Source organism: Ruminococcus sp. YE71 (assembly GCF_900119155.1).
Classification (GTDB): domain Bacteria; phylum Bacillota; class Clostridia; order Oscillospirales; family Ruminococcaceae; genus YE71.
In genome coordinates this window covers 57,672-152,545 of record NZ_FPIR01000009.1, presented here as the reverse complement: position 1 = coordinate 152,545, position 94,874 = coordinate 57,672, and the positions used below count along the sequence as shown (strand labels likewise).

Sequence of the window (94,874 nt, the reverse complement as noted above, 5' to 3'; positions counted from 1 at the left end):
CTTGCCCACATACTCTCGCATCTTGCGTTGTCGTGGCATCTTCCTCCTGCGCTGTTCATGCTCTGAATTATCTCAAACCTCTGTATTGCTGTCCGATATTCTGTACTTGTGTATTGGCTGCCTCTGTCGGAATGTATTATGCAGCCCTTGATTTCAGGGTAAGCTTTCTTTGCATTTTCAAGGGTATGAACGCAGAGCGAAGCTCTCATATTATCCTCGATCGCAAGTCCCAGCGGCATAAGATCATAGCAGTCAAGCTCACGGTTCTTCCTTTCAAGCTCTTTTATTCGCTTGTTTGCAGCCTGGAGCTGCTGAGCAAGGTTAAGAGATTCTTCGGGCAAGCGAGTGCCCGAGCCTGTATCGATCTCGCCTGCCTTTGCTTTACGCACCCATGTAGCCAATGTGCTCTTGGGGATACCCAGTTCAGCAACAGCTGCAGTGCTTCCTATCTCTTTAGCTAATTTCACAGCCTGCTTTTTGAATTCGTTGTCATATTTTCTTTCTGAACCCATTTTTGACACACTCCTTTGGTTTTATTATACTCTGGTTGTTAGAGTTGTGTCAAGTTTTATTATACAGCATTATCCACGGCTCAGAACGATATTTATACGGTGCGGTCATTGTCAGCAAATGCTCAAGTGTGACATTATAGATGGTCTTTTCGCCCCGCTTAACAGTGTAATTGGGGAAGAAATCCATCACTTTCTGATCTGTACCTGTTATGAAACCATTATCGATAGCTATCCCTGTAAGTAAAGCCATTACTCCCTTTGTAACGGAATTGACATTCACAGCACTGTCGATTGTGAAGTTACGCCAATTGTCACTGTACACGGCATCACCGTCCTTGAAAGCACAAATCTGGCAGATGTTGCTCTCGTTGCCCTTACTTTCCTCTACATACTTATGAAGCTCGTCCTTTGTCATAATATACCTCCGTAAACAAGTTCTGTATATATTCGATCGAAGTTTCATACAGTATCTAAATTGTATCAAATCAAATTTTTAATGTCAACACCTATTTCAAAAAAATCGACGGAATCCTGCAAATGTCTGCATGAAAAGAAAAAGCCCTCATAAAATGCTTACGGAGCATTTCCGAGGGCTTGTTGTTATTTGTTTCAATAAGGTTTATGCCTGTTGTGGAATGCTCCACAATTCTGATTATGACTTGTGCGGAACGGAAATCAGGTGTGCCAGTAGGCTATGCCCTAACGGACTTGCAAATTTGTTCAACAGCGTAAACCACTTATCAACTGTTTTTAAGACGATTTTTATCCTCGTACATTTCTTTATCTGCTCTTTTGAATACATCAAGCAGGCAAATGTCTTCATTAGGCAGATAATCCGCACTGCCAACAGCAATTACTACACAGCCGTGCCGCTTATTGTATTCAATTTGCTCTCTTATTTGATTCTTGAGCTGTACTCTGTTTTCGTAGTCGCTGTCTTTCAGAATGCAGGCAAATTCATCTCCGCCTATCCTGAAAACGGGTGAATGTTTGAATGTTTTGCATATCAGCGACGAGCCTGAGCGTATGTATTTATCACCTTCGTCATGTCCGAGATTGTCGTTTATCTTTTTCAGATCATTAAGGTCAAACACAAATACAGAAAAATCCTCACATATTTTTTCTTTAATAAGAGCATTCATTTTCTTTTCGGTATTGCTATATGCAGATTTGTTCTTTACACCTGTAAGCGAGTCTTTGAATAGTGCTTCTTTCATTTCGATCTCTCGGCGCTTTTGAGTGTCTATATCCGTAACGCCTATAAACACAGTTCCTTCGTTTTCGTCTGTGCCTATTATTGTTTTAAGGCGGTAAAATTTTAGCACATCGCCCTTTTCGTATCTGTAATCGAAACCAAAAAGCTCACCATCATCTATTTTTTTTATGAATGACTCTTTGTTGAACATATCATGAAAAAGCATACGGTCTTCTTCGTATATTATTCTGCTGCAGGCTTTTTGGCAGTCAGTGAAAAAGTCTGTGCCCCTGTTCTTAATCGAAAAATCCTTGTCTGCACTTTCACGCTGATATTCTATATAACTGCCGTTGTTTGTATCAATGCAGTATATATACTGATAATCATTAGCCATGCCGAGGATTCACCCACATCAGTTCAGGCATACGGCGATCAGCTTGCAGCTTCAATCGGGGATAAGCGTCCCGGATGTTGCCAAGCGAGCAGGACATACCCGCCCTGATGTAACGATGTCAATTTATGCGCATACACTCAAAAACAATGACGTACATTGCTGCGAGGCAGTTACCAAAGCAATTCCCAAAATGCCAAAGCGAAAGACAGGATAAGATAAAGAAAAGCCCACGTTGCCGCAGGTTTTTATAACTTCGGGTATCTTAAAAGTTGACCGATTGTTGACCAAACGGGCTGATAGTCGGTCAGCGATGCTCGGAAATCGTGTGTTTTCAAGGGGATAGAGAAATATTTGGTTTTAGTCATGTATCCAGACAGACTCATAAATCTTGCCAGAGTCTATCCAAAAGCTCCGATCGCTGATCCTTGCGTATCGTAGCTTAATTGTTTCCTGCTCAATTGTCGGAGCAGTTCACTCTCACGCCGAGTGGCTTCCGAGCTTCCAGCCTGCGGCTTTCTTTCTCTCGCCGATGAACCGCCCGTAAATGCCTTCCTCGTTCGTAAGATCGCTGTGCCTGCCGTGCTGAACTATCTTTCCGTGATCTATTACAAAGATCTGATCTGCGTTCTCCACCGTTCTCAGCCTGTGGGCTATCATAATTACGGTCTTTTCCTTTGTAAGGCTCTCGACTGCTTTCATCAGCAGCGTCTCGTTTTCGGGGTCTACATTCGCAGTTGCTTCGTCAAGGATTATGATAGGAGCGTCCTTCATTATCGCCCTTGCTATGGAGATCCGCTGACGCTCGCCGCCTGAAAGACTTGCTCCGCCTTCTCCGATCACCGTATTGTAACCGTCGGGGAGCGCCATGATAAAATCATGGCAGCAGGCAGCCTTTGCTGCTTTGATGACGTCTTCTCTGCTTGCGTCGGGCTTGCCGAAACGGATATTGTTTTCTATCGTATCGCTGAACAGGTAAACGTTCTGAAACACAAAGGCGAAATTTTTCATTAGGCTGTCATAGCTGTACTCTCTGACGTCTGTGCCGCCGAGCAGGATACGTCCCCTGTCAACATCCCAGAAGCGTGCAAGGAGCTGTGTGATAGTGGTCTTTCCGCCGCCCGATGGTCCGACGAACGCTGCCGTTGTTCTTTCGGGTATCTCAAAGGAGATTTCGTCGATGATCTTTCTTTTGTCGTATGAAAAATCTACGTTTTCAACTGTGATCGTCATGCTTTCGGGCACAAGCTCTTTTCCGTCAATGTTCATTGTCGGTGAAGAAAGGGCTTCGTTCACCTTATCGACGCAGTTTTCGATGGTCCTTGTCAATCCGTTGAATGCGTCGACCTGATCGAGCGATTCAAAGATCATGAAGGAGCATATTATCATCATTACCGCATAAACAAGGCTCATGGAGCCGTTCAGATAAAATGCAATGCTCATTATCATCATGACGGTCCCTGAGAGCTTCGTGAGAATGTTCAGGAAAAACATCACGACCTCATAAACCGATTCCATAAGTGTGCTGTACCCTGTGAATCTGTCTATTGAGCTGTCAACATCGGTAATGCTTTTGCCGAAGAGATCAAAATTCCTAACCTCGGCGATACCTCTGACGTACTCCAGTATACGTGCGACCATGTTATCCTGTGATGCCGCAAATGCGTCTGAATCGGCACTTTCCGCACGTATCATGAATTCCGTTCCGGCAAGATAGACCGCCATAGTAATGAGCGCCACAAGGGCTATCCTCGCTTCAAAGAAAAACATGGACAGAACAATGACAAGGGTGGTAATGATGCCCTTTGAAATGACGATCACGCATCTTGCAGCTATGCCCGAAAAGCTCTCCATAGTGTTGGTGGCGATCGAAGTTATTTTGCCGAGCCCCTCGTCGTTAAGATGGCCCATCGGCACATAGCGCAGATGCTCCGCTATCTCGATACGCTTGAATGACGAGGTGTTGAAGCCTGCCCTCGTCTGGAGCATGGTCGTTTTCATGGAAACGACTGTTTGCAGCACGATCGACGCAAAAATGATGCCTGCCGAAATATATGCCTGTTTTTTCGACAGTCCCCCCTCAAGTATCGCTTTTATCACAATATAGACGGCGGGTATGCGCATTGCGGCAAAGAACGCATGAAATACGCCTAAAAAGACAGACAGATGAAACTGTTTCCGTTCCCTTTTGCCGCAGAGCTCGAAGAATTTTTTGAATGTGCGAAGCATTTATGCCTCCTCCTTTCTCACCGCAATGTGGCTTTCCCACATACTCCTGTAAAGCGGACTGTCTGCCAGAAGCTCCTGCTGCGTGCCTGCGGCTTCTACCTTGCCGCCGTTTATAAGGAATATCTTGTCCGCGTCGGCAATGGTCGATAGCCTGTGAGCTATGACTATCAGCGTTTTGCCTTTGGTCAGGCGGGAAAGAGCGTTCTGTATCACCGCTTCGCTTTCGGGATCGGTGTAGCTTGTGGCTTCGTCAAGAATAACGACGGGCGCGTCCTTCAGCATTGCCCTTGCGATAGATATGCGCTGTCTTTCGCCGCCCGAAAGGTGTCCGCCCGATCCGCCGCATATCGTCTGATATCCTTTTTCAAGAGACATGATAAAATCATGGCAGCCGCATTTTTTCGCAGCCTGTATCACTTCCTCGTCGGTCGCTCCTTCTCTGCCCATGCGTATGTTGTCCATAACGGTCTGATCGAACAGGTAGTTTTCCTGCGAGACATAAGCAATATGCCTGTTATATTCTTTAAGAGACATATCCCTGATATTCACGCCGCCTATCCTTATTTCACCTGAATCAACGTCCCATAGGGAAGCGATCAGCCTTGCGACAGTCGATTTTCCGGAACCTGAGGGACCTACAAGCGCGTTCACAGTGCCGTCCTTTATTTCCATATCGATGCCGTGAAGAACTTCCTTGTCCTTATAGGTGAAATGAACGTTTTTGAGCGATATATCATGGCTTGCGGGAACAGCTCTGCTTTTTTCGGGACGCTCCATATCCTTTTCATCAAGGATATCCGCCATATCGCTGACTATCTCGCCGACTTTGGAAATGTCGTCCGTGTAACCGAAAGCGGTAATGAGAGGAGTGACCGTTCTGAAGGAAAGAATGATAAGCACTATCAGATCGGCGGGTGCAAGGCTTCCGTTCAGGCAGTACATCACGCCCGAAGGAAGAAGTCCGAGCATGGTTGCGGGAAAGCACGCCATTCCGAAATTCTGCCAGAAATTCTCCTTTTGCATCCAGTTGATAAAGCAGTCTGCACCCTCCCTTGCCGCCTTGACGAACTTGCCGTAGGACGTCCTGCTCTGTCCGAATGCCTTAATTACCTCGATACCGCCGATATACTCCACCGCAGCGGCGTTCAGAGCTTTTGTTTTCTTTATCGTGTCGGGGTAATACTTCGGAGTTGAAGCCATCATGACCGAGAAAGAGATAAATCCTGCGGGAATACAGATAAGCTGCCACAGCCCTACACGGTAGTCAATAGTCATCATATATATGAACATCGTTATCGCGCCTATGATATTCGCAGTGAATTCGGGCAGTACGTGAGCGAGCGTCGGCTCGACCTGATCGGCTCTGTCGCAGATGATGTTTTTGTATTCTCCCGACGAATGTGCCTGCACCGCACCGAGAGGCATAGTTCCCAGCTTTTTCAGCAGCTTTTTTCTCGCATTGCCGATAAGTCCGAAGGTCGCACTGTGAGATGAATATGTTGATAGACCGTGAAACGTATATCGCAGCACCCAGAGTATACCTATCTGCACGCCTCGCTGCACATAAAAGCTCATTTTGTGCCCTCCCGATATCAACTGACGGATAAGCTCCGCAAGGCAGATGTACGAAAGAAGCATACACGCAATGCCGAGCAATGCCATAATCACGCTGATAAGGTATGTGCCGCGCTTTCCCTCCGTGAATCGCCACAGCCAGCTGAAGGTGTTGCGGTTGAGTACAGCCTGTGCTGAGGCTTCGTTACCGTTTTCTTTTTCCATTTCAAAAACTCCTCCTTTAAAATGTTAGCTAATGCTAACCTACGTGCATTATATATGCCCCAAATAATACGGGGCATCATTTCATATCCCGAGCCATTGCTTCCACGCGGGCTGATAGAATTGTTCCAGCGTTGCGGCATAGTGCATGGCCTGCTCTTTGTTCAGACCGTGGGTAACGGGCTGAAAAAATGATTCGATGTAGGAAGTGGTCAGAAGATGAAACTCCGTTCTGTCCACATCATTGACAGGGCAGCCGTTTGATCTCTGCAATTCAAGATAGCGGAGCGTGACTTCCTCTTCAAGCTTTGCGGTCTCATGCAAAAAATCCTCATATCTTGAGCCCTGAGACTTCATTATAAGCAGCTTGAATTCGTCGAGATGATCGTATATGAGCGCCATCATACGGCTTGATTCATTGTTGTTTTTCAAGCTGTCTGTGTGAGTATCACTAAAATAGGTCTGCTCCATTTCGTGATACAGCGAATGAAAATCACGTATAGCAGGCTCGACAAGCGAATCGAACATCTCGTCCTTGCTTGCGAAATGGTTGTACAGCCCGCCGACCTGTATCCCTGTTTCTGCCGCTATCCGCCTGAGCGACGCATCAGCAAAGCCGTACTCCATGAATTCCTTTTTTGCGGCTTCTATTATTCTTTTGTGGCTTTCGGTTTTGTCTCTTGGCAAGGCTAACACCTCCTCCGTTTGTAAGACCGGAATGAACGCTGTTCACTTTCGACGATTATAAGTATACACTGTTCATTAACGTTAGGCAAGGGGCTTTTGTAAATTTTTTTCCTCCATAAAAAACAAGATCCCGATACGACCGTTTCTGATCGTATCGGGACTGAGCTTCCGCAAAAATCAACCCGACTTTCTCGCAACACAATGCAGGCGGCAGAAACCTCGCCGTTCAAAGTTCTCCATGTGAAGTCCCGCATTTCTGCAAAGGATCCTTACTTCGTCCCTGCCGTAAACGTGAACGTCGCCCTTGCCCAAAAGATTTAACAACGGCATTTCGATATGATTGCAGAACCACCTGACCGCCGCAGAGTTCATCGTCATATCCCGCAGTATCAGCCGCCCGTCGGGACGCAGCACACAGTAAACGCTGTTGAAGAAATCCTGCACGTTCGGGTAGTGATGGAAGCTCTGACAGCATATCACGGCATCGAAGGAATTATCCGCGAAGGGCAGATTTTCGCAGTCACCGACCACAAGTTCCACGTTTGGCATTTTTTTCGCCTTTGCGACCTCTATCATTTTCGGCGTGAGGTCTATACCCGTGTAGTGCTTCTCGGGGTATTTCTCGTGCAGCAAAGTCAGCATGGGAGCTGTGCCGCAGCCGCAGTCGAGCAGGTCGGTGAACGGCTCTTTTTCCAGTTCTGCGAGAACGTCGGGGTAGTCCTTTCTGCACATTTTGTACACTCCCGCGCGGCCGGATTCATAGACCTTTGCGGCTTTGGTAAACTCCTTTACGGACAGGTCTTTGTAATGTTTTTCGTTCATATTACTGTTTTTTCCTCTCTTATGCAACAAATTAGCTATTGCTAACTTAATTATATCACCTATCCCAGCATTTGTCAATAACTATTTTGAACGATCACGAAAGTTTCCAGTTCCCCTCTGTCTGCTGTTCGTTCCACAGTGCCGCGTATCTTCCGCCGAGTTTCAGCAGACCTTCGTGCGTGCCCTGCTCGGTGATCTTTCCGCCGTCAAGCACGATGATGTTGTCAAGTCCCATGACCGACTGAAGTCGGTGGGCGATCACAAGCACCGTTTTATTCTTCACAAGCTCATCGATCGCCCGCTGTATAAGTACTTCGTTTTCGGGGTCGAGACTCGCTGTGGCTTCGTCGAGGAAAACGATCGGCGCGTCGGAGAGTATCGCACGGGCAATTGATATGCGCTGCTTTTCGCCACCCGAGAGTGTGGAGCCGCCCTCGCCTATCATCGTGTCATAGCCGTCGGGCAGCGACATAATGAAGTCATGGCAGGCGGCGGCTTTCGCAGCACGCACTATCTCCTCGTGTGCAGCGTCGGGCTTGCCGATGCGGATATTTTCCTCAATGGTGTCGCGGAAAAGATAAACGTCCTGAAAAACCATGCTGATCTTTGAGAGCAGGTGCTCCTGCGTCATAGCGGTTATCGGCACTCCGCCAATGCTTATCACGCCGCTCTGAATGTCCCAGAAACGCGTAAGCAGCCTTGCGACCGTAGTTTTGCCCGAACCCGACGAACCGACCAGAGCGACCGAGCTTTTCTCGGGAATATCGAAGCTCAGTCCCCTGATCACCTCGTCTGTGCCGTTGTAGCTGAAATGAACGTCTTTGAACGAGATATTGCTGTGTTCGGCAGTCTTTGCGGGCTGGGTGACGTCAAGCTCCTTTTCCTCCTTGAGGGCAGTCAGCTTGTCAACGCAATGATTCATTCGCGCCATGCTGACGACGAAAACGAACAGCTGCATTATCGGCTCGTAGACCTGCAAAGCCGCGAGCAGGCACATTATGTAGAAAAACGGCGTTATCTCTCCCGCGGACAGCAGATATGCTCCAAAGCCCATGACTATCGCGATCCCCGAAAAAAGGATTGCCCTGCCGTACATGGCGACCGCGCCGCCCGCTTTTTCCTGCCGCTTGGAATCGTCGCGGAGCTTCGCAAAGCTGTCTTTGAGCTTGCTGAAGGATTCGCCCGTGCGGTCGTATGCCTGAAGCGTGGTTATGCCGCCCGTGTATTCGAGGACGTTCGCAGCTGTCTGCTGCTGAATGGCTATCAGCTCGGCGCTCGTGTGGGCAATGCACCTGTAGCTCATGACAGCGAAGGGAATCGCAAGCGGAATGACGATGAACATCGCAAGGGTCATTTTCACGCTGAAAATGCTCATGACGACAAGTGCTATCAGCAGCCGTATCCCGATGACCGTTCCGTTTGCAACGATGCTGGATGAAAGGTTTTCGATCTCCTCGTAATTGCGCATGAGCAGCGTAGAAAGCTCGCCCGCGTCGTGGTCGGCAAAGAAGCCCATCGGCAGCGTTTTCAGCTTGTCTCCGATACGCAGTTTTTCGTTCTGCTGCGCCGAAACGTGGCCCACGCATATATCTAGATACGACTTGCGCCGCACCAGCGCATAAATTATCGTCTGCACGAGAAGTATCCCCGTGAGCACCAAGAACGGCTTCTGCTCATACGCCTGTGTGCAGTCAAGTATCAGCGCGAGCAGCAGATACACCGCACACATCAGCACGCTTGACGGCAGGGAAGCCACAAAGCTGTCAAGGAAAAGCCACGCTATGAACCGCGAATACTTCCTGCCGTCCCCGTAGGTTATTGTCTCCCACCATTTCGAGAGATGTTCTTTTCTGCTCATTTCCCTGTCTCCTTTCGCATCGACCAGCTGTCGCGGCGTTCGTTTGCGGCTACCATGTCGCGGTAGGTCATGCAGCTCTGCATAAGCTCGTCGTGCCTGCCGACCGCTTCCAGTCTGCCGCCGTTCATCACAAGAATGTTGTCCGCATTCTGTATCGTTTTCAGCCTGTGTGCGATCATAATGACCGTTTTGCCCTTTGAGAGCCGCGAGAAAGCTTGTTGGATCTTAGCTTCGTTTTCCGCGTCGGCGTAGGCGGTTGCTTCGTCGAGAATGATTATCGGCGCGTCCTTTAGCATAGCCCTCGCAATTGCGATACGCTGCTTTTCGCCGCCCGAAAGCCACGTGCTGTCCGTGACCACGGTGTCGTAGCCGTCGGGCAGGGAAGAGATCATTTCGTGGATATTCGCGGCTTTTGCGGCGGCTATGACCTCATCATGAGCGGCGTTTTCGTTTCCCATGCGGATATTGTTTTCTATCGTGTCGTTAAAGATGAACGAGTCTTGAAAAACGTATGCGATGTTGTTCACAAGCTCCGAATGTGTCACCTCGCGGATATCCACGCCGCCTATCCTGATGGCACCTTCGTCGATCTCATAGAAGTGCAGAAGCAGCTGGGCGATGGTCGATTTGCCCCCGCCCGACGGTCCCACAAGCGCGTTGCAGCTGCCAGAGAGTAAGCTAAAGCTAACCTTGTCGCAAGCATTAATGCCGCTGCCCGGATAGGCGAACGACACCCCGTCAAATTCTATATCAAATTTTGTGGGCTTCTTTCCCTCGCCCACAAGCGCGATCTCAGGCTCGTCAAGCAGCTCGTCGATGCGTTTGAGCCCGACATTTATCTTTGTGCTGTCGATCGAAACGTTCATCATGTTTTCCAGCGGCTCTTTCAGTCCGGCGCACACCACGAGGAAAAACAGTATCTTCGGGAGCACTTCGGCATAGCTTGCCGAATGATTCAGCATTATCACCGCAGCGGGCAGCAGGAAAAGCACCTGTGCGCCGAAGAACGCGTAATAAAGCCCCATGCCGTTCGCATTGTAATAAGCCGTGTCGTGGACGGACTTCGTGAAGCTGTTCATGTCCGTCTCGAAGCGTTTAAAAGCGTTTTTCGTGCCGCCGAAGATCTTGATGACTGACATTCCGTTTATGTATTCGATGATCGTGCCTTCCATTTTCGCCTTGCAGTCAGCCATGTTTTTCTGGTGCTTCGCGCCGTCGGGCTTTTTGAGCGCCATCGCGAGTATCACGAACGAGACCATTATCGGCAGAAGCGACACCAGCGTCAGCCGCCAGTCAACGATAAACAGCACGATGATCGTGAACAGGGGAGTGGCGACCGCCGCAGCCACCTCGCACATACTGTGGGCGATGAACACCTCGATCTGCTCCACGTCCTCGATAAGCAGCTTTTTTATGCCGCCCAGCGTGTTCGAGGTGTAGTATCCCGACGAGATGCGCCCCATCTTGTCCATGAGCTTCATTCGCAGCTCGTAGAGGATATCGAACGCCGCCCCGTGCGACAGCATTGCCGAAGCGTAGGCGCAGACGCCGTATAACACAGCACTAATGGCAGTTATCATAACGAGCGAACCCACGTCCGCAAAGGCAAAGCCTTCGCCGCTCGAATAGCGCCGTATCAGCGTTTTCAGTATGCTGTATATTGTGAAATACGGCACGATCCTGAACACGCTCGACAGCACGGAAAGTGTGCAGGCGGTGGTCAGTCCAGCCTTTTTCGTGCCTGCAAGCTCCATGAGCCGCGCCGTACCCTCTTTTTTCTTTTGCTCTTTACTCATATTGACCCTCCTCAAAAATGCAGCCGAAAAGCAGCCCGAACAGCTTGTCCTGCGTGCGATCATACGCGCTTTCGTGGAGAATGGCTTTGTTCTCGGCGGTCAGCGCGAGTATTTTCAGCAGGTTCGACACCACGCCATAGTCAACGTCCCCGCGCACGCCCTCGAAGTAACCGAACAGCCTTTTGAGCGTTTCGGTCTCCTCGTCGATATCGAGCTTGTTCTTGTCGGGGCTTGCGGCGGCGAGCTTTTCCTCGTCCTCGGGCGTGAGGTACTGATAAACGCTGTCCTTGTTGTTGATTATCATTGTCAGCACTTGTTTGCTCTCGGCGATTGTCAGCATTTCGCGTTCTCCCAGCATATCCGAGACAGCCTGCCAGAAACGGCTGCGGTTGAACTCTATGAGACGGATCACAAAATCCTCCTTCGACATAAAGAAGTTGTAAAACGTGCTCTTGCCGATCCCCGCAGCGGCAGCGATCTTCTCCACCGACATATGCGTCATGCCGTACTCTTTCAGCAGCTCCAGCCCCGACAGGAACATTTTCTCACGAAGCTGCTCCTTTTCGGCGATAGAAAATAATTTTGGTGACATATTTCCTCCTTTACATACCACATTTGAAATTAAAGCGACCGAAAATATAAAAATAGTCGCAAGAGTATTATAGCACACCCCACAAAGTTTGTCAAGTGCATTTTGATCATTAAATTTCTGAATATTCATAGCATTTTGCAAGAAATGCGGTTGACAAACAGTTCGGCTTGTGGTATTATATATCTGCGGTTAGCTTGAACTAACCGAATGAAAGCAGGTGCAGCCATGTCAGCCGAAGACGCTTGCAAGATAGAGCATGATCTTAGTAAGGAGAACTTTTAAAAGATCAAATCATATTTTGAACAGCACAAATGGATAATTAAGGCAACACCGCGCAACCACCGTCTTCGCCTTTGCAAGTCATTTGCTTGTATCTGACGCACAATGGTTGTGCGGTATTGCCTTAAAAGCGGCGTGGAATAACAGAGCAGAAACGAGGTATAAAAATGAGTGAAAAAATCAAATTGGTCAGCGCACCCGACGCGCGGGGGAATATGCTGTATGATCTGACAAAGTTCATTGTCACAAAAATGAAAATGAAGCAGAGCCTTGTGGGTACAAAGGAAGAAGTCCTTGCAAAGGCGGCGAAAATGAATCAAAAGCGCAGCTTTCAGATAATACCTGGTGATAATAAGGCGCATTATACCGATCATCTTATCGGAGGAAAGTATCACTGTGTCGAGACTGACATACGAACGAAACGGCAAAAAGGTGCGATACTCTTTGTGTTCGGCGGCGGAATGATACTCGGCTCCGACAAAGGGGATATCGGGCTTTGCCGCAAGATCGCTCAGACAACAAAGCGTGATGTGTGGTTCCCCTATTATCCGCTTTGCCACGAGCACGATATTCTTGAAAACGTGCAGATGATATCTGAGTGCTACACAAAAATGCTGCGCTTTTATAAGCCGGAAAATATCGTGTTTTTAGGTTTTTCATCGGGCGGTGCGCTGCTGCTCGACCTTATCACATACATTAATGAGCGAAATGACAGCGGCGAAAATATCCCCATGCCGGGTCTGCTGATACCTGTTTCGCCGGGCAGTGTACCTGTGAACGATAAGGAACGCGAACGCATACGAAGGCTGGAGAAAAAGGACATTATGATACCAGCCTCTTACATGGAGCTTGCGCGGGAGATAATGTGTCACGGACGCGATATTCCGGAAAAATATCTCGCCACCGCTTACGGAGATTTCCGAAACGCACCCGTGACTCATTTCTACTACGGCAGCCATGAGACGCTCTATGCCTTTGCACCAAGCTATGCGGAAAGCTACAAAAAGGCGGGCGCGGACTGCATTTTTCATGTCGGAAAGGGTATGCACCACTGCTATGCTCTGCAATACTTCATACCCGGCTGCAAGCCTGCGTTTGATGAGATAATGGAGCTAATAAACGGTAAATAATTTCGGCAAAGCATGATCATCGTGCTGTATTGACCTATTGGAGAAAAAAGATGAGAAAAACGATAAAACAGTCACTGACAGTCAGCACTTTAATGGGCGCTTTGGTCCTTATCATCCCATATCTTGCGCCGCCGAAACTTGTGCTGCGCTTTCTGCCGAAGGATATTTACGAGGCAGGCAAGGATCACCCCGCGCCGTCAAAGAAAAAGCAGCTGCTCGGACATCTGCTGACGGCAGCTTTCTGCGGATATTTTGCGTGGGCGATGAAGGACACCGCCGACAGGATAAAGCGTGAGCGCCTTGGCTTCACCGAAGCATTCAGGCGGCTGGCGGTGTTCATGTACATAATAAAAGCGTTCGACATTATTGCCCTCGATCAGTTTCTCTGTATGACGAGCGGATATTACAAGCGCTTCTATCCCGAAACAAAGGACTGCGCCGGCTGGCACGACCGCGGATGGAACAACAAAAATCAGGGCGCGAGGCTGCTTCTGTATTCTGTGGTCTGTGCGGCGCAGGCTTATTTGCTTACGAAGAAAAAAGGAGAAAAAGCGGAATGAAATATACATTCAAAACGTGGTTCATAGGGAACTTCTTTTATACGTCGGTAAAGCCGTATTTAGAGCAGAAAAACATTTCCGATCCGGCTATAAGGAATATAAAAGCCGAATTTAAGCAAATAACGCTCAGGGCAAAGGATATGTCTCAAAGCAATTTAGTATCTTCGTACCTCATGGGGATATTTTTCATCGCCATGAACAGGCACACAGGGCTTTCAGCCGAGGAAAACTACAAGGTCATCGAAAGCGCCGTAAGCTCCTCAAAGCTGTTTAAGAAAGGCCTGGGAACGGCGGAGGATTACCTTGACGAAAAGAAAATGCCTCAGCGCCGAAAATGGGCTGAGGAAAGCCATAGGCTCAGAAATGAGAACAACTGGGTGGTGGACGTTCTGCCCAAATGCGCCGACTTCGATTACGGCATGGATTACAGCGAGTGCGGTATCTGTAAGATATGCAGGGACGAGGGCTGCCCTGAGATCGCAAAGTATCTGTGCAGGCTCGACTATGTGATGGCTGATATGCTCGGCGTAAAGCTGGTGCGCACAACGACCGTCGCGGAGGGTGGAGAGGTCTGTGATTTCAGGTACAGTCTGAAGAAATAACAAGCAAAGATCGGGCTTGCAGTATGCGGAGTTTTCATAAGATGTAATAAGCTCAAACTCGTCGGGATCTACTCCTGCCCACATGATACGAGCCTTTTGTGAACTCATCGTTATCCATCGGCAGAAGTGTACCGTCCAAATCGAACAGTATCGTAGTGATCTTCGTTTTGTAACCTCGCTGTGTCATATTTTCTCAATCATTGATGATTTTGTCGATCCACGCATATATATCGTCCTCTGTCTGCCCTGCCATTTTCTCCTGTTCGGGCGACTTGCTGTCATGGAAATGCAGCTTATCATATTCGGGATTATTTTCCTCGATGAAGCCGTGTAACGCACCGTCATAGGTGATAAGCTCCGTCGGTATACCGTTATCATCAAGTGCCGACTTATATTCCGGCGAACCCTTGCCGATAGGTTCATCTCCCGCAAGAATAAAAAGTGCGGGAGGAATTGTTTTCTTCTGTTCATCGGTCAGTTCACTGTACTGCTCTGAAATGTCGCTGATAAATGGGTAGCAGAGAATCTGCCCACTGACGTTAATACCTTCCTTGTGCAGCTGTAATGCTGCCGCCATGGCGTGATAACCGCCTGCCGAATAGCCGAGAATAAAAATGTTATCGCTGTCTATACCGTACTCGTCAGCGTTGTTACTCATGTATTTTACAGTATCTTTGACCTCATCGACCGCATACTGCTTTGTGATACCGTCCTTCATCAGCTTGTAATTGACCGTCAATACTATGATACTATAATATCACACAACCATGCCAAGTCAATCATATAGGCGAAAATGATACTATTTGGCGAAATAGTATCACCGTGGGAGGAAACACAGAAATAATGTCAGACTATGTAACAACAGCTTACGGCGAAGCCCTCATTAAGCTGATGAAAAAGAAGAATATCGAGAAGATCACCGTTGACGAGTTATGCGAAACAGGCGGCATCGGCAGAGCAACATATTTCCGCAATTTCAAATCAAAGGATGAGATACTCACCGAATATATGATCATGAGGTGGCGTGAATACGAGAAAAATCACAAACTGAAAGAGCATAGTCTCAGCGATATTTACCGTGTGCAGCGATATTTTGAGTTTTGCTATTCAATGCGCAAGGTCAATGAGCTGGTCTTTACGCAGGGGCATCACGGGGCAATTTTGAATGCTTATGAAACTATCGTCACAGACAGTGATACCGAAAACGCCATAGATAATTATGAAAGCAATTACATGGCATACGGTTTGTTCGGGATATTGATGAAGTGGGCTAAGTGTGGTTACTGTGGTTACAAAGAAACACCGCAGGAGCGTGCTCAGATCGTGGTTGACAGGATATTTACAGATGACAAGCATGAATAAACAGCTAAAACATATAAGGAGAGATCACCACGAGAGACTTCGTTTTTGAGAACAAGACCAAGGTTTATATCGGCAAGGATCAGCTTCAGCATCTGCATGAGGAGATCGGCAGGTTCGGAAAAAGGTGCTGCCTGTTTACGGCGGCTTTTTCAGGCGACCGTCTGCCGCGCGATGGAGCACGAGCTGTCGGCGTTCTTCTTCGACACGCTCGGCTTGCAGAGCAGGCTGTCCGATCTTGGCATTGACGACAGGGATTTCGCGGTCATGGCAAAGAAAGCCTGCGGTCAGTACGGAATGCGCCCCGGCTTTACCGACCTCACGCCGAAGGACGTTGAGGCGATTTACAGAATGTGTCTTTGATCCCAAAGTGAGGTGTGCTATGACAGTATTTGAAGAACTCCGCGAGTCATCAAGAAGGTCGGAGAGTGGAGATCAAGGGTGATGCGGACATAAATGTCGCAATAAAGTCTGTGTCTGCGGCTTCGCTGATTTCTGACTCGGGGGCTCGTTTTCCATAAGCTCCATTTGTCCGAAATATGCTCTATGCCGTGTTCAGGTTCGTTTCGGGAGCAAACTTAAACTTTGTGCAAAAATACCATTTGAAAAATCCCGAAAAGTCTGGTATAATAAAATCATAACGAGCAGCATCCCGCGTAAGTCCGGTTATTGCTGCTCGTTTTTATTTTTTTTCAGGAGGTAGATCACAATGAAAAGAGTCAAAGAAGCGTGTATCTGTCAGACCATGCATTTTCAGCTGAACGAAAATCTCACTCATGATTACGCGGTCAGGATCGTGCAGGAGGAGGTCGCTAAGTATAAGGCTCAGCTTGATAAAAGCAGAACCAAATACAAGATCATCGATGAGACCGAACAGCCTGACGGCTCGGTCATCATCAAGCTGAAAAAGCAGTATAACAGCGCCCCCGTGGGCTCTTATCTCGACTGACACAACCGAACAGAAACCAAAACAGCGTGTAGCCAAAAGCATAAATCCAGCTTGCGGCTCACGCTGTATTTTTTAAGGAGGAATTTTTATGGAAGAAACCGCAAATCAATTTCTGGGTCGCGAGCCCGTCGGCAGGCTCATGAAGAAATACGCCGTGCCGTGCATTATTTCGCTGTTGGTGGGTGCGCTCTACAACATCGTTGACCAGATTTTTATTGCAAATGCGGCATATCTCGGCTCTTACGGCAACGCCGCCAACACGGTCGTATTCCCGCTGACGGTCATAGCACTTGCCATCGCCGTGATGATCGGTGACGGCTGCTGCGCGTTTGCAAGCCTCAGTCTCGGAAAGCATGAGGAGGACGCCGCGAGAAAAAGCGTCGGCAATTCGGTCATCATGAGCATTGTCGGCGGACTGGTACTGTGCGCTGTGTATCTGATCTTCAGCGACGGTATAATTGCTATGTTCGGCGGTACGGTCAATCCCGAGACATTCAGGCATTCGCAGGAGTACTTTTTCTATATCTCGCTGGGGATACCGTTCTATATGTTCGGACAGGCGATGAATCCCGTTATCCGTGCAGACGGCAGTCCGAGATTCGCTATGATCTCCACGCTCGCAGGTGCGGTCATCAACATGATACTCGACCCCGTTTTCATTTTCGGCTTCAGGTGGGGCATGATGGGTGCGGCAGCCGCCACGGTCATCGGGCAGGTCGTGACAGCGCTGCTTGCGGCGTGGTATCTGCTGAACATGAAGCAGATCAAGCCGTCGAAGCGTGATCTCAGGCTGAGCGGCACTATCGCAAAGAAAACGCTCACTCTCGGTCTGACGAGTTTTTTGTCGCAGATAGCGCTCGTCGCGGCTATGGCGGCGATCAACAACATGATACGCAAATACGGTGCTATGGACGAGGTGTTCGGGCAGGAGAAGTACGCGCAGATACCGATGGCAGTGGTCGGCATCGTGATGAAGTTCTTCCAGATCGTCATTTCTATTGTAGTCGGAATGGCGGCGGGCTGTATCCCGATCGTCGGCTTCAACATGGGCGCAGGGCTGAAAAGCCGCGTGCGTGAGCTGTTCACAAAGCTTCTGATAGCAGAAGCAAGTGTCGGTGCTGCGGCGCTCCTGATCGTAGAGCTGTTCCCGAAACAGCTGATCGGTATCTTCGGCGCCGCAAATGAGAGCAGCTATTATACCGATTTCGCAGTCAAATCTTTCCGCATCTATCTCTGCATGATGATCTTTGCCTGTGTGAACAAGTCCTGCTTCATTTTCCTGCAAGCTATGTGCAAAGCGCTCGAATCTACTGCACTTTCGGTCATTCGTGAGATAGTGTTCGGAGTGGGGCTTGCGCTGTTGCTCCCCGTATTCTTCGGGCTTGACGGAGTGTTGTATTCAATGCCTTTGGCGGATATTCTGACATTTGCTGTGGCACTGTTCCTGATAGTGAGAACCTACAAGGAGATAGGTGTAAAAACCGTAGAGAGACCCGAAAATATCAGCATACGGGCAGAAACAAGATAAAAAGCTTATTCACCATTAATGCAAACACTCTGCTTCCTGATCTCATCAGGTGCATACGTTTTTCCGTCTGTTGAAACTGAGCGTGTATAAGTAATAATATTGCCTTGTAAAGGCGGTATTTCGTTATGTTATTGATCCAATCCGATTTAAGTCGAAAAAATAGAGTAGAGTAACTTAGACCAATCAAAGATTCTATTTACGGAACACACCATTATCCTGGTACTTATCTGGTCAAAAGACCACCACCTGCTCAATTATCCTGCGGCTACACAAAAAGTGCGTGATTTTGTGCCTGCGTCAATAGCCTTTGAGCAGTCGAGGACGCTTCCTCCGCCCACCGCGAGAATGACATCAATTCCCTTTTCCTTGCATATCCTTACGCCGTCAAGAACGCTGGGATCGTACTTGGCACCGCGCAACCAACGGCTTCGCCTTTGCACGTCATCTGCTTGCATAAATTCCGTTATATTACCCAAATTCAGCTTGATGGGCGCCAGCCCACCTGCGCCTCATTTAGGTGATCTGAGGAAATTTCTGACTTCGCATCTGACGCACAATGGTTGTGCGGTATTGCCTTTATATCTGTCATTTCTCCGAAAAATCGGTATCCAGTGCTACTTGCAGTTCAAAATCGGGAAACGCTTTTTGAACATCGGAAATTATCTGTTTATACGTCTCACTTCGGTCGGGGGCGTCGAAGCTCACTACCACATCGAATCGTATGGTTTTCGTTTCCTTTGTAAGATAGAATCCGTGCATCTGCAAAACGTGTTCGCGGGCGAAAACTATCTCACGGACTTTCTGCTCGACTGCTTTGGCTTCATCGTCTTTCGTGTTTATTGAGTAAACCCCCACCGCCGTGAGAATGACGCGGTGCTTGTCATGAACGGCTATCTGTATCTCACGGATGAGCCTGTCTATCCTGTCCGCCGAATATGTGTCGGGGACTTCGATATGGATAGAGCCGTTCCATGCGTCGGGACCGTAGTTGTTCAGTACGAGATCATATGCGCCCTGAACGCCCTCGAACTCGGTCACGGTCTGCTTTATGCTTCTGGCAAGCTCGGGGGCGCTGCGTTCTCCGAGTATCTGTGAAATGGTGTCCTTCAGCATTTCAAACCCTGATCTGATTATGACCAGCGATATCACCGCGCCGAGCCACGCTTCAAGTGAAAGCCCTGACAGCATGAACACGATAGCCGCGACAAGAGTTGAAGCGGATATGACCGAATCAAGCGTCGCGTCCTCGCCCGAATTGATGAGCGAATCGGAGTTGACCTTCTCGCCCACGCTTTTGACATATCTGCCGAGAACTATCTTGACTACCACCGCCACGCCGACGATTATGAGCGAAGCTGTGGAATACTCGGGCGTGGTCGGCGTGATGATCTTCTTGACCGACTCCACGAACGAAGTAACGCCCGCATACAGCACGATGACCGAGATCACCATAGCGCTGAGGTACTCGATACGTCCGTAGCCGAAGGGGTGCTTTTTGTCGGGCTCGCGCCCTGCGAGCTTGGTGCCGATTATCGTTATCAGCGAGCTGCCTGCGTCGGAGATATTGTTGACCGCGTCGAGAACTATCGCTATCGAATGGGTCATGAATCCCACAACAGCCTTGAACGCCGCGAGGAACACGTTAGCGACGATGCCCGTAACGCTTGTTCTGACGATAATCTTACTTCGGTTTTCAGTATCGTGGGACATATCCTCACAACCTTTCTGTTATGTTCAGCTTCGCCTGTTTTTGCACCAGAAGTGCCACTTGGGTGCGGGAGGCATTGGCTCGTGCTTTAAGAGCGCTTTTATCACGCGGCGGTGAGTAAATCCGCAGCAGAGGACTGCAAGAACTATCAGAACAACAAGAACTTTCATAGAAATTCCTCCCTTTTTTTATGCGTTGATGAGCTGTTCAACCAGCTCTCTTTTTTCATAAAGTATACATCCGCCGTCGTGGTCTTCGAGCAGATAGCCCTCTTCGCGGAGCTTTTTAAACAGCGGCGAGTTCATCGCTTCTTTCAGCGAACCGTTTTTTACATTTACGTCCGAGAAGGGCGAGAAGGGACAGGGCTCCGCGCCCCCGTGAGAATTGATATGGAAAAATCCTCTGCCTGCCGCTACACAGCCGCCCGAGCTTTTTTCGTCCCCGGGGAAGGATATGTAGACCATTTCGGGGTTAGTTTCCCTCAGCCGTTTTATCTCGCTCTGCATGAATTCGCGTTCGGTCTCGGTCGGGGCGAGGTCGCGGCTTTCCTCCGTCACGGGGACGTATTCAACGAATATGACCGCCTTGCAGCCGCGTTCCGAAAGGCTGTCCAAAAACTCCCGTGAAGTGACTTCCCTGAAATTCCTCGTCGTGACTGTTACGGAAGCGCCGAAGATCAGCCCGCGCTTTTTTATCTCGTCCATGTTGGCGATCAGCTTGTCGTAGATGCCCTTGCCGCGCCTTTCGTCGGTGTGTTCGCGGTCTCCCTCGATGCTCATGATCGGAATGAGATTGCGGCATTTGCCGAACAGCTCCAGATACCTTTCATCGAGGAATGTGCCGTTGGTGAAGATCGGGAAGAGGATATTCTGCCTTTCCCCTGCCGCTTCGATGACTCCTCGCCGCAGCATGGGCTCGCCGCCCGCAAGCAGTATAAAGCTGATACCGAGCTGTTCGGCTTCGTCAAAGACCGCCTGCCATTCGTCATCGGTAAGCTGCTTGACGGGCGCACTGTCAACGGTTGCGTGATTGCACCGTGAGTAGCACCCCGCGCAGTGCAGATTGCAGCTGCTCGTGATACTTGCGATAAGGAACGGCGGGATATGCTCGCCGTTATCCTCAGCCTTGCGGCGCTTTTTCGACGCGGCACGGCTCGCGGCTGCGAATCTCAGCATGAACGTACTTTCTTTCGGGTTTTTAAGCGTAGCTTTTATCGCTTCGGAAACGACGCGCTCCACGCCCTCGGTGAGATATTTTTGAAGATCAAAATTATCATTCATAAGATCACCCCAGTATTTTTTCAACAGCTTTTCTTACCTCAGCCATGTCCTCGGTGGGTTCAAACCTTGCAAGCACGTTGCCGTCACTGCCGATCAGGAACTTGGTGAAATTCCATTTGATATACGCCTTGTCACCGAACTTCTTGTTGTTCATGTCCGCGAACTTTTCCAGCGCGGCATTCTTGATGCCCTTGCCGAAGCCTGCAAACGGCTTTTCGGTTGCAAGGAACTCAAACAGCGGATCGGCATTGTCGCCGTTCACATCTATTTTTGCAAACTGCGGGAACTCGGTGCCGAATTTCAGCTTGCAGAAGGAGTGGATCTCGTCAGTGTCGCCGGGAGCCTGATTTGCGAACTGATTGCAGGGGAAATCAAGGATCTCAAAGCCCTTGTTACGCAGGTCACGGTACATCGCTTCAAGCGGCTCGTAATGCGGAGTAAATCCGCAGCCGGTCGCGGTGTTGACGATAAGCAGCACCTTGCCTTTGTACTCGCTCAGGCTTACCTCTTCGCCCTTTCTGCCCTTCACGGTGAAGTCATAAACGTTTTTCATAAGATCATTCTCCTTTCGTATCGGTTGAACGGTTTTCAAGTAATTCATTCAGCAGATCGCGTAGCTGCAAGGCTTTTTCGGGTGCGATACTGACGCAGCTCCCGACCTGCAACGGAATATCCTTCGCTTTTAATTGAAGCTCCCTGCCCTTGTCGGTCAGCGTTATGATGAACGAACGCTCGTCCGAAGCGCTCTGCTGTTTTTCGATATACCCCTGATCGCGGAGTTTTTTGAGTAACGGCGAAAGTGTGCCGCTGTCGAGCATGAGCCGCTTGCATATCTCGCCGACGGTAAGCCCGTCCTTCTCCCACAGCACGAGGAACAATATGTACTGCGTATATGTCAGCCCCAGCGGTTTCAGATACGGTGTGTAGAGCGACGTTATGACCCTTGCCGCGGCATATATCGGGAAACAAAGCTGATTGTCGAGCTTCATTGCTTTGCGGTAGTCGTAGTCCATGTTTATTCCTCCTTGAATTTATCTTGTGTACAACTATATTGTATCAAATATAAACCTGTTTGTCAAGAGGTAATTGAAAATTTCACGAAATTATCACAGATACAAGATTTAGGAGAACGGCGGACATATCCAATTATTTTGACGGCGATGCCGATATTCAGCACAACACAGGTATCGCAGAGCATTGGGACGTTATTGAGACGATCGCTGCCGAGGACACACGGCAGAATACAAACGGCAAGTTCTGATAACAAATTCAAAGTGTGCTGAATTTCTCGGTACCCCTTTACCGAGAGCCCGAAATATGGTACCCTATTGACAAAAAGCCAAGCCCTTAGAGCATTTTCTGAGGGCTTGGCTTGGTCTATATGACACCTTCAACGAATATGCCAACTGAGTGTGTTATAATAAAACATGGGACTGCCACGCAGCAGTCCCACGATCTCCGAGCCGAAGCTCGATTGTCCTTTCACATCTTATGCTTTCACATTCGTGATCTCGGCAGTGCCGTTCATGTAGTCAAACTTGAATTCCGTATCAAACAGCTTCGTCAGATCATCGGTCGTAAGATCCATCATACATGAGTTAGAAGTCATATTCATATTCCCCCGAAGCTCGATACGAACACCGTTGCGCTCGGCATAGCACTCGCTGTCGCTAAAGCGGAAAACTACCGTTTTCTCTCCTCTTTCAAGAGAATAGCTGTTGTTGTCGGAGGCGGACGGCTTGAAGCCAGTACACTCCGCAAATGCGGCGATAAACGGGAAATCGAGCTTTTCGCCATTCTTATTTGTAAATCCGTCGCGAACGTAGTACAGCGTTTCTGTCTTCCCGACAGAAATGTCCTCATCCGTGTATCTTGCGCGTATCATGCTGTATTCTGAACTCTTCAGCTTTGCTTTCATCTGGGAAGGACCGTACTTTTCCAGCAGATATGTGTGTGTGTCGTCAATTATGTCTCCGTCGCGCATCTCATCAACATAACTCTGCTCGGCAAGAAATATCTCCAGCTCCTCATCATGATCGACAGGTTCGGTACCGTCCTGATATTCAAACTCTTCCCATAACCATTCCGTATCATCGTTTTTACCGCTCAGACAGTCTATCGCGATAACAGGACGCTCGAATTTTACCTTGTATTTCCCGTCGTAATCAGACACGGCAGGGATACGGTATGAGCCGCTCTCGACCAGTTCGCAGGCAGTCGCTACCACTGTACGGATATCCTCAAAACTGTCGGCGATGACCCTTGTACCTCTGCTGAAATCCTCGTGAGATATCCCCCTCTCGTCGAACAAAGCGTTCACTTCGGGGTGGTCGCCGACCCACTTCACAAGATAATCGCACTCGTACTGATAGTATCTGTCAGCTCCGAAATAATCATAGTCCAGATGCAAACACTTTACTGTAAATTCCGTGCCGTCCGCGCATTTCATGCCGTACTCGACGTTTTCGGAGTTATTATCGGGTGACTGCGTTATCTCCACAGTATTTCCAAGTTCTTCCGACAGCACCTTGGCAAGCTCTTCGTCTGACAGCTTTTTGCCGTCAGAACAGCCTGTAAGTAAAACAGCCGTCACAGACATCAGTGTGAGTGCCATCACCTTTACCCACATACGATGATTTTTAAACAGTATCATACTTTAATTCCTTTCAAATCTTTTGAACGTTCTGCCGTCTTTTTCGACCATCTCGTTCCACTTCTCGGCTTGGCGCACCCATACGCCGATTATTTCTGCTGAGATAAATCAGAACTTGCAGGGGCAGTGAGTGCGGGTTTTAACTGGGGTATTAATATTTTGGCAGATAGATGTGTTCGGAAAGATAGTCTCTCGCCGTTTTTTCTGCACTCAGGAACGTCTTTTTGGCATGGTCGCACTAATAAAAAGAAGAATCGCAAACTTTCCGACCTTCACAAGTTTAGAATGAATCCCCCAAGAGCACCCGCAGTCAGCACAAACCCCGATTTATCTTATTTCTGCCGTCAATAACTGTTATTCCGTATAACAACCCGAGAGTATGAAGTTATATGCCAATTATACCACATCGCGCCAAAATAGTCAATTAAAAAATACCGTGCACATCGCTCACGAAGAGCTTGCTGATAAAGCAAACAAAAGGATATGCCTTCCGTTGACTGCAAAAGGCATATCCCTGTTTTGTTTATATCGGTATAGCAGAGCCCCACAAACCGCATAAATACTCACTTTTTTTGTTATTGCTCCTTTGCATTCAGCAGCTTATGCAACACCAAAGCCGAAATATCAGACATTGGTTTCTTGCGGTGTTATGCAGCTGTTTTCTTTGGAGCGCTATAGATTTTCGGTACACTTTCGGTTCAGCGGACACGCTCAGCCCTGTCAATGATAAGAGCCCATTGTGACAGCAGGGGCGTATTCAGAATATCATATATCGTAAGTGTTACCCCGAATTTTTTTCGTATCTGACCGAGAATGCGTATGGCAGTAATAGAATCGCCGCCCATTTCAAAGAAATTCATATCCGATGTAATATCGGAACCATTGAAAATGTCACGGCATATCGAAAGCAATACCGCTTCCGTTTCGGTATCATGGCTTTCCGCGTCAGACTTTTCAGGGGTCTCAATACCCTGTTTATGCACCGCTATACCCTTCAGTGCTTCCGTATCGACCTTTCCGTTTTTGGTCAGCGGCATCGCGTCAAGCCGATGATAATTGACAGGTATCATGTACGCAGGAAGTTTCTGCTTCAATGCGTCTTTCAGCTGTGAAAGCTCGATTTCGTGTTCCGAAGTATAAAAAGCAGTCAGGATACGTTTGTCCGAAACGATGACCGCACTTGATTCAATGCCCGAAATGCTGTTCAGCGCTTCCTGTATACCTTCAAGTTCGATACGCTTGCCGTTTATCTTGACTTGCAGATCGGTGCGCCCGAGTATCTTGACAGAACCGTCGCTGAGATACATACCGAGGTCTCCTGTGTCATAAACACGGACGCCGTCAAAGGTACGGAATCTCTTTCGGTTTTCTTCGGGCAGACCGATATATCCGTCAGTTACACCTATTCCGCCCACGAACATTGTGCCCGCTGTGAAGGGCGGACAAAGCTCGCCGCGTTCGTCGAGAATATAGTAGTTTGTGTGTGCGATAGGTTTGCCGTACGGTATGAAAGTACCGCGGATATCTTCATCGGTAACAACGTGACGTATATTCCATATCGTTGTTTCGGAAGGTCCGCCGACACTGCAAAGAACAGCATTTTTGAAGGCCACACGTATCTTCTTCGCAAGCGTTGCCGAGACCCAGTCTCCGCCCGTAAGGATATTTCTGACAGACGCAAGTTTCTGCCCGGTATCTTCGATATCCGCCTCTGTCAATATCTGCAAAAATGCGGGTACCGAATTCCAGAAAGTGACCTTGTACTTGAAGATAAGTTCAGCCCAATGATACGGGTCTTTTTCGCGTTCGGCATCGGGGAAAACTACAGCCGCACCCGCCGCAAACGCGCCGTACATATCAAAAACGGACATATCATGGCAGTAATTTGTTATCGCAAGGAAGCGGTCATCGGGGGTCAGACCACAATGACTGCGCGTTTCAGTCAGACAGTTCACAAGTCCCGACTGTTTCAGCGGGATGCTTTTCGGCAGACCCGTTGTTCCCGATGTATTGATGATGTATGCAATATCATTCGGGGAAGTGTCCGTAAATCTCACATCTTCCTCATCCGACGGTTCGACCTTATCGACAAGTATAACGGTCACGCCGTTAAGACCGCTTAACTTTTCGGAAAGCGCCGTCTCGGTCAGTATCACTTTCGTCCCTGCATTTTCGGTGCAGGCCTTCAGCTGTTCGGCAGGCATCTCGATGTCGAGAGGGAAGTACGCAGTTCCGCACATTGTGCAGGCAAGTGCAGATACTATCTGTAGATGGCTCTTTCTAAGGAAGACCGCTGCTCCTGTTGTGGAGATACCGCCCGCTGCGGACCGCAGCTGATTTGCGGCAGACGCAGCCGTGCGGTATATCAGTTTATAGCTGTATTCCTTTCCCTTGCTGATAACAGCAGTTCTTTCGGGTGACGTGCGGTAGGGTGCAATGAGAAGTTCTGCAAGAGAGGGAAGTCCGTCATCCGCAGCAAGGTCGGCTGAGGTGCAGCATTTCACGGTCTCCTGTTCTTTCTGCGTCAGTCCGATACCCGATCCCTTTTCAAACAGTTCGGGAGCGTCACAGATCTTTTCCAGAGTCTCCTTGAACGTATCACCGATGGCGTCGGTAAGTTCGGGCTCGAACAGGTCTGCCGCGCAGTCCATTGTCAGCATGATGCCGTCGGTGTTTTTCATCGCAATGGCATCTATCCACACCTGACTTGTATGCGTTTTGGTATACGTTTTTTTCAGCGAATGTTCTTCACGCGCAGGTATATCTATCAGACTTGTGAAAACGATAGGGGCGGCAACATTTGCACCGTCCTTCTTTTGCAGTTCGCGGATAAGGTCAGTGCCGAAAAATGAATCGTGCTGCATTATCTCGGCTATTTCCTTCTGGTTTTCCGACGCACACTCGATAAAACTCCTGTTTTGCGTATCGTCAAGATCGAACAGGAAGAAGTTTGAGCATTCTCCGATAAGTTCACCCATATCGGGATGTATGTGCGGACGAACAGCGACAGGCATATTGATAACGCATTGTTTATCACGGCAGTATTTTAATATCGACTTGCCGAAAACGGTGAATATCACGGAAAACGGAGTAAGTTCATTCCTGCCCGCAAACTCCGCAACGCCGTTCCATGTTTCTCGGCTTATGTATCTGATGACCTGACGTGTGCGTACCTGTCTGATATTGCCGGGGTCGGTCTTGAGAGGGAGCGCAGGTCTCGAAAACTTGTCCGAAGCCTTTTGCAACCAGTATTCTCTGTCCGCCCTGAATTTGTCCGTATCTCTTATCTCTTCAAGATATCTTACATAATCCGAGAAAAGTATTTCGGGCGGTCTTGCACTCAGCTCAGTATCCGTGTAGAATTTGTCCAGCTCGCCTATTATCTTTTCATGACTCCATCCGTCGATTATCATACCGTCATGGCTGAAATGGATGATGGTCTTGTCGGGAGCGCATTTTGTAGCCGCAAAGCTGACCAGCGGCAGATGATGAACATCAAAGACCGTATCAAATATCCGCTCACGCTTTTCAAGCAGATATTCCTGCTGTGCATCAGGCTGCATATCGGAAATATCTTCAAGCTCAAAATCAAGCTCCCCGAATTCAGCCTCGACCTGCTGTGTGCCGTCCTCGTTAAAATGTGTACGCAGAGTATCGTGCTTAGCGATGAGCTTGCGGATAGCCTGTTCCATACGGCGATGATCGTAGTTTTCGCAAATGATCTCCGAATAACCTCTTGTGGGGCTGCCGCCGAGTTCGGTATCATTCTGCCGCCCGATATAGTAAGCTGTCTGAAGATCTGTCATTTTGAAAACATCGAACCGCTTTTCGGGATGCACCTCAAAGGCTGCGGCGTTGTCATCGGTTATTACATTTTTGCGCAAAAGCTCGATCTGTTCGGCAAGACCGCAGACCGAACCCGATTCAAACATTTTTTCAAAAGGGATATCGACATGAAATTCTGCGTCCAGACGGCTTTTCAGTTCACCGATGAGAATGGACGTTCCGCCAAGCTCGATAAAGGAGATATCGCTTTCAAAATCGCCCTTTATTCCGAGTATTTCCGCAAATATATCGTGTATTTTCTGTGTCATGGCTGTCCTCCTGTTCAAAGACCGTTTATGATCTCGATAAAAAACTTTTTCTCAGACATGATGGCATAATGCCCGCCCGTGACGCTTTTTTTATCCGAGCTCTGAAAATAACGCTCCCAACCCAGAACATCTTTTTCTGCCGCAAACCTGTCCTGCGGACTGTAAAATACCACCGCGCAGGTCTTGATGACTTCATGACCGTGCGCCGCGTCATGATAGGCTTTCAGCATCCTGTGATCCTGTGAGATCTGTTCCATAGCGCCGTTCAGCAGAAAAAGCAGCTGCATCTGTTCAAAATCCTCATCCTCATTCCCGTCGGGAAACACAGACGCAAATGATACGGGGGTCTCTTTTTTATACGCGGATGCATAGGCGCTGACGGCTTTTTCGGCAGCTTCATCACTTCCGAGACTTCCCGAATTGAAGAACTGTGCGACCATCCCGCGAAATTCTTCGGTCTCTGTCAGTTCCTTTTCGGGAATGCGCAGAGAATCAGGTGCGCCGCTTCCAAATGTGAGAAAAGCGCCCGGGAGCGGCTTGTTTTCTGCCTGTAATTTTTTGCAGATCTCATAGGCTATCACAGCCCCGAAGCAGTATCCGAGTATCATGAAGCTGTCATTTGCGGGGTTTTCTTTATCCATATCCGAGATAAGGATGCGGCAGAGTTCATCCATATTTTCGACAGGCTTTTCGGAACGCTTACTGCCCCTTCCGGGAAGGTCGAGAATACACAGCTTAATGTCCTTTCTCAGCGATGCAGACCACGACATGAAGGGATTTGCGCCTGCTGCGGAAATGCAAAACAGTATCATACAGCTTCCTCCTGTCCTCTGTTTGCCGCGATGACCGCTTCGATATGTGACAGCAATTCAAAAAAAGTCGGATATTCATAAATATCGGTATAGTTTAAGCGCACTGAAAACTCACGGTCGATAGCCGAAAGAAGCCGTATCGCTTTCAGTGAATCGCCGCCGCAGATGAAATAATTATCGTCATCCGAAGCGCAGGCGGTCTGAAGGTTATCGCACCACAGTTTTTCTAATGCCTTTTTTATTCTTTCTGTTCGGTATTGTGTCGGGAGGTTGCTTGTATTCATAACGTTTTCCTTTCCTCTTTTTTTGTGACCATGTCAAGCATTTCATTGATAAGCCGCGGCAGAGTTTCGGCGCTGAAATAGAAATGTGCGCCGCTGTATTCTATATGGTCTGCCCCGCAGTCAGTATATTTTTTCCACATATTTGCGTGTTCGGGCAGGATCATTTTGTCATCACTGCCGTGAACTTCAAGTATCGGACAATCGACCTTTTTCATCAAGTCATCCGAATACTTCTGAAACAAAACGAAATCTTTCAGCAAAACAGGTACAAAGCATCGGATATATGTCTCATTCTTTGCAAACGCATCTGCGATAAATCCAAACTTTCTGAACGTTTCAGCCGCTTCATAAATATCCATATTTTCATCAACAGATATCGAAAGCGGTACACAGGGCGGATTGCTTGCGGACATAACAAGAAGTGCAGGCGACACGCCGTAAATTTCCCGTACCGCCAGTGCGGTCTCATAGGCGATCACCGCGCCCTCGCAGTGTCCGAACAGAATGCACGGCTTTTCGGTAAAAACAGCCTTGTTCTCTTTTGCGATATCCTCTGCGAGGATACGCAGAGATCCCGGCATAGACTCTCTGTGCCGCTTTTCACGCATCGGATATGCACAGGGGAAAAACTCCGCATTGTTCGGGATAAAACGGCACCAATCCAAATAAGCGGAAGCGCCCGCCCCTGCGTGCGGAAAACAGATGATCCTGAATTCCGCAGTCTCACTGCTCCGAACTGTCGGGAACCAGACTCCGTATGTGCTGTTCATATCTTCAGCCCTGTGAAGCAAGCAGCTCAGCAAGCTGTTCTATAGTGTTGTGCTCGTAAACATCGTTCAGTGTGAGCGACGAAGAATATTTGCCGTTGATATTTTCGACCATCATAGTCGCAAGCATGGAATTGCCGCCTATCTCGAAAAAGGATTCATCGGTCCCGATCTCTTCTTCACTTTCGAGTATCTCTTTCCATATCGCTTTGAGTTCGGCTATCATTATTTCATTATTCATAGTTATCCTCCTGGTCATATATTGTTGTACCGAGCGTATTTTAAGCCCATATCTTCTTTTTTTCAAAAGGATATGTTACGGACGGCAGTTTTTGATACTGTGTTTTTTTCGCTAAAGCGCACCAATCAATGTTTCCGCCGCTGAGATATATGCGGCAGATCTCATCTTCATTTTCGGGGCATACCGCCTGCGCAGCTTTATTTATTTTGCATTTTACGATATCTACAGGGCAGGTCAGCTTTAAAAGCAGATCGTCCGTATTTTCAAAACGGATAAAACAGCGATATGCAAAGTCATCACGTCCGAAATTCAAGGTGTGGATAAGATCGTCACGATCATCTGTCCGACCTATTTCCTCGGCGATCTCAGCAAGATATGCCGATAACGCCGTTTCGGATGCAGCGCTGCATTTCAGATAATGCACCTTATCGGGTTTGAGATTCGGTGCAGGGATATTTTCCGCACTTTCAAGTATCATATGAACATTGAGCTCGTTCAGACCATAACTGCCGATGTCCGCTATCCTGTGCCTGTCAAGCGCTATCGGGCTTTTTACGGGTGCTAAATGCGCACCGACGAGGTCGAGCTTCGGATCCGCTTCCGTGAACCCCGAAATGGGGAAAACGGTTTTTGCTTCAAATGAAAGCAGCAGCTTGATAAGCCCCGTGATGCCTGCGGCATTTCCGCTGTGACCCAGATTTGATTTGACCGCCGAAAGCAGAACAGCTTCTTTGACGGTTCTCTCGGAAAGCGCACGGGACATACAGCAGACCTCAGCCATATCGCCCTGAACAGTCGCCGCGCCGTGTGCTTCAAATTCTGTCAGGTCGTCGGCTGTTATCCCTGCCATTTTCCACGCTTCTTTAAGCGCGAGATATTGAGCGTCGGCGTTAGGCGCATATATCGTTGCACACCTTCCCGCGTTGCTGTGCATCCCGTAGCCTCTTATTATCCCGTAGATGTGGTCGTGATTTCTGACCGCATCCTCATACCGTTCAAGCAAAACGAACCCAACGCCCTCGCTGCTGAAAAAACCTGCGGCATTCTTGTCGAACGGCAAACATTGTCCGTCAGCGCCGATACTCAGCACGTTTGAAAGCATATCCTTGCTTTCCTGACTGTCAACGGGCATACAGATCTGCACTCCGCCTGCAAGCATAAGGTCTGCCTGCCCCATCAGCAGATGGTTGCAGGCTGCTGCCGCCGCACTTAACGTTGAAGAACAGGTCGAATCAAGATGATAGACAGGTCCGTTGAGTTTCAGATATTGTGCGAGATAACCGCAGGTCATTCCCGGCATATTGTTGAAGAATGAAAGAAAACTTGTCTTCTTCAGAAGTCTTTTGTAGGAACAGGTCGTCTGTGCTGTGACCGCTCCGCATTTGCGACGGGATATCGACTGTATGCTGTAGCCTGCATCCATTATCGCTTCTGCGGCGCCCTGCATCGTCAGCCGCAGTTCGGGCGGCATCTCCATCACTTCGGGCTTGACTATCCCGAAAAAACTGTTGTCGAAGTATTCGATGCCGTCGATAGTGCGGATGTTTTTCAGAAGTTCGTGATAATCCGCTATCCCGACCAATTCTCCGCGTGCTTCGTGTGTCCCCGCTTTTGCATACTCGCCGTTTCGCAGCATAGCGGTAAAAGCCGCTTTGTTTTCGGCGGACGGAAAACGAAAACTCATGCCTATTACTGCGATTCTGTTATCATTCATATCCATTTACATCATCACCCCGCCGCTTACTTCAAGCACATGACCCGTGATATATGAAGAATCATCCGATGCGAGAAAAGAAACCGCGCCGGCGATCTCATCGGGTCTGCCGACCCTTCCCAGCGTGACAAAACGCAGCTGTTCTTTTATCTGATGTTCGTTGACCTCGATGATGCCTGTATCGCATCCGCCTGGAGCGATAGAATTGACACGGATATTGCTGATAGCAAGTTCCTTTGCGGCGGTTTTGGTGAGCGCGATAACAGCACCCTTCGATGCGGCGTAGCCTATCGACCAAGGTGCGCCGTAAAGCCCGCCGACCGAAGAAATATTGATGATGCTGCCGCTGCGCTGTTTTTTCATGACGGGGGCGGCACTTCTCATCATGTAAAAAGTACCGTAGGCATTTGTCCTCATAACACGGTCAAAATCTTCGTCGGACATTTTCAGCATAGGTGTAAGATTCGTGATGCCTGCATTGTTCACCAAAACATCTATCCTGCCGAACTCATCAACCACCGCTTGAACAAGTTCATCACATTGTGAAGGGTCTGAGATATCCGCCTTTACGGTCATCGCCCGAACTCCGAACGCGCGGCATTCCTCTGCGATGCTTTCGGCTTCCGACAGTCGGCTGTCCCTGTGGTAGTTGATGACAACATCGAAACCGTCTTTTGCAAGGCGCTTAACGGACGATGCGCCTATCCCGCTTGCCGACCCTGTTACTACCGCGCATTTCTGCAAACTCATGTTGCCGCCCCTTTCTTAACTATCCGCCCGATCTCTGCGCAGACCGTATCGGGGTCGTTTGTGAAATAGTAGTGTCCGCCGTCAAAAATGCGTTCGGATGTTTCGGCGGTCGTGTATTTTTTCCAGTCTTCAAGTCTGTTCACATCAATGACCTTATCATCATCTCCGCGGAAAATATACAGCGGACAATGCAGCGGCTCTTCATCACGGGTCATTTTATATGAAAACATCAGCGTGAAATCCGCCTTGATTATCGGCAGATAGTAACTCAGGAAGGCGGAATTTTTACGCACGCTCTCATCGGCAAACCCTTTCGAGATCAGATAATCCAGAAACTCGGTCTCCTCCGCCTGTGAAAGATATTTCAGGCTTTCCAGAGAATACTCGGGCGGTTCAGCCCCCGATACTATCATGAATTCGGGTTCTGTGCCATACATTTTTCGCGCTTCAAGTACAGTCTCATAAGCGATCGCTGCACCTGCACAGTGTGCAAATACGGCGTATTTTCCCGAAAATACCGCCTCGTTCTCACGAACTAATGTTTCTGCAAGCTCCCTGACCGTGTCGGGCAAAGTTTCTTTTCTGCGTGCTTCTCTGAACGGATACTGAACAGGATATATGCTGATATCATCCGTCAGCTTGTTTTTCCACTGAACAAATGCAGACGGGCAACCGCCCGCAAAAGGGAACAACAGCAGAGAAAGACTTGCATTCTCGCGTTCCGCACCGAATGCGAACCATTTATTTGTCATCTGATAACCTCTCCTTTATGATCTCGCTGAGTGCCGAAAGATCAGCCGCCGTGTAAAGATCTTCCATGTTCAGATCAGTCCCGAAGGTGACGTTCAGCTTTTGAAGCATCTCAGCCGCCGAAATAGAATTGCCGCCAAGCTCAATGAAATTGCTGTCGGCTTTTATTTCGGTGGTTCTGAGTGTCTGCGCCCAGCATATCGCGGCCTTTTTCATAACGGGGTCGGAGATGCCGTCAAAGGTGCAGATCATCTCTTCTGCGGTTTGCTTAATCAGTTCAGCCGCTTCTTTTTTCAGTGCGTTCTTGTCTATCTTTTTCACGGAAGTCAGGGGGAATTCACTGCGGAAGAAGATAGCGTCGGGTATCTTGAAGGATGCAAGCCCCGAAGCTAACAATTCCTTTCTGATCTCGGCGGCAGAAGTTTCATCTTCGGGGATGACGAACGCGGTGATAAGATTGCCCATCTGTGTGTCGGGGATCCCGAAAACTGCCGCATCCCGAACATTCGTGCATTTTCTGATATGCATTTCCAGTTCTGCGGGAAATATTTTTTCACCGCCGCGGTTTATCATATCGTCTATCCTGCCAACGACCTGCAAATACTTTCCATCGACCAGTCTGACCCTGTCGCCTGTACGGTAATAACCGTCCTTCGTGAATTTGGTGCGGTTCGCTTCATCATTCCTGTAGTATTCGGTCGCTATGTTCGGACCCTTTGCGATAAGTTCGCCGAATTCACCCGTCGGGACTTCATTTCCGTCAGTATCCACGACCTTTACACTGTCATATTCACTTGTGTTGATACCTTGATATTTCAGTATCATGTCAAGCGGAAAATCGGGATAGGTCGCATATACGAGCCCCTCTCCCATGCCGTATATCTGCTGAGGTATGCAGTGCATTTTCGCAGCGACCGCGTTTATGATATCGGCTGTACACATCGAACCGCCCAGCTGAACGAGCCGCAGACTGCGGAAGACCTCCGACAGGTCATCGCAGTGCTTTTCGGCATATGCGATGCACTCAGAAGCTACGGAAGGAACAAGAGCGGTCTCGGTTATCCGTTCTTGTTGGATAAGTTCGATTATCTCTGAGGGCAGGGAACTGAAGCACATGATATCTGTTCCGCCCCGAATAAACGTCCCCATAAATCCTGGTCCGCAGATGTGAAAATAATGACTGCACGGCATGGCGGTGAGGTATCGCGTTGTTTCATTCAAGCCGCAGGATTCGGCACATTTTTCCGCAGACCAGAGAGTTGCAGACTGTTTTTTCGGTATCAGCTTCGGTACGCCCGTAGACCCGCCCGAAAGAACGATGTATGCGATATCGTCGGGTGATGGGTCTGCCCTGTCGGCGTTATCCAGCGCATATCCCGATATATGGGCTGATACTATCTCGTCGTCGAATAAGAGTGTCCTGATCGTCGGGTATTTTTTTCGGATCGAAAGAACCGACTCTGTACGGTCCTGACCCTTAAAGCTGCGAAAAGAAATATATGCCGCAGCCTCGGTCGTTCCCGCTATCGAAGATATCTCAAGTTCCCTGCACGACGAAAATACGATCACAGGGACCGCGCCTATCAATTCAAGCGCAAACAGGCACTTGATGAAAAGATGCGTATTACCGAGATGCAGTATCACCTTGTCCTTCGGGCGTATCCCTTTTTCGAGAAAATACGCACCCAAACGTTCGGACTGTTCGCAAAGCTCGAAATAGCTGAGTTTGGTACCGTGGTCGATAACAGCAGTTTTATCGGCAAAACGCCGCTTCATCTCCGCGATGATACGGGGATAGGTTGATTCCTTCAAATCGATCTCAATTTTCATGATGGGGGTCCCTTCCTGTTTTTCATAAAATACATCAAGCTGTAAAGCTGTCGGACTAACGGGTTAGTTAAAGCTAACCATGTGAAATTATATCACAGATGCATTTTTTTGTCAATAAAGATCTGCATTCTTTTTGTAAAAATTAGCATTAGCTAACTAAATAAACTCACAAACCGGACCTATTATCGTATCGTTTGCACAAAAGCATATTTGAGGGGGTTGACAATTTCGGTCAGCATATGCTATAATCGGTTAGGTGGCGCTAACTAAGGAGTGCGCAGCCGAAACAGAATAATCGGGTGATCGGATGGAAAAAATGGTTTGTTTTCCTCATGCAGGCGGATTTTCATTGTATTACAGCTTCATGAAGGATGCTAAGTACCAAAATATAACGGAAGTATGCCTGTTTGACTACAATAGGCCTCGGAGCGGTGATAAACGAGCCTGCTTTGAAGACTTTGTAAAAGATGCGGCTGAATATGTTCTGAAACAGCAGGTCTCGGCAGGAGATTATATTTTGTTTGGTCACAGCATGGGCGCATTTGTTGCCTGCGAATGCGGCTTGCTTCTGCAAGAGCAGGGCATCCCCCCCGCAGGGGTCATCGTTTCAGGGCAGAATCCGCCCTTTTATTATCGTGAAAAAAGCTGGGAACTCCCGAAGGATACCGATGCCTATCTGCAAAAACTTGGCGGCATTCCCGATTTCATAAAAGACAGCGATACCGCATACAGCTTTTTCAAGCAGATGATATGTGATGATATGCACGTCCTTGAGACTTACCGCCCGTCATTTCCCACCGAGGATGAACGTCTTCCTTTGGGGATGAACATGGTCGGCGATTCGGATATGGTCATCATCCCCGAAGCCGAACCGCTTTGGCACAATACGTTTCATGAAATTTACCGCACGCAGAGATTCAGCGGCGGACACTTTTATTTTGACGGTCATTATCAGGAGATCACAGATCTGATAGATGAATTTGCAGGATATGCGGAAAGGAACAAAAAATATGTTTATCGAATTCAAAAATGCAGTGAAAAAATACGGTGACAATGCCGAAAACACCGTTTACGCAATGGATCATATCGATCTCGGAATAGAAAAGGGCGAACTGTGCGTTATTCTCGGTCCGTCGGGTTCGGGAAAATCCACGTTGCTGAATATGCTGGGCGGACTTGACAGACTTGACGAGGGTCAGCTTTTCGTTGAAGGTCAGGATATCATGCAGCTTGACAAGGATAAACTCGGAAATTACAGACGCAGCAAAATCGGCTTTGTATTTCAGTTTTTTAACCTTATCCCCGATCTGACAGTCGAGGAGAATATCCAGGTAGCGTCGGATATCGCCGAAGAGTCGATGGATATCAGCGAACTGCTGAAAGACCTTGATATGGAAAAATACCGCACCCGTTTCCCGAAGGAACTTTCGGGCGGTCAGCAGCAGAGAGTTGCGATAGCACGTTCGATAGTCAAAAAACCAAAGCTGCTGCTGTGCGATGAGTTAACGGGCGCGCTTGATTCAAAAGCGTCGCAAAACGTCATCACGCTTGTTGACAAGATAAATCGGGTATACAAGACCACGACCGTGATAATAACCCATAACGAAGCGATAAAGGATATAGCCGACCGCATCATCCGCATAAAGGACGGAAAAGTCGTCAGCAACGAACTGAATCAGTGCAGACGCAGCGCAGAGGAAATAAAGTTATGATGAAGCTGAACAAAAGATATTTCCGAAGCATCCGAACCAATTTGTCGTTCAATCTTGTTGTTACACTTTTGACAATACTGATAGGCGCTCTTATAATAGCTGCGATCTCGACTGCCGAACTGATGAACGATGTTTACAACAAGGGTATAGAAGACTGCCTGACAGAAGATGCGCAGTTTGTGACCATGCTGCCGCTTTCCGACAGTGACATTTCCGAAGCCGAACAGAAATACAGCGTTAAGATAGAGGAAATGGTCTACTGCGACGATGAAAAAGACGATTATGTTCTGCGTCTGGCAGGGATAAACGACAAGGTAAATATCTGTCAGGTAATAAAGGGAAACGCCCCCGCCTCAGACAAAGAGATAATGATCTCCGAGCGTTTTGCAGACGCACAAAAACTGAAAATAGGCGACAGTATAGATATATGCGGAGAAAGTTTTCGCATAAGCGGATATATGGTGCGGACAGACTATCTCTGTATGCTGCGCGAACTTACAGATTCATTCCCCGATTACAGCAGTTTTGGTCTGGCTGTAGCAAACAGATCTGTGGTCTCCGAGCTTACTGACAGCAGGTCGTATTATGCCGTCAGATACCAAAAGGATAATTCTGTCGAATTCAGAAAAGGCATCAACAGCGACCGCAGGATACTGAATTATACGGCGGTCAATAATAATATCCGCGTTCAGTCAGCGCTGAATCAGGCAAAACTTGTAAAGTCTGTAGCGCTTATCGTTGCGCCTATGCTGTACGGTATCGTGCTTTTGCTGATAACGCTCATGCTCAGCCGCCGTCTGAAAGGCGAACAAAAGCAAATAGGCACACTGATCGCGTTAGGATATAAAGGCGCTGAGATAAAAAGGCATTATGCGCTGTATTCGCTTGTCCCGGGGATCATCGGCGCGGCGGTCGGACTTGTCTGTGGATATGCTGCGGCATTCCCGTTTTCCGAGATGTATTTCAATTTCTTTGAAGCGCTGCCGCACACCGTTAGAGTATCGCCCGTGACCGCAGTATTAGCATTGATACTCCCTCCGCTGCTTTACACACTCGTTTCCAATCTCACGGTCGGCAGGATGCTGCGCAAAGACCCTGTCGAAATGCTGAGACAGACGGATAAAAAGAAAAAGGGAAGTGCGTTCCTTGCAGGCAGGTCATTGCCTTTCAGAAAAAAATACCGTTTGCGTTCGGTATTCGGACATATTTCCCGTTCTATCGTGATAGTAACAGGTATCGCCGTAAGTACGATATGTATCCTCATGGGTTGGATAACAAAGGATTCTGCGGATAATATCGTAGATTCATCCGTTGACCTTATACCGTATGACTATTCCTATATGCTGAATACCACAGAATTCGATGTCCCCGACGATGCCGAATCCGCACTTGTCAGCCGTTTTGAGACCTCTGACAGCACCTTGTTGTTCAGTCTGTGGGGATATGAAGAGGATACCGACTTTTTCACAATGAAAACAAAGTCTGGCAAGGATATGCAGTACGGTTCATACTACATGACAAATGCCGCAGCGGTATCATACGGCGTTTCCGAGGGCAGCAGCTTTACATTCCGCGATCTGATAACGACCGAAGAACATACCGTAAAGATAGAGGGCATCATCGACGATAATATCAATTCAGCCGTATATACGAGCACCGAAAATGCGGCTGAAATAATGGGGTATGGAAAAGATGACCGCAATATGGTAGTCAGCAGGAAAAAACTCGAATACGATCCCGATACCGTCATGTCATCATCATCGCGTGACGATTACCGCGACAGCGTAAAATCGGCGGTGCAAGTCTACTATAAGATGTGCTATATCGTCATACTCGTAGGCTTTATGCTCGGAGTTTTGTCGATGTATCTTATCTCGAACATGATGATAGAAGAAAACACGATAAACATTTCAATGTTCAAGATACTCGGCTACCGCAAAAAGGAGATAAACAGCCTTGTACTGAGCGGAAATCATATCCTTCTGATTTTCGGGATACTTATCGGCATCCCGCCTGCATTACTTGTGGGAAAGTCGATATGTGCATCATCTGCCGAAACAACGGGTATGCTGATATCGCTTTATGTTAAGCCCCTCAGCTATCTCATTACCGTTATCATCATTCTGGCTTCATATGTTCTCTCTCTGCTGATGGTCTCGAATAAAGTCGGCAGGGTCGAGATGACAGAAAGTCTGAAACGAAACAATGAATGAGATGCGCATCTGGCTGACGGATATCTCTGACTGCACAACAGCACCCGATGCCAGGCTTTCGGCATTTTTGCCCGACGAAAGACAGCATCGTCTTACACGTTACAGACACCTTGCTGACCGTGTAAGATGTCTGACGGGCGGTTTGTCAGCAGTCTGTGCAGCGTCGCAGACTGCACTATGTGATATATCGGATGTAAAGCTTGTCACAGAAGCAGGCAGACCGCCTTATGCGGTCACACCTGCGGGAAAGATATATCTCAGCATATCTCATTCAGGCAGATATGTGCTTTGTGCGGCAGATCTTTTTCCGTGCGGATGCGATATTGAGGAAGTACAGGATAAGAGGGATGAACTTGCGTTGGCGCGTCAGTTTTTTCACCCCGCAGAGACCGCAGCTTTGGAAGGAATACAGTCCGAAACAGCCCGAAGGGATATGTTTTTCATATTATGGACTGCAAAGGAATCATATCTGAAATACACGGGTGAGGGTCTTTTGAGACCGTTATCATCATTTTCGGCAGATATCCGAAGCGACAGACTGAGTATATCGGAAAACAGCGGTCTGTTCGGGAAAACGTGGATACCCGATACGGGATACCGCGCCTCGGTATTTTCGCATTCGGATAACATAAAGATCGTATCCATGAGTTTCAGTCAGCTATCGGGATATTTTTGCAGCAAAAATAACAGATCACAGGAGTTGACCCGTCTATGATTATCACAGATAAGATATATTCGGCAGGCACGCTGCCGCCGCTTGGTACGATACCTGAAAAAATGCACGCATGGACGATAAGAAGCGAACGTTTTGGCAGTCCGCTGACAGCCTTTCGTGACGAGATAGTCGATATACCTGCCCTGCGTCCCGACGAGGTGCTTGTTGCGAATATATCGGCAGGCATAAATTATAACGCGATCTGGGCGGCTCGCGGCAAGCCTAAAAATGTCATCGAAGCGAACGGCACATACGGCGATGCAAAACAGGATTTTCATATCTGCGGTTCTGAGGCGGCAGGGATAGTCTACGCGGTCGGAGACGAGGTGACAAACGTAAAAGTCGGCGACCATGTGATAATATCTGCTTCAAAATATAATAAAAACTGCCCCTTTATCCTGAACGGCGGCGAACCAGAATACAGCCCGTCATATCATATGTGGGGTTACGAAGGCAATTGGGGAGCGTTTTCGCAGTTCTCAAAGGTCAGCGATTATCAGTGTGTCCCGAAGCCCGAAAGCATGGATTGGGATGAAGCTGCCGTCTGCTGTGCGACAGGAACTACAGTCAACCGAATGCTGAGACATTGGGAAGAAAACCGCATCAGAGAAAACGATGTTGTCCTTATATGGGGCGGCGCAGGCGGACTTGGCAGCAGCGCGATACAGCAGGTAAGGGCTTACGGCGGCATACCTGTTGCAGTCGTATCAAGCGCTCAACGAGGCGAATACTGCATATCTTTGGGCGCGAAAGGCTATATCGACCGCACCCGATATACACATTGGGGCAATATCTGCGGCCTTGACGAAGCGGGTGTGCGTCAGTGGAGTCTTCAGGCGGCAAGATTCCGTAATGAGATATATACCATAGTCGGAAAAAGAGTGAACCCGATGATAGTGGTCGAGCATCCCGGAAGTGATACGCTTGCGACCTCTCTTTTCGTGTGCGCGGGCAGGGGAATGGTCGTTCTCTGCGGTGCTACGACGGGTCACACAGCGTCGATCGATCTGCGGCATCTGTGGATATATCAGAAGCGTATACAGGGCAGCCATGCAGGTTCGGCAGATGACCTTAAAGAATACCTGAGACTGCGCCGCGAGCATGATTTTATCCCGTCAGTCAGCAGGGTATACAGCTGGGACGAACTCCCGCAGGCGCACGCCGATATGGAGCGCGGCTCAGACCTGATGGGAAAATATGCGGTAAGGATCGTTCCCGATGACGTTTTGTAAAGGAGATAAGCTATGGATCGTGTAGTGATAACAGGCATCGCGCCGATAACTGCGATAGGCAGCGGTAATGCCTTTTTTGAAAATCTGCTGAACAAAAAAACTGCGGTAAGACCCATCCCTCCCGAATACTGTTCCGCTTCCGTTTCTACGAAATTCTATGTGCCATTTCCCGAAACAGATGATGAAGGATTCGGCAGCGCATATAAAAAAATGAAAACGAGGTCGTCAAAAGCGGTATGGGCAGCAGCGGCTTCCGCGCTTTTGGCGGTCAGAGATTCGGGCATCGAAAAGCTTGATGAAGATACAGCCGTTTTCTTTGGAGTGGGAGTGCCGCACACAGAAGAGATATTGCGTACCGACCGTGCGCTGACCTCTCATTCACCGATACACCCGTGTTCAAATCCGATGATGATGACAAGTTCCGTTTCCGCGTGGATCTCCATTCTGCTTGGGATAAACGGTATCAATCAGACGATTTCGACCGCCTGTGCATCGGGTACAAATGCTGTCGGCGATGCTTATTGGTATATCCGGTCGGGAAGAGGCAGGTCGGCTGTCTGCGGCGGTGCGGATTATCTCGGATGCGAAAACGGACTTCTGCTAAAATCGTTCGATGTTCTCCGAACTCTCACCAAAAGCGAGAACGGCTTGCCTCTGCCTTTCTCCGAGGAACGCAGCGGATTTTTGTTTTCCGAGGGTGCAGCCTGTGCGCTTATCCTTGAAGAATATGAATCGGCGAAAAAGCGCGGTGCAAGGATCTATGCCGAGATAACAGGCTATGGATCTACCTGTGATGCCTTTCATATCGTTCAGATGCCGCAGGATGCCTCTCAGATCATCAGGATGCTTCGCAGGCTTTGCGGCGGTCAGAAGATTGATTACTACAACGCACACGGCACAGCGACCGTACTGAACGACAAGACCGAACAGTACGCTCTGACCGAGGTGTTCGGAGATTCCCTGAAAGATATCCCCGTGACTTCCGCAAAGGGTATCATAGGGCACACGATAGGCGCATCGGGCGCTATAGAAGCGGCTATCTGCGCGTATTCGATAAAAAATCAAGTCATCCACGGGAATATTCTCGGCACGCCGCTTGCGGGGCTCTGTCTTCCCTCGGAAACCAAAGAAGCTAAGATCGAGACCGCCGTTTCCGCATCCTTTGGATTCGGCGGACATAATGCGGCGCTGATGTTCAAAAAAGCCGACTGAACGAACACCGTCAAAACGTATAGGCAGCACCGCCTGACGGCTTTGCATACTATATGTCTGCATATTGCCTGTATCATCGAAATGGAGGATATAAAAATGTCACTGGAAGAATTAAAAGCACTTCTCGTAAAAAACAACGTTGAACTTAACGGCGAACTTACTCCCGAAACGATAGTCGGGGAGTTGGGTATGGATTCGTTTGATATCATGATGCTTTCGTTTGACCTTGAATCTGTTGCGGGTCATGAACTCAAGCTGACCCTCAACGACACGGCGGCAGACATACTGAATGCGGTAAACAATGTCGGCTGAACGCTTTAAGCTGGCGCTGTTTTCCGCTGATGACAGCGCACAGCTGTTAAGTACCGTGGAGAGTAAGTCGGAAGGCTCATATCTTTCGTATAACGAACACGACCCGTACCGTGCATTTATGGTCTACAGCGGCGAAGAAGACCGTAAACTGCAAACCTCATCCGCCGCGTTGGGAACTCTTGCAAAAAACAACGGAAAGCTCCTTCACGGGAAAAATGTGTTTCTGTTTCCGGGGAACGGCATACATCAGAAGCAAATGCTTACCATACTGAGCGGTGTGAGCGAATTTCTCGCATCTGAACTGAAAAAACTGGAAAAAGCGGCTGAAGAATTTTACCCTGTCAGACTTTTGGATGAACAGACAGAAGATGCGGTGATAGATCAACTTCGCGTTTTTGCTTCCGAGGTCGTACTTGCGGATCTCTGGATAAAAAGCGGCTGTGTACCCGATTATCTGATAGGCTACAGCATGGGCGAATATGCCGCCGCAGTTTGCAGCGGTCTTATGTCGGCATCGGATGCGATGTATCTGCTTGTTCAGCGTGCAGGCATCATGCATGAGGATGAACCGCACTGGATAGCGGCTGTTGAAACGGATGCCGACACGATAATCGGTATCGCCGAAAAAAACGGTCTTGAAATAGAGATATCGGGATATAACGCAGAAGACCTTGTGACAGTGTGCGGTATATCAAAGGATATCTCGGCACTAAATGAGATATGCAAATCTATGCGCATACGTCTGAGCATCATTAATCAGACACACGGCGGACATTACTCGGGCTTAAAGGACTGTGCGGAGAGATTTACTGATATTGCAAAAAAAGTCACCTTCCGTACACCTCACAGAAAAATGCTGTCAACGGTGTCGTCGGGCGATCTGACCCCCGAACAGCCTGCCTATTGGGGGGCGCATATCGTCCGTCCCGTGTTGTTCAGACAGGCTGTCGGAGCTTTGCCGCGCGATGAGATAAGCCGCGTGATTGATATCGGTGTCTCGCCTGTTCTTATCAGCATGGCGATGAAAAACTTAGGGAATATCGGTGCAGCGTGGATACCCACGATAAGGTCGGGAAGAAACTACCGAAAACAGATCCTGACCGCCGCAGGGAACGCATTTTTGTCGGGCGTCAATATCAAGACTGATTTTTTGATATAGGAGATGAATTTATGGAAAAGTACAAGTTTTTGCAGAACGAAGCAGGTGATATCGAATATCCCGTCGGTATCCGTCAGCTTGCGTTTATTCGGGCTGACCTTAACGGACGTGAAAAATACGGTCAGGACAGCGGCGTTGCGAATGTCGGAAGCGGCATCCGCCTGCGCATCCCCATCGACTACAAAAGACTTGAAAAGGTTATAGGGCGTATCATCAATGAAAATGATGCTTTGAGGCTGATACTTGTTCAGCACGGCGATACCTATAAGCAGAAGGTCATCGAACACTATCCGTATAAACTCGATGTGTACGAAGCTGAGGGCAAAACCAAGGACGACAGGCTGAAAAATGCAGTTGAAATCGCATCGCGTGAGGTAAATACCGTCATCGACTGGTTTAACGAACCCAGCTGCCGATTCTTCCTTGTCAAGATAGGCTGGAACGACCATATTTTTGTCTGGATGGCACATCACTGGATAGGTGACGGCAGCACGACAGGTCTGATAATGGATAAGATATTCAGATACTACACAGACCCGAATACAAAGTGCGAGGAAACCGGCACATATATGGATTTCATTCAGGAAGAATATGATTTCCTGGCATCGGAACAGGGAAAAAAACAGCTTGAATACTGGAAAAAAGAGACCGACGGCTATCAGATGCTTGATATCACGAAAGCCGCCATCGGAGAACGGGGCGCGGGATACGACCACACCTTCAAGATCGACAGGACAGCTATCGACCGAATTGCCGCAGCCAATAATACTACTCCATTCAATGTGATATTGCTTGCATATCACATCGGGCTCTCATTCCTTCTTGACAGTAAGGATACGATAATCGGCGTTACCAGCGCGAACCGTACAGATAAGCGTTATTTCCGTACAATGGGGTACATAGCACACCCACTTCAGCACAGAATGAAAATATCGGATAAGGATATGCTTTCCGACCTGCTGACTTCATCAAAGAATAAGTTCTCCGAAAATATGACATATCTGAGATCCTCGCATTATTATGACAGAATGCAGTTTTGTCTGACATATCAGAACTTTGTTGCGGGTTCAAAAACAAAAAACATGAAACTCGATAAGGTCTCGATACCGACAAAGCGCTCCGTCGAACAGTTCTTTTTACTGGTATTTGAGGGCGAGAAGGAACTTACTCTCGGCACATCGGGAAGCGGTCAGGTATTCACGGAAGCATTTCAGCTATCCTTGTTAAAGCTATTTGAGGATGTTATCACCCTGCTTGACACCGACCCGTCAGCCTCCGTAGAAGATGCCGCCAAAAAACAAAAGGCATGAACAGATACGCGTTCAAAAACCGAGCAGGTCTGAAATGACCATGCCTTCACCAAAAAAACAGCGATATCACATATAGTGGTATCGCTGTTTTGCCGAATGGCGAAAAAGAAACTATATACGGGTGAGTGCGCTGATCTTACAGTTATTCGGTCATGATATATCTGTCAATACAGAAGGAACCAATTTTTTTAAAAAAAAGACCGCATACACTCTTGACTTTTCAGAGCTCAATGTGATATAATGTAGTTAGCAACAACTAACGCATAACAAGGAGCGTATATCATGAGATTTACGGAATACGGCTCAAGAGAGCTGCCGACGATACTTTTTATTCACGGCTCATGCACTACTGCCGAAATATGCTACGGCGAAATAGCTGAAAAACTGAGCGAACGCCGGCACTGTGTCGTCGTTCATCTTGACGGTCACGAACCCGACAAGCGGGGCAGCTTTATCTCGCTCGACAAGGAATGTGAGAAGATCGAGCGGTTCGTAATGAGGCACTACGGCGGTGAAATATTCGGGCTCACGGGTCTGTCACTTGGCGCAACGATATGCGTGCATCTGATGACGAGGGGCAGGATCCGTGCCGAGAGAATACTGCTGGACGGCGTCTACTGCGTTGACGTGGGCTTCTTGCAGACATGGGTGAATATCATCGTCTGCACTATCGGGATAAAGTATCTTAAAATGGGCGGAAAGGTCCACGACAGGCTGGTGGAAAAGATATTCGGCAAGGGAAATTCTGCGGTCGTTCAGATGCTTTTCGAGGGCATGACTGCGGCTTCGGTGAAAAACGTCTGCACCGAGGTTTACAGATACAGGCTCTCGCCGAAAATCGCAAAATGCGATTCAGAGATACTTTGCATCAGAGGCGAGTATGAGCCTATCCCCGAAAGGTCGTTCGCTCTGCTGAAAAAACATCTTCCGCAGATAAACGAGCAGGTGATCCCCGACTGCGGACATTCGCAGCTGCTACATGAGCATGGCGGGGAATATTGCGAGGTGTTAAGCGGCTTTTTCAACAGCATTGAGTTGTGAAGATGAACTTGATCCCGTAGATAAAAAGCGGAACGTGGTTCAAAAATGCTTGTTCTCACAATAGTGCTAATCGTCCGGGAAAGAGGAGTGTATCAAAATGAGTGAAACGAACATATACAGAGCGGTAGTCGGCACAAATTCCTGGGGCAGCAAGGCATACGGCAGGATGCTTCGCGGCAGCAGCGTTGACAGGGAAACGCTTAGACAGACGGTCAGAGAAGCTATGGATAAGGAGCTTGCAATCTTCGATACTGCGCAGGATTACGGTCTTGGTATGGGTCAGAAACTGATAGGCGAGCTTTGCCCGAAGGAAGCTGTGATCTCGGCAAAATACACCCCGGGGACAAAGTATTCCGAGGGTCAGGTGAGGAGATCGTTTGAGAAAGATCTGAAAGACTTTCGTCGGGATCACGTTGACATCTACTGGCTGCACCTGCCGAACTGCATAGAGCAGAACCTCTCGGAAATGACAGAACTCTACAAGGAAGGCAGGATAGGCAATATCGGCATATCCAACTTCACGCTTGACGAGTGCAAAAGGGCGAAGAGCCTGCTTGACGCTGCGGGCGTGCCGCTTTTCGGCGTGCAGAACCATTACAGCATCCTTGCAAGAGAATGGGAGAAAAACGGACTTGTGGACTGGTGCCGTGAAAACGGCGTACAGTTCTGGGCGTGGGCAGTGCTTGAAGAGGGGCTGCTGGTCCCGCCGAAAAAGGGCGGCAGGCTGTCGCTGATGAAGCTGATATATCTGAACCGCCAAAGCAGGCTTCTGCCGCTTTACAAGAAAATGCACATCATCGGCAGGCGGCACGGGATAAGCCCCGCACAGGTGGCGATGGCGTTCTGCTCGTCAAAGGGAATAGTGCCGATATGCGGGTGCAGAAAGCCTTATCAGGCAGACGAGCTTGATAAGGCTGTGAAAGTTCAGCTGACCGAAAAGGAGATCAGCGTGCTCGAACAGACTGCCGACAGCACAGGTGTAAAGATACTCGGTGCGGATATGTTCAGGTTTGCGGTCGGAAAGAGAAGGTAAGTATGCGAAGAATAAGGTCGCTCCCGAAGGAAAAGATCGACGAGATAGCCGCACTGATCGGCGAATCCTTCTGGGATTACCCATACGAGGACGGAGAGGGCGGACTGAAGCCGTTCTTTCAGAGCAGGCAGGCGATGACGGACTATATGCGGACGTTTGTGGTGGCAGGCATCGAAAGCGGCACTTTCTACAGTACAGACGGCGGTGAGGGATACATCCTCATTACCGATACGGACGGCAATCACCCCGGTTTTTTCAGCATCGTGAAGATGGCGCGGGGCATGAAAAATGCCATGGGCGGCTGGCGCAAGCTGTTTTCCTTCATAAAGACAGCCAACGGCGGCGAGGAAACTCAGGAACAGCGCCTGAAAAAGAAGAAGCAGAAATATGTCAAGGTCGAAATGCTGATCGTCACCAAGGAGCATCAGGGGCAGGGCTATATGCGGAAACTGCTGACCTATGCTTTCAAAATGGCAGATAACAAGAACTGCCCGTGTATTCTTGACACAGACGCCAAGGGTAAGTGTGACAGGTATATACACCTCGGTATGAGGCTCGAACAGACACGGACAGCCGCAGGTGCGAAGATATACGATCTGATATACGACACTAAGGAATAGAAAGAGGTCAATTATGGATTTGAGATTCGGAGACATTCAGGAAACTGCGCTTATCCCGCTGGCGATAAAGGCGAGCGAAACAGCACGAACGAACGCAAGGATCAGGGACGAAAAGGCGAAGGAGATAATCGAAACTCTCGGCGTGGACGTCAGCAAATACGACCCGTTTTTGTCCCATGAGGGCGTTGTGGCGAGGACGATAATGTTCCGTGACGTGCTTATCAAACTGCTGAAAAAGCATCCCGATGCGCTGTGCATCAATCTCGGCTGCGGATTCGATGACAAATTCTCGCAGGTGGACAACGGCAGGCTCACCTGGTTCGACGTTGACCTGTCCGACCAGATCGCCGTCCGCAGAAAGGTGTACGAGGACAGAGACCGCTGCACCATGCTCGACGGCAGCGCCCTTGAAAGCGATTGGACGGCGCAGTTCCCGAAGAAGGATATGAACATCATCGTCATGGAGGGTGTGCTGGAATACTTTTCAAAGGAGCAGGTAAAGACCTGTCTCAATATGCTCTGTAACAGCTTCGGACACGGCTATCTGCTTGCGGAGCTGCACTCGCCGTTTCTCGAAAAGCACGGAAAGCACCATGATGCAGTCAAGCATACTAACGCCACCTTCGGCTGGGGAACAAAGTCGGGCAGGGAATACCTCGACCTTGAGCCGAGAATGAAGCTGGTACTGGAACGAAGCTACAACGAGGAGATGAAGAAATACTCCGTCAGGGGCAGGCTGTTCGCGATCGTCGGGAAGAATATGAACAACAGACTCGCAGTATTCAGGTGGTGATCGTTTCCGCTGAGATCATTGAGAAAAGTATGCGGGAAGGGATAGTAATGATATCGCAGTTATAGTCATCGAAATGCTTGTGTTTGCGGCGATCTTTACGGTTGTCTGCTTTGCAGCAACAAGCGGCAGGAACAATATTCAGATCGACAATTACCCACCCGAAATACAGGAAGAATATTTCAAAACTCACGATAAGCCTGCGCCTGCGGAATCTACAAGAGCTGCCGCTGTCAGCACCTTTTGCTATTACAGTACCGCTGCGGACTTCGAGACTGCCGCGTATGCCGACACCGCCTGCTTTGTTGGTGCGCAGGTGCCGCCCGTTGCTTCAACCGTTATACCATCCTTAACGGTCAGGATGCAGCCGTCATCTATCTGTATGCTCGCATCGCCCTTAACTGTCAGCGAAGATACCTCGACGTCGTTTTCAACAAAGTAAACCTTATTATTAAGCTCGGTCGTTTTATCGGTAATAGTCTCTCCGAAAGGAGTCGGAATGATATCCGGAGCGTTCGCAGTGATAGATGTGCTTTCAGACAGAGCGCCGCCACTGCAAAATAGCTTAAGCCTTTTGTTAAAAAATATAATATTTTATCAGGCAATTGTCAAGATATTTTCCGGATTTTTTTCAATAATTATTTTTGGGTAATATTTCAGCCCAACTCCGACCTGTCGGCAAAAAGTACGACCGCAGGGGCGATGTCACTTCTCTGTTCACGACCTCGTTTATTACAGCACGATATCTGCTGACCTTCCGTCCGATACTTTTCCGACATACTGACGCCCTCCAAAAATCATTTAATTGCAATTAATAATATCGACATTGACAAATGGACTGTTTTAATATATAATATATGGAGCAAAGACGCTGTGTTCACTGAACCGGCGTCTTTTTTATTTTTTTGAAATGGGGATATAAATATGCTTTCTGAGAGAGAATGGATAACGATAAACAATATACTGCTGGAACTTTATTCTATAGATGATATACATATTTTGTTTCAGCGTATCATGAACGTCTTGCATTCGCTGATACACTATTCAAAAGGATATATAACTCTGCTTGATGACAATGAGCATATCAGAGAAGATATGTCTTTCTTCGTCGGGATGGATGAAAAGATCATCAGGAAGTATATCAGCTATTACTTCGATGACGATTACCTGCGCTATCTTTTTGAAATATCTATCGAGACCACCATTTTTCAGGATACAAAGATAGTCAGCGAGGAAATGCGCCGTGAGACATCCTTTTACAAAAATTTTCTTGAAGTGATAGGAGGACAGTTCGGCTGCGGACTTCTTATTATACATAACGGAAAGCTGATAGGGATACTGAGCCTGTTCAAAAGCATAAATATGGGCGACTTCACCGAAAAGGATATTTATATCCTGGATATTCTGAAATTCCACATAGAAAATATGCTGAAAAAACACTTGTCATCAAATGACGGCATCAACACGAATGACAAGTTTTTTGAAGACGCCGCCGAAAAATTCGAGCTCACCCTGCGTGAGACGGAAGTGCTTAAACTGCTTTGCTCGGGCTTCTCGAATTCAGGCATAAGTGATATGCTCGCAGTCAGTCTTTCGACCGTCAAAACGCATATCTATAATATCTACACCAAAACGGGAGTGAACAGCAGGGCACAGCTTATCAACATGATATTCAATGAAAAATGATACCGTGCAGTACCGTCAGTCATACTTTAGTATGAGAAAGACGGATTAAAAATCAGAATAAAAGACAATTGTTTCGGAACGCTTTTTGTGGTAAAATAAGCACATAAAGCAAAGGGGCTTTGGCAGAACGGCTGCCGAAGCCCCTTATTTTTGTTCAGGGAGGAACAGATCATGCAAAAGATATTTGAAAAGGATTTCAGAGCGGGAGAGAAATGGTCGGGATTCATCGGAAAGGGAAAGTACATTCACTTCAAGGCGCTGGGCGACAATGCGAACCTTTCGGTGCTTCTCTATAATATGCGCGATACTTCGGAGCGCTACAATATGCCCGACACGCTGAAAGCACAATATACGGCGCATCTGACAAGAGGAAATGTGCTGATGAGCGACAACGGCAGAGTTCTTGCAAGCATCGTTGAGGATAGTCTCGGCTGGCATGATACCATCTCGGGACACACTACAAGACTTCTTACCGATGAGAAGTACGGCAAGACCACATATCAGCAGCAGGGCAACGATTATCTGCGCTGCGGCGAGGAGAATTTCAAGGTCGAGCTTGTGAGGAACAACATGGGCAAGCGCGATATAGTGCCGTGCGTCAATCTCTTCTCGAAGGTGTATGTCGATGATGACGGCAGTATGCATCACGTTCCCGACCATTGTAAGGCAGGTGCTACGGTAACTCTCAGGACTGAGATGGATATCCTGTTCGTGGCTTCCAACACGCCGAATCCGCTGGATGCTTCCGAAAAATATCCGTCGGTGCCCGTCACTATGGAGGTATATGACGCTCCGCCCGTTGATCTCACAGACTACTGTGTGAATTTCAGGGACGAGAATTACAGAGCTTTTGAAAACACCTGGGATTATAACAATCTTTTGGGTATCTGACAGGAGGACAGGAAAATGTTTGGTTTTGCAGAAAAGGACAGCACGTTAAAAATAGAAGATGCGGTATATGATGAGGTGCTCGACGCAGGGCTCGGCTGGATGCATGAGCTTAAACGGGGACAGACCTTCCGCATTCTCGACTTAGAGGGAAATCAGGCGGTGGATACCACATTCTATGACATGACAGACCCGTCAGACCATTACAGCGCAGTTCAGACGATCGTCATGCAGAAGAACATCTACCTTACCACAGGCAGTATCCTCAGAGCCGAATCGGGCAAGCCGCTGCTTGAGATCACAGCTGATAAAACAGGCAGACATGATACGCTCGGCGGTGCCTGCTCGTCTCAGAGCAATACCGTCAGGTACGCAAGGGAGAAGAGATATATGCACAACTGCCGTGACAGCTTCATGTTACAGCTTGCAGACAATACGGCGGCAGATATCAGAAAGCGTGACCTTGCGCCGAATATCAATTTCTTCATGAACGTGCCTGTCACCCGAGAGGGCGGACTGAAATTTGATGACGGTGTTTCAGCACCCGGAAAATATGTTGAGATGAAGGCGCTGGAGCACGTTATGGTGCTTATCAGTAACTGTCCTCAGCTAAACAATCCCTGCAACGCCTACAACCCGACACCCGTAAGGCTGCTGATCTGGGATCAGGATAAGGAGTGAGATACTATGTTCAAGAAAGTACTTATCGCTAACCGTGGTGCGATAGCGGTCAGGATAGAACGGACGCTCAGAAAAATGGGCATCGGGAGCGTGGCTGTATATTCAAAGAAGGACAGGGACAGCCTTCATGTTTCAAGTGCTGATGAAGCTGTTTATCTCGGTGCGGGCAGTGCGAAGGACACATATCTCGACATCGGCAAGATAATCGATGCGGCTGTATCCACAGGTGCGGAGGCTATCCACCCGGGATACGGCTTCCTGAGCGAAAATACAGAGCTTGCGGCGGAATGTGAAAAGCACGGTATCAGATTCATCGGACCGACAGCGGAGCAGATAAAGCTGTTCGGATTAAAGCATTCCGCAAGAGAGATCGCGGAGAAAGCCGGCGTGCCGCTGCTTTCGGGAACGGGGCTTCTGAGCGGACTTGATGAGGCCGTCAGAGCCGCTGCCGAGATCGGTTATCCCGTAATGATAAAAAGTACAGCAGGCGGCGGCGGTATCGGTATCAGCATCAGCGAGAATGAAGATGACCTGAGAGCGTCATATGATAAGGTCTGCCACCTTGCCGAGAGCAATTTCAGCGATGCGGGAGTGTTCATCGAGAAATACATCCGACGTGCAAGACATATCGAGGTACAGATCTTCGGCAACGGATACGGCGAGATCGCCCTGCTGGGTGAGCGTGACTGCTCGGTACAGCGGCGTAATCAGAAGGTGGTCGAGGAATCCCCCGCGCCGAATTTCCCGTCTCATGTAAGAGAGAAGATGTACAAGGCGGCAAGAAGCCTTGCAAGCTCCATAGGCTACCGTAACGCGGGTACGATAGAATTCCTCTACGATGAGAACGAGGAGCGCTTTTATTTCCTTGAAGTCAATACCCGCCTACAGGTCGAGCACGGCATCACCGAGGAAGTCACGGGTATCGACCTTGTGGAGTGGATGATAAAGGAAGCCGCAGGGGAGCTTAAAGGCATCGACAGGGATATCGAGCCGCGCGGTCATTCCATCGAGGTCAGAGTATATGCCGAGGACTGCCTGAACAATTTCAGACCATCGGGCGGAAAGATCGACGATGTTGTGTTCTCGGATGAAGCGAGAGTTGAAACGTGGATCAGAAAGAACATCGAGATATCATCGCTTTACGACCCGATGCTTGCAAAGCTCATCGTTTACGGAAAAGACCGCGGTGAAGCTCTGGAAAAAATGAAGAGCGTGCTTGAGGGCTCGAAGATCTACGGCGTGACCAACAATCTTTCCTATCTCAGCGCTCTCATCAGCACGGAGGAATACGGCAGCGGCAGTCTTTACACAAAGATGCTGGAGGGATTCGCTCCCGAAGAAAATGCCCTCGAAGTGCTTGACGGCGGAGTCCAGACCACCGTTCAGGACTGCTATGGTATGAAGGGCTACTGGACTGTCGGTGTACCGCCCTGCGGTGCGATGGATAACTACAGCTTCAGGATAGGTAATGTCCTGCTGGGCAACGATGTGAACACAGCGGGACTGGAAATGACGTTAAGAGGCGGCGGCTACCGTTTCAGAACAAGGACTTCCTTTTGTATCACGGGCGCGGATATGTACGCCGAACTTGACGGCAAGGCGGTCGGTATGTACAAGGTCATCACCGCCGAACCTATGCAGGTGCTGAAATTCTCGGCCTGCAAGACTGGTATGAGGACTTATCTGCTGGTCAGCGGCGGTATCGACGTACCGAAGGTGATGAACAGCTCATCGACTTTTGCTGACGGCAAATTCGGCGGTCACAACGGTCGTACACTTCGCACGGGTGATGTGCTGAAACTCACAAAGAACTGCACCACAGACAGTTCGGCGTCCTACGATGTTAAGTTTATGCCGAAGATAACCAACGAGTGGACGATAGGAGTTATCCCGGGTCCTCAGCCTACTTCCGAATATCTGAGCCCCGAATACCTCACTACCCTTACCACCGCTGAATATACGGTCAATTTCAACAGTGCAAGAACGGGAGTTCGTCTCAACGGACCTATCCCTCAGTGGGTAAGAGAGGACGGCGGTGAAGCAGGACTGCACCCGTCGAATATCCACGATAACGCCTATGCGGTCGGTACTCTCGACCTCACGGGCGACCAGTCGATACTCTTAGGTCCCGACGGTCCGAGCCTCGGCGGATTTGTATGCTCTGTAACGACGGCAAAGGGCGAGCTCTGGAAACTCGGACAGCTCCACCCCGGGGACAAGGTGCATTTCAGACTGTTGACTCTTGAACAGGCAAAGGACATCCGTACAAAGGTCGAGGACAACATCAGATGCGGCAATATCATCGCCGAGCTTCCCGAACAGACTGATATAGATGCTTCCTACGCGGTGCTCGCACAGGGTGAAGCAGGCGGGACAAAGTACATGATACGTCTTGCAGGTGAGGAAAACATCCTCATCGAATTCGGCGAGATGGAGCTTGACCTTGAGCTCCGTTTCAGAGCGCATATCCTTATGCGAGAGCTTGAAAAGCTCGGTCTGCCTATCATAGATATGACCCCAGGCATACGCTCGCTGCAAGTGCATTTTGACGTTGACAGAACAGACACCCGTGAGATGACACGGAAGGTCATCGAGGTCAACGACAGCCTGAAACATCTTGACGACATCACCGTTCCTTCGCGCATAATCAAACTTCCGCTTTCGTGGGACGACACCCAGACACAGCTTGCGGCAAGGCGCTATCAGCAGACGGTACGTCCCGATGCGCCCTGGTGTCCGAGCAATCCCGAGTTCATCAGACGCATAAACGGTCTTGACAGCATCGAGGACGTAAAGAAGATAGTGTTTGAAGCGAATTATCTCGTTATGGGTCTTGGCGACGTTTATCTCGGCGCACCCGTTGCTACTCCCACCGACCCGAGACACAGGATGGTGACGACAAAATACAATCCCGCAAGACCCTGGACTCCCGAAAATGCGGTCGGTATCGGAGGCGCATATCTCTGCGTTTACGGTATGGAGGGCCCCGGAGGTTATCAGTTCGTGGGACGCACGATACAGATGTGGAACCGCCTGCGTGAGACAAAATATTTCACAAAGGACAAGCCCTGGCTGCTGAATTTCTTCGACCAGATCAAGTTCTACCCATGCACGGCAGATGAGATACTCAGATACAGAGAGGACTTTCTGCGCGGCGAATTCGATATCGAGACAGAAGAAACGAGCTTCAATCTCGGCGAGTATAAAAAGTATCTGGAGAGTATCAGCGAAAGTGCCGCAGCTTTTAAAGCACATCAGGAGCAGGCTTTCGAGGAAGAAAGACAGCGCTGGAGAGAGCAGGGTCTTGACCACTTTGTTTCGGAGACCGAGGGCAACACCGAAGCTTCGGAAGCAGAGCTCCCCGACGGCTGTGAAGCTGTGAATGCGTCTATCCCGGGCAGCGTATGGAAGATACTTGTCAGGGAGAACGAGCAGGTTAAGAAAGGACAGCAGATAGCCGTTCTTGAAAGCATGAAGATGGAATTTACGATCGAGAGCGGATGCTCGGGCAGCGTGAAAAAGCTGTTCGTAAAAACAGGCGAGCAGGTGAACTCGGGGCAGCTTCTGGCAGCTATCAAGCCAATGGACAAGGAGGCATAAGCATAATGCATTTTCCTGAAAAACTGACTGTAAACTGGGTCAGGCAGGCATATGAGAACGGACTTGACCCCAGAGAGCTTATCGCAGAGATCGTAAAAAGAGCGGATGCCTGTTCCGAATACAACATCTGGATCGAAAAGCCGAGCATGGAACTGTGTGAAAGCTACATTTCGGCACTTCCTCCCGACAGAGAGAACTACCCCCTGTGGGGAATACCCTTTGCGATAAAGGACAATATCGACCTTGTCGGCGTGCCCACGACAGCCGCGTGCCCCGCGTTCGGATACACGCCGAAGAAAAGCGCTTTTGTTGTGGATAAGCTGATAAAGGCAGGCGCGATACCTGTCGGCAAAACAAACCTCGATCAGTTCGCTACAGGTCTGGTAGGAACAAGGAGCCCCTACGGTGAGGTACACAATGCCTATCAGCCCGAACTTATCAGCGGCGGTTCAAGCTCGGGGTCGGCGGTGGCTGTGGCGCTGGGGCAGGCGGTGTTCGCACTCGGCACGGATACCGCAGGGTCGGGAAGAGTCCCCGCGATGCTGAATGCTCTTGTGGGCTACAAGCCGCCTGTCGGCTCCTGGTCAACATCGGGAGTAGTTCCTGCCTGCGCAAGTCTTGACTGCGTGACGGTTTTTGCGAACACCCTTGAAGAAGCTGAGCTTGTGGACAAAGCAGCAAGGGGCTATGATGATGACTGCGCATGGTCAGGACATTTTGAGAACAAGGGCAAGAGGCTTCCCGATAAGATTTTTCTGCCGTCGGAAGAACCGCAGTTCTACGGTGATTTTCGAGAAATATACCGCGAAAAATGGAACAGCGCAGTGAGCCGAATCGAATCTCTCGGTATCAGGGTCGAAAGGATAAGCTATAAGCCTTTCTTCGACACGGCAAAGATACTCTACGAAGGCGCATACGTTGCGGAGAGGTGGCAGGACTTGAAGGATTTCATCCGCGAAGCCCCCGACGCGCTTTTTCCCGTGACCGAGAAGATACTCCGCACGGGGGAGAAGCATTCGGCAGCGGATCTGTTCGGAGACCTGCACAGCCTGCAAAGGTACAGACACATGACCGAAAGCCTTTTGCACAACGCGGTAATGATAATGCCGACAGCGGGCGGCACGTTCACCCGCGAACAGGTGAGAAACTCGCCCGTCGAAACGAACAGTCTGATGGGGCTGTATACAAATCACTGCAACCTTCTCGATCTTGCGGCAATAGCCGTGCCCGAAAACAGCACCGACAGAGAATACCCGTTCGGTATCACGATATTCGGGCTGAGTACTGATGAATGTCTGATATCTGCCGCAGCAGAAAGATTTCTCGGCAGCGAGAGCATGGAACTTGCGGTGTGCGGCCTGCACAAGCGTGACCGTGAGCTTGAATATCAGATCACACAGCTGGGCGGACGGTTTGTCCGTCATACAAAGACTGCCGATGAATACAAGCTGTTCGATCTCGGAGATAAGCCGGGGATGATAAGGGCTGACGGTGATACGAACAGTATTGCAGTCGATATTTACAGGCTGCCGAAAAGCAGCTTCGGCAGGTTCATGGAAAATGTAAAAATGCCGCTTTGCATCGGAGATGTGAGACTAAAGGACGGCAGTGTTGTAAAAGGCTTTCTTTGTGAAGCGAAAGGTACCGAAAACGCAAAGGATATCACCGCTCATGGTGAGTATTGAAAAAAACGGAGATGAAAAGTATGAAAATGATAAAAGCAGTAGTACGTCCCGAAAGATCGGCTGAGGTGCTTGAAGCACTGAGAGTTGCAGGCTATCCTGCGGCAACAAAATTCTGTATCCACGGAAGAGGAAAGCAGCAGGGTCTGAAGATCGGTACGACTCATTACGATGAGATACCCAAGGATATGATAATGACAGTGGTCGCCGACGAAAATGTTGACGAGGTGACAAAGGTGATCGTCGAAAATGCCAGAACAGGCAAAACGGGCACCTACGGCGACGGCAAGATCTTTATCCTGCCTGTCGAAAGATGCATAAAGATAAGCAGCGGCAAGGATGAACTTTAAGGAGCTGTATCATGAAACAGATCATTATAACGATAAGACCCTCGAAATACTATGAGGTCAAGGAAGCCCTCTCGGAAGCGGGATTCAACTCGATGAGCATAAAAGATGTATTCGGCCGCGGAAAAGAACCTGTTACCATTGAAGCCAATGCCACGGGAAGCGGAAATGTCCTTGCAAACTATGTGCATCCGATGGTCTCAAAGAAGATGATAGAGATATACGCCCGTGACGAGGACTGTGACAGGATAACCGATATCGTTCTTGAAACAGCATCTACCGAAACGCACGGCGACGGACGTATATTTATCCTGCCTGTGGAGAGCGTTATCAGGATGAGGACAGGCGAAAAGGACGATAATGCGATAATGTAGCGGCAGGGAACCTCCTGCTGCGGATAGGAAGTGAGTAAATTGTTCAAGATTCGGGGAAGGATAAGCAAGAGGTCTTATGTCACCCTTGCAGTAGTCTCGTTCATAGCTGTGTTTCTGATATGGCTTGTTCTCAGCACCTTTGAGCTGGTAGACCCCGTGTTTCTCCCGACGCCTGCAAAGGTCTGGGAATACTTTATCGGGTCGTTGAAGGACGGGACGCTGCTTCCGAATATCGGCATAAGCGTACAGAGGATATTCTTCGGGGTGCTGCTTGCCGTTGTTCTCGGAGTGCCGCTCGGTCTGCTGTGCGGCACATTCAAGCACGCAGAAGCCCTGATAAGACCCCTCTGCGAGTTCATACGCTATATGCCTGTGCCTGCCTTCACACCGCTTGTGATGGTGTGGGTCGGCATCGGCGAGGAAGCAAAGATAGCCCTGCTGTTCATCGGTATCTTCTTTCAGCTGATACTCATGATAGCCGACGACGCGCTGAGTGTCAGCGAGGACCTGCTGAATGCGGGCTATACGCTCGGAACGACCAAATGGCAGACCATCACGAAGATACTTATCCCCGCGATGATACCGCGTTCCCTCGATACCCTCAGAATGATGATAGGCTGGGCGTGGACATATCTTGTGGTCGCCGAGATGGTGGCGGCAAGTTCTGGACTGGGTTACAGCATAATGAAGGCACAGCGCTTCTTAAAGACTGATGCCATCTTTATGGGGATACTCGTTATCGGACTTTTAGGTCTTGTGACCGACAGATTTCTTGATATGCTGAACAAGCTGCTGTTTCCTTGGAGGGAGTGATAGATATGTTCGGAAAAAGCAAAAATACCGAAGAAGTTATGGAGCTTGAGGCTACAGTCGGTTCTTCGGTCATTCAGGTAAAGGATGTTGAAAAGGTCTATCATTCCCGCAAGGGCGATACAGTGGCTATGAAAAACTGCAATATGGAAGTGCTGGAAAATGAGTTCATATGTATCATCGGTCCTTCGGGATGCGGCAAGTCAACTCTGCTGAGGATGCTTGCGGGACTGGATTTCCCCACAGGCGGAAAGGTCATCGCACACGACAAGGTGATAAAAGGCCCCGGTGCGGACAGAGGAATGGTCTTTCAGACCTACACACTGTTCCCGTGGATGACAGTCGAAGATAACGTCAAGTTCGGTCTGAAGCTGAAAAAAACGCCCAAAGCCGAACAGGACAGGATAGCCCGAGAGTACATCGAGGCGGTAGGGCTTCAGAAGTTCGCAAAGAGCTACCCGAAGGAGCTGTCGGGCGGAATGAAGCAGAGGGTCGCTATTGCAAGAGCTCTTGCCAATGACCCCGACGTACTTCTGATGGACGAGCCTTTCGGAGCTCTCGACCCTCAGACAAAGGCAAATATGCAGCTTCTGCTGCGTCAGATATGGCAGAAGCACAGAACTACGGTGGTATTTGTGACTCACGACATCGAAGAAGCGGTATTTCTTGCGACTAAGATATATGCGATGAGCGCAAGACCCGGAACGGTGAAGAAAACTATCCCCGTGTATCTTCCTTACGACAGGACACTTGATCTGAAGGATACACAGGAATTCATATCGTTAAGAAGAGAAGTAAACGAACTGGTACACAGTGATACCGATGAATAGGAGCTGAACTCAAGATGAAAAGATCGAAGAAAGTATTATCATTAATCACAGCGCTGTCAATGGGATTATCGTTCACCGCCTGCGGAGGGTCTTCCGCAAAGGGAAGCGACGGTTCGTCAGACAAGGACTCAAAGGCTTTTAAGCTGGGTGTCAGCCCCATGTCAGGCTGGTACGCATGGTACGGCGTTGAGGGTACGGGCATTTTCGAGAAGAACGGTGTTGACGTTGATATCGAGTTTTTCCCTGTATACAGCGATTCGCTGACCGCTTTCAACTCGGGACAGCTTGACGGTATCTGCATCGCGGCTTCCGATGCCGTTGCTCCGTACAATGAGGGGATCGAATTCAAGATCGTGCTTGTGAATGACAACTCAGCAGGCGCAGATGCACTTGTGGTCCATGACGACAGCATAACTTCTGTAAAAGACCTTAAAGGCAAGAGCGTTGCCACGGAGCTTGGCACACTGGAGCATATGTATCTGTTAAAGCTGCTTGATGACAACGGGATGACTATCGACGACATCAACTTTGTGAATATGACGATCAATGATGCAGGTCCTGCGTTCATCGCTGGAAGCGTAGACGCGGCTGTTCTGTGGGAGCCGACTCTTTCGATGGCAGTCGAGGGCGGAGGAAAAGTCCTTTGCAGCACGGAAACAGAGCCCGGACTTATCCCCGATACTCTGGCGGTAAGAAGCGAGGTGCTCAGCAGCTCTTCCGATGACGTTCAGAAGATCGTTGACTCGTGGTTCGAGGGCGTCGAAAAGCTGAATGCAAGAGACCCCGAATTCATGCAGGCTATATATGACGGAGCCGAGATCTCAAAGGATGAATATGAAGTAATGCTTGACGGTGTGACGATCTTCGACAAGCCGATGAACGAAAAGACATTCGAGCAGGGAAACGACTATGTGTCGCTGCCGTTCACCATCAACAAGAGTGCAAAATTCCTCTATGACGTAGGAATGATCGACAAGCTCCCCGAAGAGCTCGGCTCTATCCTTGAGGATAAATACATCAAGAAGAAATGATCGGATGATTCTGGTCAAATATAAGGTGCTGTCTGATCTCGGTGCGGCACCTTTTTCTTTACGAATGAGTCTGATATCCAAATTCGCCCCTGAATGTTTATCCAAAATCATCATCATGTCAATTGACATCCGAACAGCTGCTGTGGTATAATATTATTATCATAAAAAGCAACGGCGCTGATAAATTTTCAGTGCCGTTTTTTTTGTTTTGAGGTGAAACGAATGGAGATACCAAAAAAGCTCCCTCCCATCGGTGCAAGGATAATAAAATCATCGGTTTCCGTGGCATTGTGTATGGTCATTTACTATTTCCGCACAATTCTTCCTGTCGGGAACGGCCTGCCGTTTTACAGTGCTCTTGCTGCCCTTTGGTGTATGCAGCCGTTTCAGGGAACAACAAAGAGAAACGCGTCACAGCGTTCGACAGGAACTCTGACAGGTGCGTTCTTCGGACTTGCGTTCATACTGCTGCTCCGCTGCATCGGACTGACAGAGCAGATACTTGTATATCTGCTGGCATCGGTAATGATAGTACCTGTGATATATCTTACAGTCATTACGAACAACCGTAATGCTTCATTTTTTTCCTGCGTGGTCTTTCTGAGCATAGCGCTGACACATTCCTTTGATGATGACCCTTACCTGTTTGTGTTCAACCGTGTACTCGATACGTTCATCGGTATCGCTGTAGGTCTTGCGGTCAATAACTTTCGTATACATGTAAAGCATGACAGCGAAACGCTTTATGTCAGCGGTATCGACTCGGTTCTGATACCTGATGATCCTTCGGCAAATGCTTTCAACAAGGTCGAGCTTAACAGAATGATCGAATCGGGAGTGAAATTCACGGTCTCAACTATCCGCACCCCTGCCGAGGTCATGTCTCTTATGAAGGGCGTTAAGCTGAATCATCCTGTCATCGTCATGGACGGTGCTGCGATGTATGACATAACCGTCGGAGAGTACCTTGAAGCGGAGTTTATGCAGACCAACGTATGTGAGCAGGCCGAGCGGATAATTGCTAATAACGGTATGCACTGCTTTGTGAACGTTATGTACGATGCAACTCTGCTGATATTCTACGGGGAACTAAAGAATGCTGCCGAGAAAGACCTTTACGAAACACACAAGCATTCCCCGTACAGAAACTATGTGCGTGAGAAATTCAGACGGCACGATGATTCGGAACGTGTTCTGTATCTGACGGTGCTTGATGAAAGCGTGAAAATATCCGCTCTTGAAAAACAGCTTGATAATGAGCTTGGCGGTCTTGCAAGAATGACCGTTGCGTATTCGGAATATGACGAATATAAATATCTGAAAGTCTTTTCGCCTGTCGCTTCAAAGGAGCATATGCTTGTGAAGCTGAAGGCTCATACAGGCTGTGATAGGATAATAACACTCGGCAGCATTCAGGGCAAATATGATGTATATATCGGTGACGGTGGCGGAAATGCAACTATCAAAAAACTGAAAAAGCTGTACAGAAACGATATTTCACACTGAATTTCAGATACCTTTTTCCACCACACACCCATCGGTCCCGACCATTATCTCGGTATGATCTGAACTTATGCTTACATGATGAATCGGCATTGTACGACCCCGAAAAAAATATGCTGCACTTTAGTTGTCAGATCGCTTGGTGCTGTTGGAGATACAGAAAAAAGACTGCTGAGGACTTTCCCTCGGCAGTCTTTGCGTTTATAAAAGCTATTGTTTTGTCCTGCAAACAGCGGAGAGCACGTTCCCTGCTGCAAGTCAATATGCTATTACCGAAAGTTATACTGCTATCAGAAATCGGCATTGTACAAATGCGCAAAAGTGCGGTATAATAATTGTAAGAAAAACACTGATATACACGGATAAGGAGGTCCACTATGGAATACATCACACTTAACGACGGCAACAGAATACCCGCAGTCGGCTTCGGCGTTTTCATGATCCCGGCTTGACGGTGATAAAATGACGGACGAAGAAAAGATCACGCGGCTCTACCAGGAAATGTACACCGCTATGGTGAACAAGGACAGGTCGGTGCTGGAGCGTGTCCACGATGACAGATTTGTGCTCGTCCACATGACGGGTATGCGGCAGCCGAAAAGCGCGTACATCGACGCTATCATGAACGGCACGCTCAATTATTATTCGGCTGTGCATGAGGGTTCGCAGATAGCTGTGAACGGCGATTCCGCGACTCTTACGGGCAGGAGCCGTGTGACAGCGGCGGTGTTCGGCGCGCGCAGGCACACATGGCGTTTGCAGCTTAGATTCGGGCTTGAAAAGAAGGACGGCGAGTGGCGGTTCACCCTCGCGGAAGCATCAATGTATTAAGGAGAAAGTTTCATGAAAGAAGTAATGTTAGTCACAGGTGCAGGGCAGATCAGCATGGCGATCGCACGGCGGATCGGCTACGGCAAAAAGATCGTCCTCGGCGATAAGAACATGGACAACTGCCGCACGATCGCGAAGATAATGAACGATGCTGGCTTTGATGTGGAGCCGTTTGAGATGGACTTATCGAGCCGCGAAAGCATCCTTGCGATGATCGCAAAGGCGCAGGAGTTCGGCGAGATAAAGTATCTGGTCAACGGCGCAGGAGTTTCGCCCTCGCAGGCTACGATCGAAGCAATACTCAAGGTCGATCTTTACGGTACGGCGGTGCTGCTTGAGGAAGTCGGCAAGGTGATAGCTTTGGGCGGCTGCGGCGTGACGATCTCCAGTCAGTCGGGCTGGAGAATGCCTCAGCTCACGGCAGAGCAGGATTTTCAGCTTGCCATGACCCCCGTCGAGGAACTGCTCGACCTCGAAATACTCCGCCCCGAGAATATCCGCGACACCCTCCACGCCTACCAGCTGGCGAAGCGCTGCAACGAGAAGCGCGTCATGGCGGAGTGCGTCAGGTGGGGCGAGCGCGGCGCAAGGCTCAATGACATCGCGCCCGGCATCATCGTGACGCCGCTTGCAATAGACGAGTTCAACGGCCCTCGCGGCGATTTCTACAAGAATATGTTCGCAAAGTGCCCTGCGGTTCGTCCGGGCACAGCCGACGAGGTCGCGAACGTCGCCGAGCTGCTGATGAGCGACAAGGGCGCGTTCATCACGGGTTCGACGTTCCTGTGCGACGGCGGTGCGACTTCGAGCTATTTTTATGGGGCGCTGAGACCTGAAAAGTGAGGTGTGCTTATGAAGAAACTTTCGCTGTTTTTTTCGGCGGTCATGCTCTGTCTGACCCTGACCGCCTGCGGTTCGGGGGAGCCTGCCAAAGCGTCAAGCGTTGCCGAAAGCGACAAAAGCATCGTGCAGGAAAAGCTGAACAAGACCGAATCGAAGTCGGAGCAGCCCGATGAAACCGCCCCTGCCGAGACGGCCGACAGCCCCGATTCCCCCGAGACCGACAGCGGTACGAATATCCTTGTGGCGTACTTCTCCCGTGCGGACGAGAATTACAGCGTCGGCACGGTGGAGGTCGGCAACACGCAGATACTCGCGGAGTATATCGCAGGCGAGGTCGGCGCGGACAGCTTCCACATCGAGACGGTCACGCCTTACCCCGCCGATTACGACGAGTGCTGCGACGTTGCAAAGCAGGAGCAGAAAGACAACGCCCGTCCCGAGATCATAGGTTCGGTGGAGAATACGGAGCAGTACGACATCGTGTTCCTCGGCTATCCGATCTGGTGGGGCGATATGCCGATGGCAGTGTACACTTTTATGGACAGTTACGACTGGACGGACAAGGTTGTCATCCCCTTCTGCACCCACGAGGGCAGCGGACTTTCGGGCACCGACAGCAGCATCGCAAGCGTGACGGGCGCACAGGTGCTGACAGCGATCGATATGCGAGGCAGCACGGCGCAGGCTCTGAACGACGATACCAGGCAGACCGTCCGCAGCTGGCTCGATGATCTGGGGTTCTGACATGAACACAAGGACGAAAATAAAAACCGCCGCCGACGCTCTCATGACGGCGGCTTTGCCCGTATTGATGTGCTACTCGCTTGTGGGTGAAACGGCGCATGAAGTGGTCGGGATCGCGATGTTCGGGTTGTTTATCCTGCACCACGCGCTCAATTTCGGATGGACGAAAACGCTGTTCAAGGGCAGATATCCGCCGAAACGCATCGTCGGGACGGTGGTCAACGCGGCGGTTCTGATATGTATGATGGGGCTGATGTACAGCAGTCTCGTGATCTCAAAGCACGTTTTCGCGTGGCTGAAACTGGGCGGCGCGGCGGTCGCACGGACGGTGCATTTCCTCTGCGCCTACCGGGGGCTGACGCTGATGAGCGTCCATCTCGGAATGCACATCCCACAGCTCGCCGCAAGGTTCGGGCTGAAAAGCAAGCCGCTGATATGGGGTCTGCGAGTCGTGTCGGGAGCGGTGGCGATCGTCGGCATCCGCGAGTTTATAAAGCTGAGATTCGCCGACTATATGCTCGGACGCGTCAGCTTTGCGTTCATCGACCCGACAGCTTCGGCGGTGCTGACTATGCTCGGATTTCTGAGCGTGGTGATGCTGTTTGCGTATGTGGGGTATCTGGCCGAGACCGTCATCGGGAAAGTCGGTCCGGCAGAATAGTTTTCGTGACGAATGAAAACGTACAGCACGCGTAAGTTCGGAAAGAGTCTTCAAAAGCGCCAGAAAAGGAGAAATCATTATGAAGAAGGTACTTATTATATCATCAAGTCTGCGTAAAAACGCAAACTCCGAACAGCTTGCCGCATCTTTTGCGGATGGCGCAAAGGCGGCAGGTCACGATGTCGAGATCGTCTCTCTGCGCGATAAGGAGATCGGGTTCTGTATCGGCTGTTTTGCCTGTCAGAAGACAAAGCGGTGTTTTATGCACGATGATGCCGATGCGATACGTGAAAAAATGCTCTGCGCCGATGTGCTGGTGTTTGCAACTCCTATCTACTACTACGAAATGAGCGGAGCGCTGAAAACGATGCTCGACAGGGCGAATCCGCTGTATCCGTCAGACTATCGGTTCCGTGAGGTATATGCACTTGCAACGGCTGCGGAAGATGAGGAGTACGTTCCGCAAAGAGCATTTTCGGGCATAGAGGGCTGGGCAGACTGCTTTGAAAAATCTGAACTTGTCGGCACTCTGTTCTGCGGCGGTGTCACGGATATAGGCGAGATAAGCGGAAACGCTAAGCTTCAGGAAGCCTTTGAAATGGGCAAAAACATCTGAATAACCGTTGGTAATATCATGTCAGGAAATTTCAGCTGTCTCGGGGACTTGGGAAAGAATATTGCAGAGTGACCGAAGAAAGGGCTATGTCCTCCGTGAACGTGTACGGAAGGCATAGCCCTGATTATTTCTTATCGGAAGTCCGTTCATCGTTTCCTGCGAAAGGAATTGTTTGAGAAATGTTAAAATGTCGCAAAGCCGTTGAAATCAGAGGAAGACTATGCTATAATTAAGGCAACACCGCGCAACCACCGGCTCGCGCCTTTGCACGTCATATGCTTGCATAAATTCCGTCATATTACCCAAATTCGGCTTGATGGGCGCCAGCCCATCTGCGCCTCATTTAGGTAATCTGACGAAATTTCTGACTTCGCATCTGACGCACAATGGTCGTGCGGTGTTGCCTTAAAGTAAAATATATCAAAGGAGCTGATAACATGGTAAAGATACTTGTGGTCGAAGACGATAAGGAGCTTAATGCTACCGTGTGCAAATATCTTTCTCTTAACGGCTATGAAGCTGTCGGCTGTCTGAATGCGGTAGATGCCTATGACGAGATGTACGGTGCGAGCTTTGATATGATAATCTCGGACATCATGATGCCGAAGATCGACGGTTTTGAATTTGCCGAAACTGTGAGAGGTCTCAACAAAAATATACCTATCCTGTTCATGACCGCCAAGGACGATATGCGTTCGATGCAGCGGGGCTATCAGCTCGGTATCGACGACTATCTTGTGAAGCCTGTCAATCTGGAAGAGCTGCTTCTGAAAATCGGCGCGATACTCCGACGTGCAAATATCAGCGCGAACAAATCGCTGACCGTCGGCAGGCTCACCATGAACGAGGATGAGCAGAGCTGTGTCTACGACGGCGAAGAGATCGCCCTGACGGTGCGCGAGTTCAATCTGCTGTACAAGCTGCTCTCAAACCCGAAAAAGACTTTCACACGTTCTCAGCTGATGAATGAATTCTGGGATATTGAGGCGACGTCGGGCTTGCGGTCGGTCGATGTGTATATGCGAAAGCTCAGGGAGAAGTTCGGCAGCTGCGATGAATTTGAGATCGTCACCGTCCACGGTCTGGGCTACAAGGCGGTGCTCAAGTGAACGGCGGATGGCGTGCAAAACTGCTTGCAGTGATCGAGTATTTCGGTATCCTGTTTTCCATCTCGTTCGTGCTTACGGCATCATTTGCTCTGTTCTTTCAGGGGCTTGAAATACCCGAAGAAGCGATAAAAGACAGCGCCGTCCTGACATTTGCAAACGCGCTGTTCATCGCATTTCTCATGTGGCTTATCGGCAGGCTGCGGAAAAAGGTGATGATAGACCGCCCCGTAAAGCGCATCTCGGACGGTCTCGAAAAGCTGACGGAGGGCGATTTTTCCGAACGGATAGAGCCTTTTGCCGATCCGCTCGGCAGCAACCAATACAATATTATCATAGAGCGCATCAACAAAATGGCTGACGAGCTTGCAGGTGTTGAGACCCTGCGGACGGATTTCGTTTCAAATGTTTCTCACGAAATGAAAACGCCCCTTGCGGTGATCCAGAACTATGCGGCTCTGCTGCGCTCACCGAATCTGTCCGACGATGACAGAATGGGATATGCGGCGGCGATAGATGAAGCGACAAAGCGGCTTGCGGCGCTTATCACTAACATCTTAAAACTTAACAAGCTGGAAAACCAGCAGATATTCCCCGAGAACAAGGTCATCGATCTGAGCGAGCTGGTGTGCGAGTGTATGCTCGAATTTGAGAACGAGTGGGAAAAGAAGAACATCGGGATAGAAACGGACATTGACGACGGGATCATGATAAGCGCCGATCCCGAGCTTCTGAGCCTTGTGTGGAACAATCTGTTCTCGAATGCGATAAAATTCACCGATGAGGGCGGCAAGGTCTCGGTGGCGGTAAAGCGGACTGTCGGCGGCGCGTCGGTGAGCGTGACAGACACGGGCTGCGGTATTGACAGCGAAACGGGCAGACACATTTTCGACAAGTTCTATCAGGGTGATACCTCTCACGCGTCGGGAGGGAACGGTCTCGGGCTTGCGCTTGTCAAAAGGATCATCGACATCACAGGCTGCGAGATCAGGGTCAGCTCCGAGTTGGGCAGAGGCAGCACATTTACGGTCATTCTTCATGATGAGAACGGAGGTCACAACAATGAGTGATGAAAAGTTCACATACAGCTATTCACCTGCAAAAAACAGCGAGGTGGACAGGATAGCTTCCAAATACATCTCAGCTCCGAAAAAGCCCGACAGCGATCTTGAACAGCTCAGACGGCTTGACCGTAAGGCTGAGCTTCCGGGTGCTTTTGCGGGTATTGCGGTGGGGCTTACGGGCATTCTGATACTGACGGGCGGTGTGATACTGCTTCTGAGCTTTTCGCACTTTGCGGCAGGAGCAGCAGCTGGGATCATCGGCTTTGCACTTGCGGCATCGGCAACGCCTGTCAGCAAGGCAGTCACAAAACAAAGCCGTGCAAAATACCGTGACGAGATACTTGCACTCAGTGAAAAGATAAAGAACGGAAAATGACTTTGACCGTCTGTCTGAAAAGGCAGGCGGTCATTTTTTATCCGTTCGCTTTAACATTTCTCAAACATTTCTCAAACAATTCGCAAATGTTCGGGCGGTAAAATACAGACAATGAAACAAACCACAACGACCCGAAAGAGAGGAACATTTTATGAAAAATACTATGACAGCGGAGAAAGTCAGAGCAGGGCAGCCTTATCTTTACAGAAAGAACGGCATCCCCAGCGAGGTCTATGAGGTCAGAATGATCGACGATGTGGAGCATGGTTCTCTGAATGCAGCGCTTGATATGACTATGGAGCGCTACCCTTATTTCAAGGTGAGATACGAGGAGCACGAGGGGGATTTTTACGCTGTGGAGAATGATCTTCCCATAGAGGCATACGAGAGCGAGGCACTTATCCCGCTCGGCGGAGAGGAGAACAATTACTACCTCATTGGCGTGACGCATCACGTGAAAAGTATCTGCGTATCCTTCCACCACGGACTTGCCGACGGCAGAGGGGTCAAGAGTTTCGTGGAAACGCTGATCTATCACTACTGTCAGACGGCATACGGCAGCACCGCAGGCAGCGAGGGCATATTGACCGCAGATGCCCCGATTACGGAAGCCGAGACCTCAGAGCCATGCGGTGATAAATACAAGATCGACCGCAAGGCTTTGAATAAGATCGTGGGCGTTTCAAGAAAGGGCTTCACGCTCCCCGAAACGAAAGCTGCAAAATCGGCACACAGACGCCGCGAGCTGAAATTCCCGCAGAAGGATTTTATCGCACTTTGCAAGGCGAGCGGTGCATCTCCCGTGGTGATGCTCAGTGTAATGATGAGCCGTGCTATACGAGGGCTTTACCCCGACAGCAGGGAAGTCATCAACAGCAATTTCCCCGTTGATGCAAGGGCTGCCCTCGGCTGTGAGGGGACATATAAAAACTGCGTAAAGAGCATCAGCCTGCCTTACGGCGATAATGAATCGCAGATGTCCGCGGAAGAGCTTTGCAGGCATTACAAGCGCCTTATGAACGAGCAGAGAACTCCCGAGCGCTGCAAGGACGAGTTCAACAAGATCATCATGCTGCTGAACGCTGTAAGCCATCTACGCTCCTTCGGAAAAAAGCGTGCGGTCATGAAAATGCTTGACGACCTCAGGCTCGACACCTATCTGATAAGCTATATCGGGCAGTTCAGGTTCCACGAAAACGAGCGTTATGTGGAATCGGTGCATCTGTATTCCGACTGTTCTTCGGGGCTTGTTATGAACATGACCTGCCAGTGCGGATATTTCATCATCGACTTTACGCAGGATTTTGAGGGTGACAAGTATGTAAACGCTCTTGCGGAGAGTTTCGCAAATGCAGGGATAGCACTTTCCGTATCGGATGAGATCATATATTCCACACCCTGTGATACGCTGATGCGGGATATGCCCGTTGAAAAGGTCATAGACACGGGCTATGAGAGCCTGTGGGACAAGACCGTTTCAGCGAATGTGAATGCTTATTATTTTGTAGAGCGCAAGGCCGTCGGCGTATATGCGGCGATCGAAAATGCCTTTGTCAGAACATTTCTGTTAAAAGACGGCGAGACGGTGGCAGACGCAAAGCTCAGGCTCACAGAGGAGCAGGTGCTGAGAAGTATCGCAAAGCGCGAGGAGCTTTTGAAGATAATGTATAAGGAGAAATTGATATGAACGACAGGATATATATTGTAACAGGTGCAGCAGGCTTTTTGGGCGGTACGGTGTGCCGTCAGCTTATTGAACGGGGAGAAAGGGTAAGGGCTTTTGTCCTGCCGAATGATCCTGCGGCAAAATATATCCCCGACGGTGCGGAAGTCGTTTACGGCGATCTCTGCGACAGGGAGAGTCTTGAAAAGCTGTACACCGTTTCGGAAGGGGTAAAAAGTGTTGTCCTGCATATCGCAAGCATCGTGACCGTTGACCCCGATTTCAGCCGTAAGGTCATGGACGTGAACGTAGGCGGTACAGAAAATATCATTGATATGTGCCTTTCCCACCCCGAATGTGAAAAGCTCGTCTATTGCAGCAGCACGGGTGCTATACCCGAAGTGCCGAAGGGCAGGCGTATCACCGAGGTGGATTTCTTTGACGAGGACAAGGTCGAGGGCTGCTATTCGATGTCGAAGGCGCTTGCTACTCAGGCGGTGCTTGATGCTGTTAAAGAGCGTGGTCTGAACGCCTGTGTGGTCCACCCGAGCGGTATCATGGGCCCCGAGGATTTTGCCGTCGGAGAGACCACGGGCACGCTCATAAAGATCATCGCAGGTGAAATGCCGATGGGTATCAGCGGAACATTCAACCTCTGCGACGTGCGCGACCTTGCAGCGGGAACGATCTCAGCCGCCGACAGAGGACGTCGGGGCGAATGCTATATCTTAGGCAACGATGCGATCGGCTTTCGGGATTTTTGCAGGATAGTTGCCGAGGAAGCAGACTGCAAAGCGCCGAAAGCGTTCCTGCCGACAGCGGCTGCAAATCTAATCGCAAAGCTCTCTGAAATGAGTGCGAAGAAAACGGGCAAAAAGCCGCTGATGACAACATTTTCCGTGTACAATCTTGCAAGAAACAACGAGTTTGACTCATCAAAAGCGAGGCGTGAGCTGGGCTACAAAACAAGGTCATACAAGGAAACGATACACGATGAGATCGCCTGGCTCAAAGCAAGCGGAAAAATAGCGTGAGGTAAAATATGAAAGTGTGTGTTATAACGGGCGGCGGCAGCGGAATGGGGCTTGAAGCCGCAAGGGCTATGCCGAATGACAGGATATTCCTGTTATCGGGAAGAACTCAGCAAAAGCTCGGCAGGGCAGCGGAGCAGCTGAAAGCTGAGGGACGGCAGGCATTTACAATGACCTGCGACACCTCTGACAGAAGGCAGGTGCATGAGCTTGCGAGATATGCCGCATCGCTCGGGGAGGTCACGAACGTCATCAATGCGGCAGGACTTTCTCCCTCAATGGCTGCCCCCGAAAAGTTGCTTCGGGTAAATGCCCTCGGAACAGTCTATGTCAACAGAGAATTTGCAAAGGTGATGAAAAGGGGAGTTATCGTTGATATATCATCAAACTCGGCATATCAGCTCCCGAAATTGATGATACCCAAAAGGGCATTTGCACTTGCGGAAAAGCATGAGCAGGAATTTCTTGACAGACTGCTGCGGATGTGTGTCCTTATCAAAGACAGCTACAAAAGTACGGGGCTTGCATATGCGCTCTCGAAGAATTTTGTGGTGTGGTATGCAAAAAAGTCTGCTTTTGAACTCGGCAGCCGAGGTATACGGGTATGTTCGCTAAGCCCGGGACTGGTGGCTACTGATATGGGTGAGCTTGAAAAAGGCGAGGGCGCAGCGATGCTCAGACACACCGCCGAAAAGAGGATGGGAACTCCCGAAGAGCTGGGCTTTGCAATCGCTATGGCGGCAGATGAGCGCAACGGGTATCTTGCAGGAGTCGATATTCTCGTTGACGGCGGAAGTGTTAGCGGGAGTGGATCGTGAACAGCAAACATGAAGAGCCCGAAGCGAGGTCGTTCTATATATCGTCCGCAGTCCTGTCCCGAAGAGACCGAAGGCATCGCGGATTGACTTGCACGGCGAACTGCTTTGCCGATCTTATTTCACCCCAGAGCCACATCAAGCGTCATCATCAGCGTGAAGCCGAAGGAAAACATCAGCACGCCGATGTTTGAATGTTCCCCTTCTGACATTTCGGGGATAAGCTCCTCGACCACCACATAGAGCATCGCACCTGCCGCAAAGCTCAGAAAATACGGCATCAGCGGCAGAAACAGCCCTGCAAACAGTATGGTAAGGATCGCTCCTATCGGCTCGACCGCACCCGACAGCACGCCGTCAAGGAACGCTCTGAACTTGCTTTTTCCCTCAGCGTGGAGGGGCATGGAGATTATCGCGCCTTCGGGGAAATTCTGTATGGCGATACCCAGCGTGAGTGCAAAGGCTCCGCCTGCCGTCATGTCCGCCGAACCCGATACGAGCCCTGCGTACACGATGCCGACCGCCATTCCTTCGGGGATATTGTGGAGCGTCACTGCCAGCACCATCATCGTCGTCCGTGCAAGCCGAGAGGGCATTCCCTCGGCTTTTTCGGCGTTCATGTGCAGGTGGGGTATCAGCGAGTCGAGCAGCAGAAGAAACAGAACTCCGCACCAGAAGCCGATGACCGCAGGCAGAAACGCCAGCCTGCCCTTGTCCGCCGACATATCCATCGCGGGAATGATGAGGCTCCAGACCGACGCGGCAGTCATGACCCCTGCGGCAAAGCCTGTCAGCGCACGCTGAAGCTGTCTGCCGAGACTGCGCTTCATGAACAGCACGCACCCTGAACCGAGCGCCGTCCCCGCAAAGGGCAGCAGCAGACCTGTTATTACTTTTTCCATGATCCATCACTCTCTTTGGTAAGCCGCATTATCTCATCAAACGCAGGCTTGCAGCCGTGGATGATAATGCGCTCCGTGTCTGATTTGCTCCATACTCTTTTGGGGCGAGCCCGCCTTTTCGCCGTCGGGATAAGCGCATATCCCGCTTTCACTATCGTTTATTTTTTAGCCTGTTCAAGGCACTTCTTTACCGCCTTTTTTATGGCATTCGAGCTGTAGGTCGCACCCGATACTGCGTCAACGTCAGTGCTTTGACTTTTCAGTATTGCATTTGCTATGGTCTCATATGCCATGTTGAAGAAGTCGGGTTCTTCCTCTTCGCTGAAGGCAGTCAGACTGGTTATGATGTCGTTTTCTATGGTTATCGTAACGTGAACGAGGCCGTCGTAACCGTATGCTGTGTCGGTATATGTTCCGTCATTGTAGATGTACTCGGGAGCGGGCGGCTCGGTCACAACAGGGGGAGCGGTGGTGGTCGTTGCAGTGGTAGTCGTCGTGGTCGGAGTGGTCGTTGCTGCCGCAGATGTGTCAGATTCCTCGTCCTCATTTGAAGAGACAGGCTCTTCTCCGTCAGGTGCAGTTGTCACAGTCTCGTCACCATCCTCGGTCTCCTCCTCGGATGCATCGGCGTCGTCACTGTCGGAACTGCCCGTGTCAGACGAGCTGTCGCCCTCGCTCGACAGGACGGGAGTGACGGCTTCGGATGTCGCGGCTGAAACGGCGGCAGTCACGGTACTGTCGGCAAGGCTGTCGGGCAGGGTGCTGTCGGCATCGGCGGCAGAGGTCATGACGGGAGCGGTGAACACGACGGCCGCACTTTCGGTGGTGCTCATTTTTATTGCCGAGCTGTTCTCACGAACCCTACCGTAGCTGAAAAACGCCGAACCGCCGATGAGCGCCGCCGCACACGCCGTGCAAACGCCGTTGATGACTGCCTTGCTCTCGGGCTTGCGGCTTTTCAGATACCACTTGCGCAGCCTGAATACCAGATACGCGCTCCAGACGGCGGTGTACGCAATACAGCTCAGGAAATAGCCCTCCTGACCGTTTCGCGCCCTGGGGATAAAAATGACCATCACATGGATGTAGATGAGCGCGTAAAAAACGTAAGCCGCACGCTGGATGTTCTTCCAGACCTTTGCGTTCATCTTTTTCCTGATCGTCTTGAATGAGATAACGGTCAGCGGTATCATGATTACGACGAGCGCAAGGCAGACGGCACAGGTAACGATGAAGTCAGCCTCTGCGCTGAGGTCAGGATTCAGCAGCCGCTTGATATACGAGACGGAATACGTGATGATGTGGGAAAGAGTGACCGTCGCCGCGATGATCGAGAGCTCGCCGCGTATCGGCATGAGCCGTTTTATCAGGCGGCTGCCGTTCGGAAGTGCGCCCATGGACATGACTATGACCCACAAAGCTCCCGCAAACGCGCCCTTTGAGAAGATGCCGACAAGGTAATTCCTCACGAACTCATTTTCGATATGCTGCCGGGACGCGGCAGTCACGGCAGCCGAAAGCACCGCACTCCCGAAATAAAACGCTGTCGGGTGCTTTTTTACCGCCCCCGAACAGAAATAAGAAAAAGCCGACGCTGCGGCAAGTGCTATCAAAAACAGCAAGATCATCACTCCTTTAAATCGTTAGACACAGCTAACCTGTGGATTTTTATTATACTGATGTTTTTTTGAGATGTCAATTGTGAACGGGGTGAATTTACAAAAAGTTCAGAACTGTTTGCCGTTATAGTTCTCTTTTTATGAAAAGTCCCAAAAATATTTGCGATGACTTTGTGAAAAATCCCAATTGACAAAAAGTTAACGAATCTGTATAATTAGAGAATAACGGTTAGGATATTCTAACCCATAGTTAGCTATAGCTAACTTTCGCGTGATTTATAAGAGTTTGAAAGGAGTGTTTTACATGAAACACAAAAGAAGTATGGCTGCGGTCATGGCGGCTGCTGCCGCGATGAGCTCGGGTGCGATCAATGCCTTCGCAGCTGATGACAGCGTATATGTTCTGATGAACATCCCCTACAGCGTGTTCTACGCTGCTGACGGTGTGGCAGCTGCCGATGTTGACGCAGTTTCCTCCGCCACGAACAAAACAGGCAACTACGGCAAGACAGGCGGTGCATACCACACGGGTGTGACTGTCTCGGTCGCTGAGGACGGCACTGTTACGGCAGTCGGCAAGGACAACGGCTCGAAGGTAAGGGGCGTTATCTGGGCTGTCAAGGCTGACAGCATTGATGATATTATTGCACTCGGCGGCGAGGTCGTGACTGACAGTTCGACTGTAACTGTTGCAACCTTAGGTCACGGTGCTACCACTTCAAGCACGCTTGTCGGCTATGAAGCTCTTTCGGAGGCGTCCGACTACTCTTACTATGAGCTTGCAGAAGCTCCCGATAATTATCTGGAGCTTAAAAACGGAAAGTTCACTGCGGGCACAAGCAATTCTGTTTCGGGTTCGGTAGATCTCGGGGTTTCCTACGGCACAAGATGGGGCGACATCCAGCTGGACGCAGGTGAGGCTTCCGACGCTTCGGACAAGCTGATAAACGCGGTAGTCCTGACGACCGACGACGGCGTGAAGCACGGACTTTACCACCTGGATCAGATATGGGCGTTCAACCAGCTCGCGTGGAAAACCGACGTGCTTGAAGGTCTCGACGGTAAGAAGATAACCAACATCCGCTACTACTGCACGGTCAAGGACACCGACACCACCGACGGCACAGCCCCCGAGTATGTCAACTATGTTTATGACTATACATCCGATCTGGAGCTCTCAGAGGTGTATACGGGCGAGGTCACCGCGAAGTTCAAAAACGAGAACACCCTTACCATCAGCGGACTTCCCGAAGACGCGGAGAACGTCAGCGTAAAGGTCTACTACACGACGGGCGGCAAGAACGCAGAGTACACCTACATCACTCCGCTGGATGCCGAAACCGCAAAGCCCGTGTTCGTGTCGGCTGATGACGGCGTTGTTGCCATCACCACGGGAAGCGTGACCGACAGCGAGGGTAATACTATCACGTTCGGCGAGCCCGTTGACGGAACAGAGTACACCATCGAGTTCAGCTGTGACAACTATTTTATCCGCAATACAGCGACGGTCTACAACGCTTCGGAGAACACCTACGACGACAGCTCGTCCGATGCTTCTTCCGACACGGACAGCTCCTCTGTAAGCGACTCCTCCTCAAACGATACCTCGTCGGATGACAGCAGCTCGGCGACCGACACAAGCAGCAGCTCGTCCTCTTCTTCTTCGGCGGCTTCATCTTCGTCGTCCTCTTCGGCTTCCTCCGCATCGACCTCGACCAAGACTACGGTCAGCACGGCGGGCGGCACCAATGTCACCGTTACGCCTAACCCGAACACGGGTGCAACGGGTGCGGCAGGCGCAGCTGTTCTGCTTGCGGCTTCGGCAGTGATGATCGTCAGAAAGAACCGCAATGATAAGTAAAGGAGCGGGAATATGAAAACAACGATCCTTCAGAAGAAAGCCCTGTGTACTGCTCTGTCGGCGGCGCTGATGATGAACACTCTCGGCACAGCCGTTTTTGCCGAGGGTTCACCTAAGTACAGGGACGGCACTTATGTCGGCACGGCACGGGGACACAAGAGCGACATCACCGTATCGGTCACGGTGTCCGACGGTGCGATCTCGGCTATCGACGTTACATCCCAGAATGAGACACCGCAGTACTGGAAGTATGCCGAGACGATCATCCCGAAGATCATCGCCGCAAATTCAACAGAGGGCGTCGATGCCGTAAGCGGTGCGACACACAGCTGTGACGGCATCAAGAACGCGGTCAATGCCGCACTCGCAAAGAGCACGTCCGACACCTGCTTTGAGAGCGGCGACGGCAGTGCGTCCGACCCGTATGTGATAGCAACGGCGGCTCAGCTTGCGGGATTTGCGGAAATGGTTGACAGCGGCGAGAACTTCCTCGGGAAGTATATCGTGCTCGACGCTGACATTGATCTTTCTGAGACCGAAAACTGGAACCCGATCGGTGCAGAGGGCTCCGCCGCGAAGAACCTCGACAAGATCTTCGCAGGCAGCTTTGACGGCCGCGGTCACACCATAAAGGGACTGAAAATCCACACCGCCGACGGTCAGCCCTATACCGAGGAGCAGAACGTCGGGCTGTTCTCGACTATCTCCACTGCGGCGAAGGTCTCGGGGATAAGGCTCGAAAATGTTGACATCAAAGTTTCGGGCGAAAAGGTCGTGCGGGCAGGCGGAATAACAGGAGATATTACCAGCAGGTCAGTTTCTGGACAGGAAGGAAGTGCGGCGGTTGACAGCTGTGCCGTTGACGGCTTGGTGTCCGCAGGCACTAACGCGGCGATGGTGATGGCTGGCGGCGTTGTCGGCAGAGCGTCGGCAAACGCGGTTATCTCAAACTGCGTTTCCAATGCAAAGATCAGCTCGACCTCGAATACCAAGATCGCATACGGCGGCGGAATTGCTGCGATGGCAGGCAACGATACGAGCATCGTAAACAGTGCGGGCAGGGGAGACGTTACCGTGCTGACTGCGAGCGGATTTTCGCTTTATGCGGGCGGCGTGGTCGGCATGATGACCTCGGCTCAGTATAACTGCTTTGCCGATGGTGACGTGACGGTCGGGACGATCGCACAGGCTGATGCCGTGAGCGGTGCAGGCATTATCGACGGAGCGCTCATGCCTGCCGCGTCGGGCAGATTCGACTATCAGTCGGCTGATGCGAAAATGTATCATATCGACAGCAAAGGAGACATGACGATCCTCGATCCTGTCTCCCACGGCTCGGGCTCGATGAACCCCGAGGGTACCTTCGTTCCCGAAACGCTGACAGGCGATCAGATAGGCAGCAGCGAGTTCGCAGACACCCTCAACGGAAATCTCGCAGAGATCGACAAGCTGCTCAGAGCGCAGGGAGTCGATGCGGAGTTAAAGCTGTGGAGTTATGCAGACGGCGATGCTCCTCAGCTTACCGACGAGGTTTATGTCAACACCTCGGTCGATGCTTCGATTTTTGAATCGGGCGACGGCACCGCGGAGTCACCGTATGAGATAAAGACCTCGGAGCAGCTGCGCAGCTTTGCAGGCTCTCTGACCGAGAATATCGACTATTCGGGAAAGTATGTCGAGCTGTCCGCAGACATCGACATTTCCGATGCTGAATGGGTGCCTGTCGGTGACAGCGACTACGCATTCAACGGCAGCTTCGACGGAAAGGATCATACTGTCAGGGGCATGACCATCGGTACTGCCGACACCGCAAAGGCGCTTGAACAGGGCAAGAATTACATCGGATTTTTCAGCATTCTCGGAACGAATGCTGTTGTCAAGGGGCTTGTTCTCAGCGACGTCATGGTGAACGTGACGTATGGTGCGAGCGTTTATGCAGGAGGTATCGCCGCAGTAATGGATTCCGGCGACAGCGGCTATAAGGGCGCTGTTACCGACGGCTGCTCGGTCGGGGGAAGTATCACTGTCACAGCCGAGACGGGAAACAGCTTCGTCGGAGGTATCGCGGCTTACGTCTACAAGGGCGCGATCATCAACTGCAAGACCGACGTTGAAGCAGCCTGCACGGTCGAAAAAGGCGGCTCATACGGCGAAGCAGGCGGTATCGCGGCGCTTGTCAACAGAGCGCTTGTCGCCAACTGCTACACATTCGGCAGCGTTTACGGAAGCGGAAACCGCGAGGACGAGGGCATGGCAGTCGTCAGCTCGCTCGTCGCGGTGAACGCAGGCTTCCTTGTGAACTGCTACGGCAACGGCAGCCACGATACCAACGATTATTCGGTATATACGGGCGCACTTTCGGGCTGGATCACTGGCATCGGTCACACCTACGACTGCTACTATAACAGCGAGGCAAAAATGACCATCGGCGGAACTGTTGTCGATCCCGTCGCCGACGTGGGAACGAGAGTGTCCTCGGGAGTAAGCGACGACGGCATGGTCTATACGGGCGGCGTGGTATTCAACAACGAAGCCTACAGCAAGGATACCTACAGGGACATCACCGACAAGCTCAACGATAATTTCGCAGCTTTCCCCGTAGAGATCACACAGTTCGGTCTGGAAAAGGACGCACTGAGGATATGGAAATACTCCAAGGGTGAGGTCACGCTTGCGAACACGGCTGCGGCTGTAAACTATGTTCAGCCCGAAGCGGAGATAGTTGTCAAGCCCGAGCTGACACTTAACGACGGCGTATGGTACGGACGCGACAGTGACAAGACGGTCGAGGTCACTATCACCGTGAAAAACGGCGAGATAACCGACATCAAGTCCTCGGACGGCTCGGCCTCGGGAGAGGCGTATGAAGCCGCTCTCAAGACCGCAAAGGAAAAATCCACCTACAACGACAAGACCTCCTACAAGGCTGCTGATGTGACGGTATTCGCAGGCGGTAAGGGCACTGAGACCGAACCGTATCTCGTGAAAACGGAGTCGCAGCTGAGATATATCGCCGAGGCTATGAACGAGGACGTTGACTGGGAGAATGTATGGTTCGCACTCGACAGCGATATCACCCTCACAGGCGGCGACTGGCTGCCCATCGGTCATGCGATACAGGCAGAGATCAACGGTCAGAAGGAGAATTTCGCCGTTTATCCGTTCAGGGGTAATTTTGACGGCAGAGACCACACGATAACAGGTCTTACCATCGGCAGCAGCGAAAGCCCTGCGGACATTTACCTTGCAGGACTGTTCGGTCTTGCTGCGGGCGACCACAGCACCAACCTCACCCCCACCGATGACGAAAGGCTCGTCAACATCAGGAACATCAGGCTGAAGGACGTTTCCATCAACGTTGAATCGCGCTATGAAGCGAATGTCGGCGGTATCGCCGCGTGGGCGCAGAACGGCTTTGTTATCGACAACTGCTCCGTTCAGGGCACTGTCAATGCAAAGACGAGGGAATCCTTCGCAAGAGTCGGCGGTCTTGTGGGAAGCACGCTGAGGGGTACGATAACCGATTGTTATACCGACACGGATATAACCGCCGAGACCGAGACTTCGTCCGTTTACGCAGGCGGACTTGCAGGCATGACGAACCGCTCGATACAGCTCAACTGCTTCACGCTGGGAGACCTGACCGTGAACGCCGAGAGCAACAACAAAGCGTCGGCAGGCGGTCTTACGGGTATGTCGGGCGGCACCAATATCAACTGCTACACATACGGAAATGTCGAGTCGCTCGTCACGACCGTTGACGTGGGCGGTATAAACGGCAGGATCGCAGGCATCGCCGTCGATTACGAGTGCTGCTATAACGGTGACGCACAGCAAAGGATAGCAGGAAAGGATGTTGCGGAGAAGAAGGCGTCGGGTACGGTCGTAGGCGAGGAGATAAAAACTTCTTCAAGGACTGCTGCCGAGATGGCATCAAGCGAGTTCGTAAATACGCTGAACAAGAACAAAGACGGCATGACCGCTATCCTCAAAGATGTAAGCACATATCTTGAGGATATGACGGAAAACAACAAGGAAGGTCTCTCGCATTTCCTGTTCTATACCGCTGACGGCTCCGACCTGAACAGCTGGGTAAGGGGCGAAAGCTCGCCCGTGTTCGGAAGCAAGACCGCCATCAAGGTCACTTATGAAAAGGGTGACGGCGCAGTCAAGCTCAGCTGGAACGCGGTGGAAGGCGCAGAGAAGTACGGCGTAGCAGGATTTGTGAACGGCAGATGGGTGCTTCTCGCTCAGGGAAACGTCACATCATACGTTCAGAAAAACCTCAAAGCAGGCAGAAGCTATAAGGTGGCTGTTATTGCGAAGATCGACGGGAAATGGAATATCGACCTTTCAAACGCGATATACGTTATCCCGAATTTGTCGGCGTATCCCGTTGTCAGCTCTGAGGTGAAGGACGGTCGGTTCAGGCTCAGCTGGACTGCTGTTGACAATGCCGAGGGCTATGCTGTTGTATACTACCGTAACGGCTGGAAGCTCCTCAAGACCACGTCGGCAGACACGCTGACCTACACCTCCGCAAAGCTCCCTGCCGGGACATATTATGTTGTCGTCGGCGCAAAGGTTGGCGGCAGTTATGATACATCTCACATGAGTTCGAGGGCGGTGAAGATCACGATCTCGTGACGCAGATAACAGAACAATGGTGACACATCATTAAAAAAATGCTCCGTACGGCAGAGATGATCGTACGGAGCATTTGCTTTTTTGGGGGATCGCGGGAGGCGTGCGGTCTGTTTGTAAAAACTTTGTAAACAGTGTTTACTAACCTTGACAAGCGGGAGAATAAGTGCTATCATATATCTTGTGAGTAAACAGTGTTTACAAAAGGGGTGGGGCAAAATGCCGAAGGATAAAACACAGATGCACGAAAAGATAATAAAAGCCGCCACGGACGAGTTCCTCGAATACGGCTTTGAAAACGCCTCCATGCGCAGGATAGCGGCTGAGGTGGGGCTGACGGTGGGTGCGCTGTATCGGCATTTCGCAAGCAAGGAGGATATGTTCTCGGCGCTTGTTTCGCCTACTGTGGATGAGCTTATCGAAACGTACAGGGAGTTCTGCGAGCGGGGCTATGAGGTCATGAAATGCGGCGACGTCAGGCGGCTCTGGAACGACAGTGAGAGCGAGACAAAGTGGCTCATGAGCTTTGTCTATGACCATTTCAATGAGTTCAGGCTGCTTATATGCTGCTCCCAGGGGACGAAGTACGAGAGCTTTCTTCACGATATGGCGGAGATGGAAGAGCGCACCACCCTTGATTATTTCGAGCGCATGAAGCAGTACGGCATGACGGTCAACGAGCTGTCAAAAAAGGAATTTCATATGCTGGTCACCGCAAACGTATCAGCGCTTTTTGAGGCTGTGATACATGGTTTTGAGCGGGAAGAAGCTATGCACTACGCTCAGACGCTCGATGCCTTCTTCTCGGCAGGCTGGAAAAAGATACTCGGAGTCTGACTCCGTTTATTTTTGGATACAAGTTAGCTTAAGCTAACTAAATGAAAGGTGAGGATAGTATGTCACAAACGAAGAAAAAGCGAAGTACCCTGAGCTGGGTAGCGGAATTCGCGGGACAGAAAAAGCCGAATTATATCCTAAGCGTGATATTCGCGTTCGGCAAGGTCGTGAGCGGTATCATGCCGTATATCTACATGGCGGATATCGTGGATAAGCTGCTGACCGCCCACGAAAAGGGCAGCAGGCCGTCAATGGGCGACTTCAAAAAGGATATGCTCATGATGGCGCTGTTCTGGGTGTTGTGCAGGGCGCTGCACAGCATATCCACCACCCTTTCCCATGCAGCGACCTTTGAAGTGCTCGCCAACATAAGGCGGCAGCTGACGGTGAAGCTCTCGAAGATACCCCTCGGGTCGGTGCTTTCGCAGTCCAGCGGAACATACAAGAATATCATCTGCGAGCGTGTTGACTCCATCGAGACCACCCTTGCACATATCGTTCCCGAAGTGGTTTCCAACGCATTCGTGCCCGTGGCGCTCATCATCTATATGCTGACCATCGACGTTAAGCTGACGCTTATCTCCCTTGTGTGCGTGCCTGTGGGCGTGGTGTTTTTCGGCATCATGATGATAGGCAGCGGCGAGAGCTATCAGTACACCCTTGACAAGACCAAAAAGCTAAACGACACCGCCGTGGAGTATATCAACGGCATCGAGGTCATAAAGGCTTTCGGCAAGTCAAAGACCAGCTACGAGAAGTTCGTCACCGCCGCAAAGGAAGGCGCCGACTGCTTTATCGACTGGATGCGCCGCTGCAATGTCTGGCAGAACCTTGCGCTGCTGATAATGCCCTACTTCCTGCTGGGACTGCTGCCTTTCGGTGCGAGGGCGTATATGAACGGCAGCGTTTCGGGCAGCGACCTGCTTATGCTGATAATCCTTTCACTGGGACTTGTTTCGCCCTTTATGACGATAGCATCCTACTGGGACGGCATCGCAAAGATGGGGACAGTGATCGGCGAGGCGACGGAGATACTTGAGCGCGAGGAACTTGTCCGCCCCGACACGCTGAAAGAGAAGCCCGCAGGCACGGACATAGTCCTGAAGAATGTACACTTCGGCTACAATGACGAGGAGATACTTCACGGTATCGACATTTCGATAAAGCAGGGCACGGTGAATGCGCTGGTGGGTCCGTCGGGTTCGGGCAAGTCCACCGTCGCAAAGCTGATAGCTTCCTTCTGGGACGTGAACAGCGGAAGCATAAGTCTCGGCGGTGTGGATATACGAAATATCCCTCTTGAAGAGTACAACAGATATATAGCCTACGTGTCTCAGGAAAACTACCTGTTCGACGAGACCATCATGGAGAACATCCGCATGGGCGACCCGAAAGCTACGGACGACGAGGTCATCGGCGCCGCAAAAGCCTGCGGCTGCCACGACTTCATAATGAATCTTGAACATGGCTATGACACCGTGGTCGGCGGTGCGGGCGGACACCTCTCGGGCGGAGAAAGACAGCGTATCTCTGTCGCGAGGGCTATGCTGAAAAATGCGCCGATAGTGATACTCGACGAAGCCACAGCCTACACCGACCCCGAAAACGAAGCGCTGGTCCAGTCCTCGGTCGCGAAGCTGGTGCAGGGGAAAACTCTGCTGGTGATAGCCCACAGACTTTCCACCATAGCGTCGGCAGATCAGATAATCGTCATCAAGGACGGCAGCGTGGAGGCTTCGGGAACACAGTCCGAACTGCTTGAAAAGAGCGGACTGTACAGACAGATGTGGGAAGCTCACATATCGGTAAAGGAGGGTGCGTGATGTTTGCAACGCTGAAAAAGTTCTTTGATTTCTGCAACAAAGAGGACAGGAAAAAGCTGTACACGGCAATAGCGCTCGGAGTTGTGAAGGCTGTATTTGCAGCTCTGAGGATCTCTGCGATAGCCGTTGTCGTCATTGGGATACTCGACAAGGACATGACGAACAAAACCATTTACACGGCTGTCGGGATACTGGCGGCGTCGCTGATGGGGCAGTTTTTCATCAATCTGAAAACGACAATGCTACAGACCGAAGCGGGGTATAACTGCTGTTCGGGAAAGCGCATCGAGATAGCCGAGCATCTTCGCTATCTGCCGATGGGGTATTTCAACGACAACAGTCTCGGACACATCACCAGCGTCACCACCAACACCATGGAGAACCTCTCGGACGTTGCCACGAGAGTGGTAATGCTCACCACTCAGGGAATACTCACCACGTTTGTTATCACGGCTTTCATCTTCGCTTTTGATCGGCGCATAGGGCTGATACTCACGGCAGGCATCGGCGTGTATGCGGTGATAAATTCAGCCATGCAGAAAAAGACCCGCAAGGGTGCGCCCCGCCAGCAGGAAGCCGCACGCGACCTTGTGGCGGCGGTGATAGAGTTCATCCAGGGCATCGCGGAGGTCAAGAACTACAACCTCACGCGGAGCCGTGCGAAGAAGCTGGAAAAGGCGATAAAGGCAAAGCAGTACGGCGATACACGGCTGGAATACGATGTCATTCCCTACATCGGTTTGCAGGAGATAGTCACAAAGCTGACGGGAGTCGTGATGTGTGCGGCGTCGGTGTATTTCTATATCGGCGGAAGTATGAGCCTGCTTTACTGCATAATGATGATGGTGAGCTCATTCATGGTGTACGAAAGCCTTGACGTTATGGCAGGATTTTCGGCGCTGATACGCAGTGTTGATATATGCGTTGAGCAGGCAAATGAGATACTTGCTATCCCCGAAATGGATATTGACGGCGAGGACATTGAGCCCGCTTCAAAGGACATCGGGCTTGAAAATGTGACATTCGCTTACGACAACAGGACTATAATCGACGGTGTTGACCTGAGAATTCCCGAAAACACCACTACCGCAATAGTCGGGCCATCGGGCGGCGGAAAGACCACTATCACAAATCTTATCGCACGCTTCTGGGATGTTGGCGGAGGCAGGGTGACACTCGGCGGAAAGGACGTGCGCGATTACAGCTTTGACAGCCTGATGAAGAATTTCAGCTTCGTGTTCCAGAGGGTGTATCTTTTCGAGGATACCATCGCGAACAACATACGTTTCGGCAGTCCAGAAGCGAGCATGGACAGGGTCATCGAAGCCGCGAAGAAGGCTCGCTGCCACGACTTCATAATGAGTCTTCCTGACGGTTATGACACCGTCATCGTCGAGGGCGGCACAAGTCTTTCGGGCGGCGAGAAACAGCGCATATCCATCGCAAGGGCGATGATGAAGGATTCGCCGATAATCATTCTCGACGAAGCCACCGCAAACGTTGATCCCGAGAATGAAGCGGAGCTGACCAAAGCGATAGATGAGCTGACAAAGGAGAAGACTATCATAATGATCGCCCACAGACTAAAGACCGTCCGAAATGCGGACAACATCATCGTCATCGACAAGGGCAGGATAGTTCAGCAGGGCAGGCACGATGAACTCATGAAGCAGGAAGGCATCTACAGGACATTTGTGGAGGACAGGAAAAAGGCGGTCAGCTGGAAGCTGTAAGACCTGCGTTCCAAAAGTTTTGATGTGAAAAGAAAAGTGACAGCAGCCGTAGCTCAGCCGCTGTCACTTCTTTTTAATGGAAGTGTATATGGTTATTTCTTTACGTTGAATGCGCCCATCTGCGGATAATCAGCCGCTGCGCCCAGCTGTTCCTCGATGCGGAGGAGCTGGTTGTACTTTGCAACTCTTTCCGAGCGGGAGGGTGCGCCTGTCTTGATCTGGCAGGTGTTGAGCGCCACCGCGAGGTCTGCGATGGTGGTGTCGGCAGTCTCACCCGAACGGTGCGAGGAGATAGCGGTGTAGCCTGCTTTGTGAGCCATCTTGATAGCCTCAAGGGTCTCGGAAACGGAGCCGATCTGGTTGAGCTTGATGAGGATGGAGTTTGCCGCGCCGAGAGAGATGCCCTTTGCAAGGCGCTCAGTGTTGGTAACGAACAGGTCGTCGCCCACAAGCTGTACTTTGTGACCGATCTGCCTGGTCATCTTTACCCAGCCGTCCCAGTCCTCTTCGTCGAGACCGTCCTCGATGGAGATGATGGGGTACTTGTCAACCAGTGCTTCCCAGTGGGCGATAAGCTCGTCGGAGGTGAACTCCCTGCCGCTCTTGGGCTGCTTGTAGAAGCCCTTGCCCTTTTCGCTCTTCCACTCGGAGGAAGCAGCGTCCATAGCGATCATGAAGTCCTTTCCGGGCTCGAAGCCTGCTTTCTTGATAGCTTCGAGGATCTTCTCGATAGCTTCCTCGTCGCTCTTTAAGCTATTGGGAGCGAAGCCGCCCTCGTCACCGACTGCGGTAACGTCGCCCATGTCCTTGAGCAGAGCCTTGAGCGCGTGGAACACCTCGGCACACCAGCGAAGACCTTCCTTGAAAGTAGGCGCACCGACGGGCATTATCATGAACTCCTGCGTGTCAACTGCGCTGTCGGCGTGAGCGCCGCCGTTGAGAATATTCATCATCGGGACGGGGAGCTTTGTACCCTGAATGCCGCCGAGGAATCTGTAAAGCGGGATATCCAGCGAGGTCGCAGCCGCTCTTGCGCAGGCGATGGACACCGCGAGGATGGCGTTCGCGCCCAGCTTCGACTTGTCCTTGGTGCCGTCAGCCTTTATCATAGCGGCATCGACCGCGTAAATGTCCGAAGCGTCCATGCCGGTGATGGTGTCGGCGATGACGGTGTTGATGTTCTCGACCGCCTTCTGCACGCCCTTGCCGAGGTAGCGGCTCTTGTCGCCGTCACGAAGCTCCAGCGCTTCAAACTCACCCGTAGACGCGCCCGAGGGAGCGGTACCTCTCGCAACAGTTCCGTCAGCGAGGGTTATCTCAGCCTCGACCGTGGGGTTTCCGCGTGAGTCGAGTATCTCCCTGCCCACAACCTTTTCGATCTCTAAATAGTCCATGTAGATTCTCCTGTCTGCCGTTAGGCATTTATTTAACGTGAATACTCACATTATTGACGCGCAGACCCGAAGTATTCAAATGCCCTATCGCACAAGGTATCCGAAAGGGGTCTGCTTATGATCTATTCGCGGTTAGCGCAAACTAACCTATATTGATTATATCACAGACCGAAATCTCTGTCAATAGTTAGCCGTATGTAACCGATGCCGAATCTTCGCCGAAAAAACGCCGCAGATATGTACTAAACCCCGATTTTTCGCAAAAGGCTTGACATGAGCCGAAAGATGTGTTATACTTTAGTTAGCTATGTATAACCGTAAGAGAGCATCCGCTTGATCCCATGCTGTTTCTGTTGAATTCCTTCAACTAAAAGCGGACAGTCCGAGGATCACCAGCGGTCCTCTTCTACGGTCAGAACTTGCGCTCCCTTTTCTTCAGAGAGGGGAGCGCTATGCTTTTGGTCTGTCACTTTATTTATATTGGCATTATTATACCGAGTTTCTACCAAAAATCTTCAAAATGCTTGAATTATAAGAACAGCGCTGTTACGCTGTTTTTGACCTTTCTACAACCAAAAAGCCCCGTGAAATCGGATTATTTGTGTTACTCAGTGTGACACGGTGGTACTCAGTGTGAAATTGGTTTGGTTATACCATAAAATCGTGCATTTGTCTACTCTATTATATGAGTTTGATTGTAAATTTTTCCGTTTCTGCCCGATTTAACTACGTTTCGAGTGAGCGTTGGTAGAGAATATAAGCGTGAATGCCACTTTTTTTCTACCATTTTTTCTACCAAAATCACACGTTTTTTGATTTCTTTTTCTTGATTCCACTTTCGTTGATTATATTCTATAATGTTGACATCTGCGATTCTCCCGTGCCTTCGGGATTATCGCTTTTCTTTTTTCTACCGCCAGTCTTTTTGGGCGGTGTTTTACTTGCTGCCTTTGACGTTGACTTTCTTCTCGTGGTCTTTTTCTTTTCGGCAGGCTTTTCAGCTTCTGATTTATCCTCTGACTTATAATAGAGCTGAACTCGAAAGGAGTAATTGCACATGAAACTGAAACGATTAACAGCAGTATGACGAATATCGCAGTTTCTGTGAAAATTGCCAAATTATTGTTAAATAATCTGAAAATTATCAAAAAACTGTTGACAATTTTTGCAATTTGTGGTATAATGATGTTGCGGGTGAGGAACATCTCACCTGATAAATATGTTGTAAAGGCGTAGTGCGTAAAGTCGTACCGCGCCTATTTTAATTGAAATGTATTAAAAATGTTTTGCTTGAAAGTCCGAAGGGGTCAGACCTGAAAGACTTTATTATTAGGAGGAAAAACAATAATGAGGAATAACGTTCTGAAACATATCGCGGCGGGTGTGCTGGTCGCTGTCGCCGTAACGGGAAATATTTCCGCAGGCATTCAGGCAGGATCGCTTTCGGCGGGAAACGATCTCCTTGCGGGCGCGGAAGAAGAGTCAGAGACCGACTGTGAGCCCGCTGATCCTGTAAGCGTGGATGACAGCAGTTCGGGCAGTGACGGCTCTGACAGTCAGACATACACCGCACCCACTATCTACAGCGAGAACGGCATCAAGGTGGTCAGAATCACATGGGATGCTGTCGAAGGGGCGGAGAGGTATGCTGTTGTGGCTTTCGAGGACGACAAATGGCGGTTTGTCGCCAAGACCGAGGACACTTCCTACGATCTCGATCGTCTGATAGCGGGTAAGGAGTACAAGATCGCGGTCATCACATTGATCGGCGGCAAATGGTACGAAGACCACTCGAACGCGATCAATGTAACGCCCGACGCGGCGGCGAGCCCTTATCCCACTGTGACGGGCATCGACTTCAGCGAGGAGAACGACAGGTTCAGACTGAACTGGTCCGCAATCGAGGGATCAGAGCGGTACGGCATCGCCGTGGACCTTGACGGCAGATGGAAGGTCGTTACCCAGAGCATCCCCGAAGATAGAACATATTTTGATTCACCCAAGTTCAAGGAAGCTCAGACCTATAAGCTGGTGATATGCGCCAAGATCGACGGCAAGTGGGATGTCCGCGACCTGAATTCAAGGACGTTCGAGGTCACTGTAGAACCCGAACCCGCGCCCGTCGTCCACAATTATGAAGCGGAAGACTTTCAGTTTTCGGGAAATGTCTATGTGATCGGCGACTCCAGCATCTGCACTTATGATTATTCAAAGGAACACATAAGAAAAAGAGGCGTCTTTGGCTGGGGCATGATGCTCGCAAATGAGTTCAACGGCGTGAAGATCATTAACCTTGGAAGAGGCGGCGCCAGTGCCCGCAACTATGTGAAAATGTACAGCTACAGGGTGCTGCGTCAGTCCATCGGCAAGGGCGATTACCTGTTCATCCAGTTCGGTCACAACGATGAAAAGGTCGATGAGACCAGGTATCCCGGATACGGAACATACCCGGGTCTCGATTTCTCCACGCTTGACGATGAAGGCAAAAATGCTGACGGACAGTATTCTTTTGAGTGGTTGCTGCTGAACTTATATATCAGGGGCGCAAAGGCAAGGGGCGCTACGGTCGTGCTGGTAACGCCCATCACAAGACGGTACGGCGATGATTTCCCTGACAAGGTCGGTATGCCGAGATATGAGGAACATGAGAAATACGCTGCCGCCATCATCGCACTTGGCAAGCAGTACAATATTCCCGTCATCGACTTGACAGCAAAGACCGTTGCGTATTATAATGAGCTTTACAACGAGGGCGGTGCTGCTGCGACCGCGTCGCTCCACTGTAAAAATCTGAATCTGAACGGCATCGACAACTCGCACCTCAACGCGAAGGGCGCCACCATCATCGCAGATATGGCTGCCAAGGAGACAAAAACGCTGAATCTGAAGATCGCCGAAAGGCTGAGAGAGGATTGAGCTGAGGGATCGAAGCACTGTTTTTCCGACAGAAAATATACAGGAGGGTCACCGATGCGGAGACCCTCTTTTTGTTTCATATTATTATATTGCCGCGTCAGACTCTGCCGACTGTTCCTGTTCGGACACTGTCCCGAAGAGAACATATTCTTCGCGCCGATCTTACTTGACATTACTGACTTTCTGTGGTACAATTATTCCTTCTGTGTTGTACAGTAAGAAAGAAGGCATTCTATGGAAAACGGAAAGAGACCCATTCGGAAAAAAAGAGTATGCAATATCATATTGATAGTTTTACTCGTACTTACCTTGATATATGTCATGTTTAATATAGTCCTGTGGCAAAAAGGAATGCCCGAGCGCTTTTTCAAGTACAGTATAACCGAAAAAGATACAGTTCAGATAGATTATTATACGGGGCCTTTTTTTCTGCTGAATATCCCCGATACTATCGAGGGCAAGCAGGTCACCTCGATCGGCTGCGGATATGACACTGATCCGGCTTACTTCCAGTGCCACGAAACCTTCGCCGATATGAAATATCTCCGCGAGGTCAGCCTGCAACAGAGCCTGAAAAGTATCGGCAACAACGCGTTCGCAAACTGCATCCCAAGTTATATATTCATTGAATGCTACTCCCTTGAGAAGATCACCATCCCCGCGAGTGTTGAGGAAATAGGCGAGAGATATATGAACACATTTGCAGAGCTCGCGGGCTCTGCATTTTTTTGCGAAAAAAAATCCTGGGATATATTGACAAATCAATGATAATATGTTATGATATATTTATCCAAAAGATTTGAAAATCGAGCTGCCACTTTTGTTAAATGTATATAGAAAAGGCTGGCAGACCAAATGCGCCTTTTCGGACTTTTTGGTAAATATACCGTGCCTCACGGGATAGCACTGTCCTTATGAGGCGAACTTCATTTTATATAAGGAGGAGTTTCAATGCGAAACGTTATGAAAAGAGTAACGGCAGGCATCGCTGCGCTGTCGATGGTCTCGGGGGCGGTGCCTGCTCTGCCGATAATGCAGACGGTCTCGAACCTGACGGCTATCACGGCTGACGCGGAGATCGCGGGGGATTTCAAATACAGGATCCTCGATGACGGAACGGCCGAGCTGACAAAATATCTCGGAAAAGATGCCGTCATCAACATCCCGTCTGAGATCGGCGGGCACAAGATAACTTCGTTGGGCACGGAGCTGTTTTATTACTGCACCTCGGTCAAGTCTGTGACCATCCCCGACGGTGTGACAACGATAGAAAGCTATGCATTCTATGGCTGTTCTTCACTCAGAGCTGTGGACATCCCCGACAGTGTGACTTCGATAGGCGCCCATGTATTCCAGCACTGTTCTTCGCTTTCATCTGTGAACATCCCTGAAAATGTGACTTCCCCGATAGGCACCTGGGCATTCTATGGCTGTTCTTCGCTCACCTCGATAAACATCCCCGAAGGCGTGACTTCGATAGATGAAGCGGCATTCCTGTATTGCAGATCGCTTAGATCGGTGACGATCCCCGGCAGTGTTACTTCGATAGGCGAGCGTTCATTTGAGGGCTGTACTTCACTTACATCCGCGACCATTTCGGACGGCGTCACTTCCATAGGCGCCACGGCATTCAGGGGCTGCAACGTGCTTGAGTCCGTGACTATTGCGGACAGTGTGACAGAGATCGGCAAGGATGCTTTTTCAGGTACAAAATGGCTTGATAATATGAAAGCCGAAACTCCTCTCGTTATCGTCAGCAATATCCTGCTCGACGGAACGACCGCATCGGGGGACGTGGTCATTCCCGATGGCGTGACTACGATAAACGACTCGGCATTTATAAAGTGTACGGCGATCACATCCGTGACCATTCCCGACAGCGTGACTTCGATAGGCAACTCGGCATTTATCGGATGCAGTGCGCTCGCATCCGTGACCATTCCCGAAAGTATCACGGATATTGGCGCAGACGCGTTCAAGGGAACAAGATGGCTCGTAAATAAAGCAAAAGAAGATCCTCTCGTTGTACTAAACGGCATCCTGATCGACGGTTCAAACGCATCGGGAGATGTTATTATTCCCGATGATGTAACTAAGATCAATGACAATGTGTTCGCACGCAATAAAAATATAGACTCCGTGACCATTCCAAACGGCGTGACTGAAATAGGAAATTCTGTATTCACAGGCTGCACGGCACTTGGATCTGTGACAATTTCTGAAGGTGTGACTTCGATAGGCAACTTCGTATTCAACGGCTGCACCGCACTTACCTCTGTGACCATCCCCGACAGCGTGACCACGCTCGGCGAATCGGTATTCAACGGCTGCAAAAAACTTACCTCTGTGTCCATCCCGTGCAGCGTGACCGTGATCCCTGCCATGGCATTCAGGGAATGCTCCTCTCTCAGATCCGTGACCCTTCCAGACAGCGTGACCCTGATCGACTACGAAGCATTCCAGAACTGTTCGATGCTTTCAGATGTGAATATTCCGAACAGCCTGACTCGGATAGGAAATTATACATTTGAAGGCTGCACCGCACTTACCTCTGTGACTTTACCGGACGGTATGAAAACGATCGGCGGCTGGGCATTCCATAAATGCTCAGCACTCACAACTCTCGTCATTCCCGACAGCGTGACCGATATAGAACGCAACGCATTCGATTTCTGCACATCACTCACTTCCGTACACATTCCGAACAGCCTCACTAAGATCAGTCAGGGCGTATTCGTGGGATGCAAGTCTCTTGAAAATGTGACCATTCCCGACACTGTGACCGCGATAGAAAAATGGGCATTTGAGTACTGCGAAGCGTTCACAGCTGTTACCATTCCCGAAAGTGTGACTTCAATAGGCGAGCATTCATTCGAGGGCTGCAAGCAGCTTACGTCTCTGGACCTGCCGAACAACCTGAACGATATAGGTGACTACGCGTTCCGCAACTGTACGGCACTTCCGTCCGTGACCATTCCCGACAGTGTGTTATTGATGGGCAGAAATGCGTTCGAGAGCTGCACTTCGCTTGGTTCTGTTACCCTCTCAAACAGCCTGAAAAACATATCCGACTACACATTCCAAAACTGCGAGTCACTTACATCTGTCACCATCCCCGACAGCGTGACTTCGATAGGCGTTAAGGCGTTCGAGAACTGCACCTCGCTCTCGTCCGCGACCATTCCCGACAGCGTGACAACGATAGGCACTGTGGCGTTCAGAAACTGCCCGTCGCTTGTGATATACTGTAATGAGGGTTCGGCGGCTTACGACTTCGCTGTAAGCAGCGATATCGAATATGTGCTCATTGACGGCGAAGTGAAGAACCCGACCATCACCTACGAGAAGGGCGATGGCGCGGTCAGGCTGAACTGGACAAAGGTCGCAGGCGCGGAAAAGTACGCAGTCATGAATTACTTCGACGGTTCGTGGAAGATGCTCGCGGAGGGCAATACGAACACCTATACCATCACAGGACTGATCCCTGGCAAGGAGTACAAGGTCGTTGTCTTCGCAAAGATAGACGGCGAGTGGTATACGGATGATTCCAATGCGATAGTTGTAACATCGAAAGCACCTGCACCTGTTTATCCCGAAACTAAAGCTGAGGTTCAGGGAAATGCGTTCAGGCTGACATGGACGGCTGTCCCGAACGCGCAGAAGTATGTTATCGCATACACGACCAACGGCAAGACATGGAAGATCGCAAAGACTGTCGATGCAAATACGACTTCGTTCACCTACAAGAACACCCCGAAAGGCACTTATTACATTGTGGTAGGCGCCTATGTGAACGGCAAACTCGATACGTCCGACCTCACAAACAGGGCGGTCAAGGTCGTGATCGAATAATATTTCGGAAGCGGGTAAACGGCAGTTTCTTCGGAGACTGCCGTTTTTTCAATGCGCCCGATACTTTCCTTTTTCGATAACATTTCCCATGGGTGAATGGCTGCCCATGCCGCCTTCCGAAACAGATCAATATCCAAACAGCAATTGTTAAAACGACCAATTTATACCATTTCTTGCGTGATGTTTTGTGGAACAAGACAAAAATGACGGCCGCGTCTTGACACGGTACACTTCAGGTGATAGTATATATCGTATGCGATACATCGTATACGATATATTTATTCGGAGGGACAGTATGATACATCAGAAGGAATTTATCACCGCGTCGCTGATCGTCAAGCTCGGCAACGCCGTGACCTACTACCGCAACATGAAAATGGAGGACATCGGGCTGACCTCGGTGCAGAGCGACGCTCTCATCGCGATGCTCCGCGACCCCGAGATAACCGCTTCGCAGCTGAAAGAACGGCTCAACCTGTCGCAATCGACCGTGGCGGGGATAATCGAAAGGCTCGAAAGCAAGGGTCTCGTCTCGAAGGTCACCGACCCCGACGACGCAAGAAAAACTCACCTCATCCCCACCGAGAAGGGCAGACAGCTTGAGGACAAGCTGAGAGAGATCGCGCTGGACATCCAGAAAGCCCTGCTGAGGGGGATGAACGCCGACGAGCAGGCAGAGTTTTCACGGCTGCTCGGCATCGCGCTCGAAAACCTGAACGAGGTGAGAAAGTCATGAGCAGTGAAACGAAAACCGTAAACAGCGGATTGTTCACCACGATGCCCGTCGTCAAGGCAGTCGCGAAGCTCGCGGTGCCGACGGTCATCAGCCAGATGATCGTCATCCTCTACAGCCTTGCGGACACCTTCTTCATCGGGCGTATCGGCGACCCGAACCAGATCGCCGCGCTTTCCATCACCTTCCCGATCTACACGCTGCTGACCGCCGTTGCGAATCTTTTCGGCATCGGTGCGAACAGCGTTATCGCACGAAGTCTCGGTCAGAACGACAAGGACACCGCGAAGAAGGCATCCGCATTCGGCTTCTGGGGGAGCCTTGCGGTCACGGCTGTGCTGTCTGTTCTGCTGGGCATTTTCATGAAGCCTGTGCTGACCTTTTTCGGCGCCGATCGGGAGACGCTGGGCTACACCTCCGACTACCTCATGTGGGTGTTCGTCATCGGCGGCATCCCGACGGTCGCGGGGCTTTGCCTCGGGTACCTCGTCCGCGCGGTCGGCAAGACCAAAGAGGCTGGCATCGGGCTGACGATCGGCGGCGTCATGAACATCATCCTCGACCCCGTGTTCATCTTTCATTTCCGCATGGACGTTGCAGGTGCGGCGTGTGCCACGATGATCTCGAACACCATCTCCGCCGTGTATTTTCTTGCGATACTTGCGAAGATCCGCCAAACCACCGTCCTCACCATCGCCCCGAAGCATTTCTCGATGGAGAAAAAGGTCGCGTGGGGGACGGTCTCGGTGGGACTTCCTGCGGCGCTTTCTGTTCTGCTGGTGTGCTTCTCCATCTCGCTGCTGAACGGTAAGCTGCTTGCGCACGAGGGCGGTAATATCCTCTCGGCGGCTTACGGCGTTGCGTCGAAATGCGGAACGATC

83 protein-coding genes and 1 pseudogene (1 of these 84 only partly in view) are annotated in these 94,874 nt (G+C 50.1%); 53 read left to right on the top strand and 31 right to left on the bottom strand.

Annotated elements, in window-relative coordinates; translation table 11 throughout:
- The 10 genes from BT142_RS10315 to BT142_RS10265 all read right to left on the bottom strand — a co-directional run.
- Positions 1 to 512 (bottom strand): DDE-type integrase/transposase/recombinase (locus tag BT142_RS10315; protein WP_139275798.1); only part of this gene is annotated, 512 nt, incomplete at its 3' end.
- A 49-nt stretch (positions 513 to 561) separates the two neighbouring features.
- Entirely contained in the window at positions 562 to 927 is a 366-nt protein-coding gene (locus tag BT142_RS10310) for a serine hydrolase domain-containing protein (protein ID WP_139182239.1), read from the bottom strand.
- Between the two features lie 325 nt (positions 928 to 1,252).
- Positions 1,253 to 2,101 carry a GGDEF domain-containing protein gene (locus tag BT142_RS10305; RefSeq protein WP_072418114.1) on the bottom strand — a complete coding sequence of 283 codons (849 nt, stop codon included), beginning with the start codon at positions 2,099 to 2,101 and terminating at the stop codon, positions 1,253 to 1,255.
- A gap of 477 nt (positions 2,102 to 2,578) precedes the next feature.
- Complete coding sequence (locus BT142_RS10295) at positions 2,579 to 4,327, bottom strand: ABC transporter ATP-binding protein (protein WP_072418112.1); 1,749 nt, start codon at positions 4,325 to 4,327, stop codon at positions 2,579 to 2,581.
- Positions 4,328 to 6,106 (bottom strand): ABC transporter ATP-binding protein, encoded by a 1,779-nt coding sequence (locus BT142_RS10290; RefSeq protein WP_072418111.1) that lies wholly within the window; start codon positions 6,104 to 6,106, stop codon positions 4,328 to 4,330. It lies immediately after the preceding gene.
- A gap of 81 nt (positions 6,107 to 6,187) precedes the next feature.
- Positions 6,188 to 6,799 (bottom strand): TetR/AcrR family transcriptional regulator, encoded by a 612-nt coding sequence (locus BT142_RS10285; RefSeq protein WP_242871981.1) that lies wholly within the window; start codon positions 6,797 to 6,799, stop codon positions 6,188 to 6,190.
- Positions 6,800 to 6,967: 168 nt separating this feature from the next.
- Entirely contained in the window at positions 6,968 to 7,612 is a 645-nt protein-coding gene (locus tag BT142_RS10280; protein ID WP_072418109.1) for a class I SAM-dependent methyltransferase, read from the bottom strand.
- 94 nt (positions 7,613 to 7,706) lie between these two features.
- The gene (locus tag BT142_RS10275) at positions 7,707 to 9,470 is read right to left on the bottom strand and encodes an ABC transporter ATP-binding protein (protein WP_175444953.1); all 1,764 of its coding nucleotides are present in this window, start codon (positions 9,468 to 9,470) and stop codon (positions 7,707 to 7,709) included.
- Positions 9,467 to 11,266 carry an ABC transporter ATP-binding protein gene (locus BT142_RS10270; protein ID WP_072418108.1) on the bottom strand — a complete coding sequence of 600 codons (1,800 nt, stop codon included), beginning with the start codon at positions 11,264 to 11,266 and terminating at the stop codon, positions 9,467 to 9,469. The genes BT142_RS10275 and BT142_RS10270 overlap by 4 nt, the downstream gene beginning before the upstream one ends.
- Positions 11,259 to 11,858 (bottom strand): TetR/AcrR family transcriptional regulator, encoded by a 600-nt coding sequence (locus tag BT142_RS10265; RefSeq protein ID WP_072418107.1) that lies wholly within the window; start codon positions 11,856 to 11,858, stop codon positions 11,259 to 11,261. The genes BT142_RS10270 and BT142_RS10265 overlap by 8 nt, the downstream gene beginning before the upstream one ends.
- A gap of 446 nt (positions 11,859 to 12,304) precedes the next feature.
- Here BT142_RS10265 and BT142_RS10260 point away from each other — a divergent pair, with 446 nt between their 5' ends.
- The 3 genes from BT142_RS10260 to BT142_RS10250 all read left to right on the top strand — a co-directional run bounded on the left by BT142_RS10260 (position 12,305) and on the right by BT142_RS10250 (position 14,429).
- Positions 12,305 to 13,267, top strand: coding sequence for an alpha/beta hydrolase (locus tag BT142_RS10260; RefSeq protein ID WP_242871980.1), 963 nt, complete (start codon positions 12,305 to 12,307; stop codon positions 13,265 to 13,267).
- A gap of 50 nt (positions 13,268 to 13,317) precedes the next feature.
- Positions 13,318 to 13,827: a hypothetical protein gene (locus BT142_RS10255; RefSeq protein ID WP_072418105.1), complete on the top strand. Its 510-nt coding sequence runs from the start codon at positions 13,318 to 13,320 to the stop codon at positions 13,825 to 13,827.
- Between the two features lie 140 nt (positions 13,828 to 13,967).
- On the top strand, positions 13,968 to 14,429 hold the full coding sequence (locus BT142_RS10250) for an L-2-amino-thiazoline-4-carboxylic acid hydrolase (protein WP_242940029.1): 462 nt from the start codon (positions 13,968 to 13,970) through the stop codon (positions 14,427 to 14,429).
- Between the two features lie 193 nt (positions 14,430 to 14,622).
- On the opposite strand, the gene BT142_RS10245 is transcribed toward BT142_RS10250, so the two are convergent.
- Entirely contained in the window at positions 14,623 to 15,168 is a 546-nt protein-coding gene (locus tag BT142_RS10245) for an alpha/beta hydrolase (protein WP_072418103.1), read from the bottom strand.
- Positions 15,169 to 15,272: 104 nt separating this feature from the next.
- Here BT142_RS10245 and BT142_RS10240 point away from each other — a divergent pair, with 104 nt between their 5' ends.
- The 4 genes from BT142_RS10240 (at position 15,273) to BT142_RS10225 (ending at position 18,265) form a co-directional block, all read left to right on the top strand.
- On the top strand, positions 15,273 to 15,791 hold the full coding sequence (locus BT142_RS10240) for a TetR/AcrR family transcriptional regulator (protein WP_072418102.1): 519 nt from the start codon (positions 15,273 to 15,275) through the stop codon (positions 15,789 to 15,791).
- 96 nt (positions 15,792 to 15,887) lie between these two features.
- Complete coding sequence (locus BT142_RS10235; RefSeq protein WP_207647524.1) at positions 15,888 to 16,151, top strand: dehydroquinate synthase/iron-containing alcohol dehydrogenase family protein; 264 nt, start codon at positions 15,888 to 15,890, stop codon at positions 16,149 to 16,151.
- Between the two features lie 346 nt (positions 16,152 to 16,497).
- Complete coding sequence (locus BT142_RS10230; RefSeq protein ID WP_072418100.1) at positions 16,498 to 16,737, top strand: hypothetical protein; 240 nt, start codon at positions 16,498 to 16,500, stop codon at positions 16,735 to 16,737.
- Positions 16,738 to 16,825: 88 nt separating this feature from the next.
- Entirely contained in the window at positions 16,826 to 18,265 is a 1,440-nt protein-coding gene (locus BT142_RS10225) for an MATE family efflux transporter (RefSeq protein ID WP_072418099.1), read from the top strand.
- Positions 18,266 to 18,558: 293 nt separating this feature from the next.
- On the opposite strand, the pseudogene BT142_RS10220 reads toward BT142_RS10225, so the two are convergent.
- The 17 genes and pseudogenes from BT142_RS10220 to BT142_RS10150 all read right to left on the bottom strand — a co-directional run.
- Positions 18,559 to 18,660, bottom strand: a pseudogene (locus tag BT142_RS10220) (iron-containing alcohol dehydrogenase); the annotation flags it as partial.
- A gap of 190 nt (positions 18,661 to 18,850) precedes the next feature.
- The gene (locus BT142_RS10215) at positions 18,851 to 19,975 is read right to left on the bottom strand and encodes a cation diffusion facilitator family transporter (RefSeq protein WP_072418098.1); all 1,125 of its coding nucleotides are present in this window, start codon (positions 19,973 to 19,975) and stop codon (positions 18,851 to 18,853) included.
- Positions 19,976 to 19,999: 24 nt separating this feature from the next.
- Positions 20,000 to 20,143, bottom strand: a complete 144-nt coding sequence (locus BT142_RS19085; protein WP_175444952.1) for a hypothetical protein — start codon at positions 20,141 to 20,143, stop codon at positions 20,000 to 20,002.
- Positions 20,144 to 20,161: 18 nt separating this feature from the next.
- The gene (locus BT142_RS10210) at positions 20,162 to 21,253 is read right to left on the bottom strand and encodes a radical SAM/SPASM domain-containing protein (protein ID WP_072418118.1); all 1,092 of its coding nucleotides are present in this window, start codon (positions 21,251 to 21,253) and stop codon (positions 20,162 to 20,164) included.
- 4 nt (positions 21,254 to 21,257) lie between these two features.
- Positions 21,258 to 21,806 (bottom strand): glutathione peroxidase, encoded by a 549-nt coding sequence (locus tag BT142_RS10205; RefSeq protein WP_072418097.1) that lies wholly within the window; start codon positions 21,804 to 21,806, stop codon positions 21,258 to 21,260.
- Between the two features lie 4 nt (positions 21,807 to 21,810).
- A complete protein-coding gene (locus BT142_RS10200; protein ID WP_072418096.1) occupies positions 21,811 to 22,266 on the bottom strand; it encodes a MarR family winged helix-turn-helix transcriptional regulator in 456 nt (151 codons plus the stop codon).
- A 476-nt stretch (positions 22,267 to 22,742) separates the two neighbouring features.
- Complete coding sequence (locus BT142_RS10195) at positions 22,743 to 23,906, bottom strand: hypothetical protein (protein WP_072418095.1); 1,164 nt, start codon at positions 23,904 to 23,906, stop codon at positions 22,743 to 22,745.
- A 3-nt stretch (positions 23,907 to 23,909) separates the two neighbouring features.
- On the bottom strand, positions 23,910 to 23,984 hold the full coding sequence (locus tag BT142_RS19590; RefSeq protein WP_242871982.1) for a hypothetical protein: 75 nt from the start codon (positions 23,982 to 23,984) through the stop codon (positions 23,910 to 23,912).
- Between the two features lie 620 nt (positions 23,985 to 24,604).
- On the bottom strand, positions 24,605 to 28,000 hold the full coding sequence (locus BT142_RS10190) for a non-ribosomal peptide synthetase (RefSeq protein ID WP_072418094.1): 3,396 nt from the start codon (positions 27,998 to 28,000) through the stop codon (positions 24,605 to 24,607).
- Positions 28,001 to 28,014: 14 nt separating this feature from the next.
- Entirely contained in the window at positions 28,015 to 28,812 is a 798-nt protein-coding gene (locus BT142_RS10185; protein ID WP_072418093.1) for a thioesterase II family protein, read from the bottom strand.
- Complete coding sequence (locus BT142_RS10180) at positions 28,809 to 29,096, bottom strand: acyl carrier protein (protein ID WP_072418092.1); 288 nt, start codon at positions 29,094 to 29,096, stop codon at positions 28,809 to 28,811. Before BT142_RS10180 ends, BT142_RS10185 begins: the two co-directional genes overlap by 4 nt.
- Positions 29,093 to 29,866 carry a thioesterase II family protein gene (locus BT142_RS10175; protein WP_072418091.1) on the bottom strand — a complete coding sequence of 258 codons (774 nt, stop codon included), beginning with the start codon at positions 29,864 to 29,866 and terminating at the stop codon, positions 29,093 to 29,095. Before BT142_RS10175 ends, BT142_RS10180 begins: the two co-directional genes overlap by 4 nt.
- Before the next feature lie 4 nt (positions 29,867 to 29,870).
- On the bottom strand, positions 29,871 to 30,104 hold the full coding sequence (locus tag BT142_RS10170; RefSeq protein ID WP_072418090.1) for an acyl carrier protein: 234 nt from the start codon (positions 30,102 to 30,104) through the stop codon (positions 29,871 to 29,873).
- Between the two features lie 40 nt (positions 30,105 to 30,144).
- Complete coding sequence (locus BT142_RS10165) at positions 30,145 to 31,818, bottom strand: polyketide synthase (protein WP_175444951.1); 1,674 nt, start codon at positions 31,816 to 31,818, stop codon at positions 30,145 to 30,147.
- A gap of 6 nt (positions 31,819 to 31,824) precedes the next feature.
- Positions 31,825 to 32,568: an SDR family NAD(P)-dependent oxidoreductase gene (locus tag BT142_RS10160; protein WP_072418088.1), complete on the bottom strand. Its 744-nt coding sequence runs from the start codon at positions 32,566 to 32,568 to the stop codon at positions 31,825 to 31,827.
- Positions 32,565 to 33,320 (bottom strand): thioesterase II family protein, encoded by a 756-nt coding sequence (locus tag BT142_RS10155; RefSeq protein WP_072418087.1) that lies wholly within the window; start codon positions 33,318 to 33,320, stop codon positions 32,565 to 32,567. Before BT142_RS10155 ends, BT142_RS10160 begins: the two co-directional genes overlap by 4 nt.
- Positions 33,310 to 35,148, bottom strand: coding sequence for a non-ribosomal peptide synthetase (locus BT142_RS10150; RefSeq protein ID WP_072418086.1), 1,839 nt, complete (start codon positions 35,146 to 35,148; stop codon positions 33,310 to 33,312). Before BT142_RS10150 ends, BT142_RS10155 begins: the two co-directional genes overlap by 11 nt.
- Before the next feature lie 316 nt (positions 35,149 to 35,464).
- Here BT142_RS10150 and BT142_RS10145 point away from each other — a divergent pair, with 316 nt between their 5' ends.
- From BT142_RS10145 to BT142_RS09970, 36 genes are all read left to right on the top strand, one after another.
- Positions 35,465 to 36,199, top strand: a complete 735-nt coding sequence (locus tag BT142_RS10145) for a thioesterase II family protein (protein ID WP_175444950.1) — start codon at positions 35,465 to 35,467, stop codon at positions 36,197 to 36,199.
- Complete coding sequence (locus BT142_RS10140) at positions 36,159 to 36,860, top strand: ABC transporter ATP-binding protein (protein ID WP_072418084.1); 702 nt, start codon at positions 36,159 to 36,161, stop codon at positions 36,858 to 36,860. Before BT142_RS10145 ends, BT142_RS10140 begins: the two co-directional genes overlap by 41 nt.
- Positions 36,857 to 39,073 carry an ABC transporter permease gene (locus tag BT142_RS10135; RefSeq protein WP_072418083.1) on the top strand — a complete coding sequence of 739 codons (2,217 nt, stop codon included), beginning with the start codon at positions 36,857 to 36,859 and terminating at the stop codon, positions 39,071 to 39,073. The genes BT142_RS10140 and BT142_RS10135 overlap by 4 nt, the downstream gene beginning before the upstream one ends.
- Positions 39,066 to 39,788: a 4'-phosphopantetheinyl transferase family protein gene (locus BT142_RS10130; RefSeq protein ID WP_072418082.1), complete on the top strand. Its 723-nt coding sequence runs from the start codon at positions 39,066 to 39,068 to the stop codon at positions 39,786 to 39,788. Before BT142_RS10135 ends, BT142_RS10130 begins: the two co-directional genes overlap by 8 nt.
- Entirely contained in the window at positions 39,785 to 41,020 is a 1,236-nt protein-coding gene (gene ccrA / locus BT142_RS10125; protein WP_072418081.1) for a crotonyl-CoA carboxylase/reductase, read from the top strand. The genes BT142_RS10130 and ccrA overlap by 4 nt, the downstream gene beginning before the upstream one ends.
- A 12-nt stretch (positions 41,021 to 41,032) precedes the next feature.
- Complete coding sequence (locus BT142_RS10120; protein ID WP_072418080.1) at positions 41,033 to 42,232, top strand: beta-ketoacyl-[acyl-carrier-protein] synthase family protein; 1,200 nt, start codon at positions 41,033 to 41,035, stop codon at positions 42,230 to 42,232.
- Positions 42,233 to 42,328: 96 nt separating this feature from the next.
- Positions 42,329 to 42,544: an acyl carrier protein gene (locus BT142_RS10115; protein WP_072418079.1), complete on the top strand. Its 216-nt coding sequence runs from the start codon at positions 42,329 to 42,331 to the stop codon at positions 42,542 to 42,544.
- Entirely contained in the window at positions 42,534 to 43,703 is a 1,170-nt protein-coding gene (locus tag BT142_RS10110; RefSeq protein WP_072418078.1) for an acyltransferase domain-containing protein, read from the top strand. The genes BT142_RS10115 and BT142_RS10110 overlap by 11 nt, the downstream gene beginning before the upstream one ends.
- A gap of 11 nt (positions 43,704 to 43,714) precedes the next feature.
- A complete protein-coding gene (locus tag BT142_RS10105) occupies positions 43,715 to 45,013 on the top strand; it encodes a condensation domain-containing protein (protein WP_072418077.1) in 1,299 nt (432 codons plus the stop codon).
- A gap of 282 nt (positions 45,014 to 45,295) precedes the next feature.
- Entirely contained in the window at positions 45,296 to 46,054 is a 759-nt protein-coding gene (locus tag BT142_RS10100) for an alpha/beta fold hydrolase (protein WP_072418076.1), read from the top strand.
- Between the two features lie 97 nt (positions 46,055 to 46,151).
- The gene (locus tag BT142_RS10095; protein WP_072418075.1) at positions 46,152 to 47,087 is read left to right on the top strand and encodes an aldo/keto reductase; all 936 of its coding nucleotides are present in this window, start codon (positions 46,152 to 46,154) and stop codon (positions 47,085 to 47,087) included.
- Between the two features lie 2 nt (positions 47,088 to 47,089).
- Positions 47,090 to 47,707, top strand: coding sequence for a GNAT family N-acetyltransferase (locus BT142_RS10090; RefSeq protein WP_072418074.1), 618 nt, complete (start codon positions 47,090 to 47,092; stop codon positions 47,705 to 47,707).
- A gap of 13 nt (positions 47,708 to 47,720) precedes the next feature.
- Positions 47,721 to 48,500 (top strand): class I SAM-dependent methyltransferase, encoded by a 780-nt coding sequence (locus BT142_RS10085; RefSeq protein ID WP_072418073.1) that lies wholly within the window; start codon positions 47,721 to 47,723, stop codon positions 48,498 to 48,500.
- A gap of 73 nt (positions 48,501 to 48,573) precedes the next feature.
- Entirely contained in the window at positions 48,574 to 48,939 is a 366-nt protein-coding gene (locus tag BT142_RS10080; RefSeq protein WP_072418072.1) for a hypothetical protein, read from the top strand.
- A 482-nt stretch (positions 48,940 to 49,421) separates the two neighbouring features.
- On the top strand, positions 49,422 to 50,183 hold the full coding sequence (locus BT142_RS10075; RefSeq protein WP_072418071.1) for a helix-turn-helix domain-containing protein: 762 nt from the start codon (positions 49,422 to 49,424) through the stop codon (positions 50,181 to 50,183).
- Between the two features lie 171 nt (positions 50,184 to 50,354).
- Positions 50,355 to 51,074: an urea amidolyase associated protein UAAP1 gene (locus tag BT142_RS10070; protein WP_072418070.1), complete on the top strand. Its 720-nt coding sequence runs from the start codon at positions 50,355 to 50,357 to the stop codon at positions 51,072 to 51,074.
- Between the two features lie 15 nt (positions 51,075 to 51,089).
- Entirely contained in the window at positions 51,090 to 51,752 is a 663-nt protein-coding gene (locus BT142_RS10065; protein WP_072418069.1) for an urea amidolyase associated protein UAAP2, read from the top strand.
- Between the two features lie 6 nt (positions 51,753 to 51,758).
- Positions 51,759 to 55,352: an urea carboxylase gene (uca, locus tag BT142_RS10060; RefSeq protein ID WP_072418068.1), complete on the top strand. Its 3,594-nt coding sequence runs from the start codon at positions 51,759 to 51,761 to the stop codon at positions 55,350 to 55,352.
- Between the two features lie 5 nt (positions 55,353 to 55,357).
- On the top strand, positions 55,358 to 57,037 hold the full coding sequence (atzF, locus tag BT142_RS10055; RefSeq protein WP_242871979.1) for an allophanate hydrolase: 1,680 nt from the start codon (positions 55,358 to 55,360) through the stop codon (positions 57,035 to 57,037).
- Positions 57,038 to 57,057: 20 nt separating this feature from the next.
- Complete coding sequence (locus BT142_RS10050) at positions 57,058 to 57,384, top strand: P-II family nitrogen regulator (protein WP_072418067.1); 327 nt, start codon at positions 57,058 to 57,060, stop codon at positions 57,382 to 57,384.
- A gap of 11 nt (positions 57,385 to 57,395) precedes the next feature.
- Positions 57,396 to 57,755, top strand: coding sequence for a P-II family nitrogen regulator (locus BT142_RS10045; RefSeq protein ID WP_072418066.1), 360 nt, complete (start codon positions 57,396 to 57,398; stop codon positions 57,753 to 57,755).
- A gap of 30 nt (positions 57,756 to 57,785) precedes the next feature.
- Positions 57,786 to 58,568, top strand: coding sequence for an ABC transporter permease (locus BT142_RS10040; protein WP_072418065.1), 783 nt, complete (start codon positions 57,786 to 57,788; stop codon positions 58,566 to 58,568).
- A 5-nt stretch (positions 58,569 to 58,573) separates the two neighbouring features.
- Positions 58,574 to 59,395 carry an ABC transporter ATP-binding protein gene (locus BT142_RS10035; RefSeq protein ID WP_072418064.1) on the top strand — a complete coding sequence of 274 codons (822 nt, stop codon included), beginning with the start codon at positions 58,574 to 58,576 and terminating at the stop codon, positions 59,393 to 59,395.
- A 59-nt stretch (positions 59,396 to 59,454) separates the two neighbouring features.
- Complete coding sequence (locus BT142_RS10030; protein ID WP_242940028.1) at positions 59,455 to 60,426, top strand: ABC transporter substrate-binding protein; 972 nt, start codon at positions 59,455 to 59,457, stop codon at positions 60,424 to 60,426.
- A 222-nt stretch (positions 60,427 to 60,648) separates the two neighbouring features.
- Positions 60,649 to 61,932 carry an HAD hydrolase family protein gene (locus BT142_RS10025; protein ID WP_084659425.1) on the top strand — a complete coding sequence of 428 codons (1,284 nt, stop codon included), beginning with the start codon at positions 60,649 to 60,651 and terminating at the stop codon, positions 61,930 to 61,932.
- Positions 61,933 to 62,391: 459 nt separating this feature from the next.
- Positions 62,392 to 62,760 (top strand): nuclear transport factor 2 family protein, encoded by a 369-nt coding sequence (locus BT142_RS10020; RefSeq protein WP_072418062.1) that lies wholly within the window; start codon positions 62,392 to 62,394, stop codon positions 62,758 to 62,760.
- 12 nt (positions 62,761 to 62,772) lie between these two features.
- Complete coding sequence (locus tag BT142_RS10015; RefSeq protein WP_072418061.1) at positions 62,773 to 63,603, top strand: SDR family oxidoreductase; 831 nt, start codon at positions 62,773 to 62,775, stop codon at positions 63,601 to 63,603.
- A gap of 9 nt (positions 63,604 to 63,612) precedes the next feature.
- Complete coding sequence (locus tag BT142_RS10010) at positions 63,613 to 64,347, top strand: flavodoxin (protein WP_084659424.1); 735 nt, start codon at positions 63,613 to 63,615, stop codon at positions 64,345 to 64,347.
- Position 64,348: 1 nt separating this feature from the next.
- Positions 64,349 to 65,008 (top strand): DUF4405 domain-containing protein, encoded by a 660-nt coding sequence (locus BT142_RS10005; protein ID WP_072418060.1) that lies wholly within the window; start codon positions 64,349 to 64,351, stop codon positions 65,006 to 65,008.
- A gap of 79 nt (positions 65,009 to 65,087) precedes the next feature.
- Positions 65,088 to 65,624, top strand: coding sequence for a flavodoxin family protein (locus tag BT142_RS10000; protein ID WP_072418059.1), 537 nt, complete (start codon positions 65,088 to 65,090; stop codon positions 65,622 to 65,624).
- Between the two features lie 437 nt (positions 65,625 to 66,061).
- Positions 66,062 to 66,733, top strand: coding sequence for a response regulator transcription factor (locus tag BT142_RS09995; RefSeq protein WP_072418058.1), 672 nt, complete (start codon positions 66,062 to 66,064; stop codon positions 66,731 to 66,733).
- Positions 66,730 to 67,800: a HAMP domain-containing sensor histidine kinase gene (locus BT142_RS09990; protein WP_072418057.1), complete on the top strand. Its 1,071-nt coding sequence runs from the start codon at positions 66,730 to 66,732 to the stop codon at positions 67,798 to 67,800. Before BT142_RS09995 ends, BT142_RS09990 begins: the two co-directional genes overlap by 4 nt.
- Positions 67,793 to 68,170: a hypothetical protein gene (locus BT142_RS09985; protein ID WP_072418056.1), complete on the top strand. Its 378-nt coding sequence runs from the start codon at positions 67,793 to 67,795 to the stop codon at positions 68,168 to 68,170. The genes BT142_RS09990 and BT142_RS09985 overlap by 8 nt, the downstream gene beginning before the upstream one ends.
- A 151-nt stretch (positions 68,171 to 68,321) precedes the next feature.
- The gene (locus BT142_RS19080) at positions 68,322 to 69,857 is read left to right on the top strand and encodes a hypothetical protein (RefSeq protein ID WP_072418055.1); all 1,536 of its coding nucleotides are present in this window, start codon (positions 68,322 to 68,324) and stop codon (positions 69,855 to 69,857) included.
- Positions 69,854 to 70,867, top strand: a complete 1,014-nt coding sequence (locus BT142_RS09975) for an NAD-dependent epimerase/dehydratase family protein (RefSeq protein WP_072418054.1) — start codon at positions 69,854 to 69,856, stop codon at positions 70,865 to 70,867. Before BT142_RS19080 ends, BT142_RS09975 begins: the two co-directional genes overlap by 4 nt.
- An 8-nt stretch (positions 70,868 to 70,875) precedes the next feature.
- Complete coding sequence (locus BT142_RS09970) at positions 70,876 to 71,682, top strand: SDR family NAD(P)-dependent oxidoreductase (protein ID WP_072418053.1); 807 nt, start codon at positions 70,876 to 70,878, stop codon at positions 71,680 to 71,682.
- Positions 71,683 to 71,801: 119 nt separating this feature from the next.
- Here the strand turns inward: BT142_RS09970 and BT142_RS09965 are convergent, their stop codons facing one another.
- Positions 71,802 to 72,581, bottom strand: a complete 780-nt coding sequence (locus tag BT142_RS09965) for a ZIP family metal transporter (protein ID WP_072418052.1) — start codon at positions 72,579 to 72,581, stop codon at positions 71,802 to 71,804.
- Positions 72,582 to 72,739: 158 nt separating this feature from the next.
- The gene (locus BT142_RS09960) at positions 72,740 to 74,209 is read right to left on the bottom strand and encodes an FMN-binding protein (protein ID WP_242871978.1); all 1,470 of its coding nucleotides are present in this window, start codon (positions 74,207 to 74,209) and stop codon (positions 72,740 to 72,742) included.
- Between the two features lie 295 nt (positions 74,210 to 74,504).
- Between BT142_RS09960 and BT142_RS09955 the strand changes: the two genes are divergently transcribed.
- The 5 genes from BT142_RS09955 to BT142_RS09935 all read left to right on the top strand — a co-directional run bounded on the left by BT142_RS09955 (position 74,505) and on the right by BT142_RS09935 (position 85,098).
- Positions 74,505 to 76,061 carry a hypothetical protein gene (locus tag BT142_RS09955; protein ID WP_072418050.1) on the top strand — a complete coding sequence of 519 codons (1,557 nt, stop codon included), beginning with the start codon at positions 74,505 to 74,507 and terminating at the stop codon, positions 76,059 to 76,061.
- Positions 76,062 to 76,073: 12 nt separating this feature from the next.
- Positions 76,074 to 80,708 carry an FMN-binding protein gene (locus BT142_RS09950; protein WP_072418049.1) on the top strand — a complete coding sequence of 1,545 codons (4,635 nt, stop codon included), beginning with the start codon at positions 76,074 to 76,076 and terminating at the stop codon, positions 80,706 to 80,708.
- A gap of 216 nt (positions 80,709 to 80,924) precedes the next feature.
- On the top strand, positions 80,925 to 81,542 hold the full coding sequence (locus BT142_RS09945) for a TetR/AcrR family transcriptional regulator (protein WP_072418048.1): 618 nt from the start codon (positions 80,925 to 80,927) through the stop codon (positions 81,540 to 81,542).
- A gap of 59 nt (positions 81,543 to 81,601) precedes the next feature.
- A complete protein-coding gene (locus BT142_RS09940) occupies positions 81,602 to 83,365 on the top strand; it encodes an ABC transporter ATP-binding protein (RefSeq protein ID WP_072418047.1) in 1,764 nt (587 codons plus the stop codon).
- Entirely contained in the window at positions 83,365 to 85,098 is a 1,734-nt protein-coding gene (locus BT142_RS09935) for an ABC transporter ATP-binding protein (RefSeq protein ID WP_072418046.1), read from the top strand. The genes BT142_RS09940 and BT142_RS09935 overlap by 1 nt, the downstream gene beginning before the upstream one ends.
- Positions 85,099 to 85,190: 92 nt before the next feature.
- Here the strand turns inward: BT142_RS09935 and eno are convergent, their stop codons facing one another.
- Positions 85,191 to 86,492 (bottom strand): phosphopyruvate hydratase, encoded by a 1,302-nt coding sequence (gene eno, locus BT142_RS09930; RefSeq protein WP_072418045.1) that lies wholly within the window; start codon positions 86,490 to 86,492, stop codon positions 85,191 to 85,193.
- A gap of 1,347 nt (positions 86,493 to 87,839) precedes the next feature.
- Between eno and BT142_RS09920 the strand changes: the two genes are divergently transcribed.
- The 5 genes from BT142_RS09920 to BT142_RS09900 all read left to right on the top strand — a co-directional run.
- Positions 87,840 to 89,408 carry a GDSL-type esterase/lipase family protein gene (locus BT142_RS09920; protein WP_072418043.1) on the top strand — a complete coding sequence of 523 codons (1,569 nt, stop codon included), beginning with the start codon at positions 87,840 to 87,842 and terminating at the stop codon, positions 89,406 to 89,408.
- Positions 89,409 to 89,759: 351 nt separating this feature from the next.
- Positions 89,760 to 90,176: a leucine-rich repeat protein gene (locus BT142_RS09915; RefSeq protein ID WP_072418042.1), complete on the top strand. Its 417-nt coding sequence runs from the start codon at positions 89,760 to 89,762 to the stop codon at positions 90,174 to 90,176.
- Between the two features lie 183 nt (positions 90,177 to 90,359).
- Positions 90,360 to 93,260 carry a fibronectin type III domain-containing protein gene (locus BT142_RS09910; RefSeq protein ID WP_072418041.1) on the top strand — a complete coding sequence of 967 codons (2,901 nt, stop codon included), beginning with the start codon at positions 90,360 to 90,362 and terminating at the stop codon, positions 93,258 to 93,260.
- A gap of 295 nt (positions 93,261 to 93,555) precedes the next feature.
- Complete coding sequence (locus BT142_RS09905) at positions 93,556 to 93,996, top strand: MarR family winged helix-turn-helix transcriptional regulator (RefSeq protein WP_072418040.1); 441 nt, start codon at positions 93,556 to 93,558, stop codon at positions 93,994 to 93,996.
- A protein-coding gene (locus tag BT142_RS09900; protein ID WP_072418039.1) for an MATE family efflux transporter crosses the window boundary here: on the top strand, positions 93,993 to 94,874 show its beginning. The gene runs 1,113 nt beyond the window's last position; the window shows 882 of its 1,995 coding nt (coding positions 1–882); its start codon is at positions 93,993 to 93,995; its stop codon lies beyond the right edge, outside the window. Before BT142_RS09905 ends, BT142_RS09900 begins: the two co-directional genes overlap by 4 nt.

Bases quoted from the DNA above. Each gene is read 5' to 3' on its own strand.
- BT142_RS10310 (WP_139182239.1), bottom strand. From the start codon at position 927: ATGACAAAGGACGAGCTTCATAAGTATGTAGAGGAAAGTAAGGGCAAC.
- BT142_RS10305 (WP_072418114.1), bottom strand. From the start codon at position 2,101: ATGGCTAATGATTATCAGTATATATACTGCATTGATACAAACAACGGC.
- BT142_RS10295 (WP_072418112.1), bottom strand. From the start codon at position 4,327: ATGCTTCGCACATTCAAAAAATTCTTCGAGCTCTGCGGCAAAAGGGAA.
- BT142_RS10290 (WP_072418111.1), bottom strand. From the start codon at position 6,106: ATGGAAAAAGAAAACGGTAACGAAGCCTCAGCACAGGCTGTACTCAAC.
- BT142_RS10280 (WP_072418109.1), bottom strand. From the start codon at position 7,612: ATGAACGAAAAACATTACAAAGACCTGTCCGTAAAGGAGTTTACCAAA.
- BT142_RS10275 (WP_175444953.1), bottom strand. From the start codon at position 9,470: ATGAGCAGAAAAGAACATCTCTCGAAATGGTGGGAGACAATAACCTAC.
- BT142_RS10270 (WP_072418108.1), bottom strand. From the start codon at position 11,266: ATGAGTAAAGAGCAAAAGAAAAAAGAGGGTACGGCGCGGCTCATGGAG.
- BT142_RS10265 (WP_072418107.1), bottom strand. From the start codon at position 11,858: ATGTCACCAAAATTATTTTCTATCGCCGAAAAGGAGCAGCTTCGTGAG.
- BT142_RS10260 (WP_242871980.1), top strand. From the start codon at position 12,305: ATGAGTGAAAAAATCAAATTGGTCAGCGCACCCGACGCGCGGGGGAAT.
- BT142_RS10255 (WP_072418105.1), top strand. From the start codon at position 13,318: ATGAGAAAAACGATAAAACAGTCACTGACAGTCAGCACTTTAATGGGC.
- BT142_RS10250 (WP_242940029.1), top strand. From the start codon at position 13,968: ATGTCTCAAAGCAATTTAGTATCTTCGTACCTCATGGGGATATTTTTC.
- BT142_RS10240 (WP_072418102.1), top strand. From the start codon at position 15,273: ATGTCAGACTATGTAACAACAGCTTACGGCGAAGCCCTCATTAAGCTG.
- BT142_RS10235 (WP_207647524.1), top strand. From the start codon at position 15,888: ATGAGGAGATCGGCAGGTTCGGAAAAAGGTGCTGCCTGTTTACGGCGG.
- BT142_RS10230 (WP_072418100.1), top strand. From the start codon at position 16,498: ATGAAAAGAGTCAAAGAAGCGTGTATCTGTCAGACCATGCATTTTCAG.
- BT142_RS10225 (WP_072418099.1), top strand. From the start codon at position 16,826: ATGGAAGAAACCGCAAATCAATTTCTGGGTCGCGAGCCCGTCGGCAGG.
- BT142_RS10215 (WP_072418098.1), bottom strand. From the start codon at position 19,975: ATGTCCCACGATACTGAAAACCGAAGTAAGATTATCGTCAGAACAAGC.
- BT142_RS19085 (WP_175444952.1), bottom strand. From the start codon at position 20,143: ATGAAAGTTCTTGTTGTTCTGATAGTTCTTGCAGTCCTCTGCTGCGGA.
- BT142_RS10210 (WP_072418118.1), bottom strand. From the start codon at position 21,253: ATGAATGATAATTTTGATCTTCAAAAATATCTCACCGAGGGCGTGGAG.
- BT142_RS10205 (WP_072418097.1), bottom strand. From the start codon at position 21,806: ATGAAAAACGTTTATGACTTCACCGTGAAGGGCAGAAAGGGCGAAGAG.
- BT142_RS10200 (WP_072418096.1), bottom strand. From the start codon at position 22,266: ATGGACTACGACTACCGCAAAGCAATGAAGCTCGACAATCAGCTTTGT.
- BT142_RS10195 (WP_072418095.1), bottom strand. From the start codon at position 23,906: ATGATACTGTTTAAAAATCATCGTATGTGGGTAAAGGTGATGGCACTC.
- BT142_RS10190 (WP_072418094.1), bottom strand. From the start codon at position 28,000: ATGACACAGAAAATACACGATATATTTGCGGAAATACTCGGAATAAAG.
- BT142_RS10185 (WP_072418093.1), bottom strand. From the start codon at position 28,812: ATGATACTGTTTTGCATTTCCGCAGCAGGCGCAAATCCCTTCATGTCG.
- BT142_RS10180 (WP_072418092.1), bottom strand. From the start codon at position 29,096: ATGAATACAAGCAACCTCCCGACACAATACCGAACAGAAAGAATAAAA.
- BT142_RS10175 (WP_072418091.1), bottom strand. From the start codon at position 29,866: ATGAACAGCACATACGGAGTCTGGTTCCCGACAGTTCGGAGCAGTGAG.
- BT142_RS10170 (WP_072418090.1), bottom strand. From the start codon at position 30,104: ATGAATAATGAAATAATGATAGCCGAACTCAAAGCGATATGGAAAGAG.
- BT142_RS10165 (WP_175444951.1), bottom strand. From the start codon at position 31,818: ATGAATGATAACAGAATCGCAGTAATAGGCATGAGTTTTCGTTTTCCG.
- BT142_RS10160 (WP_072418088.1), bottom strand. From the start codon at position 32,568: ATGAGTTTGCAGAAATGCGCGGTAGTAACAGGGTCGGCAAGCGGGATA.
- BT142_RS10155 (WP_072418087.1), bottom strand. From the start codon at position 33,320: ATGACAAATAAATGGTTCGCATTCGGTGCGGAACGCGAGAATGCAAGT.
- BT142_RS10150 (WP_072418086.1), bottom strand. From the start codon at position 35,148: ATGAAAATTGAGATCGATTTGAAGGAATCAACCTATCCCCGTATCATC.
- BT142_RS10145 (WP_175444950.1), top strand. From the start codon at position 35,465: ATGGTTTGTTTTCCTCATGCAGGCGGATTTTCATTGTATTACAGCTTC.
- BT142_RS10140 (WP_072418084.1), top strand. From the start codon at position 36,159: ATGTTTATCGAATTCAAAAATGCAGTGAAAAAATACGGTGACAATGCC.
- BT142_RS10135 (WP_072418083.1), top strand. From the start codon at position 36,857: ATGATGAAGCTGAACAAAAGATATTTCCGAAGCATCCGAACCAATTTG.
- BT142_RS10130 (WP_072418082.1), top strand. From the start codon at position 39,066: ATGAATGAGATGCGCATCTGGCTGACGGATATCTCTGACTGCACAACA.
- ccrA (WP_072418081.1), top strand. From the start codon at position 39,785: ATGATTATCACAGATAAGATATATTCGGCAGGCACGCTGCCGCCGCTT.
- BT142_RS10120 (WP_072418080.1), top strand. From the start codon at position 41,033: ATGGATCGTGTAGTGATAACAGGCATCGCGCCGATAACTGCGATAGGC.
- BT142_RS10115 (WP_072418079.1), top strand. From the start codon at position 42,329: ATGTCACTGGAAGAATTAAAAGCACTTCTCGTAAAAAACAACGTTGAA.
- BT142_RS10110 (WP_072418078.1), top strand. From the start codon at position 42,534: ATGTCGGCTGAACGCTTTAAGCTGGCGCTGTTTTCCGCTGATGACAGC.
- BT142_RS10105 (WP_072418077.1), top strand. From the start codon at position 43,715: ATGGAAAAGTACAAGTTTTTGCAGAACGAAGCAGGTGATATCGAATAT.
- BT142_RS10100 (WP_072418076.1), top strand. From the start codon at position 45,296: ATGAGATTTACGGAATACGGCTCAAGAGAGCTGCCGACGATACTTTTT.
- BT142_RS10095 (WP_072418075.1), top strand. From the start codon at position 46,152: ATGAGTGAAACGAACATATACAGAGCGGTAGTCGGCACAAATTCCTGG.
- BT142_RS10090 (WP_072418074.1), top strand. From the start codon at position 47,090: ATGCGAAGAATAAGGTCGCTCCCGAAGGAAAAGATCGACGAGATAGCC.
- BT142_RS10085 (WP_072418073.1), top strand. From the start codon at position 47,721: ATGGATTTGAGATTCGGAGACATTCAGGAAACTGCGCTTATCCCGCTG.
- BT142_RS10080 (WP_072418072.1), top strand. From the start codon at position 48,574: ATGCTTGTGTTTGCGGCGATCTTTACGGTTGTCTGCTTTGCAGCAACA.
- BT142_RS10075 (WP_072418071.1), top strand. From the start codon at position 49,422: ATGCTTTCTGAGAGAGAATGGATAACGATAAACAATATACTGCTGGAA.
- BT142_RS10070 (WP_072418070.1), top strand. From the start codon at position 50,355: ATGCAAAAGATATTTGAAAAGGATTTCAGAGCGGGAGAGAAATGGTCG.
- BT142_RS10065 (WP_072418069.1), top strand. From the start codon at position 51,090: ATGTTTGGTTTTGCAGAAAAGGACAGCACGTTAAAAATAGAAGATGCG.
- uca (WP_072418068.1), top strand. From the start codon at position 51,759: ATGTTCAAGAAAGTACTTATCGCTAACCGTGGTGCGATAGCGGTCAGG.
- atzF (WP_242871979.1), top strand. From the start codon at position 55,358: ATGCATTTTCCTGAAAAACTGACTGTAAACTGGGTCAGGCAGGCATAT.
- BT142_RS10050 (WP_072418067.1), top strand. From the start codon at position 57,058: ATGAAAATGATAAAAGCAGTAGTACGTCCCGAAAGATCGGCTGAGGTG.
- BT142_RS10045 (WP_072418066.1), top strand. From the start codon at position 57,396: ATGAAACAGATCATTATAACGATAAGACCCTCGAAATACTATGAGGTC.
- BT142_RS10035 (WP_072418064.1), top strand. From the start codon at position 58,574: ATGTTCGGAAAAAGCAAAAATACCGAAGAAGTTATGGAGCTTGAGGCT.
- BT142_RS10030 (WP_242940028.1), top strand. From the start codon at position 59,455: ATGGGATTATCGTTCACCGCCTGCGGAGGGTCTTCCGCAAAGGGAAGC.
- BT142_RS10025 (WP_084659425.1), top strand. From the start codon at position 60,649: ATGGAGATACCAAAAAAGCTCCCTCCCATCGGTGCAAGGATAATAAAA.
- BT142_RS10020 (WP_072418062.1), top strand. From the start codon at position 62,392: ATGACGGACGAAGAAAAGATCACGCGGCTCTACCAGGAAATGTACACC.
- BT142_RS10015 (WP_072418061.1), top strand. From the start codon at position 62,773: ATGAAAGAAGTAATGTTAGTCACAGGTGCAGGGCAGATCAGCATGGCG.
- BT142_RS10010 (WP_084659424.1), top strand. From the start codon at position 63,613: ATGAAGAAACTTTCGCTGTTTTTTTCGGCGGTCATGCTCTGTCTGACC.
- BT142_RS10005 (WP_072418060.1), top strand. From the start codon at position 64,349: ATGAACACAAGGACGAAAATAAAAACCGCCGCCGACGCTCTCATGACG.
- BT142_RS10000 (WP_072418059.1), top strand. From the start codon at position 65,088: ATGAAGAAGGTACTTATTATATCATCAAGTCTGCGTAAAAACGCAAAC.
- BT142_RS09995 (WP_072418058.1), top strand. From the start codon at position 66,062: ATGGTAAAGATACTTGTGGTCGAAGACGATAAGGAGCTTAATGCTACC.
- BT142_RS09985 (WP_072418056.1), top strand. From the start codon at position 67,793: ATGAGTGATGAAAAGTTCACATACAGCTATTCACCTGCAAAAAACAGC.
- BT142_RS19080 (WP_072418055.1), top strand. From the start codon at position 68,322: ATGAAAAATACTATGACAGCGGAGAAAGTCAGAGCAGGGCAGCCTTAT.
- BT142_RS09975 (WP_072418054.1), top strand. From the start codon at position 69,854: ATGAACGACAGGATATATATTGTAACAGGTGCAGCAGGCTTTTTGGGC.
- BT142_RS09970 (WP_072418053.1), top strand. From the start codon at position 70,876: ATGAAAGTGTGTGTTATAACGGGCGGCGGCAGCGGAATGGGGCTTGAA.
- BT142_RS09965 (WP_072418052.1), bottom strand. From the start codon at position 72,581: ATGGAAAAAGTAATAACAGGTCTGCTGCTGCCCTTTGCGGGGACGGCG.
- BT142_RS09960 (WP_242871978.1), bottom strand. From the start codon at position 74,209: ATGATCTTGCTGTTTTTGATAGCACTTGCCGCAGCGTCGGCTTTTTCT.
- BT142_RS09955 (WP_072418050.1), top strand. From the start codon at position 74,505: ATGAAACACAAAAGAAGTATGGCTGCGGTCATGGCGGCTGCTGCCGCG.
- BT142_RS09950 (WP_072418049.1), top strand. From the start codon at position 76,074: ATGAAAACAACGATCCTTCAGAAGAAAGCCCTGTGTACTGCTCTGTCG.
- BT142_RS09945 (WP_072418048.1), top strand. From the start codon at position 80,925: ATGCCGAAGGATAAAACACAGATGCACGAAAAGATAATAAAAGCCGCC.
- BT142_RS09940 (WP_072418047.1), top strand. From the start codon at position 81,602: ATGTCACAAACGAAGAAAAAGCGAAGTACCCTGAGCTGGGTAGCGGAA.
- BT142_RS09935 (WP_072418046.1), top strand. From the start codon at position 83,365: ATGTTTGCAACGCTGAAAAAGTTCTTTGATTTCTGCAACAAAGAGGAC.
- eno (WP_072418045.1), bottom strand. From the start codon at position 86,492: ATGGACTATTTAGAGATCGAAAAGGTTGTGGGCAGGGAGATACTCGAC.
- BT142_RS09920 (WP_072418043.1), top strand. From the start codon at position 87,840: ATGAGGAATAACGTTCTGAAACATATCGCGGCGGGTGTGCTGGTCGCT.
- BT142_RS09915 (WP_072418042.1), top strand. From the start codon at position 89,760: ATGCCCGAGCGCTTTTTCAAGTACAGTATAACCGAAAAAGATACAGTT.
- BT142_RS09910 (WP_072418041.1), top strand. From the start codon at position 90,360: ATGCGAAACGTTATGAAAAGAGTAACGGCAGGCATCGCTGCGCTGTCG.
- BT142_RS09905 (WP_072418040.1), top strand. From the start codon at position 93,556: ATGATACATCAGAAGGAATTTATCACCGCGTCGCTGATCGTCAAGCTC.